The organism is Pleionea sp. CnH1-48, from assembly GCF_024124665.1.
Taxonomy (GTDB): Bacteria; Pseudomonadota; Gammaproteobacteria; order Enterobacterales; family Kangiellaceae; genus JAMXSB01.
In genome coordinates this window covers 403,700-519,042 of record NZ_JAMXSB010000001.1, presented here as the reverse complement: position 1 = coordinate 519,042, position 115,343 = coordinate 403,700, and the positions used below count along the sequence as shown (strand labels likewise).

Genomic DNA, 115,343 nt, shown 5'->3' with positions numbered 1-115,343 from the left:
AGTAAGTCGAGATTTTAGTGATACTCAGGATGCTTGTTGTTTTTTGCTCTTCTTGTGGTGGTACATGTTTTCGTCTGCGTAATGAAGCACTTGAGAAAAGTTCAGTTCTTCTTGGTCGAGGCACATGGAGCCAAAGCTAAAGTCAATGTTTGGCAGCTCTTTGGCACTTAACTGTTGATGCAAATGCTTTTTTAAACGCTGGGTAATGACACTGACATCGGAAGCTTCATCAATAGCAATAAGAGCGCAAAACTCATCTCCGCCTAAGCGTCCAACAATATCACTGCCACGAAACGTTTCTAACATCGAATCTGCGAATTGACAGAGTACTTTATCGCCGATGGAGTGGCTGTATTGATCATTCAATTGTTTAAAGTTATCAATATCAAGATACAGAAGATTGAGTTCCTGCTTCATGCGCTTAGCGAGCAAGATACGCTGTTCTGCAAGCATCGAAAAACCTCTTCGGTTATAGAGGGTGGTGAGGTCATCGGTCAGTGCAAGTTGCTTTAATTTTTCATAAGCGCCCAGAATTTCCAGGTCAGATTCCAAAATATCTTTGAGTTGGCGAATAAGTTTTAAGTAAGACTCTTGATAGTCGGTCTCTTTATAGTCCATCACACAAAAGGTGCCAAAGGGCTTACCATCTGGCCAATAGACTGGTACACCCAGATAAGAAACAAAGCCATCATTATGAACTTCTGGATTGGTATCCCAGCAAGGATCGATAGGGGCATTTTTAACATAGAGTTCTTGGCGAGTTTCGACGATTTTGCGACAGAAAATGTTAACATCTGGCTCTATGATGATGCCAGCGGGATAAGGATTGCTTTCTTGATCGCTAGAAATGGTAACTTGATAGCCCATCGGAGTATGCTGAACAAGAAAACCTGCGGGGGCGTGAAAGAGCTCGGCCAGAAGGTCAACGGTCTGTTGCCATTTTTGAAGAGAGACAAGCGAATTATTATTTTCCAGAAGCCATTGCTCCGAATCTAACATAAAAACTCCTTCTTTTTGCCCCAGTGTATTAAAAAAGGCTTTGATATACTACTTATTTCATGTTTCTCGGTTTATGAGCCTTTTGGCGATTATGCTATTAATTTACCCTACTATTGTAGATGGTAATCTTTGTTCTGGTTATATATCAGTACAAAAAAGAATAGTTTTTAAAGGATATAAGAGGAGATTATTAAAGTAGGTTATAAAGACGAAGGCTTTAATAAAATCCTCTTATGAGGCATGGGTGCGGCAGGCGTTAGTTATCTTCCAGCAAGATGCGATCTGGCATAATGGATATTTTGCGTTCTTTGTATAACTGCCCGAGAGCGGCTTTGTACTTCTTTTTGCTGACACCAAAAATTTTGCTAATCAGTTCTGGAGCGCTCTTATCTGTAATGGTTATCACGCCGTCCTGTTCTTGCAACATAGCCAAAATTTTATCGGTTAGCTCAGCCTTACCTTCTGCTCCTGTCTTTTGCAAGCTCAGGTCCAGTTTGCCATCCGGACGTTGACGCTTAATGTAACCAGTGACTCGAGTTCCATATTTGGGGCGTGTCGGCAAGTCTTGCTTGTGGATGACTCCCCAACAGCAGTTATCAACAATCGCTTTGATTCCCAGATCGGTCTGGTTAGCGATGATCAGGTCGACACTGTCACCTGTCTTGTAGCGGGGAGGTTCCTCTTTAAGATGCTTCTCAATTTTTGCTGTCGCAACAACACGTTTATCACGTGCATTTTCGTGAATGTAAACCAGGCACTTCTGGCCCTCTTTAACGGGAGCTATTTGCTCTTTGAAAGGCAGCAAGATGTCTTTGGGTACTCCCCAGTTAAGAAAGGCGCCTACCGAAGTTACTGACTCAACGGTTAGAGCGGCAAACTCTCCAACATAAGCTAATGGCTTTTTGGTTGTGGCAACCACTTCGTTGTCGACATTTTGATAGACAAACACTTCGATTTCCTGGCCGGGCTCACAGTCTTTAGGAGCAAGGTGGGCAGGTAAAACGATTTCACCATAGTCTTTTCCGTCAAGGTAAAGACCAAAAGGCATAGGCTTAATCACTTTTAATCGATTGAGTCGACCCAGTTTTAACATGTAGAAATTCTCGCAGTGGTGTTATTGCAAAGGATCATAACACTAAATCACCAGCGGCTGTTGATCTTTGATGGGTGGTCGCTGCCAACTTTCTTATTTGTTCAATCAAAGAGCAACAGCCCTTAGTAAGCTGGACTGTTTTCAGACAATCTTTGTTGCAAGGTTAAAGCAAAAGATTCTCCTGCCTGACGATACTCTCTGGCGATGCCGTGTTTTTCGATGTGTTTGGCCAACTGTTCTAAACGTTGGCGAGAAGGGCCTTCTTGACGTGTGTTTAACGACTCAACCCCCTGTTCTAAAAAGTAGGTATAGCGGGCATCCGCCGTTGAATCAATTTTTATCGAGTCTTCAAGTAGCTGAAAAGCCTTATCGCGGGAGGTTTCGCCTTGCTCCATATAAATTTGTGCCAGTAGAAATAACACGCCTGCATCTTCTGGCAGCTGCTCAAGAATGGCAATGGCTTTGTCTTGCTGGTAGTAAGGAGCGCCCGAATAGAGCTTGGCAAGCAAGTAGTTGGCTTTAGAGTGAGTGGGTTGCAAAGCCAGTGCTCGTTCAAGGCAGCGTCTGGCTTCTAGTACCCAGTTTGCTTTGCGGAAAGAGCGCTGATGCTTAATGTAAAAAGACGCCAGATTGACATAAGGATCAATATAGTTGGGTGGCATATGAATGCTAATAGACCACGCAAGGTAGCGTTCTGAATCGACAAGATTGCCACGTAAATAATAAGTTCGGCCTAACGCATTTTGGGCTATACAGTGTGCTTGTCCCAATGCTTCAAGGCATTCTGATTTTGCTTCACGAAACGCGTTCCACAGAAACTTCTCGTTGGACTCAATGATTTTGAGAGATTCTTCAAGCTGGTTAACATGCTGTTTTGAAAATCGATGAATTTCTTGATTCACACAATGAGCTAAAGCTTGTACTGCCTTTGCCAAATATAAGGTACTGTTGGCTTGAGGTGAGGTTTCTGCAATGGGAGTTAAGTGAGCTATAAAGCGTTGAGTGTTACGCAATGATCCTGATAAGCGATTCACCGATTTGGACTCAAGTGCACGCAATGTCATTGACATTAGCCAGTTGTAGATGACTACCCAGAACAGTGGTAACTCATCGTCATCTATCTGGTTGGCAATAGCTGTAAACGTGTTGTCTTCATCATTGGGATACACTACTTCTCGGCGATAAAGTCGATAAATAAATTCGAATTGGTCGGCGGCTTCGCCAAAGCGGCGTAATGACGCATAAATACTGGCCAGGCGAAAACGCGCCAGGTGATTGGCTGGGTCCAGCCTGATCGCCGATTGCAAAGTCTGCACTGCTTGATTTAATAACACCAAGCGGTTCTGGGATTCCTGCGCTTGTTCAAGCAGTACTTTTGATTCAAGGTAGGCATGCAAACTGCGCCAGTTGTCCGTATAACTTTTGGTGGCTACCGACAGTGCCATCTGGGCGCTGATTTGTCGAATAACACTGGCTCTGGCACCATCACCAGATGCTTTGGCCTGAAAACGTTTAACCTCTGTGCTGGTGCGTTGTTCTACCCACATAAAAGTATGTTCGCTGTCCTGACTTAAGGCGCCAACAAACTCTGTTTTATCTTTACGTTCAAAAAAGGTCGACAGTAATAAAAATAATTGCTTGGGACTAAAACTAAAAGGGCCCAGCTTGACGGGCGTGTTGTCGAGAATATCAATGGTTTGTGTGAGTACTGTTGAGTCCGAGCGATCGGTAATCATTCCAGAATCATCCAGCTCAATGGCGCGATTGATGGTATCTGACGTATAGGTATCCGAAAGTAACGAGTGAAATTCCTGAATAAATTGGTCAGCCAACTTTTGTTCAGCGTCGTTGTGATTATCAGAAAGATCTTTAAGGTTTAATAAAACGGTTTTTTTGACAGGATTAAATCGTCTTACCAGAAAGGTGAGTATGAAAAAAAATGCCAGCCAGAGTATCCAGTTAAGGTAAGGTTTGAAGCTGGTGACTATCATGTTCCAAAGATAGGTGCCTGGACTGGACTTTAGATGATCCGACTCGGCTTTTTGCAGGGCTTCCTTTTTGGCTGTGAAATAATAGTAAGTCAGTGGGCTTTGCAGATGGTCATTTTGTTTGAGTGCAATATCAATGAGCGCAATGGCTTGTTGATAGTTGTGCTTTCGCTCATGCAGTTTAATGGACTCATTCAGCTCATAAGCTTTAATCAAAGGGGCCAGATAAAGCGCTTTGCTTTTTTCGTCTACATCTATTTTTTGCAGCTGTTCTATCGCGACAATAAAATTGCCCTGTTCTAGTGCCTGAGTGACCTGAGGGCTGTACACCTGACGAATAAAAGAAAAGTTCCGATCAGTGGAGACCTTTTCGGGCAAAGGGGCTGGAGGAGGAGACTCTGCTAGAGAACCTGTACTTACCAGACTTACTGTTAACAGGAGTACATAGTTCCATCGAATGATTAGTGCAAACATTGCTACATCCATGAGTGTGTCGGTATCACGAACCGACTCGGTTAAAACGGCTATTTGAGTTGAGCTTTGTCAATGTTATTGTGAATCAATTTTCTTGCTGGCTCAATCATTTAGCGTGACGAGGCTGTGTTCTTTTAGCTTTTGCTGTTAGGTATTTGTTGGTGAGATATTTGTGTGATTAATAAAGGTGATAAATGAAAAGTATGCGAAGGATAACAAAAGGTAGCTCGGTGAAAAGGCGTTTGAAAAGCGCGTTCATTGGTATGTGTGGGCTCTGTGTATCGGCTATGGCTATGGCCGATAGCCCAAAAGAGGTTGAGCAAGTATTAGACACCTTACATTCCTCTGCAGCTAAAGCAGATGGTCATTTGTACTTCTCGTTGTTTTCTAAAGACGCGGTTTTTATTGGGACGGATGCCTCCGAGCGGTGGAGTTTGGCGGCTTTTCGTTCTTTTGCCAAACCTTGGTTTGATCAAGGCAAAGGTTGGACCTACCACGTGACTCAACGGCACGTCTATTTGTCTTCTGACGGCAATGTTGCCTGGTTTGATGAAATGCTGAGTAATCAGAGCTATGGACAAACTCGAGGTACGGGGGTTCTGTTACAGGAACAAGGGCAATGGAAAATTATCCAATATCATTTAACCATCCCAGTTCCTAATGAAATTGCAAAAGATGTGGTCAAATCCATTCGTGCTCATCAACAAAAAAAGTCTCAGGTGAACAATAAGTAACCATATTGCTGGCTGTGCTGCTATTTTATACGGACTCTCGGTTTCACATTTAGCCGGATGAGGTATAATTCGCCAGCATTTGCCAGCGGAGCAAAGCGTTTTACCCAAGGTGTTTCGAAATGCAGCCAATCCCCTGCATTTTGAAAGGCGACTGGGGTTACCTGTTTAATACATATCATTGTTTGGACTCAATACATCATGTTAAAGAATTTATTCCGACCAAAATGGCAGCATTCTAATCCTACCGTGCGTATACAAGCGCTCGAAACATTAGATGAAGCACAGGATAAAGATCGTGCCATTTTACTGTCTGTAGCTCTTGAAGATAAGGACCCTCAGGTTCAGCTGGCTGCCTACAAACGGATAAATTCACTGGATGCGCTTAAGGAAATCTGGAAGAAATCGCAAAATGAATCGATAAAGATGCAAGTATTGGAGCAATTGTTCCAACGTTTACCGGATTCAGAGCGCTCGGTTCTGGTTAGTCAGCTGGTTAAGTCGGTTGAGCAGGATGCCGATCAGCACAAGCTGGTTGATTTTTTGATTGAACACCCTGTAATGGAAGTGGCCGAAGTATTACTTCCAAAGATTACCGAAATGGATGCGCTGACGACTGTTGTCCAAAAAGTGCGTAAGTCTGAAATCCAATTGCAAGCGTTAGCTGCCATTGATGATGAAGCTGCATTAAAACTTCTTACTAAAACAGTGAACCAAAAAAGTGTTTTGCAAGTTATCCGCAATCGCCTGAAATCGGCACGAGAAGAGCAGCAAAAAAATGATGAAGCTCAACAGAAGGCGTTACACGTTTGTGAAGCGATGGAAAAGTTAGCTGCTGCCGAGTTTGATAGTCAGTACCAAAGTCGTCAGAAAGGCCTGGAAGTTCAGTGGCAAGCGTTGGATGAAACTACTCAGGCACCTTTTCTTGAACGTTATCAAAATGCATTAAAAACGAGCAATGATTCCATTGAAGCTCATCAAACAGAACAGGAAAAATTGCAGGGGCTGCTAAAAACACAGGGTGAGGCTCGTCGACTTATTCAGACGATTACCGACTGGGTAGAAGAGCTAAAACACAACCCGGTTAAAGACGAAACAGATTTTGGGCGTTGTTATCATTTATTCTCTAGTCAATGGGATGAATTAAATACTCAGAATGATCTACCTTCGTTAATCGCTGAGCAATTTGTCGTGTTGATGGAGCGCCTGAGCCGCATGGAAAAGTCTTTGCTGGCGATTGAGCAAGGTGCTGTTTCTTCTGAGCATCTTAGCAACTGGAAAAAACAGATTGAAAGGACTCCTCACTCTGAGTTAAACGATATTAAAGCTCAAGTGAAAGATGCTGTAAAAACGGTTAACTGGCCTCAAGAGTTTGCAAAGCCTCTTTGGGTTCTTCATGCCGCAGAACTTATTAGTGAGATAGATCAACGTTTCAAAAAGGAGCAGCAGAAAGCTCGCAAGAAGCGTGAGTATTTAGAGAAGAAAACGCGCCATTTAAAAGGCCATATTAACCAGCGTAATTTGGTTGCCGCTAATAAGATGATGAATTATCTGCGCAATGAGTTAGATGAATTAGAAGGAAAAGATAAAAACTACATCGAGTCATTGCTCAATAAAGCGGAAGAGTCTTTAGCGGAATTAAGGGATTGGCATAACTTCGCGACACAGCCAAAGAAAGATGAACTGTGCCTCGCAATGGAAGCTCTGATTGAATCCAAGATGGAGCCGCTTGCGTTAGCAGAGCGTATTCAACAGTTGCGAGATGAGTGGCGTGGATTGCAATCATCCAATGCAGATACTGACAACGAACAATGGGAGCGATTTAAAGCGGCTTCCGATAAAGCATTTGAGCCTTGTTTAGCATTTTATCGACAGCGAGATGAGGTTCGTGCGACTAACTTGTCCTTAAGACATAAAATGTGCGATGACCTTGAGGCCTTGGTTCGTAACATGGACTGGGATAATGCCGATTGGAAGAACATTGCACAAATCGAGAAAACAGCCAAAAAAGAGTGGGGAGATTTAAAACCTGTTCCTCAAAACGAGCACAAGTCTTCCCAACAACGTTTTAACAGCGTCATTAAAACGTTGCGCCAAAAGTTGGATCAAGAACGTGATGCTAATTTGACATTGCGCAAAGAACTGGTCGAGAAAGCCAGCAAGTTGCCAGCGTTAGAAGACAACCGCAAAGCAATAGAACAAGCTCAAGCGCTTCAGTCAGAATGGTCTAGTTTAGGCATGACTTACTTTAAAGCTCATAAAGAGCAATGGGAGTTATTTAAAGCTTCTATTGACCAAGTCTACGACAAGCGTAATTCTGAGCGAAAAGCATTTAAGCAAGGTTTAACTGATAATGCAGATGCTCTTAAGCAGGTGGTTGCGAGCATTGATAAACTGGCTGGGCTTGAAGACAGCGAGTTGGCAAAATCATATAAGGATTTTGAATCTTTACAGTCTGAGGTTGATTTATCTAAAGCGTTACCACGCAATGAAGAAAAAAAGCTGCGTCAAACTTATGAACGTTCATGTCAGAAATATCTTGAACGCTTCCAGGGTATCGAAGGGCGTAAACAAAATGCTCAAAGAACGGTAGTTTTTGCGGCAGAGCAGTTGTGTATTGATGCTGAGACAGCTTTTGAAAAAGGCGAGTTAAAGCTGGATGATGTGAAACAACAGCTAACTGAGCTAGATGCTTTACCTGATCATTTGCAGAAGGTTTTTGGGCGTCGACTGGAGGCGTTGGAGCAATTGACTGAGGCGTTGCTGACACAAACACATCAACAGAATTTTGAGCGTCTGTCGACTCTTGCTATCGAAGCTGAAGTGGCAACTCATGTTGAAACGCCAGAAGCCTGGAAGCCCCAGCGTATGGCTTATCAATTGGAACATTTACAACAAGGTGGTTTGCAGGCTTCGGCTAAACCTCAAGACATATTGTCAAAAGTTGAGCAACAATGGTTTGAAGTGGGTTTTGTTAAGACGGCCGACAGGCTGCAAATGCAAGAACGTATTGCTCAATGTCGTAATGCCTTATACTCGTAACGAGCTTTCTTTTTGTTGGTTGCCGCAACCACAGAAGTTGCGTGCAACCCATTTTTACCGTGACCGAGGTGCTTACTTTAAAGTAGGTCGTTTTGAGCCTTGTGGGATTGTTTGTGATCCTGCCTCTCAGATTATTGCGGCGGCTTGCCTTAAGCCTTTTGAGTCGAGCCATTTGCTTACACGAGTTTTGGTGGATGATGCCTGGCGTAATCAGGGCGTTGGTCAACTTTTGATAAGATCTATGGCAGATCAGTTTGATCATCAATGTTACAGTTTTGCTTATCCAGATTTGATATCTTGGTATGAGGCGTTTGGTTTTTCGGTGGTTGATGAAGCATTATTACCTGGGTTGCTTCAAACACGATATACCGCTTATTGTCGCTCTAAACCCGATTTGGTTCCGATGCAATTTAATGGTCCTAGCGATTAAGAATATCATCACGAAAACTGTCTGCTAACTCAACAAACTCTTCAATCAACACATCCGGGATCGAAAGTTCTTCTAGCGTTTCTCGCATCAGTCTTAAAAACTCATCAATGTGTTCATCAGATAGCCCTTTTTTTAGTAGAGGGGCATGAGCTGCTCTAATATCAAAGGATGTGTAAACGTTGGGGCCACCCATCGCCTGGATGAAAAAGAATCGAACTTTCTGGATTTGCTCTTCGCTCGATATTCCATTAAAAAAGCGTCGTAGAATTCGACTTTCCATAATTTTGGGATAAAAGGAATTCACCGCAGCTTCTACAGCCGAGTGTCCACCGATCCTGGTAAATATCGAGGGCTGTGTAAACATGACAGATGAGTTTTGCCTAAGTTATTTGTTAGTAAAGTCTTTGGATGAATAATTGGCAAGGTTTTAAGGTTGATATCTCAATTATTGTGCTGCAGCAGTACTTTTATCTGTGGCGATTTGAAGTTGGATATCTCTGATTCGGTACTATTTACAGAGGGAGTACTCATTTAGTGTTGTTGATTCAATAGGCTCTTTGGCGTTATAAGCCTATAGCTTATTTTTTTGTTGTAAATGAGGTGTTATTGCAGGGTATGAATAGATCTTTGTGGAATTTTTTATCACTGGTGAGTTGGTTTGCGAAGGAAGAGTCTGTATCCATTCCACAAACGCTGTTTTCGGAAATAGATAAACACCGGAAGTTAAGTGTTAGCCATCAGTATTTTTCACAAAAAGTAATCCATCAAGTGCTTAGCTTTACTGGCAAAACCTGTTTAGGGTTAAAGATGGCACATTGTATTTATCCTGGAGCTTTTTATAATTTGGGTTATTTATTTATGACAGCGCCGAATCTTCTCGTTGCCATACGTAAAGTGAGTTTGTTGCCCAGACTGTACGATAATTTATGTCAATTTGAACTGATTGAAGATGAAAGTGGCTTAACCGTTAGAGTATCTAACGATTGTGAACATGACATTGATCGTTATGTTGTAAATGAAGCGGCTTTATCCATTATGGTTCATTATTCTCAATGGGTGCAGAAGAAACCAGTCTCTATTACTGACGTCCAGTTTGCTCACTCACAGATCAATGAATTATCTTTGTACAAAAAGTATTTAAATGTGACGCCGTCGTTCAATCAGCCCTATAGCCAGATTCGTTTTCCAAGGGAGGCCGTGGAGTTTCCTTTGCTAACATCAGAGCCAGAGTATCACGAAATGTTGGAGCAGCGTCTATTGCGTTTGCATGAAACCATGTCGCTGAGTTTTGTTGATCATGTCAAGGTAGTTATGCGCAAGCTGCTTAAGTCGGGCGAAATATCGCGGCAAATTTTAGCGGATGAGTTATGTATCAGCGAAAAAACTCTGGAGCGTCGTTTATCCAAAAATAATGAAAGTTATCGCAGTTTGCTGCTGTCGATACGTAAAGAATTAGCACAACGATATCTCAACTCTTCTCATTATTCGATTGAATATATTGCCAAAATGTTGGGGTACAGTGATCGCAATGCCTTTTCAAAAGCGTATAAAAAGTGGATGGGGCACTCTCCTCGAGCAGAACCTAATGTGTGAGATGGATGCTCCTGACCTTCTCGGCTTTGCCGCACACCTTAGGGTAAGTTAAAATAAGGGCCGATACTGCATTAACTAGATATTGGCCATGATAGCGTTACCTTATATTGAACCTGTTTTTCGTCCCCCCAGTGAGTGGAAGTCGCTGATCTTGCAGGTGACGAATGGTTGTTCGTGGAATCGTTGCACCTTCTGCGATATGTATACTCAGCCACAAAAGAAGTTTAAACCCAAGCTGCAGGCAGATATTGAGCGTGAGCTTGAGTCGGTGCAACAAACAGGCGCTCACGTTGGCCGAGTGTTTTTGGCAGATGGGGATGCCATGACGTTATCGTATCGACGGCTTAAAGACATTTTAGAGGCGATTAATCGATACTTGCCTGATGTATCGCGAGTGTCTTCTTATTGCTTACCTAGAAACATCTTGCGTAAATCAGTCGAAGAATTAAAAGAGCTAAAGGAGCTAGGACTCAAGTTGGTTTATGTCGGCTGTGAGTCTGGTGATGATAAAGTGCTTGAATGCATCGATAAGGGCGAAACTTACGCCTCTTCTCTGGAGGCATTACAAAAGCTTAAAGCAGCGGGTATCAAATCCTCTGTCATGATCTTAAACGGAATGGGTGGCGTGCGCTATTCAGAACAGCATGCTATTCATTCTGCTCAGCTAATGAACGAGGCACAGCCTGAGTTTTTATCGACCCTGGTGGTTTCTTATCCGTTAGGAGAGCAACGGGTGGTTGATGGTTTTGGTGGTGATTACCAGCTGCCAGATACCTATGGTTTGATTAAAGAGATGGAAATTTTGCTAAGCCATCTGGAGTTGGAAAGCACCATTTTTCGCTCGGACCATGCTTCTAACTATCTGGTGCTTAAAGGCACGTTAAATAAAGACAAAGAAGCATTGCTTAAAATGGTGACTACAGCGCTCAATCGTCCCGGTGTGATTCCTTTACGCCAGGAGTGGCAGCGCGGCTTGTAATGGTTTATGAAGTTTTATTTTAAAAATGTGATTACTTAGCTTCAAGCGAATCATAATGTCTATTTTCAGGAGCAGGGAAGTTTCTGATATCGATTTTTCTGGGATGGCTATATCTTTTGCCTACTTATATAAGTATGTTTTTCGCGCTCTCTAGTTGCGTATTCAATCAATAAATCGATATTTAACCTGCGTTTGCTTAAAAATTGCGGTTTTGGGAATTTTTATCTGCCAGGATTGTCTTTGGCCGGTTTTTCGTATTTTTGATAGATATTTATTATTAATAAAGACTCTTTTATGAATCTTTATCGTCATATTATAAAAGTAAAGTATTAAATATTGTATTTTGTGATAAGTGACTTGCCTAATAGCTTATATTTGAGCTATAAATAGAGTTACAGTTTATAAAGATTCAAAATTGAGCTTTTATGATTGATTTGCATGCTTCCAGTAATCATTCCATCCTAAGTAGTATCAGTGCTCGATTAAAGGCCTTGAGGATTCAGTCAAACCTGACTCAGGAAGAGTTGGCAACACGCACAGGCCTATCTCTGAGTTCTCTCAAACGCATCGAAAACGGTGCCAATACGACTTTAAATCAACTCATCCGCATTTTGCGCAGCTTGAATCGAATGGATGATTTAGCTTCGCTGGTGCAAATGGAATCTCCATCCCCTGTGGAACTCGCTCAGCAAAAGCATCGTAATTTGCCAAAACGTCAGAGAGTTCGAAAATCATCTAAAGTAGTGGCGGTGACACCTCAAGGAGAGCGTCGTCGACCTTTTCAGTTAGCTTCTATTGAGCGTTCCTAGCCCTGGAGCATAAATAATGAACGAAGAACTTCTGGTCGAGGTTCGTATATGGGACCAAACCGTCGGTTATGTCGTTTGGCAACCGCACAAAGGTGTCGCCAGTTTTGAGTATGTTACGGAGTTTTTGAATAAGCAGTTGCCCGTAGCTCCTATCCAAATGCCGCTGCAAGAAGGCGTATTCGAATTTCCATCTCATGCTCGCTCCGATACCTTTAAAGGTATGCCTGGCTTATTGGCCGATGCGTTACCTGACCGTTTTGGAAACGAACTACTGGACGCCTATTTATTACGCACAGGACGTAAGTTAGAAAGCATTTTGCCTACCGAGCGGCTCTTGTATATGGGAGCAAGAGGTATGGGGGCACTTGAGTTTGAGCCTGCCAAAGCACAGAGCCTGTCGGCTGCCGAACGACTTGATATGGACGAGTTGGTCCATCTGGCGGGAGTGGTTTTGCAACAACGACAGCATCTACATAGCTCTCTGGCAGAGACATCTGGATTAGAGCAGATTATTCAGGTAGGAACTTCCGCTGGTGGAGCCAGGGCAAAGGCCGTTATTGCCTGGAACCCAGATACTCAAGATGTTGTCAGTGGACAAGCTTTGGCTCCAGAAGGGTATTCGCATTGGTTGCTTAAATTCGATGGTGTGAATGATCAGTACCTGTCGACCAGCGAAGGATTTGGTCGTATTGAATACGCCTATCATCGCATGGCCTTGGCAGCGGGGATAGAAATGATGGAGTGTCGACTGCTAGAAGAGCAAGGACGTGCTCATTTTATGACGCGTCGTTTTGATCGAGTTGAGGCACAGCAAAAACTTCATGTGCAGACCTTGTGTGCTCTGGAGCATTTTGATTATAACTTTCCTGGTGCTCATTCTTACGAGCAGGCGTTTGCAACCGCTCGCAAGTTGTCCTTAACAGTACATGAAATGGAGCAACTCTTTCGACGTGCAGCCTTTAATATGGTGGCAAGAAATCAGGACGATCATACCAAAAACATTGCCTTTGTGATGGATTCGCAGGGGCAATGGTTTCTGGCTCCTGCCTATGATATGACCTTCGCTTATCGTGCCGATTCTCGTTGGGTGAGTCAGCATCAAATGTCAGTGAATGGCAAGCGCGATCAGTTTGAGCGTGCAGATCTGCTGGCTCTGGCGGATGCTGGAGACATCCGCAAGCCCAATGAAATTATTGAACAAATTCAAGAGGTTGTTGCTGAATGGCCAAGGTTTGCCAAAGATGCAGGTGTTGATGACATCCGTATTAAAGCCATTCAAGCTTGTTTTCGACAACTATAACGGGCGACTACCTTGTAAATCTAATGCCATAAACGTAGCATTTGCCCACAATCATTCTAATACTACCGAGAGTAACCATGCCAAAAGCCAGTGAAATTAAAAAAGGTGCTGCTGTTGAGTACAACGGCAAGCAACTATTGGTCAAAGATATTGATGTACAAAGTCCCAGTGCGCGTGGTGCGGCAACCCTTTATCGTATGCGCTTTACCGATATAAAAACCGGTCAAAAAGTTGAGGAGCGTTTTAAAGGTGACGACCAATTGAATACGCTTGATCTGGCCAGAAGAGCAGTCAGTTTTTCGTACATTGATGGTGATGATTACATCTTCATGGATAACGAGGATTACACACAGTTCAACTTTAAGCAGGCAGATATTGAAGAAGAGCTACTGTTTATTACTGAAGACATTCAAGGTGTACAGGTGTTATTGGTTGATGACAGTCCGGTTGCTATTGAATTACCACAGTCGGTTGATCTGGTAATTGAAGAAACCTCGCCTTCGATTAAGGGGGCATCTGCCAGTGCGCGTACTAAGCCTGCTTCATTTGCAACCGGTTTAACGGTACAGGTTCCTGAATATCTTTCGCCCGGTGAGAAAGTCAGAGTGAATACGGCCGAAAAGAAATTCATGAGCCGTGCTGATTAAGTTTTCATTATGTTGGGTTTTTCTAAAAAAACATTACCGAAAGATGAGCCAGTGAGCCGTTGGCAAATGATTCGCCAACTGCTTATTTTTCAGCTGAAACTGGCGATTGATGCGCTCAGGGATATATTACTTAGCCCTTTGTCGATGATACTGACTATCATGGATTTAATGGCTGGCAATAAAAACGAGAAGCGCTGGTTTACTCGACTTATGCACTTTGGCAGAGATACTGATAAAGCGATCAATCTGTTTAATCAGCACGATGCAGATAAAGAAAGTAAGCCGAATGTCGATCGTGCATTTGAGCAGTTCGAAGAGTTATTAAAAAAGCATTATCAAACGGGTGACTTATCCAACAAAACCAAAGCTGCTATCGACAAGTCTTTGCTTTTATTGAAGAAAAACAACCTTAACGAAGAGCCTCAAGATAAGGAAAAGCCTTAGCTGGCTCTTCCTTTGGGCGCTTATAAATCGTTTCTTTCTCTTATAAATCGAGCAAATCTGGGGATTCCATTGGGTGTTTTGCCTTGATACTCATAAGTGATCAGGGTGCCAATTGGCGGTGGGGTTTTACGTTGCTGACGATCAAATCCGGTGCCTATTTTGAATCTAAGGCCGTTACTATCTTCTACGATTAATGCGCCCATCAGTCCTGCAAATTGACCTTTTCCTGGTAGATAATCGATAACGGTGGCTTCTGCGTCGCTGTGAGTTTTCAGTTTTAATAAGTCATTGCTGCGTTTCGCCTCGTAGTTAGAACGATTTTTTCGCAGCATAATGCCTTCGCCTCCTTGGCCTAATATCCACTGGAAGTAACTTTCTAGAGCACTTTTTGAGACGACTTTTTGTTGCACAACCAATCGAATGTGTGGGCTATTTATCTGTGCGACTATATGTTTTAGGCTCGCCAGCCGTGAGTCATAAAACCCTGTTTCTGCGGGGGCATCAAACACCATGAATTTCACCTGGCGCCAATCAATATCTGAGGCTGTTTGTTTACGACTGATAGCGGATACTTCATCAAAATGTCCTCGACCTATCCACAGTTCTCCATCCAGTGGCACAGCCATTAAAGGTTCTGTAAACCAGATTGGTGCTTTGATGACTTTTCCTGATCGGGACAGCAGCTGATGTCCATCCCAGTAAGCTCTAACACCATCGAGTTTTTCGCTCATCCAATACTCTGTGACATCGATATTGGCCTGATATCGGTTCGCCAGTTGCAAAGGTGGAGGCTCTGCATTGGCTAATATGGGAGCGGGGGCGGCTAATAATAGTGGAATCGCTAATGATAGAATTTGTGTTTTCATCCTTTGGTCCTGTAGTTTCCTGGGCAATAAACCCTATTAAAAAAGTCCTTAAAAACGAGCACTCAATCCGGAGTACTTAAAAGCGTCGCAAATCTTGCCTTAAACCTTGTCACTAAGCGATTGAGATATGATAAACGGTCATCTTTTGGGGTTTGGCGAATAATATTGGAAAGATAGGGCTTAATAAGCCCGTTAACCCCAAAATTATTTAACAGTGCTGTCGTAAATTCGTTTATAATAAGAGCTGTAAAATGAATTGCTGGTTTTTTCTTTGTTGGGGCTACCACAAAATGCCCTTTTGATTGCCCGCCTTAGTTATTTGGAAATCGTCAGAATATGTCTGAAACTGAATCAATGATATCTTTTCGTGACTTGTCATTAGGTGATAAGTTGTTGCAAGCACTCGATCGTGTGGGTTACGAAACCCCATCTCCTATTCAAGCTCAAAGTATCCCATTAGTCATGGCTGGTCACGATATGATTGGTCAGGCGCAAACAGGTACTGGAAAAACGGCCTCATTTGCTTTGCCGATCTTGTCTCGAATTGATGTGACTCAGAATTCTCCTCAGGCTTTAGTGATTGCGCCTACCCGCGAATTGGCATTGCAGGTTGCTGAGGCATTCAATGAGTACGCTCGATTTATGCCGGGTTTCCGAGTGTTACCAGTTTACGGCGGCCAGCCTTTCACAACTCAGATTCGCCAAATTAAACGCGGCCCTCATGTGATTGTCGGTACACCTGGTCGTATTATGGATCACATGCGCCGTGGTAATCTGATTTGGGACGATCTCAAACAATTGGTACTCGACGAAGCGGACGAAATGTTGCGTATGGGATTCATTGACGATGTTGAGTGGATTTTAGAGCGCACACCATCAACCCGTCAGGTGATTTTGTTTTCTGCCACCATGCCTAAGCCAGTTAAGCGTGTTGCCGAAACCTTTTTGAAAGAGCCTAAGTACGTAAAAATCGAGTCAAAAAATACAACGGCTCAAACTATCCAACAGCGCTTCTGTATGGTCAATGGCAACAACAAGCTCGATGCGTTGACGCGCATTTTGGAAGCTGAAGAATTCGATGCCATGATCATTTTTGTTCGTACTAAAGGTAGTACGCAAGAGTTATCAGACAAACTGGTAGCGAGAGGCTTTGCCTGTGATGCGATTCATGGTGATATTGCGCAAAATCAACGAGAAAAAGTCGTTCAAAAACTAAAAGACGGCAAGTTAGACATTTTGATTGCGACGGACGTTGCGGCTCGAGGTCTGGATGTTGAGCGAATCAGTCACGTTGTAAACTATGATATTCCTTATGATCCTGAGTCTTATGTACACCGTATTGGTCGTACTGGTCGAGCAGGGCGTAGTGGTGATGCGATTTTGTTTGTGACGCCAAGAGAGCGTCGTTTATTACGCACGATTGAGCAAACAACTCGCAAAACCATTGAGCGCATGAACTTGCCATCAGTCGAAGTGATCAATGATAAGCGTGTTAATCGCTTGTTTACGAAAGTATCTGAAACACTATCCAGTGATTCATTAAAGACTTACCTTGAGATTCTTGAGCGTTACCAGAGCGAACATGAAGTTACTGGTATCGAAATCGCTGCTGCATTGGCCAGCATTATGTATGCAGAAGAGCCTCTGTTGATGAACGAAATTAAAGAGCCTTATGTTGATGAGCGTCGTGGCGATCGTGATCGTAAGCGTCGTCCAGCGGAAAAAGTCAGCATTAGCAAACGAGCTCGTCCACTTAAAGATCAGCCAGATGTTGAAATGGAACGTTATGTTTTGGCTGTTGGACGTGACAACGGTGCAACACCAACGCATATTGTTGGAGCCATTGCTAACGAAGCTGAGATTGAGAGCAAATACATCGGATTTATTCGTCTGTATGATGATTTAACCACTGTTGATCTTCCTAAAGGCATGCCAGAAGAAACACTTAAAGTTCTACGTAAAGCGCGTGTATGCGGCAGACCTTTAAACATTCAGTCGGCAGCCGATAAAGACTTCGAAGCGATGGATTCTGGCGGTGGCCCATCGGGTGGCGGTCGTGGCAAAAAGCCTCGTGGTGGTGGTCGTGGTAATGACAACAATCGTTCTCGCCCTCGTCGCAAATCCGGTGGTTACAAAAACTCTGGACGTTAATGCGTCGCGGTTTTAAATACTAAACAAAAAACTCCTCACCGAATTGAATCCGTTGAGGAGTTTTTTTATGTGTGGATTTTGTTATGAATACTCTATGCCCATGTGGTTCAGAAGCGCAATTTAAAGATTGTTGTGAACCTTTTATTTTAAAGACTGCGATACCCCAAACTACTGAACAGTTGATGCGTTCTCGTTATAGCGCTTTTGTTACTGTAGAGCCTGAATATTTGTTAGAGACTCATCATCCAGAACATCACAACGGTCTTACGGTTCAATCTCTTGAAGAGAGTGCTCGAAATACTCAGTGGATAAAATTAAAAGTTGTAGACAGTGAAGGCGGGGAACAAGAGCAACAAGGTTATGTTGAATTTAAGGCCTGGTTACTGGAAGCGGGTAAAAAGTTTGTTCATCATGAGAAATCTTATTTTGAAAAAATAGATGGTCGTTGGCATTACACTCGAGGCGACTTTTTGGGTGGTTCGACGAACAGTGCGATAAAAGTGAAAGCTGGACGCAATGATCCCTGCCCCTGTGGCAGCGGTAAGAAATACAAAAAATGTTGTGGCTAGGTGTCGAGTGAATTTGGTTATAAAATACTTAGCGCATATAAAAAAGCCGTTCTTATTAGAACGGCTTTTTTGTTAGTGAGTATCTAAGTTCTCACTAGGCTGATTCGTTTAAGAACAGCAGACTGCGTGGGTTCTTAAGTACATTAACATTGATTTGATCACCAGCCTGGTTTATGAGTGCCTGGCAATCCTGACTTAAGTTTTGCAGGTGTAATGTTTTGCCTGCTTTTTCATAACGCTCTGTAAGTGATTCAATCACGCGTAGTCCAGAATGGTCACATACCCGAGACTGCGCAAAATCTATAAAGACTTCTTCAGCATCTTCTTTCGGTGTAAAAGCTTGTTCAAACTCAGTGGTTGAACTAAAGAAAATCGGACCATTGACCAGATAGTGCGTTTCGCCAACGATGGTGTCATTACGCTGTATTTTAACTGTCTTAGCGTGTTTCCAGGCAAACACCAGTGCTGAGACGATAACACCAACCGTTACAGCAAAGGCCAGATCCGTGAAGACCGTGACACTGGATACAAGGACCAGAACAAAAGCATCACTGGCTGGGATCTTACGAATAATACGGAAGCTACTCCATTCGAAGGTGCCCAACACGACAATAAACATAACACCGACAAGCGCTGCCAGAGGAATTTGCTCAATAAGAGAAGAGGCAAACAAGATAAACATTAATAGACAAAGTGCAGCTGTGATACCTGATAAGCGACCACGTCCACCAGAGTTTACGTTAATCATGCTTTGTCCAATCATGGCACAGCCACCCATACCACCAAAGAAACCTGTTACTGTGTTGGCCAGACCCTGAGCAAAGTTTTCGCGATTGCCGCGGCCCAGAGTTTCTGTCACCTCGTCCACCAGACGCAATGTCAGCATGGACTCAATCAAACCGATAGCGGCCAATACAACAGAGTAAGGCAGAATGATCATGAAGGTTTCCCAGGTGAAAGGCACCGAAGGGATATGGAAAGAAGGCAATCCACCCGAAATAGAAGCAACATCACCCACCACTCGAGTATCAATTTCAAACCCAATCACCAGCAACGACACTATAATGATGGCTGCCAGTGAAGAGGGGATGGCAGTGGTAAAGCGAGGCAGAAAGTGAATGATGACCATTGTCAAAGCCACCAGCCCTAACATAATGTACAAGGCTTCGCCTTGCATCCAGGCTACATCAATGACGCTACCTTCGAAAGAAGTTCCCGACAGCCAGCCTGGTTGACCTGAAATGCCGAACTGACTGAGCTGAGCAAGAAAGATAACGATAGCCAGACCATTAACGAACCCAAGCATAACGGGCCGTGGCACCATTCGAATAAACTTACCCAGACCGAGCAGTCCAGCGCAAATTTGTATCAAACCCATTAAGACGACGGCGGCAAATAAGTACTCTACACCATGTTGAGCGACCAGGGTGACCATTACGACGGCCAGTGCACCTGTCGCACCTGAGATCATGCCAGGGCGTCCGCCAAAGACTGCGGTAATTAAACCCACCATAAAGGCGGCGTAAAGACCCACCAGTGGCTCCACACCGGCAACAAAAGCAAAGGCAACCGCTTCTGGAACCAAAGCCAGAGCAACGGTTAATCCTGACAGCAGGTCATTTTTGACACTGGCTACTTTGGTGATACGAAATTCAAACATTTAGGTTCTCGATGATGTCGCTATTTTAGACAATAGATGCGTTCCCAAGAGAGCTGGGCGCATAAGGGGCGCGAATTCTAACCAAATTGAGATTTAAACTCAATGAGATTCCCCGTTTTCGTGCTTTTCTGCACGTTAGGTATCGTTTTGCGCTGGATTTTTATAAGTTTAGTCAATAAGGTAGCTGCTTGAATTGAATTTGGAAAGAAATGGCTATGTCAGAATCACGAGTCTCAATAACAATAAACAATGGATTCGCCGAAGTTCAGTTAAATCGTCCTGATAAGCGCAATGCGCTGGATATGGCGATGTTCTATGACCTCGACAAGGTCATTCGCAAAATCAGCAAAGACAAAAGCATTCGCGCTGTTATTGTGTCGGGAGCGGGCGACGACTTTTGCTCTGGCCTCGATATTAAGTCTGTGATGACCAAGCCTGTTAACGGTATCAAGCTTTTATGGAAGTGGTTGCCTGGTAATGCCAATTTAGCTCAGCGCGTGGTTGTTGGATGGCGTCGTTTACCAGTGCCTGTCATTATGGCGATCCATGGACGCTGTTGGGGCGGCGGGACGCAGATTGCGTTAGGGGGTGACTTTCGCATTGCGTCGCCTGAAGCGAACCTATCCATAATGGAAGGCCGTTGGGGACTGATTCCCGATATGGGCGGCACACTCACCCTGAAAGAAATTTTGTCAGTCGATCAAGCGATGGAGTGGGCAATGTCGGCCGAAGAAATTTCTGCTGAATCGGCCCTTGAACATGGCTTACTTAACCAGGTGGCTGATGACCCTCTTGCTGCAGCAAGAGCTTTGGCCGAAAAACTAACCATAGGATCACCGGATGCCGTCGCGGGTGTTAAAAAGCTTTATCATCGAGCCTGGCATCGAGATCAGCGCGCTGTTCTAGCTCGAGAAACTTTCTATCAATGGCGAATACTGCTTGGTAAAAATCGCTCTATTGCCGTAAAAAAGCAGTTGTCGGATCCCACTATTTCTTTTGCTAAACGGAAATCCTGGTAAACATCTGCTGTTCTTGCTGTGACTTTATAGGATACAAAAGCTCTAAAAAACTCGATTTTTAGAACCTTTCTGTATCCTTATGCCTCTTTATGTCATTAGGCTATGTCTTATGACTTTTTATTTTGTCGTCATCTAAAATTTCAAATTCAAGTAAACCCCCACTCAATTAATTGATTTATAACATTAAAAAAAAGAAGGATACTTTTAACCAAAAAAGTGTGAAATTTCACACACACAGAAGTGTGAAGTATCTCTCATTATGATAATGAAATGCACTATGGCTGGACTAAACTTATATCGAAGTCTCGATATTTTGGAGTTATTGTGAAGTCGAAGTCAGTAAAAATTACGCATTTATATCCACACCAATATCTGCCCGGCAATGGCAACCAAACCGATTCTGATGTCTCCTGGTCGGTCGCGTTAAATCTTGCCGTGTGGTTAAAAGTTAAAGTAAAGCAACCAACCGAAGTGACTCTTTCGTTGAGCTATCGGGATGTGCGAGGCAAGCAAGCTATCCCGATCGATCATATTGAAGTAGAGGTTGAGCAAGAACTTTTATTTTCAAATCTGGTGAAAATTCCGGTCAAAGGACCCTTAGAGAATATGGATATATTGTTAGCGGGAGTAGGTTTGACTGACGCGGAATTACAAGAACTTTTTGTCAAAGTGGTCGAGATTCCCGATAGCAGCAAGAGATTATCTGGCATGGCTTAAGTGACAGCCTATAAAAAAGTGAAAAAATATCTTGATCTCAGATTCAGATTGAATGATTATTAACCACCTTTTTTGTACATGAATTAAATTTGTTGTTTAAAAAAAGATAATGGTTTGTCCATTTTCTTAGCAATATTCGAGTGATACCTCTTTGTCCTGTATCAGTATTTTGAAGTGTGGGGCTGTCTAACCCCAGGATGACATTTCAGACGTTCATACTGAATGAATAGCTAATTGGCAAGTCATTAAAAATAGAAACTGACTAACCTGATAATAACGATTATGAAACCTAATTATATTTACCTTGAAGCGGAACATTATCTGCCTAAAGCAGGTAATGCGACTAAAAATGATCTGAGCTGGTCGATTGCACTTAATATTTTGCTCGACATCCAATTTAACCAAAAACAGAATGGCAAGCTGGCGCTGTTTCTTGAATATCAAGATACCCGAGGGACCCATAAAGTCGCTGTGGATTATGCTGATGCTGAAGATAGCGACTCTATTATTTTATCCAACCTGATCGAATTACCTGTTCGTGGGATGATAAGTGATGTGCGTTTGGTGTTGTCGGGGTGTTCTGATGACAGCGGCATAGAAATGAAGCATTGCTGGGTAAAAGTTGAAGAAAGTCGGTGCTTTCTTGGTAACCGACCCATGCAAATGGTCAGTTAATAGCAAATTAGTATAATTTTTTTATTGACACCTTGGGCTTATATTAGTTAAGTTGTCTCCAACGAACGAATTTACGGCAGTTAAGCAAATGCAAACAACAATTTTAACAAACACTTTAAAAGCAAACTGGTGGTGGCATTCATCCTAGTGGGCTTCATTGCGTTTGGTTACCGTAATAGAAAATTAATAGCCCGCTTCAAATAAAGCGGGCTTTTTTTTGCCTGATAGAAATAAGACAAACAAAGCATTAAGAGACAACTGAGAGAAGAATGATGAACAACAGACACATTAGCGCAAACATCTGGTGGTGGCACACGTTGAAAAGGTTCAGCGGGTGAGCCTGTGTCTGTCGATTTCAAAAACCCGCCATTGGCGGGTTTTTTTTTGCAAAATTTTTAACAAATACTTTTTAACTTTGAGGATGAAGATCATGATTATTGTATTACGCTCAGAAGCGACCAAGAACGATGCCGACGAAATTTTAAGTCAGATTGAAAGTGCAGGACTTAAACCACTCTACATGCCAGGGGTAGAAAGAATTGTTCTTGGAGCCCTGGGTGATGAACGTGTTTTGCAAGGGCTTAATATTGCGGCTCACCCAATGGTTGACGATGTAAAACCAATTCTTTCTAGCTATAAGTTAGTGAGTCGAGAGCTCAACCCAGCCGATTCTGTGGTGTCAATTGGAGATGCTGCATTTGGTGGAGAGCATTTTTCTGTGATTGCTGGGCCATGTGCTGTAGAGAGTTATGAGTCTTTTGAAAAAACAGCAAAGTTAGTTAAGGAAGCGGGAGCCGTTGCTTTGCGTGGTGGTGCTTTTAAACCCAGAACCAGTCCTTATAGTTTCCAGGGGGGCGGAGCGGAAGCGCTAAAAACCATGCAGACAGTCAGTAACAACATTCAATTACCTGCGGTAACAGAAGTGATGGATTCGTCTGACGTAGAACTGATTTGTGAGCATGTTGACGCGTTACAAATTGGCGCTCGTAACATGCAAAACTTTCATCTTTTAAAAGCAGTCGGCAAAGCCAATAAGCCTGTCATTCTTAAGCGCGGTATTGCTGCAACTATAGAGGAGATGTTACTGGCTGCTGAGTACATCGTTGATGCTGGTAATCCCAACGTTATTTTATGTGAAAGAGGGATTCGTACTTTTGAAACCGCAACTCGAAATACATTAGATTTGAATGCCGTGGCTTATATTAAACAGAAGTCTCATTTGCCCGTCATTGTTGATCCTTCACATGGAACCGGTGTTCGAGAGTTGGTTGGACCATTAGCGAAAGCCGCTGTTGCAGTAGGTGCCGATGGTGTCATCATTGAGGTTCATCATGAACCCAAGCAAGCCCTTTCTGATGGTAAACAATCTTTGTATCCAGAGCAGTTCGCTCAATTAATGAAAGAACTGGATGCCTTTATTCAGGCCGCTGGTCGTCAACCTGCGAAACGGAAAGTGGCCTAATGTCTAACAGCAATAAAGTACAAACGCTTTCGCGTCGAGTCTCAATGCCCTTCGAGGTATCGCGGGCATTTGAGACCTTAACGAAAGAGCAAGACACTCCTTGCGCTCTTTTAGAGACGGCTAGTATCAGTACTAAAGAGCACACCAAGAGTGTGATGATGCTATCTGCTGCACTTCAGGTTCGTTGCACTTTCGAGCAGGTATTAGTAACCGCTCTTAATGCAAATGGTGAGCAGTTACTTGGTAATTTACAGAGTCTCTTTGATGAAAGTGAGTTGAGTCAGCATCAGTTACACATCCGAATCTCACATCAGTCTCTACATCAGGAAGTGGATGAGTTTAAAAAGTTGCACTCTGCCAGTGTTTTTGATGTGCTTCGAAACATCATGAGTTTGGTACAAAGCCAGTCTATTGATGATTACAGTACTTTATTGATAGGCACTTTCAGTTTTGACTGTTATGAACTTTTTGAGTCACTTCCTTCTTTACCTGCCGATTCTAACGACTTTCCTCATTATGATTTTTTCTTAGCCGACCAGCTCTTGATGGTTGATCATAGAAACCATAATAACCGATTAGTAAGCAAAGTGTTTTCTGGTGCTAGTCAACTGGCGGTACTAAATGATTACCAGCAGAAAATTGCTCATCATGCGACTCTTTTAGAATCGATGGAAGCTTTGCCTTCAACGATGAAAAAGAATGCTTCTTTGCCGACTCCTGAGCAACCGAAACTTAGCCTCGATGATGCAAGTTATTGCGAGCTGGTAAAAAAGGTTAAGCAGCATGTTTATCAGGGAGATGTTTTTCAGACGGTCGTTGCTCGAGATTTTAAGTTACCTTGTTCCAAACCTTATAACGCCTATCAAGAACTCAAACAAAGCAATCCTAGCCCTTATATGTTTTATGTGCAAACACCTGATTATGTTCTCTTTGGTGCATCTCCCGAAAGTGCGGTAAAAGTTGATGCGGATACCTCCACACTCAGTATTTATCCTATTGCCGGAACTCGTAGACGAGGACAAAAGGATAACGGTGAGATCGATGCAGATCTTGATGCCCGTATTGAGTTGGAACTGAAAAGTGACGAAAAAGAAAAAGCTGAACATTCTATGCTAGTGGATCTCGCTCGTAACGATGTCGCACGAGTTTGTGTGCCAGGCTCTCGAAAACTGGATCGCTTGATGGAAGTGGATCGTTATTCTCATGTTATGCATCTGGTCTCTAAAGTGAGTGGACAACTTGATAAGCAATACGATGCTTTGTCTGCTTATCAGGCTTGTATGAACATGGGAACGTTAACGGGTGCACCCAAAGTGAAAGCATCTCAATTACTACGACAGTACGAAGGAAAGCGTCGGGGTGTTTATGGAGGTGCTATGGGGTATCTGAATGCGGCTGGTGATATGGATACCGCCATCGTGATTAGAAGTGCATTAGTGCAAAACCAACAGGCAACTGTATCAGCTGGCGCAGGCATTGTTTTCGACTCTGATCCCATGGCTGAGGCACAAGAAACATCGAGCAAAGCCGCTGCTGTGATAGCCGCCATTCAATCGGCTGCCGTTAAGGAGGCAAGCTAATGGCTAAGGTTTTATTTATCGATAACTTTGATTCGTTTACCTACAACCTGGTGGACGAGTTTCGTTGCATGGGACATGAAGTCTCCGTAATCAGAAATAACATTCCATTGAAGCAAGCTGTAGAAATGGCATTGAACCATGATTTGGTGGTGCTTTCTCCTGGTCCTGGCAAGCCTGCTGATGCAGGTATTTGCGGGGAGTTATTATTGCAACTTAAGGGAAAACTTCCATTCTTGGGGATCTGCTTAGGACATCAACTTATGGTAGAGCAGCTTGGCGGTGTTGTGGTTCAGGCTGAGTTACCGGTGCATGGTAAAACCTCTGCTCTCGTTCACACTAAGCGTTTTTGTTTCGAAAACTTTGCTAGTCCCTTACCTGTGGGACGTTATCACTCATTAGTAGCTTCACAGGTACCTGAGGGCTTCGAAGTGATTGCTCAGGCAGATGATTTAATTATGAGTATTTATCATTCTCAACTTAATTTATTGGGCTTTCAGTTTCATCCTGAATCCATACTAACAACTCAAGGTTCGGCTTTGCTAAAAGCTGCGGTGAACCAATTACTTTTTCAACAAGAGGCATCATCATGAATTCAGTTATGGAAAAACTTTATCAGGGTGAGAGCCTTGACCAAGATCTAGCTCAAACAACCATCGAGCGAATTGTTCGAGGAGAGTTGTCGGAGATAGAGATTTCGGCACTCCTTGTTGCTTTAAAGATAAAAGGTGAGCAGCCTGAGGAAATTGCTGGCGCTGCATCGGCGCTAAGAGCTTCAGCGACACCTTTTAATCGACCACAAGGTATGGTCGTTGATACTTGTGGTACGGGTGGAGATGGCTTGGGCACTATAAACATTTCTACAATGGTCGCTTTAGTGGCCGCTGAGTGTGGTGTAAAAGTCGCAAAACATGGTAACCGTTCGGTATCATCAAAAAGCGGGTCTTCGGATCTATTAGCAAGCTTTGGCGTAAAGTTGGATACCACGCCGGAAGTCGCAGCGAGATGTTTGGAAGAGCTAAATTTCTGTTTTCTTTTTGCTCCTATGTATCACCCCGGTGTGAAACATGTCATGCCTGTTCGACAAACGTTAAAGACTCGAACTTTATTCAATCTGATTGGGCCATTAGCCAATCCTGCTCAACCCGATGTTCAACTGATGGGGGTCTACGATCCTCGGCTCTTAAAACCTATGGCGGAAGCTTTACATAACTTAGGCTGCAAGAAGGCGCTGATTGTTAATGGTGGAGGGCTGGATGAAATTGCTTTACATACTACAACACAAGCAGCTCACCTAAACGATGGAGCAATCGAAATGATTGAGATTACTCCTGAGCAAGCGGGTATTCCTCGTGCCGACTTATCCACGCTGCAACTCAGTGATCCTGTTGATATCTCTGCTGCATTGCTGTGTGTATTAAAAGGGTGTGGAAAGCGAGAGCATCGTGATGCCATCGCCCTTAACACTGCTGCTATCTTATATTTAGCTGGTGTTGCCGATGATCTAAAGTCAGGAGCTGAACTGGCTATTGATGCGCTGGATTCTGGTCGAGTCGCACAGCGTCTGGAAAAAATAGCGGAGCTTACTCATGGCCAGTAAGCCGAGCAGAAATGTATTGCAGGAGATTGTTGAGCATAAAAGAAATGAAATCGCTCAACGCAAAGCTCAAAATCCAGTTGAACACTTGAATAAAGATTTAACTGCATCAGATCGTTCTCTACATGAGGCACTAGCACGTCCTGGTAGCCGCTTTATTATGGAGTATAAAAAAGCGTCGCCTTCTCGTGGACTGATTCGACCTGACCTGTCCGTTGATGAACTTGTCGAGGCTTATAAGCCCTGCGCTGATGCAATATCGGTTTTAACGGATACAAAATACTTTTCTGGAGTACATGAAGATCTTCGTCTTGTTCGAGAGAAAGTCTCTCAGCCTGTTTTGTGTAAAGACTTCTTTATTGATGACTACCAAATTTTTGAGGCGCGCTATTACGGTGCCGACGCTATTTTGTTAATGCTTTCGGTGTTAACAGATGAGGAATATAAGAATCTCAGTGAAGTCGCCAAAAGTTTGAAGTTAGATGTTTTAACAGAAGTTCATACCGAGCAAGAGTGCAAAAGAGCCGTTGAGCTAGGTGCAGAAATAATCGGCGTTAATAACAGAGATTTAAGAAGTTTAACGACTGACTTAAACGTCACAGAAGCTTTAGCTTCATTGATTCCTGATGACCGTTTGCTGGTGTCTGAGTCCGGAATATCTAACCGACAAGATATCGCTCGCCTGGCTCCTTATGCGGATGCTTTTTTAGTCGGCTCTTCGCTAATGAGTGCGGATGATATCGGGCAAGCTGCCAAAGCATTGACGTATGGGAAAGTAAAGTTATGTGGTGTGGCTAATGTGGACGAAGCGAAAGCAGCCTTCTCTAATGGTGCCTCTATGGTTGGATTTATGTTTTATACAAAGTCGGCTCGAGTGATTGATGTTACTAGAGCTGCTGATATTGTAAAGCAGCAGCCAGGGAAATATGTTGGTGTTTTTGTTGATGAAACCGAAGAGAAAATTGTGGAAACGACTCATCGCTGTCAGTTAGCGAGTGTTCAGCTTCACGGTAATGAGCCTGTCGAGTTTTGCCAAACATTAAGACATTCGTTGCCAGAAAATGTAGAGCTAATTAAAGCCGTTAGAGTGAAAGATGAAGCTTCGGTTAGAGATGCCGCTGCTTATATTGAAGTGTGTGATAAATTGTTATTTGACTATAAACATCCTACAGAACTCGGTGGTAGTGGTGATGCGTTTGACTGGGATTTAGTTGATAACATAAGGACGCTCATCAGTGATGACAGAAAAATAATGATTGCTGGTGGAATTAATCAAAACAATGTTCATCAGTTATTCAAGTTTAGTGATATTACCTTAGATCTAAGTAGTGGTGTTGAGCGTCAAAAAGGGCGTAAAGATATCCACATGATTAAAGAATTTTTTGAGTCGTTAAGAATGATTGGACGGCTTGAAACGAAAGTACTCTGTGAGGTTTAAAGCATGACACAAGAATTTAGTTCTTCATTGACCGATGCCTATTTCGGTGAGTATGGCGGCATGTTTGTTCCGGAAATTTTGGTGCCTGCTTTAGAACAACTAGAAACCGCGTTTATTGAAGCTATTGAAGACCCTGACTTTATTGAGGAGCTTAACGATCTTCTAAATAACTACGCTGGTCGTCCAACACCACTTTATGAGTGTCGTAATTTGACCACTTCTGAGCAGGGGCGGATCTTCTTAAAACGTGAAGACTTGTTACACGGTGGCGCTCATAAAACCAACCAAGTGTTAGGTCAGGTATTGTTAGCAAAGCGAATGGGAAAAAAACGCATTATTGCCGAAACCGGTGCCGGACAGCATGGTGTTGCAACGGCTCTGGCCTGTGCTTTGGTTGATCTTCCTTGCGTGGTTTATATGGGAGCCAAAGATTGCCAACGACAACAGCCCAATGTGTATCGAATGGAGTTGATGGGTGCCAAAGTTATTCCTGTTGATAATGGCAGCGGTACTTTAAAAGATGCTATTAATGAAGCGCTCCGTGATTGGGCGGCAACGTATGAAGATACCCATTACTTACTGGGGACTGCCGCAGGTCCGCATCCTTTTCCTACCATTGTTAGAGAGTTTCAACGAGTGATTGGTCAAGAAGCTCGACAGCAAATGCTGGAACAAACCGGAAAGCTACCTGACTATGCCATTGCCTGTGTGGGTGGCGGCTCCAATGCGATTGGATTATTTACAGACTTTTTGAATGACCAAGAAGTTCGACTCATTGGTGTTGAGCCTGCTGGAAAAGGATTGGATACCGACCAGCACGGAGCTACCTTGAATCGTGGTAAGTTAGGTATTATTCATGGCTCCCACACAAAAATTATGCAAGATGATGATGGTCAGATCGAAGAGTCTTACTCCGTCTCTGCGGGACTAGATTATCCTGCGATTGGTCCACAACATGTACACTTGCAACAAATAGGACGGGCCGAATATGAAACAGCGACGGATAAAGAAGCGCTTGCAGCATTTCAAAGTTTATCGCGTAATGAAGGCATTATTCCTGCTTTGGAATCTTCACATGCTTTAGCCTATGCGTTAAAGCTTGCAAAAAACAACGGGCCAGAAACTCATATTTTAGTGAACCTTTCTGGAAGAGGTGATAAAGATCTCGAATATGTACGCCAACTTGATGCTTCTACTGACAGCTCAGACAAAGGAGAAAATTAGATGAGTCGTTATCAATCTATGTTTGAGCGATGTGAGCAACAACAACGCATTGCATTTATTCCATTTGTCATGATTGGTGATCCCGATCTGGAGGCATCATTTCGGATTATCAGTGCTTTGATTGATGCGGGAGCTGATGCACTTGAGTTAGGTATTCCATTCTCTGATCCCGTCGCAGATGGTCCGGTGATACAGAATTCAGCGATTCGAGCGCTGGAATCAGGGACAACACCAACAAGAGCCATGGCGCTATTAGAAAAAGTTCGTGCAGCCTATCCAGACGTGGCGATTGGATTATTACTGTATGCCAATCTGGTGTATGTCAAAGGCCTCGATAGTTTTTATCAACAATGTCAAAGTATTGGTATTGATTCAGTATTGATTGCTGATGTGCCACTGAGAGAAACGACTCGGTTTGACCAAGCGGCAGCGAAACATCAAGTAGAAAGCGTGCATATATTGCCTCCTCACGCGTCGGAAGATACTTTGATGAAGGTTGCCAAGCAAAGTAAAGGCTACACCTATGTTCTGGGCAGAGCCGGGGTAACTGGAACTGATAAAGCCGCTCAGATGCCACCGAAAGAAGTCATTGAGCAGTTGCACAGCTATCAGGCCGCTCCTCCGGTTTTAGGTTTTGGCGTTTCACGTCCAGAGCATGTTGCTGCGGCAAAAGAAGTTGGTTTTAGAGGGGCGATCAGCGGTTCTGCGACAGTCGCTGTGATAGAGAGTAATTTGCAAGACACCGCAAAAATGCTGGATGAGCTAGGAGATTTTGTCGCCGCGATGAAACAGGCTACTTAAAAGCTCTCATTCCTGAATATAGGCTGTGCAAGTTGGTTAGATTGCTTTATCATGGCGACCCTAACCGATTGTCCAGTTTAATCTTCAGGTGAATAGTAATGAGCAACTTTTGGCTGGCAGCAGAAAAAATGCTGCGCGAAATGGAAGCAGACGAGGAGTATGATCTGTTTGCAATAGGGTATGTTATCCCTCAAGTGGCCCTGGCTGAAGGTTCTTATGACGAAAGCTGTTCACCTTTTGAACACGTGACTGCCTATATTCAGCAGTCCATGGTTAACGATCAGGTGTCTGATGCGGATCAGCTGCTGATCAAAGAAGTCATGGATACCATCGCCGAGTGCTAGGCCCATTTATACCCGTCGCTTTTCAAGAAGCAGCGGTGTTGGCTGTGTGCGCACTCACCCCAATCACTTAGTAAAGCTAAGCTCAGGGGTGCTGGCCGCCTAGCTGCACCTCGAAATGCTTTGAGGATATATTCGTAGCATAGTTTTTCCTCGAAGCTCACCAATCGGTGAGCTTTACTATATTCTTATCTTTAAACTTTCGTAGTGAAATTTCAGTCCTTCTGCATCGGCAAGAGGCATGGCTATTTGTGATAATGCAACGCGACCATAGTCACTGATCTTTTGTATTGTTTGTATCTTCAAAAAAGTATGAACGCTTAACCCGCCCGTTTGTTTGGCCAGCCCCATCGTTGGTAAGGTATGGTTGGGGCCAGAACAGTAGTCTCCCAATGCTACTGCACTATTAGCTCCAATAAACAACGAGCCATAGTTTGTCAGTTGCTCGGGTGCTATGGTGCCATGACACAGCATTAAATGTTCTGGCGCGTAGTTTTGAGAGAATTCGATCATCGCGCCCAAAGAGTCTGCTTTAACCAACTGAATTTGTTGCTGCTCAATCAAACTTGAATAGTCTGCATTATCATTTAGTTGGGTTGCCATCTGTTCAAGCCATCTGTCGTCATCACTCACAATAATGGACTGTGCCATAGGATCATGTTCCGACTGTGCTAATGCATCGTGAGCAAGCCAGTCAATAGGTTGCGAGCCATCACACAAAGCCATGAGCTCGCTAGGACCAGCAACACCATCAATTTTAACTTGCGACTGTAGTTGAGACTTTGCTTCGTTAACCCACGCATTACCTGGGCCAACAATTAAATCAACGGGCTGTAAAGATTCGAAACCATAGGCCATTGCTGCAATGGCTTGCACACCACCAAGATGATAAAAGTCTGTTGCTCCCGCGAGTGATGCTGCCGCAAGTATGGCTGGATGCCTGGATGGTGAACAAGCGACTCTTCTGGAGCAGCCTGCCACTTTTGCCGGAATAAGCGTCATCAAGGCGCTGGAAATAAGTGGAAAGCGGCCGCCGGGGATATAAGCTCCAACAGACTTAATGGGATTGATTACTTGTTGATATTCGCCAAAGTCATCTTTGAAAGATTGTACCGTCAGGCTCTCTCTCTGAACTTGGGCAAAGCGTTCAATTCGTTGTGCTGCTTGTTGTATTGATTGCTTTAACTGATCACCTAGTTCGTATTCAGAAAATGGCTTTAGCTCGATTTTCTCTGGCACAAATTGATCAAAGTTTTGCGAGAGTTGACGGATACTTTTGTCACCACTCTTTTTTATTTGTGATAATAATTGGGTGACTTTGGCGGTTATCGTAGTGGAACTAATGGTCTTTGGGCGTCGCCACTCCGTTGTATTAACGATCATTGAAGCGACTCCTTAATTCGTTTTCTATATCACCAAGGCTTACTCCTTTGGCCTTGGCATTAACCAGTGCAAAGAACAAAAGATCAGCAGCTTCCCATCGAGTATCTTCAAAAGACTGAGCTTCGATCAATTCATTCGTCTCCTCAATTAACTTTTCTGCCTGCAGCTCTTTGGACTTAAAAAGTTTGGTCGTATAGGAGTTTTCTGGCAGCTTGTTAAGTCTCTCTGATAATAACTTATCAAGACGCTGCAAGGAAAAACGGCGTTGCTGGCTCGGAAAGCAACTGTAACGTTCGAAGTGACAAGCGTTATTTTTTTGCTTCACCAGAAATAATAGAGTATCGCCATCGCAGTCGATATCCACTTTAATTAGTTGCTGTTCGTTTCCGCTGGTTGCGCCTTTTTCCCATAAGTTTTGTCGACTGCGGCTATAGTAAACTCCACGTCGTCGAATGAGAGCCTGAGTCAAAGAGTCTCGATTAGAGTAGGCCATCATCAATACTTTACCCGTTTCAATATCTTGTACAACGGTGGGAATAAGAGACATTTTGTTAAAGTCTACCTGAGCCATAAAGCAGTCTTTTAGCTCAAGTTTACCTGAATAAATAGACATGCCAATTTGACCATTGGCACCTTGTTGATTTAACCACTCGATATCATCCAGTGTCGTAATGCCTCCAGCTAGAGTAACGGGGATGCTGGAACTCTTAATGATCTCTGCAGAGCGTTCTCTATCTAAGCCTTGGAGCATACCTTCTTTTTCCACCTGGGTATAAAGAAACTCCGAAGCATTTGGCGCTAACTCGGGTAGCAGCTCGATAACTTTCTTTGATTCTGTTTTTTGCCAACCTTGCGTTGACCAATAATCTCCACGAGCATCAATAGCGAAAATCAGGGCTTCCTTAGGAAGCTTTTTCACCCATGGTTCCTGGCATTTAGTTCCTATAATAATTTTTGTAGCGCCGGCTTTTATATAGGTTTGGGCTGTTTCCAGGTCGCGAATGCCGCCTCCGACACGACAGGGACGGCGTTTAAGCAGTTCAATAATCAGATCCTGATTAGAGCCTTTACCGAGAGCAGCATCGAGATCAATAATGGCAACTTCGCCAAATAAAGAGAAGGATTCTAGTAACCCGAAAACATCCTCTCTTTCGATCAGCTTCTTTTCACCTTGCTGTAACTGTACTGCTTTGCCATCCATAAGATCGATTGATGGAATTAACATGAAAATATCCTCAAAAATGTTTATATAGTCAGATGCGAACGTTAACGCCCTGGCTTTTTAAGTAACTCTTAATCTCTTGAATTTTGTAGTCGCCACTATGAAACATACCTGCCGCCAAGCAAGCGTCATAGCCAGCATTAAATGCGGTTAAAAAATCTTGTTCTGACTTTGCACCACCAGAAGCGATAACTTGAATATTCAAAGCGCTTATTTCATCTATCAAATCACAGTCAAAGCCACTGCCAGTGCCATCTTTATGCATGGCCGTGAGCAGAATTTCTCCCGCGCCGCGTTCGGCAACTTCGTGAGACCATTGAGTAAACTCTTTATCCGTTTTGGTTCGACCACCATGGCTATAAATTGCTCTTTGCTGTTGCTCCTGTTTTATATCTATCGCAACAACAATGCATTGGCTTCCGTAAGCATGTGCAACTTGGTCAATGATTTCTGGGCTATAAATAGCGGTGGTATTTAATGCAACTTTATCGGCTCCGGCATCTAGGAATGACTTAACATCCTCCAGCTTTTTTAGTCCTCCACCCACAGTAAAGGGAATAGATAGATGCTCAGCAATGCGCGTTACTGTTTTTAGTGCCGTAGGACGTTTTTCGTGGCTGGCAGAAATGTCTAAGAAAACCAATTCGTCAGCGCCTTGCTGTTCATATTCAATGGCCAGCTCAACGGGATCTCCCATGTCTCTAAGTTCAACAAATTGAGTGCCTTTGACAACTCGGCCATTATCGACGTCCAGGCAAGGAATAATGCGCGACATAAGTTCACTGCTCATGAGTTTTCCTTGAAATTGGTTATAAGGAGGGTTTTGAGAAGCTGCCTTCCGTACTGTCCTGATTTTTCGGGATGAAACTGAAGTCCAGTAATCGTTTTGTCGTTGACGGCGGCACAAAAGCTTTCGCCGTAGTGTGTTCGAGCGATACATTGCGATGCGTCTCTTATGGCGTAGCTATTCACAAAATAAGCAGCGCCTTCCGGTAATCTTGAGCTGGAAATATTGGCCCATCCTACCATTGGCTGTTTTGGAAAATTGAGTTTCTCAGCACGACCTTTAAACCAGCCTAACCCTTTAGTATTGTTATCTTCGGCACTGTCTTCGAAGAGTATTTGCATTCCCACACAGATGCCGACAACTTGTTTTTGCTCCTTACGCCATTGATCTAAAAAGGGCAGCCAGTTATTACTTTCTAGCGTTTGCATCACAGTCCCAAAACGACCTTGCCCAGGAATGACAAGTTGGCTGCCTTTAACTTCACTGGGGGTATTGGCTATCACGACATCAAAGCCAATTGCTTTTAAAGCCGCAGAGAGGCTGAACAAGTTTCCTGCCTCTGTGTTAAGGATGGTAATAAACTTTGTCATGGTTACTTTCTTACTCTTTTAAAGCTGTCCTTTGGTCGTTGAACTACCCGAGTCTTCGGTGAGTGCTTCGCGTAGCGCATAAGCCAGTGCTTTGAAACATCCCTCAATCAAATGATGATTGTTACGGAAGTACATGGGCTTGATATGCAAAGTAATACCTGCGTGTGTCGCAAGTGTCTGAAAAAAGTGTTCAAACATTTCGCTACTCACACCACCAATGTTTTCGCGGGTGAAGTCTAGCTCGCCCACATACCAAGGACGACCAGAGACATCGACGGCGCATAAAATGAGAGCTTCGTCCATTGGTAGCAAACGCTGGCCATAACGTTTAAATGAAGTCAGGTTTCGCCAACTTTGCTGGAGCGCCTGACCTAAACAGATGGCAATGTCTTCTACTGTGTGGTGATCATCAACGTGTAGATCGCCCTCTACCTGAATATCCATATCCCAGCGGGCATGTGTAGCAAGTTGATCCAGCATGTGATCTAAAAAACCAATACCGGATTGACTGTTAACTTTTTGACTACCTGCAATATTCAGTGTTAATCGAATGTTGGTTTCTTTGGTTGCGCGTTCAATGGTTACTGACATAGCCAATCCTCCAGTTCATTGATAGAGTCCAGTACAATGTCTGCTCCCGCTGAATACAAGGCTTTAGTGTTGTTGCGATTGATGCCAATGGCTAAGCTATTGGAGTTCAAGGCTGCCTGAATATCATCCGGTGTATCACCAATCATCCAGCTTTGCGTCGTGCCATATTGTTGTTGGAGTTTTTTTATTCCCTCGGGGGATGGTTTGCATTGCTCAACGTCATCAGTGCTAATGAGAGGTACACAAGGCATATTAATCAAGGTAAGTCCTTGCTCCGCCTCATCTCTAGGTCGACCCGTAACAACAGAGAAAGTGAATGAATTTTCTTTACAGAACCTTTGTGTCAATGATGTTGAAATAAGAGGTTTCTCTGATAGGCAAAAGCCGTCTGAGTCTTTTCCTTTATAAAAAGACTGGAATATTTCGGTTACTTTTTCCAAAGATGCGTTGCTACCATTTTGCTTAACTAACGCTTGTGCCAGTACCCAGTCATTGTTGAAACCACCTTGGCTGCGTAATGAGCGTATCGCTTCATCGTCAACCGTTTTTTTAGTGATTTCGGTTACGGTGGCTTTTATCGATGCGTCGTAACTTTCTTGAGTATCGATCAAAACTCCATCCATGTCACAACAAATTAGAGAAGGGTTTAGAGCTTGAGTTAAAACCGTTATCAGTCTGTCTAAGCTGGCTGGAATGGTGATTCTTAAACACCCGGACAGATAGGTTTCTCGAAATGAACGCAGGCTGATATTTTGTCGCTTAGCAAAGGATGTTACAGCGAGGGCCTGTTTGGGAGGCAGTCTCAGAGTAATAAAGTTTGCAGAGGAATCAAGGTATGGAACCTGATTGTCATCTAACCAGTCGCAAAGTTGCTTTCTATTTTCTATGATGCGTTTAACATAGTTGCGAACATCTTGTTGTGCTTCTGACTCAAAGGCTTGCTGAGCGATGGCAATCGAAGGTGTTGGAATATTAAAAGGAATACTCCGTTGCTTAAATGCACTGATCCATTTAGCTTGCCCCATTAGATAGCCTAGTCGAATACCTGCCAGGCCATAGGCTTTGGATAATGTTCGCAAGATAACAAGGTTATCGTACTTGTTAACCAGTTCTATAGTCGATTTATCGTTATCGCCACTAAACTCTATGTAAGCTTCGTCGAGAAAGATCAAAGAGTTATTTTCTTGCGCTAGCTCTAGATAGGTTTGTAGTTGACTCGCACTGATAAATTCTCCCGTTGGATTATTTGGACGCGTTAATATAAGAACGGCATTTGGAGTTTGTTCCAAAGCACTTTTAATCGCAATATCATCAATACTTAAGTCAGAGCGGGGAGCTATTAGTTGAGTGTCGATATTCCAGCTACTGATACCCCAGGTGTATTGAGAAAACGCAGGAAGCGGCAAGATAAGTCGCGAGGTTTCGCGAATAATGCGCATCAACAAGTTGATAGCCTCATCGCCACCATTACTACAGAATACTTGCTCGCTAGTAAGACCATAGAAACTGGCAATGCTTTGCTCCAGTGGAGCGCGATCGGGATAACGTGAGAAATCTTTGCTCTGTTCTAATGAGCTCAGCCAGCTAACAGGCGCATCGGTACGTTCGTTAAAGTCCAACTTTAACGGTATCGCCGTATTTGTTTGAGTTGACTGGCTCATAGTGCTTTCCTGATGGGGGTTTCTAAGATATCACTGGCACCTGCCGCTAATAGTTTGGGAATTAGTGACTGAGTCAGACTTTTTTCTACAGCGGCTTTCACCGCAAATCCTTCTTCGTTATAGAGGCGGCTAACGGTTGGAGAACGCATGGCTGGTAGCAGAGCGACGATGGTTTCTATTTGATCATTACCGCAATTCATTTCGAGCAAAACCCGGTTGCGACCATTCAGTACCGCCTGCATCAGAGTATTGAGATCTTCGATGGTTTGGCGTTTACCTGGATCGTCTAATACCGATTTGTTGGCAATAAACTGGGTGGAGCTTTCCATGACGGTATCGACAATTTTTAATCGATTGGCTCGAATGGTTGTGCCAGTGCTCGTATTGTCGATGATCATATCGGCGTCTTCTGGCGGGAATACTTCTGTTGCTCCATAAGAACGTAACAGCTGATAATTGAATCTTTCTCTGTCTAGATACTCGGCAGCGATCCGTTTGTACTCAGATGCGACTATCACTTTGCGTTGTCGCACTTCCTCCCAATCCCAATCTTCAGGGATACAGGCGACGATTTTGACAGGATCGAATCCCAGGTTGCGCAAAATTTCAACTTCACTACGGCGTTCTTGAATCCAGTCGAGGCCTGCGAAGCCAATATCATGTTGGCCTAATTCAACCAGAGATGGAATATTTTGGCTTTTCAGTAGCTTGACTTCCAAGTCAAAGCCTTTTACGACAGGGCGGTAGTTACGCTCGTCGCCGATCAGTTGTATACCCACATCATTGAGCAAAGCGAGCACCTTTTTGCTAATGCGGCCTTTAGGGAGAACCAGTTTTAAAGTCATATTCCAAATCCTATATAAAGAAAAAGCCCCGGTTACTTTTGTAAACGGGGCTTTGCTGTTACCTTATGGGTTTCTTAATAGCAAAAAGCACCGTCACCTGAAGTGGTGATGATGATGCCATTTGTGTGTGAAGAAAATATAAGTATTCATAGGTTGTATAATTGCTTTTGTTGGGCGGCTTGTCAACGATTTAGTGTAAAAAGCTTTAAAATAGCGCAATATTTAATATTTTCTTCATGTTTGAGTTCGTTTTTGTGTAAGTTGTATAGACAAAAAGGTTGGTTATGAAGCGCAAGATTATCCCTGCTGGCCAGTTAAATGCTGATGTTTCTTTAGCGGGTAGCAAATACACTGCAAATCGATTAGTGATTATGGCGGCTTTAACAAAAGAGCCCGTTGAGCTAAATAATGTGGTGTCGAATGATGATATCAATACAGCTATCGAAGGACTCAACGCTTTGGGGTATTCACTAAAGCGAGAGGGTGATCGGGTTGTTTCTAAAGAAGTACTCAGTAATTCAAGTGATCCGGTTAATGTTTATACCGCGCACAGTGGAACCTTCTCTCGATTTGTTACTGCCGTTGCAGCATTACAGTCAAAGGATATTACTATTACTGGCAGCAATAAGATGAACTCGCGTCCGATGATCGAGTTGTTTTCGGCACTTAGGCAGCTTGGCGTGTCTGTTTCTAGCGAGTCTGATACTTTGCCTGCTGTGATCAAAGGGCCAATTCAGCAAGCCCAATGTGATATAGACGCCAGTCGTAGTAGTCAATATGTTAGTGCACTTTTGTTGGCGGCTCCTGCATCTGAACATTCTCTCGATATTCGTCTTGTCGGTAAGCAGGTCTCCCAACAATATATTGAGATGACGACAGCATTGATGAAAGAGTGGGGGGTTGAGGTTGAGCATCTATCCGATAATCATTATCGAGTACCCGCTGGGCAAATGTATAAAGGTGGCAGTTATACCATTGCGCCAGATCCTGTGAGCAGTTCTTATTTCATGGGAGCGGCAGCTATTAATGGTGGTAGTGTTACTTTACAACATTTTGATTTTGATTCATTACAAGGCGAAGCAGGTTTTTATAAAGTATTAGAGCAAATGGGATGCGACATTATACGGCGTGGTAATAGTTTAGAGGTTCGTCGCGAAAAATCACTTAAAGGCTTAGAGATTGATATGGGTGAAATGCCTGACGTCGTACAAACGTTAGCAGCTGTTGCTTGCTTTAGTGAAGGCACTACGGTAATGAAAAACATCGCCCACCTTGCTTATAAAGAATCTAATCGAATTGCTGATACTGCCACTGAGCTTAAGAAAACAGGAATTCATGTCGACTTTGGTGCTGACTATCTTGCCGTTACTGGCGGGCAAGCTCGCGGAGCTTTGCTTGAGACTTATGATGACCACCGTATGGCGATGAGCTTAGGATTACTTGGTGGGAGGGTCGAAGGCATTATGATTAATGAGGCAGAAGTTGTCGCCAAGTCTTTTCCTGACTATTGGGATAAGCTGAACTTTATTGGGATTAAAAGTGAGGTTTGTTAGCGACAAAAATTGACTGGCCTTGCGAAAATTAAAGCTGAGGTCAGTCGTTGTTCTTCTTTAATTGGGCTCGACTTTCTGCTGATGGTGATAGGCTTAAAACACGTATGATTTTGACTAGCCACTCATCACCTAAGTTAAACTGAGTGTCGAGCATAAACATAAGATCAAATTCTTCTGCAGTTAGATTAAGATCATACTCTTTAGCCAATCTTTTAATATTCCCTAACCGTTTTTCAACATGATAAACACCATCTTGTTCTTGTGTGCTGTAGGGAGTGTTTTGGTATAGATGATTTTTGGCATGACCGCGATTTAGAAACATCCAGTCTAAAGAATAATTGTGATTATGGGCCCACCCAATTAGCTGTTTATAGGGTACCGAGTTTCGAGCCTTCCATGTATTAGGCGTGTATTGACTCATACCTAATGCTTCGGCGAGTTCTTTGTCGTTGCTATAACCTGCCTGTTTTTTGATCCGCTCGAGCATTTTTTTGGTATCAGTTTGATCACCAAAATCACTTGACATGGGCTTCCTCAAGGTTAAAACTTTATAGTCAAATTGACATATTCAATTGGGCTAATTGAATTATTTTTACCGCAACATTGCCGCACAATATGCCGCAACGTTTGGAGGAGTATAACATACGTTATGAACTATGAAAAAATTAAATCCTTGCTAAGAAAAAACGGATTTAGCATTTCGATCATTGCCGATGCAGCGAATGTTTCTAACTCGCATTGCATTCGAGTTCTGAAAGGAGAGCGCACTAGCCCAAGGGTTGCCGCTTATTTATCCGAAGCCCTGCAACTTCCTGTGCATGAGATTTTCCCTGATCACTCGGCCTATCAACAGCCTTCTGCAGAGGCTTCGATGAAGCAAGAGAAGATTAAATTACTAAGGCAAGCAGTGAGTAAGAACTTGTCTGATAGCGATAACTAGGTAAGTCAAAATGACTTTGTTGATGTGCTCTTATGAGTGAGTTTTCTATGTCTCATGCAGCCGATGTTTTAAATCGAATCTTAGTAATCAAAAAGTTGGATCCTCGCCAATTGAGTGATGAACTCAACTGCTCCCGGCAATTGATCACCAAAATGTTTGAAACTGGCGATATTGACTACAACGTTGTATGTCACTGGGCCTTTAATAATCGTGTGAGTATGGATTCTTTGCTTTCTGGTGAAGAATCGGAACTGGAATATCTAAGACGTCTTTCAGAGTTAGTTGGGGTTCTTTACCCTACATTGACCTTCATCAAAAAGAGAGAATCGTTGCCTGTTAATTCGTTGATAGAGCAAATTGATTGCGCTCTGAATAAGCTTGGCTACACTCGAGCTCATCCTGTACTGGGGCATCGAGTTCGGCCTGAGGTTTTAGAGCAGTGCCGGTACACCCAATTGGATTTCAAAAAGCTGTAGGGTAAGCAACTGATAGCACCAACAATTATTTTCCAAGAGGAGGGCAGCCTGCTATGCTGCAACCATCGAAGAATCAGTATTATGAGTAAAGTATGGCAGGGGATAGTTTTGGTCAACGCTTTCGAGTGACTAACTGGGGAGAGTCGCACGGCAAAGCAATTGGATGTGTGGTCGAAGGGTGTCCGGCTGGGCTTGAGCTAAGTGTTGATGATATTCAACCTGCACTTGATCGTCGTCGCCCAGGACAAAGTAAAATTGTGACTCAGAGGAAGGAGGCCGATAGCGTTAATATTCTTTCTGGCATTGTTGATGGAAAAACAACAGGTACGCCGATCAGCTTGCTGATCGAAAATCAGGATCAGCGCTCAAAAGATTACTCCGAAATGGCGCAGTTATACCGCCCCAGCCATGCCGACTATACCTATCAGCAGAAATATGGCATTAGGGATGTGGCCGGTGGTGGACGTAGCTCCGCGCGTGTGACAGCACCAACGGTTGCGGCTGGTGCCATTGCGCAAAAACTACTGAGTGAAAGCTTGGGCGTATCCATTGTTGCCTATGTAAAGTCTGTGGGTGAATTAACCGCTGATATTACACCAGAAACGGTATCTTCTGAGCAGGTTGAGGCAAATATGATTCGTTGCCCCGATTCTGCGATGGCCGAAAAAATGATCACTAAAGTGGAGCAGGTCCGTAAGCAAGGTGATTCCATTGGTGGTGTGGTTGAGTGTGTGGTTCATAATGTGCCTGTCGGATTAGGAGAACCTATTTTTGATAAGCTTGAAGCCGATTTAGCCAAAGCCATGTTGAGCATTAATGCGAGTAAAGGGGTTGAAGTAGGCTCTGGTTTTGATGGAACTAAAATGACAGGTTCAGCACACAACGATATTTTTTACAACAATGATGGAAGTGTGGCTACTCGAACCAACTACTCTGGTGGTATTCAAGGTGGGATCAGTAACGGTATGCCGATTATCTTTCGTACTGCTTTCAAGCCCACGGCAACGATTATTAAAGATCAAGAGACCGTCAATCTGGAAGGTGAGGAAGTGACTTTTAAAGCGCGTGGTCGCCATGATCCCTGTGTATTACCAAGAGCGGTTCCGATTGTTGAAGCTATGGCAGCTCTTGTTCTTTGTGATCATTGGTTACGTCATCAGCTGACATCTCTATAGGGGGTAGAGTAATCTCTACGCCTTTTCTCTTACCCTATCTTGAACTTTACCTACTTTTCTTAGTCTGAGCCTTGCATTCACAACCATAATTGATGTCAATGGCTCTCGAATTTCAGCTGCACCATTCTAAAAAGTCGACTTATTTTCTGGCGTTGGGCCTATTGGTTTCAATCGTTGCTCATGGATTGTTGATTGTACTTTGGCCATCAATAAAAAATGCTCGAGCACTTACAGTTAAAACCGTGCCAGAAAGTTCAAAAATCAATGTGGTTGTTCAGCCTGAAATACCTAATCGTGAGACATTGGAGCCTCAAAAAAGCGTTGAGCCAGAGCCCCAGAAAAAAGAAATAGATCTCCCCAAACCTAAATCACAAACTGAGCTGAAGCCTAAAGAGGCGATTGCTGCCAAATCGAAAGTTAAGTCAGAGACACTATCCACAAAAATTAAATCTTCCGTAACGAAGACAGAATCTCCTAAAGATGAGAGCAAAAAGACTTTAAATTTAACCTATTCAGACTCATGGCCACCAATTGAGCAACAAACGACAAAAGATGCTAAAGAACTAATGACCTTTGATTCTTCCATCAGTGAAAAACTTGTTCAGGCAATTAAAGAACAAGAACGAATCGATCTGCTGGATCAAAAAGCTCTTGCGCGTGAAAAAGACAAATACTTCGAGTCGCGAGCGCTAGGTGGTATGAAACAAGTTCAAATAAAAGGAAAGTGTTTTGCGATGGAAGAAGAGGGGCATATTAATAAAGTCGACTTCGCACCTTCATTGATGCTGGCCAAAAGCGGCTGCGACCGAAAAAAGAAAATTGAGTTTAAAACTCGAACGATGGCCAGCGAATATTACGATGAAGAAAAAAACAAAAAGCGCTAGCAGACACCCCGCTCATCACTTAAGTATATTGATAGACACTCTGTTCTCAAAGTAATAAAACGAAGATATTCATAGTTTCTTGGTGAAAGCGAGATTATTGACTCTTTGAGTTGATACTTCAAAAGAGGTTTTTATGGTGGACCGGATATTGAGAAGTTGGTTTCAATATTTTCTCTGGATGATAAAGCGCCTTTCGCATAGGCGAAATAAGAACTTCTTTGTACTAACTCAGGAATAAAGCTGCTTAGCCGAACTGATGCCGTGTAAACAACGTCGATAAAGCTTCTTGGCTCGTTGTCGAATCAGTTCAACAGGGCCTATGACTCGACAGTAACGGCTTTCTAAGGATTGAAGTTGTGTTAACCAATGGTTGCTCTGTAGATTGAGACGTTCAAGCACAGATTGGGCTTCTTTAGGTATGGAGGCTTTGTTGGGATGAACAATCGCTTTGCCTGCCCATTCAACCAGATTGATGTAGTCTCTGTTTGATATATTCTGAGTAATTTGTTTTACAGAGCCTGAAACAGGGAGCAGTGTTTTTACGAGCGATTTGTCATCGGTAATGTTCTGGAGTCGCTGCTTGATGGATGTATGGTGGGACTCTTCTAGCTTTTGAGTGATTTTCGCTCTGACGGGATTCAGGTCCACATAGGCCATACAGGAGAGTACGGCTCCTTCATCCAATAGGGCTTGAGAGATATAGCGAGACTGCCAGAACTTGCCATTGCAGTCATCTTCTTGATTACTGAGCTTAGCTAAGGGTTCATTCAATCGGCTCATAAACCAGGAGAGGGAGCCGAGTCGTTGTCGATAGAGGGCGAGTGTTTCAGGTGAGTTCAAGATAGCCTCCTTTCGAAGGGCTCTTTTTATATCAGTTTTGCTAGGATAAATAGCAAGCCAACGCTCTGCGACCTCATCATTACTCCATTGTAGTGGTGCCAATGGGTCTAGATGCAACACAATATGATAATGATTACTCATGACGGTATAAGCATAGATATCAATGGAGAAGAGGGTGCTTAGCTCCTGTATTCTTCTCTCAATCCAGTCTTTACGATGAGAATAGTCTTTGCCAGTTTCTTCATTTACCCCACAAAGAAAGGCTCTTCGAACACAACGAGTGGTGCAGTGATAAAATCCGGGCGAGTGGGAATCCACCAGTTCTTTTCTGGCAATGGTCATCCATGACCTCCTTTGTTCTTATAAAAGTCAGCAACATAGTGTCGAACCGAGTATCTTGAAACCAGAGGAGAATAACTACTGATGATGTGAGAGGTTTCCTAATCTGTATTAGGTAAAGTGCTATAGTCGGAGTGTCTGTAGAGAGGTTTATTTTTGAAAGATATATTTAATTAGCCACGTCACCATTATTGTGGTTACGGCAAAAAGTGTGTGCAGTATAGGCCATAAATAGATATGCATGTGCCCTGCTGTGCTGGGATTTGAAGCTCCTTTAATTACATAAAGACTATATGCAATTAATCCTACCAATGATACGAGTGAATAGGGAATAACTGACCATAAAATGGAGTCTTTTTCTTTCCTTTTTCCTGTCCATATCAAGGATATCAAAAAGGGTATTGCTGTTAGTAGTGCTATGGCTGTAGCCGACGAAAAACTGATTGATCGTGTGGATGTTTGATATTCTTGATTGGCATTTACGATAGCGAGAGTCATGCAAATGAAACAAGATATGATTAACATTGTGACTAGGTTGTTTTTCATCATTAGACCAAAGCACTAAAACTCTTTTATAAAACAAACGATCCGTTCGACTTCATCAAAGCCTAGCTTTTTGTGCATTCGAATGCTATTTTGATTAATCAGTTCGGTATCGCTTGCGAGTTGGTTGAATCCCTGCGACTTAGCCCACTGTTCAGCATGTTTCATCAGGGCTGTTCCGATTCCTTGGCTTCGGTAATTTTCTTCTACGTACCAAGCTTCTACATAAGGTACTTTAGGTTGTCGGCTACCTTCAACATAGTTTCTAATGTTTAATTCCATAAATCCGATGATTTCGCCTTGTTCGGATTCAACCAAAACAATTTCTACAATGTCGATAGAATTGCCGGAGAAATATTCTTTTAGCTCTTTTAAGTGCGTATTAATACTATCTGGCCAAAGTTTGTTTCTCAGTTCTGCCCAGATTTTTATATCATTTTCTTTGGCTTTTCTAAGCTTCATAACGGGTATTTATTCCATGCTGATGAACAATCACTCTGTTGTAATTTTTGAGTAACTTGCACGGTCGATATCTATCACTTCGACACTGATTGAGCATGGATTAAGTGTAGCTAACTTTACATGCTCAAGCACTGTTTGAGACAAGTGAAGTTTTTGTTCTTCGGTTCGCCCAGATAATATTTTCAGAGTTATATGAATAAAGTCAGAGACTTGATTACCCACTTGATAGTGGTCATAAGGAATGACTCGGACTTTGATGTCTTTACCACTCATATCAAATAACTCGGATTTTAATGTGCTTTCATAAACCAAAGGCATAAGCTCTTCGCCTTTGATAGTGTTGGAATGCTCAATAATACAGTGAGGCATAAGACGTTCCTTGATAGGTTACACAAATAGAAATAACTAAGTTTTGTTCTCAACCGTCTGATGAGACCAATCGTCAGGACTATCAGAGTTAGGTGATAAGCCTAAAATATCACCTTCTAACGATACGCCTAACCCTAAAACCGTTCTATTTGCATAGTTAAAATAAGCAGTGACCTGATTTATTTCTAAAATTTCTCCGTCACTAAACCCAAGCTCTCGACAAGTTTCTATGTCTAACGAGCTGATTTCGCTTGGCATAATTGTCAGCTTACGTGCATACATCAATCCTTGTTGCTGCTTGGGAGTTAAAGGTTCTATCAGTTGATCGGATTCTAAGTTTTTTCTGATGAGATGAGCCTCTGCATTGTTGTTCATTTGACGTAGTAAACCTGCAAAGTGATGCTCAACACAATATTCGCATTGATTGAGCAAGCTAACATAAACACCGATGATCTCTAGGTAGGCTTTATCGAGTTTGTTACCACTGTGGTGTAAGACATTTTTGTACAGTGACATGTGTCCTTCAAGGGAATGGGGACGCAAAGATTGGGCAACTAGAATGTTGTCGACATTATTATTGGGACCTTTAACACGCTCATAGATTTTTTTGAGCTTACCTGTTGCATCTTGATATTGAATGGTATTGATAAACGCCATGGTTATCTCCGTCTGTTTTTTATTGTTTTGACGAGACAACCACACAATGTCGCGTCGATATTAGGAACGTTTTTCTAGCCTGATGGTGATGATTGAAGTGGTAAAGAAAGTCATCACCAGTATGAGCTCTAAAGTTGCCAACCAAAACTCATCGGGCTCACTCATCATGTACATAATGGCATGAGAAAAATAAATCATATTAAGAAACTGCGCCCAGGCGTAAGTATAGAGTTTCTTTTGAATCATGCCGGGCATGGGAAACAGCAAAGGTATTATCCACACCGCGGCAACAAAATAAGGATTAATGTTTTCTGCTGGATGCAAAAATACTAGCCATAAAATTAACAATGCCAACAGAGCAAAGTAGCTGGCCTGAGTGATGCGATGAAACAGATTTATTTTTTGTTGTTTATTCATTCTATGGTTACTGCTTTAAACGAGTTGCCAGCTCGGCCAGTCGTTGACCTTGTGCTTTACAAAGTCGTTTTTCTTCTTCACTTAACGGCTGAGCGCTATCTGCTCCAGCAACGTGCGTTGCACCGTAAGGCGTGCCGCCAGTTTGAGTATGGATCAGATCCGTTTCGGAGTAGGGTAAACCGCACAACACCATGCCATGATGTAACAGCGGGATCATCATGCTCATCAGAGTTGTTTCTTGGCCGCCATGCATTGAGCTACTGGAGCTAAATACGCAGGCTGGTTTTCCAGCGAGTTTTCCGGTCATCCAGATTTCGGAAGTTTGATCGATAAAATACTTTAATGGTGCTGCCATGTTGCCAAACCGAGTGGGGCTGCCTAAAGCCAGACCATCACACTGTTTGAGTTCATCCAAGGTGACATAAATATCACCATCGTCTGGAATGTCTGACGAGGTTTGTTGATTGGTTGGTGAAACTCGAGGAACAGTACGTAGCAAAACTTCTGCTCCGGCAGCTTCGGCACCACGAGCAATCAAGCGCGCCATGTGTTTGGTCGCGCCAGATTGCGAGTAATAGAGCACCAGAATTTGAGCCACTTAGATTAACTCCAATACGTTTTCTGGTGGACGACCTACCGCTGCTTTGTCAGCAGAAAATACAACCGGGCGCTCAATCACTTTTGGGTAAGCAACCATAAGTTTGATCTGCTCGTCAGTCGATAAAGCATCGTTATCTAATCCGGCTTCTTTATATTCTGCTTCTTTTTTGCGCATCAATTGTTGAGGTTCAAAACCCAATAACTTCAGAACTTTTTTCAACTCGCTGGCGCTAGGGGGATTTTTAAGATATTCAACAATCTTAGGTTCAACGCCATTTTCTTTTAACAACTCAAGAGTTTGACGCGACTTAGAGCAGCGCGGGTTGTGATAAATAGTGTATTCTGACATAGTGCTACCTTCGTTTTCAGATTTATCTCGACATCGTCGATGGCCAGGGATGTCTCCTATACTTAGATACTATAGTGAGCGTTTTTTAATCCTGACTTTTAGTAAGGCCGAGTGATATTTAAGCATGAGACACTCTGTATAAGTCACACAGTGTCTGTATTATTTGAGGCGTATTGTAGGCTGATTATCAGATGGAAGAAAAGCTTCGTTGGTTAAAACAATTTATCTTTTATGTATTTTCTCGTTTTGGGCAGGATCGGTGCTCGTCTATTGCAGCAGAATTAACCGTTACTAGCTTATTATCGCTAGTACCGTTACTGACCGTTATCTTTGCCTTGCTGGCGCTGTTTCCTCAGGTTCAACATTTATCGGCGGATGTTCAAAGTTGGATTTTCGAGAATTTTATTCCTGAGTCTAGCCAGGCCATTAGCAACTATCTGAACGAATACATTAATAACACCAAAGGGCTGACCTCGGTAGGGGCTGTGATGTTGGTGGTTACTTCCTTAATGTTAATGCGCACCATTGATAAATCTTTTAATCATATTTGGCAGGTAAGGCGCAAAAATTCACCCGTGCGAGTATTTTTGGTGTATTGGGCTGTGTTGACCATGGGGCCTTTATTGTTGGCGTTAAGCCTTGGGGTGAGCTCTTACTTCGCTTCTTTGCCTTTGATTTCTGATGTTGTGGCATCGGGTAACGGGCTTTTAAAGCGTGGTGTCCCCATGCTGATGTCATTTATTGCGTTCACTGTCATGTTTATCGCGGTTCCTAACCGAAGTGTGGCCTTCAGAAATGCTGCGATTGCGGCATTGTGCACTGCCATTTTATTTGAGACGGCTAAGTGGGGCTTTGGAGTTTTCGTTCGTCAATTCTCAACCTATCAGCTGATCTTCGGAGCCATTGCTTCGATTCCTCTGTTCTTGATATGGGTTTTGCTGTCCTGGATGCTGTTGTTGTTTGGCGCTGAAATTTGCCATGCTCTGGATGTTTTTCAACCAGAAGAGAAGAAGCGTGGCAGCCATCCATTTATTGTCGCCGCCCGTGTCATCAAGTTGCTCGCTGGCTATCAAAAGCAGCGCGAGGTAGTCGCACTTGCCGAGATTCAATCGCAGCTTTCAGAAGTAAAAAGAGATGTGCTGTTTGACGTATTAGAGCTGCTGCACGAGCGTCAGTTGTTAACTCGTTTAGAAATGGGGGGCTATTGTTTAACGGGGGATTCAGAAGACTACACGCTCGCCGATCTGTTAAAAGCTGGCTTGCAAGATATTCCCAGTGAAAAGGTGATTGAAGAATTAGCCAACATCGACGAAGCGTTGGCTAATCAGATTAAGGCAGGGCGCAGTGCCTTGTTAGAGAAGCTTAATGATCCCCTGGTAAACGCACATCACTCAGATTAGATGGGTTAGGTTCTTTTGATAATTCTTCATCGAATTTAGGTTGTGAAGTCCATGGAATCGCGCCCATGATTTCTTCTTCGCCTTCTTGTTCGGTTGGTTCTTTTACCTCAACAATATCGTAGGTCTGGTAATAGAACTGCTCGATGCAGGGCGTCACCATAATACGATTACGTGGGCGAATGTTCTCTTCTTTATTGTCATACTTCATGACAAACGCACGATCATCCTGATAACTGCCTCGCGAAGCGATCAAGCTGGGGGCTGCGTTATCTCCGTCTTCCTGTCGATGTTTTAAGATAAGAGCGGCCTGGCCTTTGGATTTAACGGACTTAGAAGCCTGATTAAACAAGCGCACAGGGTTCAGATAACCGGTAATAAACTCGAGGCCAGCTCGAGTACCTGAGTTTTCATCACCAAATAGCCAACGGCAGATGGCGACTCGCCAGTGGTAAGATGGTTTTTTATCAATGTACTCTCGAATGATCACAAGGTCACCAACCTTTAACAGGTGCGCAATATTCTTGTGCGTCGTCAGGCCAATACCGCCATCACTGACATTCGATGCTTCCCACGCCAGAGGAACATTATGTTCGCCTTGCAACAACTCTTCTATTTGAGAACCATCCCAGTGGGTTGACTCAATATCTTGCTGATGTTTGACGAGCAGAGAATAAATGGGCTGTAGTCCCCAAATAGCGTCGAGTTTGGTCAGGATAGGATAACGGCGACCCTTACGCTCTGCTTTCTGGCTCCAATGCTCGAGCATGTGTTCTAGCAGGCTGCGAGCAGAGGGGACGCTGGTACCTTTGTGAAAACCCATGGGAGGGTGTTGATTGGCATTCAAAGAATCGAGATGGTAGTTGATCTGCAAAACCAGATCATGGGTGAGCATAAAACGAATAAACTCGTCATTAATATCACCTTCGAATTCGGAGCTGTAGTCTGGCTTAAGTTGACTGTTGAGTTGCACAATAAAACAGCGGTTGGGCTGATGGTCATCACCGTCGTCAGAAAACTCAGCCATTTTGACCCAGTCACGAAGATAACGGAACATTTGCCAATGTTCGCCTTGCGACAAATGATAAGGATTACTCACCGACATCAAGCAAATACGGGCATAAGTTTGCTCGATAGTGGGCAAACAATGGTATTTCATTACATCATCAAAAATGGTGAAGTCTTCGATGCGCTTTTCTTGCGAGTAATAATAAAGACTGTTGCATTCGCGCCACAGATAAACCGGAATCGGTGTATAGGACTCATAATGCTCGATCAGCAAAATGCCTAAATAGTGCAGTGCAAGATTTATAGAACGTATAAGCGCTTTATTTTTGCCCCACAAACGCCGCCGTTTTAACTCACCATTCACCAGAATTTTGTGAGCAAATGCCATCTCGCGAGTGAGCTGATGAAGGTTGTCGTGTTCTTTCCGACGTGCCTCATCATTCACAATGTGAGACGCGTTGGGGCGGTACGAATCGTGGATTTGCTTATAGGTTTGATCAAATAGCTCTACCAGCTCCTGGCGTAAGCCCAGGCCGATAGACGAGCGATTAAGGCTAGCTATCGCTCTTTTAATTTCCTGGACGGCTCTGCCCATGTCTCCAAAGGGCAGGGAGGCTAACCAGTTTTTCAATTCCCCGTGATCCGTCTCAACCAGCAGGTGTTGGCCCTGTTGCTGAGTGGGAAATGTTAACCTCAATGACTCCATTCAATCGCTCTCCTTTTATACGCTTGGTAATAATGTGACATTATTTTACCGGAAAACTCCATAAGTAACTATCTGACACAGCTAAGAAAATGTTAAATTGTGTCAGTTGTTAAAAGTATGCCAGTTTTTTGGCATCTAAATCAAATTGAGATATATGAACTTGCGTCAGTATAAAATAAACCCAAAAGTGTCTGTTATTTATACACCTTTATATCAGTTTAGCTCATGGCTTCGCATTTGTTGTACTTCTGCAGTGATTTTTATTTTGGCTGGTTGCACTAGCGAGCCACAGTTTGAGCTATTAGATGGCAGCAAAAAGCATCTGGATGATTACAAAGGGCGATGGTTATTGGTTAACTTTTGGGCCGAGTGGTGTGCTCCCTGCCTGGAAGAAGTGCCAGAGCTAAATTCATTATATGAAAATAAAGACAGCTTAGGTGTTGATTTAATTGCTTTTAGTTATGACAAAGTCTCTTCTGATCAACTCAAAGCGGCGCAAAAGAAGTGGGACATCCAATATCCCATGGCTTCCACTGAGCCAATGCCGATGGTTCCTTTTAAGCGGCCTGACAAATTACCTGCTATGTTATTTGTTGCACCTAACGGTGAAATTCACGGTCCTGTGTACGGTAAACAAACAGAGCAGACAGTTGAGGCGGCCATCAGCAAGTTTAGTCAGTTGGATCAATAGCTTAATTAGCAAAATATGACCAAATAACTAAAAAATTTGTGGTTTTGTGCGCAATTACAAGTTTTATGGTTGAGATTTTCATCATAATGAGGTGTTAACTTCTAATTAACTGGTTAGCTTTTCACCTATTTGTCTGATTTACCATCAATATTGCGAAAGATGGTTCTGATTTAAAGCAGTTCGTTCGGATAAACAAACCTGAGCAATGTTATAAGCTGTTTTAATATCAATTGACTAGGTTGATGAGTTATCTATTTCGATTCACTAAAATGAGAAAAGTAGGTAGGTAGCATGAAGGCGCTTCAAATTAATATGAAGTGGGTACTGAATTTCTGTTATGCCGCAACGGCATTCATGTCGGCAAATGCATTAGCACTCCAGCCCGCCGATGGCGAAAACACTGACCAGGAAGAAGCGGTCGAACAGGTAGAAGAGGTTATTGATGACACCTCTGTTGCCGAATCATTAGAAGACCTAAAAAAGAAAGTATTGTCGGTGAATCGAGAGCTGTTCATCCTGGAAGAGGATTTATTGTTTCCTGCTTCTACTCAAACGGCCTTTTTTGTATCTCTTGATGTTGGCTATTTCTTCAAGTTGGATAGTGTAAAGCTCAAGGTAGATGGTGAAGTGGTTACTCAGTACTTATACACTGACCGAGAGTTAGATGCGTTACGCCGTGGTGCGGTTCAGCGTTTGCATCTAGAAAATGTAACCACCGGAGAGCATGATGTTGTTGTCTTAATGATTGGTTATGGTCCAGAAAATCGTGAGTATAAAATTGCTGTAGAAGGTAAGTTCGAAAAAGATACCGAGGCAAAATTACTCGAGATTCAAATTCGTGATGACAGCAATAAGCAACAGCCGAAACTGGTCATTAAAGAGTGGAATTAAGACGAACTGGGGTCGGTGTGAAGCAGTTATCAAGTATTCGTAAAATTGCCTGTGCTGCGGGCTTATCTTTGCTGACATGGGGAACCAGTGTTTCTTATGCCGAAGAAGCAGCACAACAGCAAAAAATTATTGATCTTAATGCCGTGCCTGCTCGTGCTATTAAAGAGCTGGCGTATGGCGAAGTGCTCTATGATTATTATCAAGAAAACTATTTTGCTGCATTAACGCGCCTCAACGTCGCCGAAAAACGTGGCGAAATCATTGAGCATCAACAAGAAGTGCAGTTGCTGCGTGGCGTAATGTATTTAAGTTATGGCATGTTGCACGAAGCAGACCGCATCTTCAGCGAGTTATTGTCTTCCGAAACCCGGGATCAGCAATTAGCCAAAGTTCGTTTTTATTTGGCCAAAACCCATTATCTTAATGGCAACGTTGATTTATCGAAGCAACACCTCGAAAAAGCCCTCGATTTTTTGCCCGCTAATTTCCTTGACGAAAGCTACTTAATTCAGGCTCAACTGGCTTATGAACAAGGTGATGTAACTGCGGCGACAGCCTACCTTAAACAAATTTCTCCGAATGCAGAACAAGGACTTTTCGCGAAGTTTAATTTGGCTATTTTCTTATTGCAAAGTGGTCAGTTAGATACAGCTCTGGATTTGTTTGATGAGTTATACCCCAGCCCAGAATCATCGGATGTCCAACGCAGTTTGTTTGATAGAGCTAACTTAGCGATTGGTTATCACTATCTGGCCAATAATGATGACGAAACAGCTCGTGAGTATTTACTCAAAGTACGTTTAGACGGACCCTCCAGCCATCGCGCTATGTTGGCTTTAGGTTGGGCTTATTCTAAAGCTGGCTTGCACACTAAAGCCATTGCTTACTGGCGTGAACTCTTGACTCGTGATGCGAGAAATCCTGCTGTTCAAGAAGCGTTACTGGCTTTAGCTTTTTCGTACTTTAATAACGGTGCCAAACGAGAAGCTCTTGAAACCTTTGTTCAGTCAGCGGCAGTTTATGGTGAGCAAATTAATCTGATCGATAGCGCACAAAAAGATCTGGACAATAATTTGTTCCGAGAGTGGATCGACAGTCGTGGCGTGTTTGGCGAAAAAGTTTTTTCTCGTTGGGTTGTGGGTGATGTGCCTGTTACGACAAACGCTATTGAGTACTACCTGCAAGAAGTCACAGCAACCAACGAATTTAATCAGTATTTTCATCGTTATCAAGAGATGTATCACTTACAACAAGTGTTAGCGCGTTGGTTACGACAAATTCCGATTTACCGAGAAATGCTGTCTAATCACGAAAAACGTTATAACCGCTTAAAACCTCAAGTAGATGAGCGCTTAAAAAATTTCGTGAATGCGGGCTTAAAAGAACAGTTAAGCAAGTTACAGCGTCGCGTAGAGCAAGGGTTGGCCGAAGATGATTTGTGGCTATTAGCGACGACTGATGAATTAGAAGTGTATCAAGATCTCATGCGCGTCAAAGACACCCTCGATTCTATTCCTGCTTCAGAGTTTGATATGGAAGAGCAATACGATCAGTGGCGTCGAATATTTGGTGCCAGTTTGTGGAAAATTGCCGAAGAATATGGGCCTCGTCGTTATCTGCTTGAGTCAAATTTAAAGCAGGCCCAACAAGCTGCAGAAGAGTTTGATCTTCAGGCTGCCAGTGTGGGTCAGGCTGACAAAGTAGCCGGAACACGGTTCTTACATTATGACGATCGCATCAATGAACTAGAGCAAGAAGTTAATACGCTCAATGCAGAGATCGAGATCGTACTTGAGCGCAGTCGACAAGCCATGAAACAGGTACTCGTTGATAAGTTAACCAAGCGTCGTAAAGAGCTAGACTTTTTACTCGCTCAAGCAGAATTATCCATCGCCAAAATTCAGGATGAAGCAATCAATCGAATTTTGGAGTCGACAGATGAGTGATAAAAAGGGTCTGAAGTTAATGAACCCCCTACGCAGTATTTTTGTGGCAGGCAGCATCTTGGGGCTCTCGGCCTGCGCCTGGTTACCCTTTAGTGAAAATACCGGAATTGGACGTATACCTCTTGAAGATATAGAGCCAACGGTTCGCTTCATTGAGAAGAAAGAAGAGCCTATTCCACAGTCAGACATTGACGAAGTCAGCACCGAACAGGTGGTGGAATCTTATGAGCGTTTAATGCAATCGCCGCATCCTGAAGTGCAGCGACAAGCCATGCGCCGTCTTGCTGATTTGAATATGCGTTTGGCCGGATACAAAGCCTATGCACTGGATTCTGGACAAGAGTTAGAAAGCCTTTCGCCTGCCATTCGAAACGCCAGTTATGCAAAAGCGGCAGAACTGTATCAACAAACGATCGACCAGTTTCCACGTCAAGAAGATGATTCCGCCATTCGTTATCAGCTGTCTCGTGCGCTGTCTCTGGATGGTAAACAAGAGCAATCGCTGGAGCAGCTAGACAGTTTAGTTGCCGTTCACACAGCCTCACCTGAGGTAGTGGAAGTCGAATTCCGTCGTGGTGAAGCTTATTTCTTGCGCAAAGATTATCGACGTGCTGCTGATGCGTATAAAGCAGTATTAGATCAAGGCACAGGCTCTCAGTATTATGACAAAGCCTTGTATAAACACGGTTGGTCTTTGTTTAAGTTACGAGACTACGACTTAGCCATTCTTGATTTCTTTCCATTGTTAGAGCGTTTGTTAAGCGAGCAGCAACTTAACTCAGAAGTAAAAGCCGTATTAACAGACTTGATTGATGATACCTACCGAGCAATTTCTCTTTCTTTTTATCATCAAGCGGGTGCAGAAACCGTAGAAGAATATTTCAAAACGGTGGGGCCGAAACCTTACGAATATATGGTGTATGAACGGCTGGCTCAGCTGTATCTGGAACAAGAGCGTTTTCAAGATGCTGCAGATACCTACCTTGCCTTTGTTAGTGGCAACGAGTTCCATGAACAGGCTCCTTATTTTCAGTTGAAGGTCGTACAAACTTATATCGATGGTGGTTTCCCATCACTGGTATTGCCTGCGAAGGAAGAGTTCCTGAAAAAATACGGTGTTAAAAGTCGTTTCTGGCGTCAGGCAACAGAGATTGCACGTAAAGATTTGCGACCACATGTGCGTTTAAATTTGGACGAAATTGCTAGTCATTATCATGCCAATGCGCAAGAAAGCAAAAAGCCAGCGGACTATTTGACGGCAGCAGAGTGGTATAGTCACTTTTTATTGCTGCTTAATGATGAAAAAGATGTTGCGCCTTTCCACTTCTTAATGGCAGAAGCTTTATTTGATGCCAAAGACTATCAAAGGGCCATTGTTGAATTTGAGCAAATTGCTTACACCTACAAGCAGTACGAAAAACGAGAGCAAGCAGCCTACAATATTCTCGTCGCCTATCAGACGTTGATTGATAACGAGAAGCAAGATGAAGCCAAAAAAGCCTTAAAATCTAAGTCCATCGAATACACGCTTAAATATGCCGATGTATTTCCTAACTCCAAGCGTGCTCCTGAGTTAGTGTTAAGAGCGGCAGAAGAGTTGATTGTATTTGAGCGTATTCCAGAAGCCATTGCAGCCGCCGAAAAGTTGCTCGCATTACCCGGACAAAAAACTCAGAAACAAGCGGATCGTGCCAAGATTATCATTGCTAATGGCCTGTTGGATCTTAAGCAATACGCAAAAGCAGAAAGCGCCATCACACGAGTGCTTAACGAAACTCAGCTGACGCAAAAGCAGCGCGATGAATTCCGCGAGCAACGTGCTCAAAGTATTTACAAGCAAGCAGAGGCGCTAAAAGAAGAAGGTAAGTTAGAATTTGCGATGACCGAATTCCAACGTCTGTCTGCGTTAGAGCCTAATTCTTCTGTACGAGTCAATGCTGACTACGACGCGGCAACCATTATGCTTCAGTTAGAAAAGTGGGATGACGCACGTACAGCATTAGAATCTTTCCGCAAGCAATTTGGCAAACATGAGTTAGCCAAAGGATTAAGCGAAAAACTGGCATTAGTTTACGAAAAGCAGGAGCTTTGGGGGCTGGCCGCTGGGGAATACAAATCCATTGGCGCTACGACCAAAGATCCTGAAAAAGCCCGAGAAATCAGTTGGTATGTCGCGGAGCTTTACAAAAAAGCCGATCAAACCACCGAAGCCATTGCTGCTTATAAGAAGTATGTGTGGACTTATCCTGAGCCTTATGTGCAAGCAACAGAAGGGCGCGCAAAACTGGTTGAGCTGTATAAGCAAGCCGGTGACAGCGAGAAGCGTGACTTCTGGCATGCCAAAATCATAAGCGAGTATAAGAAAGCGAAAGATAAAAACAATGCCCGTACCAGCTATCTGGCCGCAAACTCATCTTTTGAGTTAGCTGAGCCCTTATTTGAAAGCTTCCAAAACATCAAGCTTAAATTGCCACTGGCTAAATCTTTACGCAAGAAAAAGTCAGCGATGGATAAAGCGATCAAAGCTTATGGAGATATCGGCAAGTTCAAAGTGGCCGAGTTTACGACAGCCAGTACCCATCGTGTAGCTCAACTGTATCACGTGTTGGCTAAAGATATTCTTAACTCTGAGCGCCCCAAGGGGATGAACGAAGAGGAAGAAGAAGAGTATGGTTATTTGATTGAAGATCAGGCATTCCCGTTAGAAGAAAAGGCGATAGAAATCTATCAGTCTAACTCTAATCGGGTCTTGCAAAATGTTTATGACGAATGGGTTAAACTGTCTTTTGCTGCCCTGGCTGACTTGCAACCAGCTCGTTATAACAAGCAAGAAGTGATTAAGCCTTGGTATGGAGTGTCTTTATAATGACGAGTCCTTTACGTTTAGCTGCTCTATTTACTCTGTCGATTATTTTGGCGGGTTGTGCCACCAAATCGACAGAGCCAGAGGCAGAAACTATTCCTCCAGAGGCGGAAACAACCACGCCCACCGATGGCACTGTTGCACCGCCGCCCGTGGATGTAGCAAAGCTGTATCCTTTGACACCTGAGCCGGTATTGCCAGAGCCTTTAGTTAATGAATTAAAGAAAGCACAAGCACTGGCAGAGCAAAAAGAGTATGCACAAGCAAACACTTTGCTGGAGTCTTTACGCACTCAATATGCGCAGTACCCGCACATTGATTTAAATCTGGCTTTAATGGAAGTTCAGCAAAAGAACTACGAACAAGCTCGAACCCATGTCGAAAAAGCAGTGACTGTAGATAGTCAATATGCTCCGAGTTTGAATCTGGCAGGATTTATCTATCGTCACCTTGGCTTATTTGCCGAAGCCAAACAGGTTTATGAGCAAGCCATTGCGGCTAATCCGGGATTTAAAAGCAGTTATCTGAATCTAGGTGTGCTGGCTGATCTTTACCTGCAAGATGGCCCTTTGGCTCTTAATTCCTTCGAAACCTTCCAGTTGATCAATGGCGCTGAAGATGCGCAGGTAAAAAACTGGATTGTTGAGTTAAAACGTCGATTACCACAAGCGGAGGCTGCACAATGAAAAAACAGTTCGCCATAACCATTGCAACTATTTTCCTCATTCCTGTGAGCTTGCATGCAGCTGAGTCAGAGTCAAAAAAACAGGAGCCTGCTGCGACAACGCAAGTGGTCGAATCACAGTTGGGTTTGACGATTCGAGGTGTGAACGAGTTACCTAATGTTCTTTATATCGTGCCGTGGAAACCGGGCCCCGAAAACAACGTATCACCGATTCAAGGACGCGTTGTAGAAGAGATTTATGGGCCGGTAGAAGCTAATGTATTTAAGCGTAAAGTTAAACTGTATCGCTCGTTAAATAAGCGATTGAATAATAGTGAAAATTCCAAGTAGAGAATATCAGTGATTGCGTTCTCACTTTGAGAGTTTTAACATGAACACAGCGTAGAGTTTCCTTTATATTTCGGTGATTACTCGGCTTATTACCATTTCACAGGATAGCCAAAGGTAAAGTGTTTATTTTGGGTATAACGCATTGCAGCGGAATATCCAACAAGTAATTTTTTGCACTAAACTGATGACAGTATGAGTCGTCATTGTGTTGTATACAGGTTAATTCATTCATTTCAATTTAAGTAATAAATCGGAGAGTTAGTATGTTGGGGTCGGCACTCTTTGCTATGACAGCAAGCGCTAGTAACGTAGCACCGGTGGAAGAACCTGGTGTTGTTATGACGATTGTGAAATTTTTCCAGTTAGGTGGGCCGTTCATGTACCCCATCCTGTTTGTTTTAGCTCTAGGTATTGCAATCGCTATTGAGCGTTTCATTTACCTGCAAATGGTTAAAACTAAAAACCAGATGGTTTGGAAAAAATTACTTCCTATCTTAAACAAAGGCGAGTTTCGCCAAGCGTTAGATATTTCTTCTAAATCAAGTGCTGCTCTCGGTCGAGTACTGGCTTATGGTTTATCCAAAGTGGGTCAGGGGCGTCGCCATGACGATTTAGAAATGGCAATGGAAGAGGGCTTGATGGAAATCATGCCGCGTTTGGAAAAACGTACGCAATACTTGGCTACTTTCGCTAACATTGCGACGCTGCTAGGTCTGCTTGGTACTATTCTGGGTTTGATCGACGCCTTTACCGCGGTTGCTGATGTTGACCCTGCAGAAAAAGCGAACCTGCTTTCAAAAAGTATCTCGGTTGCGATGAATACAACGGCATTTGGTTTGATCGCGGCAATCCCATTATTGCTGGCCTTTACCTTCCTGCAAACTAAAACGACAGAAATCGTTGATAGTCTAGAAATGGCATCGGTTAAGTTTGTTAATGTGATTCGTTCTGCGACTGCAAGCAATGAGGCGTCTGCTCCTAAACAACGCCCCTCAGCAGGCCAAGCACAACCAACTGGCAGAACGGCTGCTCGTCCTAACCCTAAAGCATAACAAGGTCTCTCTATGTGGCAGCGTCGATCAAAGAGACATCGCGAGGTTAATACCGAACTCAACATTACAGCCTTCATGAATTTGATGGTTGTGTTGGTACCTTTTCTGTTGATTTCGGCGGTTTTCTCTCAGGTGTCCATATTGAACTTAAACTTGCCGGGAACCAGTGCGCCAGCGCAAACACCAGAAGAACCTCCAAAAGCTCTGGAGGTGATCGTTCGAGCGAACCAATTAGAGGTTGCTGAACGTTCAAGTGGTGGCTTTACGACTATTGTTAATGACGAGGCAACAGGTGACTATGATTTTGTCGCGCTAAATCAAGCGTTGCAAAAACTCAAAGCACATCCTGATTTTGCTCAGATGACCAACATCACTATCTTGCTAGAAGAAGATATTCCTTATGATGTGTTGGTACAGACAATGGACGCAACCCGTTTAGTTGAGAAAGAAGAAACACTCGACAACGGAAAAACCGAAGTGGTTTTTGGCGAGTTATTTCCAGACATTTCTATTGGTAGCGCACCTCCGGATTACAGTAAACAACAGGGAGCGAAGAATAAACCATGAAGCTCTCTGTAAAAGCAAAACGAATGGAGCGCCATCATAAGCGCTACGGTAAAGGTGGTTTGAACCTGGTTTCCTTAATGGACATTTTTACTATTCTGGTATTTTTCCTGCTAGTAAATTCGTCAAATGTTGAGCAGTTACCCAGTTCTAAAGCGATTACCTTACCGGAATCCAAAGCAGAACGATTACCAGAAGAAACTCTGTTGATTTTGATCAACAACGATGACTTGATTGTACAGGGGCGAAAAATTGCTTCGGCAGAACAAATCATCAATAGCGAAGACAATGTTATCCCTGCGTTAAAAGCGGAGCTTGAATTACAGCTACAAAATCGTTTGGGGTTAACTCAAGACTTAGAGGATACTGGTGAAGTCACTATTATGGGAGACAAAGAGATCCCGTATAAACTTCTTAAGCGTATTCTTTATACCTTGAGTGCGTCTAACTATAAGAATATCTCTCTGGCAGTATCGAAAGCAGCAAAAGACAAACCAGAGGGGGCCAGCACACCATGAGCCGATTCCCTCGCGTTTTGATTGAACCCATGTTGCCATGGGAAAAAATCAGTGAAGAGAGCAATCGCTTTCGTAACATTCTGATTGTTGTTTTAGTACTGACGATTGTTTTCGGTATTCTTGTTCCTCTGATCGAAGTTCCAGAACCTCCGCGTAAAAAACCGGAGATTCCTGAGCGTTTGGTGCAGTTGGTATTGGAGCAGAAAGAAGAGCCTCCACCCCCACCACCGCCAGAGCCGGAACAACCTGAAGAAGAACCCGAGCCTGAAGAAGAAAAACCGGAAGAAAAGCCTGAAGAAAAACCAGAGCCAGAACCGGAGCCCGAGCCTGATCCAGTCGAAACACCTGAACCTTCTGCAAAAGAAGTGGCAGCCGAGAAAGCCGCCGTGTTTGATGTTTTTGCTGAGTTACGTGACAACGACACTGTTACGGAGCTGCAAGACTCAACTAATCTGACACAAACAGGTTCTGACGAAGTTGAAACTCAGCGCGATCTATTGGGTGACTCTGCGCTGGCCAGCAGTGGTGGTGTTAAGATCGGCAAAACCAGTAGTAGTCGTGGTGGTGGTGGCGCTCTTAAAGGATCGGGAACCACATCGGTAACCAGTAAGATCAAAGGGGTTAAACGCACCGCTTCAACATCGAAAACGGGTAAAGCAGGCAAACGGACCAGTGAGAATATTCAGCAGGCCTTTGATGCTTCTTATGGTCGTATCGATACACACTATCGTCGAGCGCTACGTAAGAATCCATCGCTTCAAGGTCGTGTTGTGTTTAAACTGCGCATCGAGCCATCGGGTAAGGTGAGTCAGGCGAGCATTGTATCCAGTGAGCTTAATGACCCTAAACTCGAAAAACGTTTATTGTCAGTTATTCGTAAGATTAACTTTGGCAAACTAAACGTTGCTGTCTGGGAAGGTACTTATCCGGTCGTGTTCACACCTTAAGATAATGAAGGGGCGTTGATCTTTCGTTGAGTGTCTTTGCGCGTTAGAATGTCGTTTATGTAGAAGTATTACACATCGCTCATTCTGCCTTGTTGAACGCAAATTGCGTTTTGGCAAAGAATACTGACGAGAGATTAACAGGCCCTGATATTGATGAAATATTCAACTCGAATAGCAAGTATCATTCTGATGCTTGCTTCTTTTTCTGCCGCTGCTCAGTGGCACTCCAAACGTTTTGAAGTCATGGGCACAGAAGCCAATGTTGAACTTTGGCACAAAGATGCTCGTAAAGCACAAACGTTAATCACGGCTGTGATGGATGAAATGGAGCGCATTAATCAATTGATGAGTCCCTACATCGAAACCAGCGAGCTTTCTAGAATCAATCAACTTGCTGCAGAAAAACCTCAAAAGATTTCTGAAGAGATGTTTTTGTTGCTGACTCAGTCAGCGGATTTTTCGAAAGAAAGTAATGGGGCATTTGATATCACTTATGCCAGTGTTGGCCACCTGTTTAATTATCGCGAGCAATCAGCACCAGAAGATAGCACGATCAAAGAGCATCAGCCGTTAATTGATTATAAGTCGGTGGTCTTAGAGGCCGAAAAATCGACAGTGTCTTTTACTAAACCTGGTGTAAAAATTGATTTAGGCGGTATTGCCAAAGGTCATGCGGTGGATCGTTGTATTGAGTTACTTGCTAAATCCGGTGTGGAACATGCTTTTGTCAATGCGGGTGGCGATAGTCGAGTTCTTGGAGATCGCAAAGGGCGTTTATGGACCGTTGGTATTCAACACCCTCGCAAAAAAGGTGAAGTGTTAACGCGTATTCCTGTTGAGAACGTTGCTATATCAACCTCGGGTGATTATGAGCGTTTCTTTATCCGTAATGGCGAACGCATTCATCATATCATTGATCCTAATACGGGTAAGTCGGCTAAAAAGAGCATCAGTGTTTCAATTATTGCTGACAATGCATTAACCTCCGACGCGTTGTCGACGACGGTGTTTGTATTAGGCCCCAAAAAAGGGTTGGAGCTTATCAACAAGCTCGATAAAGTCTCTGCCATCATTATTGATGAGAAAGGTCAGTATCACTACAGCAAGGATCTTCAGTCGCAATAAATCATCCAGACTACAAGGAAAATGAAGTGAAGATTATCTACCTGATGTTGTTAGCTCTTTCTGCAAATACCTGGGCTGAGAGCTTTCACTTTATCTATGACGGAAAAGTGTTTTGTAGCGAGAAAATTTATCCAAGCGCTGATATGCACAAGTGTGTTGATGATAATAAGGAAAATGTTTTTATTTTTAATAAGAAGATAAAAAGTAAAGATGGCCTTGCTCACAATCAGGGCTATTACGTTGGAGAGCACCTTTATTTATTCCTGGATTTTTCACAGAGCAGCCAAAGGCTATTTGATGCTGCCAGTACTAGCAAAATGCTAAAACCACTCATGGAAGAGGGCAAGACATTAGCCGAAGCGCTTGATAGCTTATTTCTAGGATCTAAGAAAGATATCGAACGAAATAAGTAGCCAAAAACTTACTCTAATCCCACTTATAAGTAGTGCAGTATCTAGATTTTCTAATAGAGTTACTTATCCAGTCTACTCCCATCAAGACAGGCTAACAGAACTTATCTCTTTTTTTATCCATACTTTCTCCATAATTCCCCCTTATTGTGCCACGACATTAGTAAATGAGAGCTTGCTTTTAGGTAGGGTGAGAAATCCTGATGAAGTTCTTACTTACTTAACTTATTGATATAAAGAGGTTTTTATGTTTCAAAGTTTTTTAGTTTTTCTTATGAGCCCAGGAGGTCTTGGGTTTGATTTAGCACAGAGTCTTGTTAATGACTTTATTGGCGAAGAAGTGACTAATATTTCTGAAGTCAATTTTAACGATACGCAGTTTATCCAATCTCTCGAAGAAGATGGGGCTACTGTTGTTTATGCAAACAAGGGGGCTTTCGCTTATACCTATCAGGTGCGAAGTGATTGGGGGGGCATGGTGGACTATGTTGCGGTTGTTGCCGATATGGATGGAGATGGACAGCCTGATGCTTGCCGGCGAGAAGATAGGTCAAGGGTATGGGATTGTGCTGAAAAAGGCTGGTTCGATTATAGTTGTAGCTCCATACAGAACTTGGCCGAAAGGTTTAATGTTGAAATTGAATGTAACGAACCTTTTGAGGTTAGTGTTTGGGATGACGCCAGACCGAAGATTGAAGATATGACTGGAATATCTGTTGGAGACTACGATAATGATGGGTTAAATGAAATTGCCTACACCCACTCTGGTGAGTTTCATGTTATTGATGATCTTATAGCATTGCGTCAACAGTCGAATGATGATGTTGATACTCTTCGGCTACAAGGAGTGTACAACTGGCATATCAATGATGACTCAAAGCTTCAACTATCTGTCGATTTTGGTGGCTGGAACTACGACTTAGGTTACAAAGATGGAGCATGCCTTTATTACAAAGGCAGCGGCCTATTCGATATCAAAAGTTGTGATGACGTCAAGTTTGTTTTTATTTCTCATGCTAATCAAAAGCTTCAAATGAGAGCTTTGGAATGGGGAGGTAACTGGAATCCTTGGGGGAAATCTGGTGGAGTTTGCTTTGCTTACAAAGGCGCTGGTACTTATGGGCTGATTGCATGTGATGATGACCCTGGTAGCTGGGTGTTTTTAGATAGCGGCAAGCTCAAGTACTATTCTAATCCTTGGGGAAAAAATGGTGGGGCATGCCTGAGTTTTTCTGAAGGAGCCTTTAGTTTCTTTGACTGTGGGATCGATAACCCTCATGCCGATAATCCAACTGTTGGAACGCCTCCTGTTCAACCGTTAAACTATGATAGTTTGAACGAATCAGAGAGGCTCGATGCTTACTTTGCTATGCTGATCATTGATACTCATATTAATGCCGGTACTGAGGTAACTTTGGCTCATTTTAATACAAATACAACATCTGGGCAGTTTGTACATAAATATGGATTATATTCTGTAATGCAGCTCTATCGTTCAGGGAAAATTGATATTTCAGGTGGACTTAACTGGAATATTTAATCATTTGAGACCGCACGTACTTTTGCAAGCTGACTCAATGTGCTTTCATGTTCTAAAAGGGGGAGCATGTTGAGTCAACTTGAGCGACAAAAGTATTAGAAAAAGATAACTTCAACATCATTTACCTCATTTTTCCTGCCTTTCATCGTAACTGTGATAAATTGACCCTGAAGCGTTTTTACACTGCTTCTGTCTATCGTTCTTCTTACTTAATAATAACAATAGAGAGGGTCTGTCGATGCGAATGTTTCTTGCCGTTTTATTTTCTATTTCTTTTATACCCGTTGACGCTGTCGATAGAGTGACAGGCAAAGCCTTTGCGACTCGCTCAGAAGTCATTGCGCAAAATGGCATGGTGGCGACCAGTCAACCGTTAGCGACTCAAATTGGTGTTGAGATTCTTAAGCAAGGGGGCAGCGCCATCGACGCAGCGATTGCGGCGAATGCTGCACTAGGACTTATGGAGCCGACGGGTTGTGGTATTGGTGGCGATTTATTTGCTTTAGTGTGGAGTGCAAAAGAACAAAAGCTTTATGGACTGAACGCGTCAGGTCGGTCGCCTGCGGGCTTGAGCTACAAGCAATTGCAAAAGGAACTGGATCAGTTAGGGCGAGAAGACTTGCCTCCTTATGGTATGTTGCCTATCAGTGTTCCTGGAACGGTTGATGGTTGGTTTGAGTTGCATAACAAGTTTGGCAAGTTGCCAATGAGCAACATTTTGAAACCTGCAATCGATTATGCTGAGCAAGGCTTCCCCGTTTCTGAGCTGATCGCTTACTACTGGAACCGTAGTGTCCCGCGATTATCACCACAGCCTGGCACCTTCAAAGAAACCTTTACGATCAACGGCAAGGCACCAGCAAAAGGGCAAATATTTCGTAATCCTGATCTCGCCAATACTTATCGTTTATTGGCAAAGCAAGGGCGAGATGCTTTCTATAAAGGAGAGATTGCGCAAAATATTGATCGTTTTATGAAGCAAGAAGGCGGTTATTTGCGTTATGCCGACTTGGCGAATCATACCTCAGAGTGGGTTGAGCCTTTATCTGTGGAATACAAAGGTTATCGACTCTGGGAGTTGCCTCCAAATGGCCAAGGAATTGCTGCGCTGCAAATGTTGCAGATCTTAAAACAATTTGATCTTAGTGCTATGCCATTTAATTCTACGCAGTCTATTCATACTATGGTTGAAGCCAAAAAGTTGGTGTTTGAAGACCGTGCCAAGTTTTATGCCGATCCAGATTTCAATAACATTTCAACTCAGCATTTACTCTCTGACTCTTATGCCAAACAGCGCGCGAAGTTAATCGGAAAACGTTCAGCATCACGGGTGGATGCGGGCAATCCTGCTTTGCTATCCGGCGATACCATTTATCTAACTACTGCAGATAAAGAAGGGAATATGGTATCGCTCATCCAGAGCAATTATCGAGGCATGGGCTCGGGGGTTGTGGTTCCCGGAACCGGATTTGGTCTGCAAGATCGTGGGCAATTATTTTCGATGGATAAGCAGCATGCCAATGTATACGAGCCTAAAAAAAGGCCATTTCATACAATTATTCCCGCTTTTGTGACACATAAAGGCAAACCTTTTATGAGTTATGGCGTAATGGGCGGTGCCATGCAGCCACAAGGACATGTGCAAGTGCTAATTAATATGATCGACTATGGTATGAATTTACAAGAAGCCGGAGATGCTACGCGATGGCAGCATTTAGGCTCAACAGAACCGACAGAAAGTCACAGTAAATATCTTACTGATGGCGGTTATATTGAGTTGGAATCCAGTGTGCCTTATCAAACGGTTCAGGAGTTGATGCTCAAGGGACATAAAGTTCGTTACGGTCATGGTGGCTACGGTGGTTATCAAGCCATTATGTGGGATGCAGAAAACAAAGTTTATTATGGTGCTTCTGAGTCTCGCAAGGATGGCAATGCTGCAGGTTTCTAATTATTTTTTTGCAAAAATCAAATAAGTGGTCTATGGGTAAATTGATTTATTTGATTCTATTTTTTATCTTTAAAGTTATGCTATTTGAGATAAAAATATGAAAAAACATCGACAGTGACTCAATCGATACGCTAAAGGTTTTTGCAAAAAATAAATTGTCACATTTAATTGGATTCTTTATCTCACAAAGAGAAGTTGGCGGTGCGGATAATTATTTTCAATAATCTTTGAATCAGGTATGGTTAGCTCAGTTGGTTTTATCGCGGTTAATGCAGGAGCGCGTTGTTGTTACCGTTAAAGCCATCGTAAATAAAAACAACTAAAAAAAGGGAGCTAATCCACATGAAAACATACCTGCCTTATTTCAAAGTAGGGTTGATTCCACTCGTTCTTTCTTCAGCACTCAGTATCTCTTACTCAAATTCTGCTATCGCAGAAGAAGCAAAAGAAGAAAGACTCGTTGTTACGGGGTCTAAAATTCGTCGGTCAGAAGTTGTAGGTAACTCACCCATTCAAATTCTATCTCGCGAAGATATCGAAAAAACGGGGCTAACCTCTGTTGCTGATATTTTGCAAAGAATGTCTTCTTCTGGCGCCGCTTTAAATACTCGCTTCAACAGTAGCGGTAACTTCGGTATGCCATCTGACGGTGGTGGTGTTGGTGCCGGTGCAGCCGAAGTTGATATGCGTCATCTAGGTTCAAAACGTGTTTTGATTTTGGTTGACGGCAAACGTTGGGTGAACGGTTCTTCAGCCAGTGGTGTATCGAGTGCGGTTGATGTTAATACGATTCCTCTGGCTATCGTTGATCGCATCGAAGTGCTAGAAGATGGTGCTTCAACCATTTATGGTTCGGATGCGATTGCAGGTGTTATAAATATTATCACCAGAACAGATATTGATAGCTGGCAGTTGAATGCTTCATACGGTGGCTTTGGTAACACTCCCGTTTCACTTGATGATGGATTTACTTCATCTTTTGACTTTTTTGCCGGTGCTCAAGGCGAACGTCACAATGTTGTGATGAGTATCAGCCATGTGAACCAAAATGTGGTTTATTCTCAAAATCGCTCGACGGCTGATTTACCATTGTTTGGTACAGGCAATACTCGTGGAAGTTCGGCAACACCTTTTGGTCGTTTCTTATTTACGGATGCTAACGGCAATACGGTGAACACGACACCTAACGGTCTTGGCGGTTCACTTAACTTCCCTGACGACTTCCATGATTTTACCAATGATGATCGTTTTAACTACGCAGCATTTAATTTATATGTAACGCCAAGTGAGAGAACCAATATTTTTTCTCGCATTCGATACGACATGAGTACCGATGTTACCTTTTATGCGATGACGCTGTATAACAATCGTAAGTCAAGAAACCAGGCTGCTCCAGAGCCTATCTTCATTGGTCCTGAGGCGGGCACCGGTGGTATCGCTGATACGGTCTCGATTGATATTACTAACCCTTATAACCCTTTTGGTTTGACACTTGACGAAAACAACTTTGTTTTTGCCGGACGTCGTCCGATCGAAGCTGGCCCACGTTCTTATCGACAGAATGTTGATACATCCTACATCGCGACTGGATTTGAAGGCAGCTTTGATAGCGGAGATAACGCTTATTATTGGGATGTTAATTTCGCCTGGGGTAAAAATCGCGGCTCGCAGATTAAGACAGGTGCATTAAATGCGGCGCGTATTAAATTAGCGCTTGGTCCGGTTGCCGACTGTAACGCCGATCCTTTGTGTGTTCCTTTGAACATCTTTGGTTATGGTTCTATTACACAAGACATGCTGGATTACATTTCGTTTACGCAAAAAGATTTCAGCGAAAACAACACGCAGATTTTCTCGGCTAATATTAATGGTGATTTGTTTGAATTGCCTGCGGGTTATGTTGGATTTGCGGCAGGTATGGAGCATCGCAAACGCAGTGGCTTTTTCCAGCCAGATGCTGTTGCGGCCAGTGGCGAGACCATGGGGATTCCTGCCAGCCCAACGGATGGTGGCTTTACTGTAGATGAGTACTTCCTCGAAACCAACATTCCGTTGTTGAGTGATGTGGCTGGAGCCGAAAAACTGGAACTTTCGTTAGCCGTTCGTAAGTCAGAATATGCATCAACGGCGGGTTCAAGATTTGAGAAGACTACATCCAAGTATGGCATCTTATGGAGACCTAATGAGCAGTTAACATTCCGTGCCAATGTTTCTGAAGGTTTCCGGGCGCCTTCTATTGGTGAACTGTTTGCAACGGGTGCTCGTAACGATACCAGTATCACCGATCCTTGTAATACAACCGATGCTAACGTTCGTACTCGTTGTGAGCAGATCTGGGGAACTATGGACTTCAGTGCTCTGGCTGCATTAGGTCAAACTCAGATTTCTGTATTGACCAGCGGTAACCACAACCTGCAACCTGAAGAGTCGGATTCTGTTAACTGGGGAGTTGTATACAGCCCAGACTGGTTTGATAACTCACAAACTATCTCTGCATTAACCTTTGAGTTTACTGCTTACGATATTGAGATGGAGGAAGCCATTCAACCTATTGATGCAGCGGATCAGCTTAATCGTTGTGTTGGTGGCAATAATGATGATTTCTGTGTCGGCATTGATCGTGCTAATGGCATCAGTATTACCAACTTTGATAACTCTCTACGCAACATCGGGGGTATTGAAACCGCTGGCACTGACTTCAAAGTGATGTTGTCGACTCAAGAATTAGAGTGGGGACGCTTAAACGTTACCTGGAAAAACACCTTTGTTGAGCACTACCGCACTGAAGTACTGGGTGTGAACAGCGGTGACATCGATGGTACTGAGTTTGGTAGCAACCCTGACCGTGCAGTCCCTGAGTGGAAATTTGATTTAGCATTAGATTGGACTCACGGTGACTGGAGCGCTAATACCACGGTTCGTTACTTGTCAAAAATCTATGAGAGATGTTCTGACTTCCTTGATGGAACACCGAATAGCTTGGCAAACCTTGGATTATGTTCGGACCCTGATTTGAACAACAATGCAAACTCAGTCAATGTAATGGACGAAACCTATTACGTTGATGTTCAGGTTGGCTATAGTTCAGAGTTGTTTGGCGCCAAAATTGATTATGCGATTGGTGCGCGCAATTTGTTTGAGCAAGATCCACCACTATGTACTCAGTGTGATTTGAACAGCTATCTACCAGGTCTTTATGATCCCCAGGGTCGTTACTGGTACTTGAAGTTCACCATGCGCCCATAAGGAAAGCGAATCAAAAGAGCGAGTCTTTTTTGATTTAAACTTGTCCTAATAAAAAGCCACTCAGTTTTCTGAGTGGCTTTTTTAATATTCGGTGACCAAGATTTGTTATTTAACTCGGCGCACCTTTATGCGACCGTTAATTCCTTCGATACCCATATAGAAAGCGCCAAAAGCCCCTTTTTCGATGGTGACATTAGGGTTGGTAACTTTGTGATACATGGATTTAGAACCAACGATTTTCCATTGTTGTCCGTTCTCCAACTTAATGAGCATTTTCTTTTTCCAGTTGGTAAAAGAACCTACTGCTACTGAGCTTATTGCGGTGGGAGCTGCACGGGCAATTTTATGCTCCATCCCAAAAATATCTTCATCATTAGCCGCTTGAACTTGTGGGCTGGGTTTCGATACCGGAGCAGGCGGATTAGCGGTTGCAGCGGGAGGCATTCGTCTAATAGGCGATTCTGCTGGAGTTACTGGCTTGGGAGGCGTTGCTTTTATCTGTGCCTTGGACTTAAAAATAGCGTCGTAACAAGCAAGTCGTTGCTTATCATCGTTAAGTTGGGTGCAAGCCATAGGATCAGAAGCCAATAGCGAGGATGTTGATAGCAAACCTATCATAGAAATTAGATACGAGCGTTTCATAATCGTTATTAGGGCCTTTAAATAGAAGAATGACAGTGTAAAAGCTTGGTTGTGAGCCTGTCTAGAGTCTCATCTGGCTTTTAATCGGTATTTGAGTTTTATTAGCCTCTTATAAGTTAGGCGGGGTGTCTCATAAACAAGTGAGATCCTTCGTTAGAGCCAGGATTAAACAAAAAGTTCGTGTTGGGTAACCTATAATGTGCAAATGGTAAGGAAGTGACTTATTAACAGCTTTAACGTGATGAAAAGTGGCTGATCAAATCATAGAATTTCTATATAGTGGAAGCTATCCGTTAAAAAATAGTGTGGACCAGTTAACAAATTGTCACTAAGCAGAAGTTAATTAAGGCATCCATAATCCAAGGTTATTTTGTGAGCATCCCGATAGGGTCTCCTTATTGAGTTATACGAACAAACAGAATATGAAGAAATCACTGCTAACAATATTGAGTGTGATCAGCATGGCTGCCGTTGGAGCGGATAGTGCCACTGATGCTCGTACTCAAGAATTGTGGCCGTGGATGACGCCTCTGGTTAAAACTTATCGAAGCCGAGTGGCTGCTGTCACGCTGGACAAGCAACGACTGACTGCTGCGCCACTAAATGGCAGCAAGGGTGGTGATGTTAAAGGCCTACTCGCTCATTGTGGATTTGCTGAGCAGATTTGTTCTGACAGCCTTGGCAAAATATGTTTGATTGAGCGGGGCAGTCAAGAGCCTCATCGCGCACTTACTTTTGCTCAAAAAATAAACCACTGTGAGCAAGGCGGTGGTATAGGCGCCATTATTTATAACGATAAACCCAAGTCGTTTTCTGGCACTTTGAATGGAGCGCAAACAGGCATACCTTCTGCTGTTGTTGGCGGACGTGAAGGTCAGCGTTTACTACAGCGTTTAGATAAAGAAGTAAGTTTGTCGGTTAGCCATCGAACCCAATGGGTTCAAGAGGCTTTCTGTGGCGGCTCTTTTATCGGAGATCGTTGGGTATTAACAGCCGCACATTGTGTTGAAGATCGTGAGCCAGAAGAGTTCAGTGTGAATCTCGGCGTGCAAGATTTAACCGATAACGCAGAGCAGGCACAAAAAGTTAAACAGATTTACCTTCATCCTGACTGGAATACCGAAACCCTCACTAACGACATTGCTTTGTTGGAGCTAGAGCGGCCTCTCGACAAAACCTCGCTAGAATTAGCGCCGCCCGAGTTGTTGCTTCAAGCGATTGATGAAAGACGAGAAGCAATGGCACTAGGTTGGGGAGCCAGCGAAAATGCCACTGAGTCGCAGGTTAATTCGAATCTACTGCAAGAAAAATCGATTCAACTCATGCCCAATGATCGTTGCAAAGATGATATGCGACAGGCATTGATGAGCCATGGTTATTCTAATGAGGCGGCACAACGTCACTTTGCATTGGATAACACAATGATGTGTGCGGGTGCCTTAAATGGTGGACAGAGCACTTGTCAGGGAGACAGCGGTGGCCCTCTGGTAATTCGAGAACAGGAACACTGGTATCAGGTTGGCATGGTGAGTTGGGGCTTTTCTTGCGAATTAGACAACGTCTATAGCGTGTTTAATCGGGTGCCTGACTACAGCCAGTGGATTGATGGGATACGTCATGGTGTGGCAATTAAACAACATCATAATTTTGGTTTATTACCTCAAGGGTTTCAGGCGACTTACGAATTCCGCGTGACTAACTATAGCGAAACCTCTCATCTGATAAATCGCCAGTGGCTTGGCAACGAGCGAGGTGAGTTTCAAATATTATCCGATTCTTGTAGCTCGAAGGAGCTGTTGGCTGGTGCAGAATGTCGGATTGTTGTTGGCTTGACGCCAGAACAGGGAGGAAAAGCCTCCACATATCTGCAAATTCTGGATGCTAACTTTGAGTTGCTCAATCAGGTAAACCTGGAAGCCACCGTTTTGGCCGCTAAACCAGATTTTGATACTACTTCAATATTGGAAGAATCTGGTATCCAATGGTATTCCGGCGGTGAACATGATTGGAGCGAATCCGCTGAGGGTATCCAAAGCCATCAGGTGGAGCCGGGAGATTCCAGCTACGCTCTGGCCGTAGTTGATGGTCCTGGTGTATTTCAGTTTGATTGGTCAGTTTCTGCGGCTGCTTGTAACTCTGTGCTCTGTGACGCTATGTCGGTGTCAGTGAACAATCAGTTACACAGCGTAATTGAAGGTGGCCTGGATGCAGAGTCAAAAACCATTACCCTCGGACAAGGTCAACATTACTTACTGTTCTCTTATCAAAAAAATACTCCTCTGAGCCTCGGTGAAGATCGCGCGACGATCCGCAAAGCGTCTTTTCCTGCTCAAGATACTGCCGCAAAACAATCGTCAGGTGGTGGTAGTATGGGGCTTGTTTCTTCAGTAGCATTACTAGTATTAGCTCTGATCAGACGACGCAAAGTCGTTTGAGGAAACCTTATTTTTAACCTGCTCTAGTTAATCCTTACTTTTACTGAATATCGCTTTTTATTTTTCAGTTTCTTCAAGCTATTAGTCATAACTAATCCTCTTCTTCTCTCTAGTGACATGTTATTTCAGTTGTATTGTGTGATTGAGTAGCTGCTAAAAAAAGAAGAATAACAGAGGTTGCATCGACAGTATTTGAAGCGCAAAAAACTTACTCTTAATCTAACAATAACTAAAAAAATACGATAATATTAACTCATGTAAATAATAGTGTTCACTTAGAGATGCCGTAAGGAAAAATTCAAATAAGTAAAGGGAGTAGTTGGCATTTTATTTTTCTATCAGAAGATTTCAGAGTTTCTTCAAAGTTAAATCAGAACATTTCAGAAAAAATACGAAAGAAATCATATTAACGTATGCGGGTAATTGGTTCTTCTGCTATTGGCACGGTTAAAAATTTGGCAGGAGAAAAATTGTTACTACAGGAGTTAATATGAATAAAAGTATTATCGCGTTAGCCGTTTCATTGCAGTTATTAACCAATCAAGTCCAAGCAGTAGGCGGTGACGGACAACCTAATGTCAATGGAGCCGGAGCTGACTCTGGTGAACCCGCAAATAAATTGCCGAGAGTTGACTTTTCTGCTCAAGCAGAAGCTGTTAAAAATCGAATGACTGATGTTTCTAACGCTACCTTAGCGGAGATGATTAGAGACTCACAAAGTTTAATTGCTAAAGTTAAAGCTAGTTATTCTCTTTATAAAAAAGCTCGAGACAGAAGCTCATCTGATAAAAATAAATTGTATAGAGAATATCAACGCCTAAAAAAAGAACTCGAATCAAAAGCTCAGTCGAAATTCTATAGAGCTTACTCTAATGATGTCCCTCAAATTCCCAATTTCTTAAGTGACTCTGAGGCAAAACAATTTGTTGATCTAATTGAAAGAGAGTCGCTGAATGCCTCTGCCAACAATAGCCCCTTTCGGATAAAAGTCCAAGCGTCAGACAAGATGGACCGAACAACATTAGAACAGGCCGTCGCTTACCGCTTTAAACCCTATCCAGAAAGAGGTGGTTCTCCTGCTATTCATTCTCGTTTGACTTTAGATGTCAAAAAGGAATATCTACCTCATTTGGTAGAGGCGATGAAAAGTATTATGAGTTTGCCCGAAGTTCAACAGAGCAAAATATTTGGGCCATCGAAATATGGAAAGTTGACGGACAATGCAGTCATTTACTTGCAAAAACCGGGTGTTGAGTCTGCTCTGACCATCATTGCCAAACTAAAAGAATTCTTACCTGAAGAAGCATTCATTTCTCATGTTCCTGTTGGCATGCTTTCAATGCAATCAGGTATTAGTTACGCTGAGGCTCCCTTTGGAGAAAAGGATAGCAGAGGTGTTGACCCTAATAGTAGTCATGGCAGCTCACGAGCATTTGTTGCGGCAAAGGCGATTGCCCAGAGTGCATTAACAGATCAAAGCTCGGTGAGAAATACTTTGCCACAGCAACTGGAATTTCTGGGCTATGATAAGGATAACCCTGCGCTCATGATGGGGAGTGCCAGCCGTGACTTGCAGTTGCGGAATGGTCTTGGCGGTAGTGATGTTCATATACAAACTCTTTATAGTGATCCTGTAGGATTTCTAAGTACTCACACATTGGATGTTAGAGATTTAATTCCGGATACTTTAGCCCCTACTCGCAGAGTTTTTGCGCGCTTAGAAAAAGGAGAGCATGACTATAGTGTTCGACTTACTGATGGACCAGAACAAGGTACGGTCTCAGCCTACTTTCTTGGTTTTAATGGTGCAAGCAATCCTGTTCCTGCTTTTGTTGATATTCCAAAACACGCTCAAGAAGGCGACTTTCTATTTACCGGATCATTAACGGGCTGTTCGGTCATTGTAACTGAGTTGAATGACTCTACGTATCGCGTTTTCCATGATGCAAGAGGGGAAAGTTCAGCTTTTTATGACAATGTTGTTATGGCGCTAGACTATGACCAATATAAAGGCAAAAGCAGACAAACGGCTGCCAGCTCCTACATGGTCTTTAAAGATGGTGAATGGAAACTCATCCATCAAGGACTGCAAATGATCATATCCGACAAAAAAGGATACTGGGGACGTCGTGATGGCTCAGAAGGCAATGCTTTTGTTCAAGGAGAAGACCGCGACTATTTTAGTGCCAAAGCTCGAGAAACTCGTTTCCATCAGTTGCGAAAAAGTGTTCAAAATGAATTGATAAAAGAAGCTCGAACTTTAGGGATTTCTGTTGATCCATTACCAGCTGATCGCGTTATTGATCCTAATGAGCCTATTAACAGAGACAATCCTGCATTTGTTGAATGGCACCAGTTACGAGAAAAAGTTGAAGAAGCGGCTGGACGAAACAGTCGAATTATTGGTGATAAAATTCATGACACAAGAACTAAGCTCAAAGTTGCTTCAGGAAAAACTCGAGCGCTTTTAGAGCAACAACTGCACGCGTTAAGAGTGACCAACGATTCGTATACCGGTGGAATCAATGGGTTGTTACGTGACTCTTCTGGCCTGGATATAGCAGCATTGTGGTTGGATAAGAAACAACGTGAAGGTACCAGTAGCGTTGTTCAGATTGATCCCAGCATTCTTGAGAATATTAATCGTCAACCAAGATTGATGGATCAGTTCAGTGATTATCAAGGCATTCTGGCGGATACACTCAATGCTGCGGATCTCGACGACTATGTGCATGGCATCGAACATGAAAAGGACACCATTGTTCCTGGTTGGCATGTGGATATGACAACCACCGAAATGATTAACCACTTGCTTGAGCAACGTTCTAGCCTTGGATGGAGAGAACAAGGAGCTTTAGTTCGTCGAATTAACGAGAACTATCGTCGCACAGTTTATGATAATGCTTTAGGGAAAACGCGAGAGACAGTTACCTACATGGAGAACTATGCAGAAAAAGTTCAGCTAGTGCCACAAGATGTCATTCTTCTGGCAGAGCCTGGTCGTTGTTTGCCATTAGCTCGAATGATGGCGACATCGATTGCACAACTTGGAGCAGAGGGAGTTAAGCAGTTTTCTGAAACATTATGGACGGCAGCAGCATCGCCCGATACAGCTTCTTCGAAGAGCTTGTATTCTGACATTGCCAGCTTACATGTTCATCCGGATGTTAAAAATGCAGAGATTAAAAAAGGCAGTCGTTTAACTTTGGATAACATATCAAGTTTGTTGTCTCGCGAAAACCTGGAAACAGGAAAGTCCTTCTTCTTGTTAATGAATACGCAAGAACACTCCATGATGGTTGGTAAATATCAGATGGCCAGAGAGGAAGTCTTCTATTTCTACGATCCTAACTTTGCTGTGTTTACATTCAATGACCAAGCTTCATTAATGCAAGGTCTAAATGAACATCTAAACACTCAGGGGTACGCTGAGAAATACAAAGCTCAGGTGGATGAAGGGAAGGTACGCTATGAAGTTCGAGTGTTAGATACCCAAAATATGTCGGATATACGCTTAAGCTCTGGCTTTACCGTCAATAATTTGCTTGAACCAGAAGCCACGATTCCCGATGCGAGTACATTGAGAGATGCTCATGCTATTGCTGATATTGAAGCTTCTACATCCAGTGATTTGAAAATAAAGTCAGCTTTGACATTGATAGAAAGTAATCGCATGGCCGAAAGCTTTATGGATGCGACTCGTTCTTTACTTTCTAGTGAAGGCCTGGGAGAGAACTGGCTGCCGGTATTAAAGAATGTTAAACAGGAAAATGGTCGTTATGTGGTTCCCGTGATGAACAGCGAAAATCCAGAGCTGGTTCGTGAGTTAGTGACCGACGACGACAGAATTTTCAAGTTCAAGCGTTACTACGATGAAGCTTTAGAGAAAGTTCGTGCTCGATATCGATATGCCGATGGAGAGCTAGTTGCACGAGAGGGAGTCGCTGATGTAGAGCATGTCGATGGACTTAATGCGGCATTTACTATTCAAAGTGTTATCGACTTTTTTAATCGTAAAAAAAATGCCGATGCGGCAGCGGCCAGTACTTCATCAGTATCTGAGAGTCTTGACAAAGCGATCAAAGCCCATACTTATATTAATCTCGCTCAAGTGGCTCATGGAACAATCTTAGATGCTGCTAAGATTTATCAGCTTTATAGAGTGGCCGTCAGTGATGTAGAAAATGTTACTGGCACTACTTTGTCTGCAGTCAGTCACACGGTCAACGAAGGTGTCGGTGTTTTGTTCGGAATTGCTAATGTTGTGCTGGATAGTTATGAATTAGCGAATGCCCAGAATGAAACTCAAAGAGAGGTGTTTGGCACTCAGTTAGCGTTTGACTCCGTCAGTCTGGTAACCAGTGCTGCTGGCATAACGGCCGGGCTTGTTGGCGCTTCAACGGCTGGTGCTGTATTAAGCGGAGCTGGAGTTATTGTTGGTGGACTGGCTGTAGGATTCACCGCGCTAGCCCAGGCTTTTGGAGAAGTCGCTGATAACGCAAAGAATGTAGGCCGATATTTTGACGAGCTAGATCAGTCTTATAGTCATGGTGGCTATATTTATAGCGATGAATATCACGCAATGGTCCCTTATGATGTTGCAAAGAAATATAGTGGCAATGGTGCCGTTATTCGAGAGATAAATCTGCAAGCTAAAGAAGTGTTGTTTGACAGTCAATATATCTATCGAACACATCATGGCCATACTGGTTCAGGAAAAATTAATTATTTCTTCTGGGCTGGTGATATGCCCCAACAGGTGAGTGATAAGTCACAAGCCATTAATATTCGTCAAGGCATTGGATATGGTGAACGTGCCGACTTTAATATTGATGATCAAGCTTTAGTGCTTCCATCAACAGCTAGATCCTATATAGGTTATAACTATAATTTATTACCTGGTTCGACAACGCGAAATGATACTGGCTTTAATATCATTAGAAAGTTAGAAGAAGATAAGCGCTTTGATTATGACTTCTATATTTTTCCGAGTGAATATACGATTGATAAATTGAGGTACGAATATGTAAGTACTGATGTTAATGTCATACTGGATAAACAAGATAGACAAATCGTAATGCCAACCTTCTCTCAGGAAGAAAGAGGACATCTTCATTACAAATTAGAAGGTAGCGGTGCCAATTATCATCTTGTATTAAATACGGGCGCATCGCTTTCATTATCCGCTCCTTCAAGAAGAAGCAGAACTCAATGGGTTCTAGATGCTCGTCAGCTGGACAACAATAATATTTCGGTTAGTCATGACCATTTGGTTGTAGGTGGCGTGAGAGTTAACTTTAATACGATTTATCCTGGAGCGATCTCTGTTATTAACAAGCATAACGAGATTTTTTCAATTGATATTGATAACCAGTCATTTTCTTTAACATCTGAAGATGGTTCGACATGGGATTCTAATCAACAATTTCATGACCATCTGCTTGCACTTGTTAAGAACAAAAAAGTAAAAGAAAATTTTGTTCTTGTTCAAAATTATCGCACTGATGCTCACGATGAGCATACTGAAGTGGGTAGAGGGTACTATGATGTTAAGAATGACCGTTTTATATATACCAACCGTCCGGGTCATAAGGAGCTGTTATCGGAAGCTAATCTGGTGAGTGTAAAGGAAGGAAAAGCGTGGTTCTTAAGCAGTGACCATGTAACTCTGTGGAATGTGGACATTGCAACAGGAGAAGTTCTTTATCAATACACTCCCAGCTTAGTTGGTGGCGCATTAGGAACTGTGCACAGCAGTCGAGTATGGGAAGAACACGGAAACTTATATTACTCAATAGAAGAGACAATGCCCTGGGGGCAAAGCCGGCAGATGACTTACTGGGTATCGGATACTAAGTTGTCGTTAGTGAGCGTGTTAGGAGATGCTCGGTTGCTTGATAAACTCGAATCCGGCTTTGCTTCTAATTCTGTCGCCGAAGATCCGATTTTTGATCTTGTTCCAGCATTGCCCACTAATATGGGGCCACAAAATTGGGCTGACTCTACTTTTTCTGAAGCGGTCGTTGTTTCTGGTAAGAATGAGCGAGGTGAAAATACTCGTTACTGGGTATTGCATGAGGCAAATGGTCTATATAAAAGTGTCACGGCTCGTCTTCAAGGAGAAATGCCGAGTGATTTGATACTGGCGCTGTCGACAATCACGGAAGAGCAGGTCGACGTTTACTACTTCTATAGCCATGAAACTCAAACACTGTACTATCAACAATATAGTGGAATAGACAAAGCAGCTCAAACTCGTCAGGTAAATTTGGACAATATTAAGTCCGTCTTTAGCCAAAACGAGCACTTATACGTCATGCTTGAAGATGGCTCGTTGCTATTAATGAGTGATGATGGAAGAGCTTCTTTAGTTGGGGTTACCCAGACATGGTTGAGTCAGCATCATGAAAATGTTGATGCTGGTTTTAAACGCTTGAATGAGCAGTATAACAACAAGCAGGGCAGTTTGGTTGTGCTTGGCTTAAAGGACTCTTCTGGTGCCCATGTCAGTGCTTGGTACGATATATCTGCTCAGCAGTTTGTAATGGCTGGAAGTAACTTGAACAACAAAACTTTGAGCTATTGGGGACTTGATAAGCAGCAAAAGTATGCCTGGATACTCGATGCAGATAATAACCAACTTTATCGTCAACCTGTTTTGGAGTCACCATCGACACTAACCATTAGTGAAGATCTTGTGGTTTCTCATTTTGCTGAACAAGCTGTGTTGATGCCTGAGTTTAACGGTAACATTGAGAGCATCGATCGTGTCAATGGTAAGTTATCAGTGCTCACTCATGACGGTGTTCGCCTCAGTGTTGGAGAGGTTGTGCAGGTAGTTGGCGTTACATCTGAATGGCGGCAAAGCAACGAGGGGAATATGAATGCCGCTTTTAGCGAGTTATCACGCCAGTTTTCTCTAGCCGATGCGGTGATGATTGAGACCGAACATGGTAGTTCATGGTACTTACCAAAAACTCACCAACGATTAAATGCTTATGATTTATCATCCGATCATGTTTATGACTTTCTTGGATTAAAAGTAGATGATAGTGGGGCCTTCTATGTGTTCGATGAAACCATGCAGGAAGTTTATGAAGTCTCTAGCCGTGGATTCAAGCAGGGGCTGGGGAAGTACTCTGTCGCTGATGTAGGAGCGCAGGATATACTTGCATTAGAGTTTCATCGTCGTAGTGCTGCTAAGCATCTTAATTTGCCGTTAATAAAAGGAGTTAATAAACTCGTTATCTCGTCGACTGGGAGTGGCCATAACTACTTCTTGAAGATGCCAACGCTTGCGCATTATCAGCAGGTTGTTGTTGATGATAGAGGTCGTAAAAATGCACTCGATTTGATGGTAGACGATCCTGGCTCACTATTATTCAGTCGCTCAGGTGACAATCTGGTTTTGCTTGACGCTAAATCTGATTCCAGTGTTTTATTAACTCGAGCGGATAAAAATGCTTTTAAGAAGATGAATATTGTTATTAACAAACAGCGTTATAACTTATATTTCTTGCTAAAAGCCTATGATAAAAGTGCTAAATTTAATGAGGAGGTTGTTAGCTTCAGCTCAATGCTAAGGTTGTTAAAATAAAGCCAGTAAGCCAGAAGAGATATTCTCTTCTGGCTTATCCTATTGTGTTAAAGCCAGTAGGTATTTGGCTTGGTTAGCGAGAAAATACCAAGAGCATGCTTTAGTGAAGGAATTCTATATTGTCTCCCTCTATCAAGAGCATGCATCGATTCAACTACCATCAACCTGAGCCGTCAGTAGTAAACCAAGAATCAGTCCTACTGCTCCTTGTTTTCCGAACTCTCTTCTTAGTGTTAAGAGCTCTGAAGGGGCGATACCAAGCAAGTGCCCTAATTCATAAGGGGATTCTTCTCTTATAAATTGCTGCAAGTCGCTTCGGGTCAGTGTGAAGCGTTCGGCTACTTCTTGTGTAATGTCGCCGTCCAGTAAGCTTTTGATGTCGTATTGACTCACTTTCGCATTCTCAGCGATGTCATAGTAACTCATCATAACCTCCTGAGTCGTAGGGTTTTGGGCTTAAACCTATATGGATTTAAGTGCTCAAAACTTGACCATGTTATTTACAGTTTAGCATTGAATGATATAGAGTAGTTACTGGGCCAGGTGAGCCTCTCTGTAACATTTTGAAATGACTGGAGTATGTAAGCGAATATGAATAAGTTAATGCCTGTGTTATTGCTGCTGGGTGCAGCTTCTGTTTTCGCTCAGGAAAAAGAGCAAGATAAGGAAGATAAAGAGAAAAAAGAAAATGCTGTTGTCGAAACCACCAAGTCCGTTGTATCTGGAATCGTGAGTTTTGGCAAAGACTTGGTCAGTGGAGCGACAGATGGTGTAAGTGACGGTAGAAAGCAGGGCAGTAGTTCTGATGATGCTCTGGTTGTTGATAATGTAAAAGGGCTAGATAAACATCTTAAGCTTAAAGTACTGTCTGTAAAAACTGAAGAAAGCACTGACTCCGAAAAAACGAAAAGTTCACAAACTTATTCCTTTGTAGAGTTAGGTTTTAAAAATGATGGCAATGAACCTGTACGAGTAATTAACTTACGCGATGCTGGTAATATCATTGCGATTGATAAGGATGGGTATGCGACTAATTTGGCGGGTGGAAAAGGTAACCCCGATGATGTAACCATTCCCCCTAAAGCAGGCAAAAAACAAAAGTTTTACTTCCCGATTGAAGCAGACAATATTGAAGAAATTCGTTTGATGGGAAAAACACTTAGTATGTAATGAATTTAGTTGTGCACAAGAAATAAAAAACGCAGCAGTGTACTTACTTGCTGCGTTTTTTATCATTCCACTAATAAGCTTTTGAGTTTGTTGTAGTATATATAATATTTAAAGAATTAGTATATATTCCATGGAAAGATTCGTGAGCCGAATTAAGCTAGGAGAGCAAGGCTGTAGCCTTGCAAAAGAATTAGAAATTCAAGTTAGTACATATCATGCAAAGTCATGGCAGAACGAAGCTCTTTTTTATGAGTCTTTTCGAATTAAGAGCATGGCTAGTCAGCTATTGAGTGGTTGTGAACTGACTTATTGCGTTAATATCGAGGAGCTAACTAGGGACTTAAAAGCAATCAATAATGATATTGTCGATAGCTTAGTTGATCAGATCCAAACTTTTATTCTGGAGTACAAAAAAGAAAGAGAATTCCATCAGTCCACTTAATGTCATTGCGGGCAACCTGTCACTAGAGTGAAGTTAAGCCAGTTCATTTATATCTTCTTAGTGATTCTGCCATCAAAAAGATTAGAGAACTGCCGTCTTGATCTGACACTAATCTAATTCATTAATAAGATTGAATAGCATGCCCTCAAAATGAGGGCATAATCTTATCGGCCATCGCGGCTATAAAGGCGATATTGACAATCAGGGCAACTGCTTTATGATACGGTGTATCAAGAGGAAAACAGGTATTTAGCACCTTGATTTTACCTGGGCCGAGAACACTCATCTCGGCTTGTGGTTCTGTGTGCTAATGAAGATGTTTATACTTTGTTTTCAACAACTTAAAGGTGAGCCTGATGTCTTCAAATTCCACTCAAAATGTTCTGGATAAAGCGCAACAGAAGTGTGTCTCTACTGGCGCCAAGCTAACCAGCAAGCGTTCGCGATTGCTCGAGCTATTGATTGATTCTGATAAGCCATTATCGGCTTACGAGGTGATTGATCGCTACAACCAGTTTTCTGGGCAATCGATGCCGCCTATGTCTGCCTACCGTATTTTGGATTTTTTGATTTCCAAGCAGCTTGTTCATAAGCTTAGCTCAGAAAACAAATACGTAGCCTGTTCTCATATTACTTGTGAGCATGAGCATTCGGTTGCTCAATTCCTTATCTGTCGATCCTGTCAGAAGGTAAAAGAAATTATGATCGATGCTGGAATTATGCAGGGGTTGGCTCATAGTGTCGAAGAGGCTGGCTACCAGTTACAAAGCTCACAGCTTGAATTGGATTGTTTGTGTCAACAATGCGCCACTCATTAAGTTATTTTTAGTCAGAGGCGTACTCATGGCCATTTCTTCGGTAGCGACTAACATCATTACTGGCTTTTTAGGCGTCGGAAAAACGACGGCTATTTTACACTTGCTTCGTAGTAAGCCTGAGCATGAACGTTGGGCGATTCTGGTTAACGAGTTTGGAGATATCGGAATCGATGGCGGGATCTTTCAAGGCAATCATAGTCAACAAGACGGTGTTTTTATTCGAGAAGTACCTGGTGGATGTATGTGTTGTACCGCTGGGCTTCCCATGCAGGTTGCACTCAATTTACTCTTGGCTAAGGCAAAACCTCATCGGCTATTGATTGAACCGACAGGATTAGGTCATCCAAAAGAGGTGCTTGCTGTGTTGTCTTCTGAGCATTATCAAAAAGTACTTCATTTACAAAACACCATTACGCTTGTTGATGCCCGAAATATTACTAAAGAAGCCTATACTCAACATGACATATTTAATCAGCAACTCGATATTGCTGATGTAATCGTTGCCAACAAGTTTGATCAGTATGGCGAAGATGATATGAACAATCTTAAGGAATACTTGAAAAACAAAGATGATGTTATCGATAGGCCCGTTTATTCCAGCACATTTGGCGAGTTGTCACTCAGTTGGTTAGAAGAAAGCAGTCAGCATAAACCTTCTGTGACATCAGCAGATGAGGCCCACCATCACGACCATCAACATACACATCATTCGACTAAAGAGCAGCCTGATTTCCCCGAGTGTGGTTACTTAACGACGAAAAATCAGGGTGAAGGATTTATAACGGTGGGGTGGCGCTTTTCTCCTGAGTGGGAGTTTGATCGTGCCAAACTGTTTCATTTGCTCAGTGGGTTAAAGTCAGAAAGAACCAAAGGTATTTTTATTACTGAGCAAGGAGTATTTGGCTACAATCAGGCGAATCAGTCGCTTTCGGAATTTGAGCTGGATGAAACACCTGATAGTCGCATAGAGATTATTACGCAGTCTATGGATAAAGACTTCGAAAATAAGTTGATAGAGTGCGGTATTTATCACGCGTAGGGTCGTTGTGAGGGATTGATACTATAGTTTGATTGTGAAGCCGTTCTCTTATTGCTTAATTTCAACTTAACTAAATTGAACTATTAGATCATAGATAAGATAATGTCTTGAAACTCGGGAGTATTATAAGGCCGCCGTTGTACCAATAGCGCTGCATACTCAACTTGGTGCTCGAAGGGAAACTATTCAATGAATGATGAAATACTCAGAATAATCGATAGAGATTTCGAAGAAAAAGATAGGCAACTAGTAATTAAATACCTTAAGAAAATACACCTCAACAATGTATGGGGGGGTAACGGAACACTTCATCAGGTGCAGCACAGTATTTTGCTTTTGGCTGAGGGGAGTGTGTATAGAGTTAAAGATCTGGTTAAGTGTGCAAGAGATGACTTTCGTGATGTAATAGCTGCGGCTACCCAAATCCGAAAAAAGCCTAAGCTTCCTTAAAGTAGAAGTACTTTTATTTTCTCTGAGTTATCCTTCTAGGAAGAAAAACAGTTAGCCAGATGAGGTTGTCATAAGAATATGGAACATAGGATTTGTGTGGGTGCCTTGATTGTTCACAACGATAAACTTTTGATGGTAAATCACAAAAGAGAAGATCGGTATGACTTTTGGGTTGCGCCCGGTGGAGGCGTAAAAGATACTGAATCTCTAGAAGATTCAGTAATACGTGAAGTAAAAGAAGAAACGGGATTAAATGTAGCAGTCGATCAATTGATGTATATAGAGCAAATGTACTTTCCAAAAGAACGCTCTGTCAAATTTTGGTATCGGTGTGAACTCATCGACGGTCATCTAGATTGTACTGCAAAAGAAGCTACCATTGAGTATATCGTTGATGTGAAGTTTATGGACAAACACGAACTGGAATTGAGAGAAACATACCCTCCCATGCTTAAAGAAAGTTTTTGGGAAAAAGTTAAGCAAGAGAGTGTTCAGCCAGAAGTTATTGGGCTTAGAGAACTTAAAAACTATTAGTTCAAACTAACCTAACGCCGATTAAAAATTTGAGCATCACATATTCTTATTACTATCGGGTTATATTCAATTTCACAGTTGGGCAAATGGCCGCTGATTGCTTATTACAGCTATTCGAAGCTTTTTATCAGCTTTGGCTAGGCAAAACCTCCAAAAAAAGCCTAGACTTCCTTGAAAGTAGAGTTTGGGCCGCTTATGAGTATTACTATCATATCAAGAACTAAAGAACACTTTGAAACCTCTCGCTTGATGGTTGAGAGTTGTCAATCCCAGCTTGAGAGTGAAGCTGATGAGTTATCTTTTGCCAAAGCCGCTATGAACCTGCTAACTCCTAAGGTCACTGAAACACTACCTGAAGATTGGCAATGGGTAAGAGATTCTCGGGAGGCCTTACGCTGGTTGCAGCGTCGATGTAAAGAAAGTCGCGTGTTTTCCATACGTCTCAGAGAGCAAGCTGACTTAATTGGCATGCTGTTTTTGCATCATCAACAGAATGAATCTAGCCAACGAGATTGGCACATAGGATATTTTATTGGTGAAAGCTATTGGTCGAAAGGATATGCCAGTGAGGTAATTGAAGCCCTCGTAATATGGGCAAAAAAAGAACACAAGGTTCGCTCGCTATTAGGCGCTGTCAGTAACACTAATATCGGTTCTATTAAAGTGTTAGAGAAAAATGGATTTGCTCGCACCAAGCATCAAGGAGCCAGTGAACAGATGATATTTTTTGAGCGCGTGCTTTAACCACAAAACCTTGATGATGTTAATAAAGAAGGATAGAAACCATAACGTAAACTATTGCCTGACTTCTGGTACTTTGCTTTTTATGGGGATTCAAACGCAAAACCACTGGCTTCATGCTATTCCTGAAAGTGAAACTACTGGTGAGAGGATAAGTTTGACTTTTCGTAAGATACAACGTGATGTTTAGCGTTAATGAGGATATAAAGATCGAAGACAATGTGCTTTTAATACTTTCACTATCAACTAGGTTGTTACGTGCTGAAAGTGCCTGTTATTGCTAAATAAAGCTTTAATCAGAAGAAATCATGCTTTTTTGGGGCATTTAGGTATTCGCGGCTTGCGATTTTGGGATGGGTGAATTATATATAAGACCGTGAGTGATTTTTGTTCAATTAGAAGTTTCTATGTTAGATTCCATAATCTAGCTTTTGGCTTCGGCTTTGAAAGCTCTTACTCAATGTGTGCAGAACTCAGTTCAATCGAATAATTAATAATATGGACTCTGAGCTTCATCAGCATAAGCAGTACTGAAAGAAGCGGACACTTTAATATCGATCTACAGGCCGTCATACTTTCTGAGCAAGTGTTTGTTGCGCTAACAAACCAGAATCTTATAGTGCTTCAATCAAACATAAAATTAGACTGATTTTTGAAAGAGGGGCTAATGGCGGCATCGGCTGAGTTTAAAAAATTGATCCAAAGTCAGAGTGATGACACTGCGCTCTTGTTAACGGGCAATAAGAAAACTTTGTATCTTATTCTGTCAGTTACTTTCTTAATATTTTTTCTTTTTTCTATACGACACATTTATTTAGGCGATTATATCCTAAGCCTTTCTTTAGCTTTGTTTGCTTCGGTCGCAACATACAACACGACGGTATTCTATAAAAAAGGCTTTAGCATCATTAACATTAACTTTATCGTTGCCTTGCTTACCTTATCGCTATGCTTGTCGGTTTATTACATTGGTAAAAGCGCTATTTATTGGACCTATCCTGTTGCTATTGCTTTGTATTATATTTTGTCCAGAAAAGCGGCTTTTACTTTCAATATGATTACTTTGTCGTATGTCGCCTGGTTTAGCTTCTTTAATATGGAGGCAGATGCTGCCGCTCGAATGGCTGTTTCATTATTTTTGACGGTGTACTTTACTTATCTGATTGCTGGTCATGTTCATGAGCTACATAGAAGTCTTCGTTTTGATTCAATGCAAGATCCCTTAACGGGAGTATTCAATAGAAGGCAGATAAAAACGTTTTTGAATATATGCATTCGTCAGATGCATCGTAGTAATGTTAAGTCCAGTATTCTTATGTTTGATATTGACCACTTTAAACGTATTAACGATAAGTTTGGCCATGATATCGGAGACAATGTAATTGTAAAGGTGGTTGATGTAATCAAAGACAACTCTCGAGAAGTTGATATGCTTTTTAGGGTTGGAGGTGAAGAATTTGTTTTACTGTTACATAATTCCACTCTATCGCAGGCCAAAGATATTGCAGAAAAACTACGTGTAAAAATAAAAAATGAAAATATCATTGATGACTTTCCTGTAACGGTGAGCGTCGGTGCTTGTGCTCTAACACCAGAGTGCACTATTGATGCTTGGCTAAAACGAGCGGATATTGCTTTGTACCAAGCTAAAGCTCAAGGACGGGATAGGGTAGAAGTCTTTGATTTAGAAGAAGTCTTTGATTTAGAAGAAGAGCCTGTAGAAGAGGTTAGAGTTTCTGCATAGAGAGAAAACAAGGTTAGTAAGTTTCCTTATTTTCTCTATTCGACACCTTCTTAATTACCATGCCAGATGGTATAAGCCATTCTCTCAACATGTCCTGGTAGGTTTTTCTCATAACCCTGCCAATGCTTAAAGTCTGGTAGTTTAACGGACTGTTTGAGTTCTTTTGTTGATTTGCCCGACTTTAAGCCTTTAAGAACGGCATTATAGAGCGCTTCTACAAAGCGAAAGTCTTCTTCAAATAAATCGGGAGAAGATTCTAAAGTATGACCTGAAATCACCGTCTCGAAACTAAGCTCTTTACGTATGCGTTTCATTGTTTGGTAAATTCCTCCATAGTTATGCGCAGTTAAGCGATAAGGCTCATTCACATAGCGTGGTAGGTGAAAGTCTACTGCAAATAAAATTTTCTCTTTAGGCAGGTAGATAACACTCATTGCGTCACCATCGTTAGGTCCCATATAAATCAGAACAACGACTTTATTGCCCGATGTAATGCGCAACTTATCGGTATAAGTTTTATTGGGCAGTACGACTTGCTGATAAGGATCGCGCTTTAGTAACTCGACGGCTTTTTTATGAGCGATAAACTCGGCGCCTTCCTTTTGGAATATTTGACCTCCACGAGTGTGATCATAATGATCGTGAGAATAGATAACTTTGATAACTGGTTTGTTAGTGAGTTTACGTATTTCCTCACGCATTACCGATGCCCGTTCTGCTCCAGAAGGATCGGTAACAATTACGCCTTCTGAACCAATAATAATCAGGCTGTTATAAAACTGATGAAAATACTGATAAATGCCCTCATCAATTCTTTTCACTATTGGTTTACTGGGATCAAAAGACTCGGCCATCAGTGACTGAGTGACAATAAAGCTTGTCAGCACTATTATCAATTTATAAAAGTATTTAACCATCATTGTTTTTCCTATTCATCATGAGTAAGTTTAGGGCCCAAAATTTTAGCTCCGTATTGCTCAGCTAATTGACTTAGCTCAGCCATATCGGCTCCATTGCGTTCTGCTTCGGGAATATGCTTGATAAATCCGTCATGGATGCCTGGGCTCAAGATGCTGATGAGGTGGCCAGCTTCCTTTCCTATGTTTAAGAAACAGTGAGGAGTATTGGCGGGGATTAATACCGTAAAGCCCGGTTCGCCATACACAATATCGTCGCCCACCTGAAACTTGAATTTGCCACTAATCACATGGAAAGTTTCTGATTGCTCTGTATGAATATGGAGGGGAGTCCCTTCTCGGGGCTCTGGGTGTTGAATACGCAAAGAAAAACGTTCTTCGGTTTCTTGCCCTAATAAGGCAACTTGAAACCTTTCTTGAGTTTCTTGCTGAGTTGAAGTGCGAACGGTTGTCATAATCAGCGCCTCTGTGAGTGTCTATTTTCCTCATAATAGTGCATACTAAAAAATCAATAATGGTATAAAATTAACTTCAAAATATACTTTTTGTATCGAATATGGATAAGCTAAGAAATATGCAGCTCTTCTGCCGCGTGGTGGAGCTTGGCAATTTTGCAAAAGCGGCAAAGGCGATGAACCTCACTCCCGCGATTGTGGGGCGTCATATTGCGAATCTGGAGCAAAGCCTTGAAGTACGCTTGATCAATCGAACAACGCGCAGTATGGAAGTGACCCCTGCAGGGCAAGAATATTACGGTGGCTGTAAGGCTGTTTTAGAAAACATTGAGGTATTAGAGCAGTCGCTCTTGCGTTCTTATGTGGAAGAACCCAAAGGCTTCATAAGAGTGGCTGCGCCTGATGGATTTGCGTCACCTTATTTGTTGGATCATGTTATTGGGTTTCAAGAACGCTATCCGCAGATACATATTGATATTGTTGCTGACAACGAAAGAACTGATCTGATCAAAGACAATATTGATTTAGCTATCCGCTTTGCTATTTCGTTAGAAGACTCCAGCTATGTTGCTTATCCTCTAACTCATACAAAACTGGCGTTATTTGGAGCTGTTAAATATCTGGAGGAACATGGAGTTCCTCAATCGATAAGTGACTTAAATGCCCATGATTGCCTGCACTTTGGCGCTTCTCGTTATGGCGGCTTTTGGCCAGTGATTAAAAACGGAGAAACCAAAAAAATAAAACTGCCCTGGAAGCTTTCTTTTTCGAACACACATATCTACATGGATGCGCTTACTCGTGGGCTTGGTATCGGCTTGCTGCCGGAGATCTTTGTTTCTGGAAATAATGCTGGGAACTTAAACAAGATAGAAGGGGTGTTCGATTTCCATGAGATTACAATCTATGCCATGTATCCCTCTCGGCATTACATTCCTCACCGGGTAAAGTTGTTCCTGGAATATTTGAAAGCGGCGTACGAGGGAGCTTCTTAAAAGGGATACGTTCGGCCTAAAGAACATGTCTTAAGTCTTACAGGTTGTCTTCGATAATATTTTACCATTTTGGCTGCTCAAAAAAATATCACCAAGTACCTTGCAACACAAGGTAGCATGCGTTAGAGTTATTCTCATGGAAGCGAAAAATACTATCACCCAAATGCGACGCGGCATTTTAGAGTTCTGCATTGTCAGTCTGTTGGCTGATCATGAGATCTACACCGCCGAGCTTATCAACCGCCTTAAGGCGGCGAACCTTATTGTGACAGACGGTACTCTGTATCCCTTGCTCAATCGGCTGCAAAAAGCTGAGTTGCTGCAATATCGCTGGGAGGAGTCGGAGTCTGGGCCGCCCCGTAAGTACTATTCTTTAACGGAGGCAGGCCTGACTTATCGGCAAAGCCTGGACGAAGCCTGGCAGGGCATTACCGATTCTGTGGAATCCATTCGTAAAGGGAGCAAACAGTGAACAAAGTAGTTAGCATCGAAATCGCTCATCAGGTTTTCTGGATGGACGAAGAAGCTTACAAGGTCTTGCAGACCTACCTGGAAAAAATTCAACAACAATTGGCCACAGAAGAATATGCCGACGACATCTACAAAGACATCGAATTACGTATTGCTGAGTTGCTGTTTGCATTGAGCAGTAACGAGCAGCGAGCCATCAGCATTGAACAACTCAATGACATCATTGAGCAAGTCGGTTTTATCGATAGCGAAGAAACCAGCGAACCCACACAACGCAAGAGCTACCGCGATCCTCAAAATAAAATCATGGGCGGCGTGTGTGCCGGACTAGCAACTCGTTTTGGCGTACCTGCGTTTATCTTACGGTTGGTGTTTCTCTCTTTGATCATGTTCTTTGGTCTGGGGGTTGCGCTCTATATTATTTTCTGGATTGCGCTCGATACCAACAGTGATCGAAACACTGCCCTTGCTGCTCAAGGCAAGGCGCAGACAGCACGACACATTGCGACCTCAAAAGCTCCAAAGGAGGGGCCTTTTATGCAATTGCAACGTATTATCTTTTTGCCTTTTAGCATCATTGGTGCGTTGGTCAGAGTGATTGGCAGTCACTTTGTTAAGCGCAAAAATGTTTACTTCTTCCTGATAAAGAGTGTGGTGGCGTTAGGCTTGCTGTTTGCCTTAATCATCGCTGGCACCATCATCTATTCGTTCAATCATAGTCAGCTTTTCTCGTTACCAGTGTCTTGGGCGCTGAGTATTTCTGCCATGTATTTGATTGTATTGGCTTTGGCCTTTTTCTTAAAGAAGTTCTATCTTGAACGTCCTAACTTTAAGATTAAATCATCGCTAAAGCAGGGGGCCTTAGTGCCTGTGGGGATGATAGCCGCTGCGATTGCTTTTCAAATCTATGTGCATCAGGAGCACGAGACGGAAAGTGTTGAAAAAAGCTTCTCGATCGATGGTAATCACCTGGCATTGACGTTTAACGAAAAGTATCCAACCGACCACTATGCCAGACGTGTTAGTTATCAAGTAAAGACTCACGACTTACCGAATAAAAAAGTAAACTTACGCATCCAGTATTCTAGTAGCGGTGTTGATGCTGAAAACGTATCAGAAAACATTCAGTCCATGGATTACTACTTCACCTATGAAAATGATGCATTAACGTTGAATAAATTTTGGGTGTTAAAAGAAGGTGCGCTTAATCGCGAACAACATCTTGATGTAATTATCGAAGTACCTCAAGACATAGTGATGACCAGCTCATGGCCATTACTGGTTGACCGAGACAGCGATAGCTATAGCTATCTGGCGAGAGATACTCATGAAGCGGGCGGTGACTATTTTGTTCGTGGTGATTATATACATGAGTTCAGCAAAGACTTTAAAAACAAGCTGAGTGAGAACGAACGTGATGTGTTAAATGGTAAATTTTGCGAAGAGTTCTTTATCAGTGATTACTGGAGTTGTTACTCAAACATTCGCCATTCAGTCTCTGATAACTATCGATTCGACCGTGCTTTCCAGCAAGATATGGAAGCCATCGAACAAATGCGCGAGTTTTTGCTACCTGATCGCAGCCTGTTTGTGAGCAACTTAAGCAAGATGCATGAACTGGTAAATGGATTAAGTGTTGAATATGCAGTTAAAAGCGATTTTCAGATATTTATTGAACAATTACTAAAAGTGAAAGCACTGACACCATCAAAGGATTCAACAAACAGTGTTAATGATTTACAAGAGAATCATGGCGCTTTGGTGGAGTATTAACGCCTAAATAACGACATTTATTATTGAGACATTCAAAAAGCCTTCTTATCAGAAGGCTTTTTTGTTGTTTAACATCAGCTTAATGTTTATCTCATTTTGTATTAAATGGTTGGTGGAATTTTTAACGGACTTTTAAAGGGCTTTTCTTGATAGATATCAATAACATACAGTAAGGGCGTTCCCGCCGGTGCAGGGATTGGCCGCCAGCAGGTTAGTGTTTATTGGCTTTTTTATTTGTTCTCCACAAAGGTGTGGGATTTCTTTTTATTTCTTGGTGAGATTCAGCCTCGGTGAATCCGGCAAACTTCGTCTAAACTATCAGTAGCTTAATAAAATATTAAGTTGCCCAATGGTTTAAGGAGGAGAGCCGTGGCAAAACGCAATAACGATAAAAACAAAAAAGACAAAGGGGTGTTGGATTATTCACTCCGCGACTTTGCCGACTCTGTGCAGGCTATTTATGCTATCTCAGCTATTTTTGTTGGGTTGATTTTTGCCAGTGCTTATTTTTACTTCGAATATAAACAAACCATAAGAAAACTGAATGAAGTCACTTGTAAACTCAACAAGCAAAAAGCGGTTTATGAGTACAAAAACACTCAGCTGGCGTTATCAATCGAACAAACCTCTAATCTAAAGATTCACAGCGCGTTATCCAAAATTATTTATGCCTTAGAGAAGCTGGAAAATAACCCCAGCGATGTCAATATCGTAGCCAAGCATTCCATTGAAGTATTAGAAAAACAACAAAACTTCTTAAGTGAAGAAAACAAAGAAAAAAACAGCTCCATAGAAAAATACGGCGACGATGCCTTAAGAGCTGAACTGGCAATGGATGAGTGTGAGGGGGATAAAAAATGATAAGGATTCTATTAACTGCTTTGATGATTAGCCTCTCCATGAGTTTGAGTGCCAGTGATAAAGTTGAGTTCTTAATAACACCACCTGACTATGGCGCTTTTAAACAGTGTGTTCAGTTGGTTGATTGCTCTAGCGCTCGAAGTTGCAAGATTAAAGCTAAGTACGATAAACGAAGCTGTCGTAAGTGTCTGGCAAAAAATCCTTTTGGCGGATGCCTTCTTAGAGGTAATGATCCTGTATGCGAAGCTGCCAAAGCGGCAAAGAATGCTGCTTATCAAGCAGGACTTTCGAAAAAGAAACTGGAGTGCGAGCGTCTAAAAGCAACAAAGCTCAAACAGTGCAAAAGCAAAGTAAAGTCGTTGCAAAAGAAATGTGAGCAGGGTAAGGCAGAACAGCTAAAAGAAGTTGATAAGTTGATAGCTGAACACAAGAGTATGCAAAATGTTTTCGACGATATTTGGCCTAACTATCGAATATCTAAGTCGATTCAAGCAAGGATAGGAGAATTTCTTGAACTGCCCAAAAAGATTAAACTGTCATTGCTCGATCCCATTTATGTTTATGAATATATTCCCAGTCATAATAGTGATGAGCTTACATTGATGGGCCGCCTATCATTGGCTTTTAATGAATCGATTCGAGGCTTTTCTTATACCGACGGCGCTCAAATAAAAAGTAAGATTCCTCAACAGAAAGCCGACATTCTGCTGCTAAAGAAAGTCAGCACCATTGGCAAGAGTATTCTTAAGCGAGAGGATTATCAGCTTACAATTAATGATATTGCGACTTTTCTGGTGCAGGAAGCGTTGCGTAATGGCTATTCAGACAAAGAATATTTCAGCCTGATTAAAGCGAGTGAATTCGACGTCGACCTCTTTATTGACGATATCGTGATTGCCGCCTGCGAAAAGATGGAAGCAGAAGCCGCCGCTATTCGGTGCCAGCATAAAATTGAGCTGATTCGGGAGGAATCGAAGCAATAATAAACCGCCAAAACGCTGAGTTAGATACGCAGGTGCATTGTGTTTCCCACAGACGTGGGGATTGACCATGGGGATGGGGCCTTTTTCACTAACCCCTCAACTCCTTTAATTTCGCTTTAATTCCTTCGAGCTTTATTCGTCCATACTTCCTCGCACAAAAGCTTAAAGTCGTAGGAACCGCTATACCAATCAAAATAAATATCCACCAGCTTTGTAGTGTAGCGCTTGCATATATTGAGAAACTAATCAAAGCAATGTTAACAATACCCTCTATCCAATGAAGTGTTGATTGATAGCTAAACTGAGCGCGGCACCGATCATTTTGGCATTGTAGTCGGTCCATTTGGTTCAAGTGCATAATATCTACGCTATTTTGTTTACATTCTGAACATTTTCGTTTTAGAAGTTTCACAGTGCTATCTATCCTTAGCCTTTGTTCTATTAAATCTGCTTAATTTACTTAGTCCCATAACCTTCAATCGCCTTACAAAAAAACTCAAAGGGCCCATCAAAGGCTTCAATGTTTAGCAAAGACTGCTTATCACAACTCATTGCCAGCGCAAAACCATGAATGTAATCCACCAGCAAATCCAGCGCATGTTTCCGATTGTCTGAACTAAGAGGAAGGTCGCTGATTATGGACTCGTAGCGTTCAATAAAGATCATCGCTGGGCTGTTCGATTCCATGGACAGGAGTATTTGCAGCAACCCTGGATACTGATTTAACAGATTCAAATAACCCACACAAAGCTGATGGAGTTCGGTTTTCCAGTCTTCTGACGGTTTAGGTTGATAAATATCACTGATTAATGAGGTGGTGATTGACTCCAATAGCTGGTTTTTATTGGCAAAGTAGTGATAAATCGCCATGGCATCAACATTCAATTCTGTCGCCAGCTTGCGAATGCTTGGGATTGCTCCTTCCTTTTTCATCAATAACTTAGCACTGCTGACAATGGCTTCTTTTGAAAGCTGTGTCTGATGTTTTGCGGGTCTGCCGCGCTTTGGGCTCTTGACGGTCATGCTGGAATATCATTAAAATGCTTTAATTCTACAGTGTAGAATAATTGTGTTCTTGTTTCAATCATGGCGTTCTTGTTTCGACCATTGAGTACTTGGGGGAGTTTAATATGACCAATAGTGTGTTTATCGCAACGAGCCTGGATGGATATATTGCCGATAGAAACAATGGTATCGATTGGTTGCATTCTTACCCAAATCCCGACGACTGTGATGGTGGCTTCGCCGATTTTATGGAGCGAATCGATGGCTTGGTGATGGGGCGGAACACCTTCGAGCTGGTTAAAAGTTTTGAGGGGGAGTGGCCTTATTCAAAACCCGTTTTTGTGCTCAGCCATTCGATGACCAAGATCCCTGACGGTTATGAAGGTAAAGTGGAGTTCATAAAAGGTGAGCTTAGAGAGATTGTACAACAACTCGATCAGCGAGGGTTTAAGCGCTTATATATTGATGGCGGTGTCACCATTCAAAACTTTTTAAAGGAAGACTTGATCGACGAGATGGTGATTACGACAGTGCCTATTATCCTTGGTGGTGGGATTCCTTTGTTTGGTGCGTTGGATACACCGCGTCGATTCAAACATATTCAATCACAATCTATTATGGGGGCGCTGGTTCAAAGTCACTATCGTCGAGAGAGTTTGCCTGATTAAAAATCAATCTAAGGATAGCTTTTTAATTATTAAAATGGCTGCTTTTTATACAAAAAAGGCAGTTTTTCCCTCTCCTTTAAATAAATTTAATTTTTTCTGAACTCTTCTCTGACTCATTACACTGTATATCCCGAATGTGATAACTCATTCAAAAAGTCGCAATTTGGGAGATTAGTAAATTATGAAAAAGATGTTAATTGGAGCATTGATCGCAGCGCAGATTTTTTCTGCTTCATGTGTTGCTGGTCAATTGCCAGATGGATGGACGGCTACCGGTAGTCATCCAGAAGGATATCAAATGGAATTAGTGGAGACAGAAGGTGTTCCTGCTCCTGCTGTTATGGTCAAGTCTAAGCCAAGCGCCCCCATCGGCCATTTTGGAACGGTGATGCAACAGTTTGTGCCAACGGATTATCTTGGCAAACGAGTAAAGCTAACAGCCTGGGTTAAGGCTGATGAGATAAAGAATTGGGCTGGTGTTTGGATGCGGGTTGATGGTGAGAATAGTAAAGTTTTGGCTTTTGATAATATGCATGATCGACCTATTGCTCAATCATCTGAATGGAAGCAGTATTCTATTGTTCTTGACGTTGATGATGATGCAACGAATCTTGCGTACGGCGTTTTGCTCTCTGGAAAAGGTACTTTATATGTGGATGATTTTCAGTTTGCTGTGGTCAATGATACGGTAAAAACCACGAATGTAACGAGAGAAAGGCTAGAAGCACCTAAAAACACCGATTTTTAACGTTAGAGTCGGTCACTAAACAATGTTGTTGGTTTTATTGACTTGATATACATTAAAACCAACTCCGAATATGAGCTAGCAAGAGCCCACAAAGAAAATAATAAAAAATATGAACTCTTTGTTAGCTCATTACACTGTATATAACAAATACCTTGGGAGACAGTAATAATGAAGAAACGATGGTTGGCTGCGTTACTCGCTGTTCAGACTTTCGCTATGCCTTGTTTTGCAGGTGAGCTGCCAGAAGGCTGGTTTCGTGCTGGCAGTAGTCCTTCGTCTTATAAAATGGAATTAGTCCAAAACGAAGGTGTGCCTGCACCTTCTGTAGTCATTGCTTCAAAAGAAGACTTAGAGATAGAAGGTTTTGGCACTGTTATGCAAAACTTTTACCCTAAGTCCTATCTTGGTAAGCGGGTTAAATTGACGGCTTGGGTAAAAGCCGAAGATGTTGCCGATTGGGCTGGAGTCTGGATGCGTGTTGATGGTGAAAACCGCAAGGTACTTGCCTTCGATAACATGTTTGGGCGTCATATCAAAGGCACATCAGACTGGACCGAATATACGATTGTTCTTGATGTTGATAAAGCGGCTTCTAACCTGGCTTATGGCGTTTTATTGAGTGGCGAAGGAACTGTCTATATCGATAAGTTTAATTTTACGCTTGTTGATGATTCTGTTCCGGTTACCGGAAAGAAAAGAGTGTTAGAAGATGGACCCAAAAACACCAGCTTTTAATGCGGTTTGTGAGCAGGCTTAATGACTTCTTTGTTGTTTATTAGTGAGATGATTGTTTGATGAAACCTATTTTGTACTCTCTTCTTCTGGTGGCGTTAGTCTTTGTAGAAGATGTAAGGGCCAGTTCTTTGCCTGAGGGGTGGCGTTTCACTGGCAGTGATCAGCAACTCTATAAAGTTGGCATTGATCAACAACAGGGCAAGCCTGCGCCCAGTGCTTACTTGTTTGCACAAGAGGGTACCAACAGTGAGCAGTTTGGCACCATCAGCCAGCGTTTCAATCCCCAAAAGTATTTGGGAAAGCGAGTGCGTTTGAGTGCCTGGGTAAAAACAACAAACGTTGAAGGTTGGGCAGGGCTGTGGATGCGCATTGATACGCAAACGTTCAAAGGTCTTACGTTTGACAACATGAAGAACCGTCCTATTGTTGGTAGTAATGATTGGAAAAAGTATTCCATTGTGTTGGATGTGGATTCTAGAGCAACCGCGCTACTATTTGGTGTTTTCATGTCGGGAAAGGGCAAGCTATGGGTTGATGACTTCAAATTTGAAGTCGTTGACTCCAAGGTCCCTTTGACCAAAGCCAATCTAACTAAGCCACAAAACACTAACTTCTAGTCGCGCATTATGGATATTCAAGTTATTACCGATAATGTAGAGAGCTTTGACCCTGAATGGAGCTTGATTCAGGATATTAAAGCTGGCGAACATAAAGCATTTGAAGAGCTGGTGAATCGTTATCAGAAGATGCTTCGTGCCTACGTATTTATCCATGCCAAGCAATTGCGTGACAGTGATGAGGATGTGCTTCAAGACATCTTCTTAGAGATCTTAAACGGTGCGCAACGGTTTAACCGACAATCATCGGTAAAAACCTGGGTGTACAAAGTTGCAAAAAATACCATTAATAATAAAAAAAGAAAGCGTTGGCTTTGGTTTCTTGGCACTGAGGAAGATGAGCAGCAAGAGATTGCGACTGATCCTCGAATGGAACCTCATGGCATCTTTCAGGCGGGGCACGATATTACCGTTGTCAGAGAGTGCATTGATTTGCTCGACGCTAACAGCCGAGAAGTGTTGCACTTTTACGAAATTGCAGGGCTTAACTACGCTGACATTGCAGGCATACTGAATATTAAAGTTGGAACCGTGCGTTCTCGACTATTTAATGCCAGAGACAAATTAGCTCAACTTTTGCGAGAAAAACTATGAACCAATATGATGTTCGTCATCTTGTGAGTGCTTATCTGGATAATGAGTTATCAAACTCCGATAAAGCTTATATCGAACGACTGATTTTATCCGATGATAAAGTCAAGAAGCTCTATGATGAAATGAAGTCAGTCAAGGCTGCTTATACTGAGGCAGAAAGCGAAGTGTATGTTACCTTTGATCCAACATTGGCTAACAAAGTAATAAAAAAGTCTAAAGTGGAAAAGCATCCTTTTCCACTAGTGGCGGTAGCCGCTACTTTTGCATTCATTGGCTTGAGCACTTTCATTGGATTTTCCATTCAGCACAAAGAAGTCGATGCAGAAGCGAAAGAGATGGTCGATTATCAGTCTCAGTATATTATTAATGAACGTTTGATGATTGAGCCAGAAGTGCGTACAACCGGAATTTCGGCAGGTACGGACCCTGTGACTGAGCATTTGATGAGTATTTAATGCGTAAAATTTTGACGTTTCTTATTTAGATGGAATATTTATGTATTTCTTTTAACCGGAATGTTTGGTTATTCTATAGGCTGAGAGCTGTCATCGTTATTTTCCTCTTCTGCGTTGAGCGCTTCTGTCCAAGTGTTGTACAGACTAACAATGTTGCCCCAATGATTAAATCTTCTGTATTTTCTAATCAAGCAAAGAGCATCATAAGAAACGCTAACCTCGTGACAAAATGAGCGGCCAATAGAGTGAAATGCTGTATCTGAATCTGCCACGCCAAGTATTACCTGAGCAGAAATTGACTCTAGCATGTTCATTGACGCAATAAAGCCATCTGTATTAAATTTATCGGTGGCCATCTGTATTTCATTCTGTTTAAGGTTTCCATGAAAAAAATCTTTGTTAACTGTTCCTTCATAATTAGAAAGCCCTTGCTTTTCCCACTCCATGCAAACTTTATTTGCATTCGGTAGGAAGTCATTCATATAAGAGCTAACAACTTCAGATGCGCTCACTTTAGCTGAGCGGTCAAGTTCTTCCTTTCGTAAAGCTAAGTCTTTTTCTTGCAGTTTAATATTACTTTCGTTCACTTCTAGTTGTTTTTTTAATACTGCTAGTTTTTGTTTGCTGACAGACAGCTGGCCTGCACTATGAAGTACTTGCCGCGCGGCATATATTCCTAGTAAAAGTAGGCCGACGCCAGATATATGGTAGAATAGTTGAGCTGTATCCTTGATCGCATCCCACATCTGTTAATCTCCTTACTTATTTATCTCATCTTAAACTATCAACAAAAATAGGATTGTGCATTGTTCAGATCATCTTTTTTCATAATGATAGCAACATGGGATTTCTAAATATCTCGGTTTGTCGGTGTGTCGTCGTGTGACCATCTCGAATGCAAAAGATAAGGGGGGATGCATTTCTTAAAGAGGAGTGGAACTATTTTTCTAGTGAGTTTCTGGCGATTTGTTAGGTTATTGACAATAGAAACCCCCAAAAAAGTAATCTTAGGTACCCCATTTCGATCTTATAACCACTTATCTCCATCTATAAAAATTCACCATAAAATATCTCAAAACCACCTTTCCATTTTTCGCTATAGTACTACTTAAGCAATTACCTATCTAAGTTGCTTTTAGGTGCGGGCCAGAGTGCAGCAACACTCTAACCCGCTGTTCGAACAACCTGACATAGAGGTTACTCAAACATGAGGCATGATAATAAAGGTGCATCCTTTAATGCAAACATTACGACGAAATCTGACGATAAAGATTCTGATCCCAATACCATTAAAGAGACACGCAAGCTAGCGGTTGGCAAGTTCACATCGCAGTATCAATCAAAACAAGATCATCACCTTTTCGAACCACGACAGTTGCCTTTTATTCGGCTTAAGGGAGAGTGGTTAGAGAGCTTGGGTTTTCAAGTCGGTGATATCCTCACGTTGGAGGGGAGCCACCAGCGCATCGTATTAACAGTAGATGAGCAACAGTCTGGCCCAGCCAAGCGCAAGAAGCCGTCGGGAGGTGAGTCGCTATGATGCATCTCAGTATTATAGATGCCATCAAAAGAGAAACCGCTTATCGCTGCGAGCCTCCTCAAGAGCCAGAGCTTCAGTATTTAATACTTACTACGCGTATGCATCAGATATTCGGTATGCAACAGTTTATTGAGTGCTTACCCGCGCTAAAGTATCAACACTTAAAAAAGGCGGTGGATGAGCACTTTGAGGCTTTGGCTAGTCAGCGAGCTGAATTGTCATTTTAATAATAGAAGAAGGCGGTTTAGAACCGCCTTGCTTAAAGCCTTAAAAGGAGGTAGGGCGAAAGGTCATAAACATCGAGAAGAAATGTTAAAGGAGTAACGAAAGATGCAGCAAAAGCTGAGCGGGAAGCAAGAAAAGCTAAGAAAGAAAAGGACAAGCCTTAATACTTTGTTCTAAGTTGAGCCTCAATGCTCGAGTATGAAACATAGACATTAATAGTTGTAACTTTAATTCTGAGCAGCTCTTAAGCAAGAGCTGAGAGGCTCAAAAGGAAAGAAAACGAGCTTCTTTTTAGGTATAATCTCCCCATAAAGATTAAGCCACCTCAGTACATAAAAGGCGTTGATATGAATAAGTGGGTAGTTTTGGGCTTTTTGTCTGCATTCTCGTTAAGCACAGTAGCGAAAGAAACCTTAGAGTTGGTAAAAGTGACCAAAATAAGAGAGGTTGCCTTGCTAGGGATGAATGGTTCTCTGGAAAACGGTGTTCGCAATGGCTCGGTGACTCAAAAACATTACGACTGCTCAAAGAAAACAAAGCCATCCTACTTCAACCAGTTTTATATCGATATGTTCGAAAGTAACCTTTCTAAAGAGCAAATCAAGCAAGCTTTGGCCTTTTACTCCAGCGATACTGGGAAAAAGTATACCCAGTGGGGAATTCTAAAATTTAGAACATCGGCTTTTAATGAGCAGTGGCAGCTCCCTAGATTCTCAAAAGAAGAGTTGAAAACCATCGGTAGTTTCACCAACTCTGCTGCCGGAGAAATATTAATAAAAAGAAGGCTAACCGAGTCTGTTGTCGTTAAAAGTGGTCTGCAACAACTCCTCAAGAAAGTTTACGATAAATGTAAAGAGCAAACTTCTGCATCAAAAGCAAAATAGCTATATGCGAGAAGGCAAGGAAAGTAGATTGTTGAGTCTAATCATCATCGTCGAATGACGATGATGATTAAAAAACATAGACGCGAACAACATAAGTTGAATGTAAAGAAAGAAATGTTAGAAAAGGAAAAGTGTCGATATTTTGCTCACATTCGAGTGGTTGATTTTCAAACCATGATAGGTATAATTCTCGAGCTAAGGAATGGATGTCCAAATTATCTAAAATAGTAAGTTTATTTTTTGAATGAATATAAGCCAGCCTTATTAATTGAAATAGCGCTAAGGCTTTTTACCACTTAATCTCTATTCTATGTTGGTTTACTCTGCAAGCCGGAAGAGATTCTACAGTACAACCAAGAGTTTATTATGGATAATATTCTTGCCTGGAAGCTTGATAAATGGCGGGTGTTTGTAGAGCGTTGTGGGAATATCTAGCACTAAATATTTTGAGTGAATTAACTATGAAGCACGTATATTACAAAGAGCACAAGTTCTCCTGTAAGACAAAAGAAGAGAAGATTAATATTAACTTACGCGCAGTAAAGTATGTTACAAAAGTCTATTCTGGCTCTCCTGCAGAGGCGTTTGGTTTGCAACCAGGAGATTTTCTTGGAACCGTCAACGGCGTCGCTGCTATCGATGTCGACTTAAGTTCTATTTATGACGCCAAAACCAATAATCATTATTTTGTGCATCGAGCTTCAGAATCTCGCTCCTTTTATATTGAAGGATGTCATCTACCTCTGGGTATTGAAGCTGAAAACACAACTAAGAACATCGTTAAATCCTTTGAAGAAGGCGAGTTTGATGACTCCGAGTTATATCAACTTTGGGAACGAAAAGACTGGAAGTCTTTGTTAAAAGCAAGTGTTCATGCGTCTAATCAGGAAAACTGGTTTTCTCGAATTTTCGCGAAATTGTTAAAACTCGAAGTTCCCGGTATCGCAATCTTAACTCATGGCATCGCATTGTATGAGTTGGGAGAAAAAAGCAAAGGATTGGAATTGATAGAAAACTATAGAGACGAGCACATTGATGGCTGGACAACCAACTGGCATGCATTAACTTTTTATTACTTAGGGTTAGCAGAGCGAGAAAATGGAAACATGGAAGAAGCTCATAAGCTGTTGTATACCAGTGAATATTATTGCCGCTGTGATGTCCTCCATGCAATGTTGTTAACCTTTGGTATTGAAGAGTCGGATAAAGAGCCCTGGACTGGAGAGTTCTTTCCTATCGACTTTCACCTTGATAATTTTGAAGGGACAAAAGAATATCAGCTATCAAAAATTATTGATGGTCTTGAGCCAAATAAATTACTGTATTTATGTGTAATGCCCAGTTATCGCGGTAACGGCCCTTATAATGACAGAGTCGCTACCTATGAAAAACTCATTGATAACTTTTCTGATTTGACGTCACCTCTTTATGTAATCTCTGATAAAAAAGAGGCATCTGAGACAATGCCTGGTTGGTATATAGAGAACGAGAAAAAGTTGCTGGCAGAGGGCAAGCCCTTGATTCAGTTGTACGATGAAGACAGGCAAGTTGCCGATGTATTAGATCAATCGACATCACCTAATATCTATATTCTTAACAAGCAAGGCAAGATTATCGACTCTGGTTTAGGGTTCTACTATCAAAACATCTGGACCTTGCTAGAAAAAGAAATCGGCTCAGTGTTAACCATAGAAGAGAGTTCTGAATGAACTACTGGGAAGTCCTTAGTATAGAGCCTACCTCCGATAGAAAGGCTGTTAAAAGAGCTTATGCGAAAAAGTTAAAGGCAACTCATCCAGAAGATGAGCCCGAAGCGTTCCAGGAACTTCAAGAAGCGTATCAACGGGCTCTGTCTGATATTCGACATCAAACAGAGGTTGATGGAAGTGAACTACCAAAAGTTCAAAGTCAAAGTAATGATAAGCTTCAGGAAGGTGTGATAAGCGATCATATTGCAAGTAATAGTGAACATGGAGACATATCACGCACTTTGATGTCAGAAAGTGATTTTCTCAATGTGTTTAAATCAACACTCAAGTCGAACACTGACGACGCGTGGAAAGCTTTTTTCGACTCGCCGGAAGTTGCAGATTTTGAATATCGAAATGATATGTTGATTCGTTTGTTTTCAGTACTCCTTGAACACCAAGACGAAAATAGAAAATTAGAGATACCCAAAGCTCATTGTTCAACTCTTTGCCAGAACTTTCAATGGCAGCAACATCAGATGGAACTATGCAAGATCTTTGGACATCATGATGTAGATAGGGTATTAACTCAGCTTAAATTGCGTATTCAAAAAGGTGCCGCTAAGTTTGTTCCACAGACAGTAGAGCAAGAAGAAGAGGTTCGTGATGTGTCGGTAGACTCTAAAGCTTTTACGTATCTATCGACCATTATTTTGTTATTTGTGCTTGTTATTGTATATGTTATGAATAGTTAGCTGTTAAATCAGAAGCTATTCTAGCCGTATGTTGTTTTGAAAGTTTTTAATGGATTTTTTTATGTTTGAGTATTATCTGTATTTATCAATATGTGTAGGCCTAATCCAAGTGAGTGAAGGCGTACTTTTATGGAAAGCTAACGGTGTTCATAGTCAAAACCCCATGGTTAGCCATTGTACTACGATTGAGTTCGTCTGGTTTTTTGTCTCATTGGGCGCTGTGTTTGGGCTTGATTTAACACCCAAGCAAACAGCAATACCATTGCTTTACATGGCCTACAATGTATTAGGCTGGATCATTGCTATTCCTTTGGTTGTTAAAGAAATGAAGGCCGGAAGTGACCTCAACCAGTTTGCTATTCCAAAGTGGGCTGTATCGGGAGGAATATTTTTTGGGGCTGTTTTTGCTCTTATTTCTCTTATGGTTTCATTGAAGGTATTGGTTCTTTAAAGCTAAAGAACGATAGATATAAGACCGTGTTATCAAAAGTGCGTTTGAAAGTGACGGTCATCTAACCAAGCAGTAATATTCTTAGGCTGTCAGCAGAGTTGGTGCTGCAGCCCCTAAATCAATTTATCGTACAGTTTGAATATTTTTAACGGAAAATAAGTATGCAACTCTATCTAGCGCTCAGTTGCTTGCAAGGAAGGCCAATGGAATCGGCATTTCAAGAGCTGAGTCTATGTGATATTACGGGCATTCAACTTACGCCAGGCAATGTGCCGACAGTAGGTTTTAAAGAAGTTGTCTCATCTTCGAGCTTACCTACTTTAACTCATCATGGATTTGACTGGTTATCCATGAGAGGGACTGTTTGGAATGAAGATGCACAATGCGTTACAAAATCTCACTCCATTCATCCGCCTAAAAAACAGTTTGTTCGCAGCAACAGTGGCTGGAGATATTGCGCATGGACGATTTGCCTGTACTGGAAGTGATGTATCCAGGATATTGGTTAGGATGTTTTGAAGAAATACAGATGGCGATGTCTTTAAACAAGCCATTAGCCATTGATGTCTCACATCTTTACATACAGCTAAACGCAGGTGTGATTACACAAGAACAAATAAACAGAATCTATGATTACCATAAGGTGTCAGAGATTCATGTCTCATCAAACAATGGAAAAAGAGACAACCACATGCCCATCGATCAATCAACCTATGGCCTGGATTGGAGCAGGGAACGGGCAAAAGATGGGATTCCTGTAGTTCTTGAATGCTATATGCACAAATTAAGTCATGAGCAGAGGACACAACAAATTAACTTATTAAAGAAGGAGAGATAATATTGGAAAACGTTATTAGAATGTTAGATGAAGAGCAGGCACAAGCCCTGAGAAATGAGATAATTGAGAAAGGCGTTATGCCTTATATTAAAGCGGTATTCGAGCGTTTTCCTAAGTTTAACTCGGCGACCTTATTGGTTGCACAATACTGGGATGATGAAGCAGATGATGCCGTACATCAAGAAGTTATTTTTTCTGCGCTGAATACACCGAATTTAAAGAGCGCGTTCGAGACTTACACAGACGAGAACATGGAAGCTAAAGATAGTATCAACTCGCCAGAAGACTTGCCTTCTACTGTTGTTGACTGGGGCTTTGACGATGGGCTTGAGCGTTCGTTATGGGATAATTGGTGTGACAATGGAGATGCGATAACAGCGTTCGCAGCATTTTGTAAAGAAGGAGCCAACCAATGGCAGGATATTGGTGAGGCTTACTCGCCTTATGCTGTCTTTCGTAGACAAGGAAAGGATGTCGAGATGGTGGTAATAGGAGAAATGATACGGCCCTGGTTAGATGGTGTTCAGCCTTCATGGCAGAGTAGATACGGTTAAACCGCAGACACCCCGCTTATGAGAGAAGGAATAAAGTCTCTTATATGTAACTTATTTAGAATAAGATATATGACTATTGAGCTCTTGTTCTCAAACTTAACTTTATGGTGTATGGGAAATCGTGAAGTTGGGACAAATATTTTCTTTGGATGATAAAAAGCCTTCCGAAATAGGTGGAATAAGGACCTCTTCGAACTTGCTTAGTTATAAAGCAACTTAGCGGAGCTGATTCCGTGGAAACAACGTCGATAAAACTTCTTGGCTCGTTGTCGAATGAGTTCGACAGGGCCAATCACTCGACAGTAACGGCTTTCTAAGGAATGAAGTTGTGTTAACCAATGATTGCTCTGTAGATTGAGTCGTTCTAGTACGGATTGAGCTTCTTTAGGTATGGAGGCTTTGTTGGGATGAACAATCGCTTTGCCCGCCCATTCAACCAGATTGATGTAGTCTCGATTCGATATTTTCTGAGTAATTTGTTTTACAGAGCCTGAAACCGGGAGTAATGTTTCATTGAGTGAGCTGTTATCGGTTATTTCATTAAGTCTCTGCTTGATGGAAGTGTGATGAGACTCTTCTAACTTTTGAGTGATTTTCGCTCTGACGGGATTCAGGTCCACATAAGCCATGCAGGAGAGTACCGCTCCTTCATCCAATAGGGCTTGAGAGGTATAGCGAGACTGCCAGAACTTTCCAGTACAATCATCTTCCTGGTTGCTGAGTTTTGCTAGCGGTTCATTCAATCGACTCATAAACCAGGAAAGGGAGCCGAGTCGTTGTCGATAGAGGGCGAGTGTTTTAGGTGAGTTCAAGATGACCTGTTTTCGAAGAGTTCTCCTGACGTCAGTTTTACTGGGATAAATAGCAAGCCAACGCTCTGCGACCTCATCATCACTCCATTGTAGTGGTGCCAATGGGTCTAGATACAACACAATATGATAATGGTTACTCATCACCGCATAGGCATAGATATCAATGGAGAAGAGGGTACTTAGCTCCTGTATTCTTCTCTCAATCCAATCTTTACGATGAGAATAGTCTTTGCCGTCTTCATTCACCCCACAAAGAAAGGCTCTTCGAACACAACGAGTGGTGCAGTGATAAAATCCGGGCGAGTGGGAATCCACCAGTTCTTTTCTGGCAATGGTCATCCATGACCTCTTTTGTTCTTATAAAAGTCAGCTACATAGTGTCGAACCGAGTACCTTGAAACCAGAGGAGAATAACTACTGATGATGTGAGAGGTTTCTTAATATGACTAGAGCAAAGTTCTATAATCGGAGTGTCTGCTGAAAAGCTGGTGAAGCTGGGGATGAGATTAAAACTGAAAGCAGAGCATCAGCAGCCCCCTTTTCTCTAAAAATCGGAAGTGAGTTGTATAGTCTGCAACTAAAAAGCATTTCAAACATTAGAGTTATACAAGTTTCCTGATTAACCCAAAAATAGATAATAACACTCAGCTTTCTTCATTCTACTCTCGTTTTTGAGAGCTTTCATCAAGTTTGGCACGGAGCGAATACATACCGAAGTCCAAATGCACTATATCGGTTCATACTTTTATTACCTTTATATATCCCTTAAGACCGAGCAACAAGAGTTTGAGACTTATCGTCAAAGTTCAGTCGTCGTTCCTTGTTAGTCTCTTCTGCGGCATCTCATTGAATTGGCGGAAATATGTCGATTGAGTGCCTGTCTCACTTTTCTAAAAGACGTACCTTGTCTAATAGGAGGAGTCAGATAAATCAGACTGATAGGACCTACTCTTCATAACAACTAAAATTAATGGAGAAAGAAATTGGACATTACAAAAAATAAATCAATATTCAAAAAGACCATCATTGCTTCCATTGTTATCGGTGCATGTAGTGTGAATGCAGCTGATAACCGATACATCATAAAGCTTAAGCCTGGTGTGAATGACCTTCCTTATTCTTCAATGAATGTTTCGCAAAGAGAAGTGCAAGCAAATAATAATATTCAACAGATCCAGCAGTTCGGTGGCATAGTCAAAAAATCTCTTGTTCGCTCTAACTCGGTTGCAGCAGTGTTAACCGACAAGCAGTTAGCTAACCTAAAGAAGAGCGGTGTTGCTGATTTGATCGAAGAAGATCCACGTCGCTATTTAATTGAGCCTGCCGCATCGAATTCCCCGCAGCCTTATGCAGAAAGCACGCCTTACGGTATCACCATGGTTCAAGCGTTAGATGTCAGTGATGCTAACGTTGCCAATCGCAAAGTGTGTATTACTGATACTGGCTACGCGGGTAATCACGAAGACTTACGAGCTTACACGGGCAGCAACATTAGTGGTGATGATAACAACGGTAGCGGTAGCGATACCGGAAACTGGTACGAAGATGGCCATGGTCACGGTACGCACGTAGCAGGAACAATCTCAGCTCATGGTAACAACGGTGTCGGTGTTGTTGGTGTTAACCGCAGCAACCAACTTGGCCTTCATATTGTAAAAGTATTTAATGATTCAGGTCGTTGGGCTTATGGTTCTGATCTCGTCGCTGCCATTAATCAGTGTGTGGATGCCGGTGCAGATGTTATCAGTATGAGCTTGGGTGGCAGTGCATCAAGTAATGCAGAGCGAAATGCTTTTGAAGATGCTTATGCTCAAGGTGTATTAAGCATTGCTGCATCGGGTAATGATGGTTCTTCTAGCGGTAACGACCGATTTTCTTATCCAGCTTCTTATGATGTGGTTATGTCAGTTGGCGCAATTGATAGCAGAAAAAGAGTCGCATCTTGGTCACAGAAAAATAGTCAGGTAGAAATCTCTGCTCCAGGTGTCGATGTTAACTCAACCTTGCCAAACAATCGTTATGGAAACTTCTCTGGTACGTCGATGGCTACGCCTCATGTATCGGGCGTTGCGGCTTTGGTTTGGAGTCACTTCACTCAGTGTAGCGCGGTAGAAATTCGTAATGCACTTAATGCAACTGCAGAAGATTTAGGCTCGGCGGGACGAGATCAAGCTTATGGTCACGGTCTGGTTCAGGCAAAAGATGCTTATGACTACTTAACATCAGCAGGTTGTGGCGGCACTGGCAACATTCCTCCTAGAGCAGCTTTTGCTGAAGCTTGTACTGATTTAAGCTGTGAGTTTGACGCTTCGGCCAGTAGCGATCCTGATGGATCTATCGCATCCTATGAGTGGGATTTCGGCGACGGCAATCGCGGTTCTGGTATGTCTCCGAAGCATGACTATGCGGCTGACGGAACTTACACAGTAACACTGACGGTTACCGACGATGAAGGATCTGAAGATTCTGAATCTAGAACCATTAATGTTGCAACTGGTGGTGGAAGCGGTGATAGCTTCGAAGATACAGGCGTTTCTGCTTTCTTCTTCGGATGGAGTCGTAAGACTATCGAAATCCCAGCGGGTATGTCTGAGCTTACGGTTTCGATCAGCGGTGGATTCGGCGAAGCGGATCTTTACTTAAACGCTGGTTCTGCACCAAGCACATCAAACTACGAATGCCGACCTTATCTAACAGGCAACGCAGAGACTTGTGTTATCAATAACCCTCAGCCTGGCACCTGGCACATCGGTGTTAAAGCGCGCGGATGGTTCTTTGGTGGCGTAACGTTAGCGGGAGAGTGGAAGTAATATTTCACCATCCTGTTTCCCTTGAGCCTCTCTTTATGAGAGGCTTTTTTTATGCTTAAAATAAACTTATAACTAGCTTTTTTATTATCTCCTATTGCACTAATCAATTGGTAGGTTTTCTATCTTACATTTTCTTTATTGAAATCAATGGTATACAGAAAAGGTGTTCTCCGCAGGTACGAGATTAAACGACCATTGTTAATTCCTATTACATGACCTATAAGTGTTTTACTACAAACGTGAGGACTTTGTGTGAAGGTCCTCCTGGCAGTTGTTTTAGAGTGTATAAACATTTCTAAACGAGAGTTATGTTAAACTTTTTGTAGCTAAACTGCTTCGATAAGGGAGTCGGCTATGAAGAAATATCGACCCACCATTCCATTTTTAAGCTGGATGTTGGCGGTGGATTTAGAGGAAACTCGGAATATACAGAACCAAGAAGGTTCGCCAGCTTATGGCTGTGATTGTGATTTATGTGTGGAGTGGAAACTTTTATATAAGAAAATAATTCCAGAAAAGTTGTTAGAAGCATTTTGCCGAGTTGGTATTGAGCTGCAATCGCCAACAGATCTTTATGGTTCTGGATTGGGAAGTGATATGCGCACCGTCAGAGTGACTTTTCATTTTATTGGAAAGATCTTAAGTGGCCTGAACGGTGCTACGCATGATGATAAATTTGATTATGACGGTTTTCCATACGAGATTATTAGAAAAGAACCTTATTTTAGTCTTCGAGTTATACCTCAAAAAGAAACATTTGTATCGGCACCTGACTATGAAGCGGAAGGCAGCTCTCAGGTTTTATGTGTAGATATGAGACTCTGTTACCCAGGCAAGTACCTTCATGATTATAGAAATAGTTAACGTGAGACGAGCAATGGGAACTTAGTGTTATATCCGAGTGCAAGAACAAAGTACTGTCAATACAAGAAAGTCATAGTGACGGAGATTTAACGATAGACTTTAATAGCCGCTTTGTTAGCATTAATAAAGAGGACAACCTGATAATTGTTAAAACAAAGAACAGTTATCCTGATGCTGAGCTAACTTATTGGTTTAGTAAGGCTCATGGATGGTTCCTGAAAGAAGAAACCATCATCGGCTTGAAGCGATATATCTTCAAGTGACGTAACCGCTTGTGGCTCTAGGCCATCATAAAGGTTGTTAGCGTTTCTTTAACTTATCGATATCTTCCGCATCCAGCGGTTTATTAAAGAAGTCAATGACACATTGATGCGCCATCGCTTGCTCTCTGTCGCTTTCTTGGACCGAAGAAGTCAACATGATCACGACAGAGGACTTTTCATTTTCCGGCTTTTTAGCATAGGCTTCTAAGAACTCGTGCCCGTTCATCCGTGGCATATTGATATCTAATATTATTAAGTCTGGTTTTAGTTCTGATGACTCTAATACTTCCAATGCCTCTACACCATCAAATGCTTGAAGAATAACGGTGTCTGGACATTCCTTTTGAATAGTATGTTGACAAATATACTGGTCGCCTTCGTTATCATCGACGATTAGAATACAAGAGAGATTCATACTTTTTCCTTGTTTGTGATTGGAAGTGTGAGTCGGAATAAAGCACCTTCTTCTTTGTCTTCAAAGTCGATGGTGCCGCTCAGTGCATCCGCACTTTTTTTCATGAGATAGAGTCCAAGGCCACTACCCGAGGATACTCTGGGATGAAAGCGTTTGAACATCATAAAAAGGTTTTGTTGCTGGTTTTTTGGGATTCCCAGGCCGTTGTCTTCTACGGTGAGCATAAAGTGAGTTTCAGTTTGCTGAGATGTCACTTTAATAAAAGATGCTTCTTTATGAGTGTCTTGATACTTCACCGCATTTGATAAAAGGTTCTCAAGGATAGTAGAAAAACGTTCTTTCTTAGTTCTTATATGAACGGGAGGTGATAACTCTATTACCCATTGAATACGCTCATAGTTTTCTATATGGGAAAGTTTTTCTTGTGAGTCTTCGATTAGCTGCTTGAGGTTTATCACAGTTTCCTCTTCTTCTAACCTTTTGCTTTTTGCAATGGTTAGAATATCTTCTGCCAGGGTTTCTAGCTTCTTTAACCCAGACTCAGAAAGCTTGAGGCAAGTCAGACTTTTTTCTTTATCCCCAGACTCAATGGATTCTTGAGCAATACCGATTAGTTTTACTGCAGAAATGATTGGTGATTTAAGGTCATGAGATGTGCGGTAGGCAAATTCTTCTAATTCTGCATTCAACTCCGTTAAATCGGAAGTTTGCCTTTTCACTTCTTGTTCCAGGTTGTCTTTATGGTTTTGCAGTTCGATCTTCATCTGCTGCTGTTCGATTGCATTTTTTCTAAATACTTCTAGCGCGTTAACAATCTCTCCAACCTCTGTGTCGCTATGTTCAGGTAGAGGAGTATCTAACTTATCTTCAGATAGTTTAACTGTTGCTTTTACTATACCGTCGATTGAATGTTTTACTGATAGTATGAGAATGCTGGTTAGTGCAAAGGTAATAATAAAGGTAAGACCAATAAAGGTTAGTTTGTTTTTCTTGCGCTGCTTGGAGTCGGCGATAAGAGTATCCGCTTTCTCGATAAGCTCACTAGAGATATAATCTTCTATTTTATGCAGCGTGTTAATTTTTTGAGTCATGATATTAAACCAGTAGAGTCCACTCACCTCGCTTAATTCTTCTTTAAGTCCTTTTTGATAAGCTATTTGTCTTAATCGAAGTACTTCTTTAAACTCTGGAAGTTGAGTCATCTTGTTGTAGTAACTGATCTGGTTTTGCTCTGCATGGGATAAAAATATATTGTTGTAATTATCTTGAGTGGTGGCAACTCTGATAAAGTGTTCCATGGAAGCTTCCGTAAACTTCCTAGAGGAAAAAGCTCCAGATCCTATTGCTCTTTCTATGCCGGCATTTTCTTTGGCAATCACAAAGCTAGTGTAAGCAATTAAGCCTCGAGTGATTCCCGGATCTGGACTAACGCGAGTTAATAAGTCGATAACCTGAATTTTTTCTGAATTGAGCCGGGTATAGAAGTTGACTGACTCGGTAATTGTGACCGTTCGCTTATCAACTTGCTCTCTAAAAGACTTGAGATGATCGAGATTAAGTATTGCGGATTCCAGACGGGTCTTTAAGGTCTCATTATGCCTTTTTAGATCTTCTGAGTTTAAATGGTCGATTAATTCGTCTCGTTTTAAATCGGTCCGCTTTCTTTGAGCGTTTAACTCTGATTTAAAGTCTTGTTGGCTACCACCTAAAAAGCCTGCTGTGGCACCTCGTTCCTTTTGCTGTTCATGAATCAAGTTGCTAAGCTTTATTGATAACTCTACAAGAGATGTTAGTTTGTGAGCTTGCTCAACAAACTGTTCTTCTTGATTTGCGGATTGAGTTGCAAAATAAAGGGCTGCTGCAAAAGGGAGTGCGACTATCAGAAGAATAGCGTGAGATATTTTAATGTGGTTAAGCTTTCTCGCTATCGAGTCGTCTAACATTCGAAGTCCCTGACTTATCTTGAATGACCAATACTATTATAGGTGATTGGCAAAGGCTATAGTATTTTTGTCTCAACTTAAGTTATTAAAAATAATACGTTATTATGGTTTAATTGTATTTGAGATTTTTAACTGGTAGTTTGCAAAGAAGGTCGGAAAATATCGCTGTAATCTTTAGTTGAGCAACCAACTATAGGCTGAAGGTTGCTGTTAACCAATAAGTGATACTTTAAACGATTGTCTTTTGAGTTTTAGAAAAAGACGTATTAAATATGAAAAAAAGAAATTCCGTGTTTTATCACAAACCTTATCGATGGATTGCTTTGTTCTCTATTATCATTATTCTAGGGTTTTTGCCGAGTTATGCCGTATCTTTCTATCAATTGTCTAATACACATCACTGGCATGGAGGGCTTAGTTTACTTTGGCTGATTCTGTTAACGCTCCAGCCTTTGCTTATCGAAAAAGGTAGTCGAAAGTTGCACCGGATATTGGGATGGTTCGGAGCTGGATTAGCTTTACTTCTGGTTGTCTCCACCTCCATCTTGTTTATCGATACAGTGCAGAAGAATGCCGCCAAAGGTGGCGTTTTTCAAATGGTTTACTGGGTAGATATTTTTTTATTACCTCTTTTTATTGTACTGGTTACGATAGGGCTCGTTAAAAGAAAACAACCTGATCAGCATAAGCGCTTTATGTTTTTGTCTGTTTTGGTACTCCTGCCGCCAGGATTAGGTCGTTTGATTTATACATCCTTCCTATTTCCTTTTGATTTACCAATGCGTTATTTCTACGAGCCGATGATGTTTATTTTGTTGATTGTTTTATGGTTTGTAGGGCGGGAGGAGCAGTGGCGTTATTGGCAAACTCAATTAGTTTTTTCTGTTGTGTTACTGGCAACGGTTTCAGCTTATTTTATTGTTGACTCTGATTGGTTTATGAATATAGCCAGTGCATTGGCGAGCTGGTCTAAGAGCTGAGCTTTTTAAAAGCCAATACATGAGTCCGTGTTACAGACTCATGTATCTTGTTATCTATCGGCTCTGTTTTTATAAGCAGAAGCAATAGAAAGGTTACTCATCGCTCACTTCTCTCCAAACACATCGACCTCGTACTCGAACGCATATCTTTTTAGGAGGTACACTAGGTGCTTGACCAAATACACCTGGTGTATTGGACCAAAGGGTTAAGCTTCCTGAAGTTTTATTAGAGCCCATAGTGGTTGCATTAGACCAATTGGCGCCATCAGTAGAAGTCGCTCGGTAAATTCGATTACTACTAATGCCTTTAAAAGTTAAATGCAGGGCGTTATTGTGGAAAGCAATCGCCGGGCCTCTGTTGGAACGATAAGCACTGCTTAGTTTTTTAGCTTTTTCCCAATTGAATCCACCATTAATAGATCGCTGAATGTAGATGTTATTGGTAGACGCTCCTTTGTACGCGATATACACATATTTGCCATTAGCTGCGATATAGGGCGCATTTGAAGATTGATCGCTTAACTTAATTGCACTGCTCCAGTTATCGCCATCATAGGTGCCTGTGATATAAAGTTTCTTTGAGCTCGAACCTCTAAACGCTGCAACCAATCTGTCATTGCCTCCAACGTTAGCTACGGCCAGAGTTGGACTTTTAGAGCTTTGGTAAGAGCGAATTTGTTTTGCTGGCACCCAGCTTGTTCCATTTGATGTACTGGAGATATAAATCTTGTTAGAACTGGAGCCTTTAAAAGCAATATAAAGACGGCCATTAAATACTGCAAGAGAAGGCTTATCGGAGGTTTTGTGAGAATTGATTTGACCTAGCAATCTCCATGATCCATTGCCTCGAGTATAGCGAGCTAGCTTAAGTTTTTTACTCTCTGCTTCGCTAAAAGCCGCATAGTAACTGCCATTAAAATAAACCGTGCTGATCGCTGTTGAAGAAACCATAGGCTCTCGTTGGTACATGTCAATCAAAGGAGCATCACCCGCGTTTGATTGCAAGTTTCCTAAATAAAGTGAATAAGTTTTAGGATTAAGCTGTTCCATGATCAATTCAAGAATGTCTATCTTGGTGCTAGTATCACAGTTACCTTGCCCATCAGAGCTGCATGACATCTCTACAGATATCGAATAATTGGCTTCTTTAGCTACGCCGCTTCCTGCGTATCCTACGATCAATTGATTATCGCTAGGATGAAAGTTGGCTGAAGCCATTCCTGACATTAATAAACCAGAAAGAGACAAAAGTAATTTGGACTTAAAAGAATATTTTTTCATAAATTTTCCTGTTCACTACTTCTTAACAAATGTAAAAGCAAATTGCTTTGGTGAATTGCGGGCGCCATCTTAGTGAGATTTTTTTGTAGTGAATACGGAGGATTTTTTTAGAAGAAGCTAGGCCGAGAGAGAAAAAGAATTCGTTTGTTATTCTCCGATGGAAAGAATCGATTAGTCCTTGAATCCATCAGCTTATTGTAAACAAAGATAAAATGGCAAACTTACAAGAACAGAATGATTGTGTTCTATGAGCTCTGAGTATTTAGAATAAAGTAAAAGATAAATGGATGATTAAAGGTTAGTCATTAATTAATGTTTGTGTAGATTTGCATTTATAATAATCTATATATTGAAAGTACCCGTATGATACCTCTAAAGGATTAATAGGCCTTAATAAACTTGGTTGTCTCTGAGTCAATTAGCAGCTGTCTGGCAATGATTGCACCGTCAATATTTAAGAATTGCAAGAAGGTCTTGGCGACATCAGAAAGTTGCTTTTCTCTAAGGTGCACGATGTACCATTTATGCTGCATCGGAAAGTCTTTTACATCCAAAATAGTAATCTTGTCATTTCGCTCTTGAAACAGTGTATGAACCGACAGTATGGATATACCAAGCTCTGACATAACGGAGTGTTTGATGGCTTCATTGCTTTCGATTGTCATCTTCTCGTTAATCTGATTCTCGGTATCTCTTAGGTATTTCTCTACCGAGTGCCGAGTGCCTGAGCCGGGCTCTCGCATAATAAAGGGCTCGTCTTTGAGGCTCGAAAAGGGAATGTTTCTTTTGCCTGCTAAGGGATGGTCAACAGGGGCGACCACGACCAATGGATTCTCTATAAACTCGTTTTTAATAATATCAATGTCTTCTGGAGGAAAGCTGAATACGTAAAAGTCATCTAGGTTGTTTTGCAGTCTTTGAATAATAGTGCCGCGATTACCGATGTTAAAGGAAACATCAATTTTTGGGTAT

General features: G+C 42.3%; 109 protein-coding genes (1 of these 109 cut by a window edge). 76 read left to right on the top strand and 33 right to left on the bottom strand.

The window, feature by feature from the left end:
• Nucleotides 1-24 precede the first annotated feature (24 nt).
• The 3 genes from NH399_RS02305 to NH399_RS02295 form a co-directional block, all read right to left on the bottom strand.
• Nucleotides 25-999, bottom strand: a complete 975-nt coding sequence (locus NH399_RS02305; protein WP_253036800.1) for a sensor domain-containing diguanylate cyclase — start codon at nt 997-999, stop codon at nt 25-27.
• A gap of 256 nt (nt 1,000-1,255) precedes the next feature.
• Nucleotides 1,256-2,092, bottom strand: a complete 837-nt coding sequence (locus tag NH399_RS02300; protein ID WP_253036799.1) for a S1 RNA-binding domain-containing protein — start codon at nt 2,090-2,092, stop codon at nt 1,256-1,258.
• Nucleotides 2,093-2,214: 122 nt separating this feature from the next.
• Nucleotides 2,215-4,554, bottom strand: coding sequence for a lipopolysaccharide assembly protein LapB (locus NH399_RS02295; protein ID WP_253036798.1), 2,340 nt, complete (start codon nt 4,552-4,554; stop codon nt 2,215-2,217).
• Nucleotides 4,555-4,796: 242 nt separating this feature from the next.
• On the opposite strand from NH399_RS02295, the gene NH399_RS02290 reads away from it, so the two are divergent.
• From NH399_RS02290 to NH399_RS02280, 3 genes are all read left to right on the top strand, one after another.
• The gene (locus NH399_RS02290; RefSeq protein ID WP_253036797.1) at nt 4,797-5,288 is read left to right on the top strand and encodes a nuclear transport factor 2 family protein; all 492 of its coding nucleotides are present in this window, start codon (nt 4,797-4,799) and stop codon (nt 5,286-5,288) included.
• A gap of 198 nt (nt 5,289-5,486) precedes the next feature.
• Nucleotides 5,487-8,327 carry a DUF349 domain-containing protein gene (locus NH399_RS02285; protein ID WP_253036796.1) on the top strand — a complete coding sequence of 947 codons (2,841 nt, stop codon included), beginning with the start codon at nt 5,487-5,489 and terminating at the stop codon, nt 8,325-8,327.
• Nucleotides 8,296-8,757 carry a GNAT family N-acetyltransferase gene (locus NH399_RS02280; RefSeq protein ID WP_253036795.1) on the top strand — a complete coding sequence of 154 codons (462 nt, stop codon included), beginning with the start codon at nt 8,296-8,298 and terminating at the stop codon, nt 8,755-8,757. Before NH399_RS02285 ends, NH399_RS02280 begins: the two co-directional genes overlap by 32 nt.
• On the opposite strand, the gene NH399_RS02275 is transcribed toward NH399_RS02280, so the two are convergent.
• Nucleotides 8,747-9,121, bottom strand: coding sequence for a group 1 truncated hemoglobin (locus tag NH399_RS02275; RefSeq protein WP_253036794.1), 375 nt, complete (start codon nt 9,119-9,121; stop codon nt 8,747-8,749). The two genes, NH399_RS02280 and NH399_RS02275, sit on opposite strands and share 11 nt — an antisense overlap.
• Before the next feature lie 251 nt (nt 9,122-9,372).
• Here NH399_RS02275 and NH399_RS02270 point away from each other — a divergent pair, with 251 nt between their 5' ends.
• The 6 genes from NH399_RS02270 (at nt 9,373) to NH399_RS02245 (ending at nt 14,529) form a co-directional block, all read left to right on the top strand.
• Nucleotides 9,373-10,350, top strand: a complete 978-nt coding sequence (locus tag NH399_RS02270) for an AraC family transcriptional regulator (protein ID WP_253036793.1) — start codon at nt 9,373-9,375, stop codon at nt 10,348-10,350.
• An 88-nt stretch (nt 10,351-10,438) separates the two neighbouring features.
• Nucleotides 10,439-11,329 (top strand): radical SAM protein, encoded by an 891-nt coding sequence (locus tag NH399_RS02265; RefSeq protein WP_253036792.1) that lies wholly within the window; start codon nt 10,439-10,441, stop codon nt 11,327-11,329.
• 425 nt (nt 11,330-11,754) lie between these two features.
• On the top strand, nt 11,755-12,138 hold the full coding sequence (locus NH399_RS02260) for a helix-turn-helix domain-containing protein (protein ID WP_253036791.1): 384 nt from the start codon (nt 11,755-11,757) through the stop codon (nt 12,136-12,138).
• Between the two features lie 16 nt (nt 12,139-12,154).
• Entirely contained in the window at nt 12,155-13,438 is a 1,284-nt protein-coding gene (locus tag NH399_RS02255; RefSeq protein WP_253036790.1) for a type II toxin-antitoxin system HipA family toxin, read from the top strand.
• A gap of 77 nt (nt 13,439-13,515) precedes the next feature.
• Nucleotides 13,516-14,085, top strand: a complete 570-nt coding sequence (gene yeiP, locus NH399_RS02250) for an elongation factor P-like protein YeiP (RefSeq protein WP_253036789.1) — start codon at nt 13,516-13,518, stop codon at nt 14,083-14,085.
• Nucleotides 14,086-14,094: 9 nt separating this feature from the next.
• On the top strand, nt 14,095-14,529 hold the full coding sequence (locus NH399_RS02245) for a hypothetical protein (RefSeq protein WP_253036788.1): 435 nt from the start codon (nt 14,095-14,097) through the stop codon (nt 14,527-14,529).
• A gap of 20 nt (nt 14,530-14,549) precedes the next feature.
• Here NH399_RS02245 and NH399_RS02240 read toward each other — a convergent pair whose 3' ends face one another.
• Nucleotides 14,550-15,395, bottom strand: a complete 846-nt coding sequence (locus tag NH399_RS02240) for a DNA ligase (RefSeq protein ID WP_253036787.1) — start codon at nt 15,393-15,395, stop codon at nt 14,550-14,552.
• Between the two features lie 336 nt (nt 15,396-15,731).
• Between NH399_RS02240 and NH399_RS02235 the strand changes: the two genes are divergently transcribed.
• Nucleotides 15,732-17,546 (top strand): DEAD/DEAH box helicase, encoded by a 1,815-nt coding sequence (locus NH399_RS02235; RefSeq protein WP_253036786.1) that lies wholly within the window; start codon nt 15,732-15,734, stop codon nt 17,544-17,546.
• An 83-nt stretch (nt 17,547-17,629) separates the two neighbouring features.
• Nucleotides 17,630-18,115: a YchJ family protein gene (locus NH399_RS02230; RefSeq protein WP_253036785.1), complete on the top strand. Its 486-nt coding sequence runs from the start codon at nt 17,630-17,632 to the stop codon at nt 18,113-18,115.
• 94 nt (nt 18,116-18,209) lie between these two features.
• Here NH399_RS02230 and NH399_RS02225 read toward each other — a convergent pair whose 3' ends face one another.
• Nucleotides 18,210-19,775 (bottom strand): SulP family inorganic anion transporter, encoded by a 1,566-nt coding sequence (locus tag NH399_RS02225; protein ID WP_253036784.1) that lies wholly within the window; start codon nt 19,773-19,775, stop codon nt 18,210-18,212.
• A gap of 215 nt (nt 19,776-19,990) precedes the next feature.
• On the opposite strand from NH399_RS02225, the gene NH399_RS02220 reads away from it, so the two are divergent.
• The 11 genes from NH399_RS02220 to NH399_RS02170 all read left to right on the top strand — a co-directional run bounded on the left by NH399_RS02220 (nt 19,991) and on the right by NH399_RS02170 (nt 30,629).
• On the top strand, nt 19,991-20,794 hold the full coding sequence (locus tag NH399_RS02220; RefSeq protein WP_253036783.1) for a crotonase/enoyl-CoA hydratase family protein: 804 nt from the start codon (nt 19,991-19,993) through the stop codon (nt 20,792-20,794).
• Between the two features lie 324 nt (nt 20,795-21,118).
• Nucleotides 21,119-21,511: a hypothetical protein gene (locus tag NH399_RS02215; RefSeq protein WP_253036782.1), complete on the top strand. Its 393-nt coding sequence runs from the start codon at nt 21,119-21,121 to the stop codon at nt 21,509-21,511.
• A 282-nt stretch (nt 21,512-21,793) separates the two neighbouring features.
• A complete protein-coding gene (locus NH399_RS02210; protein ID WP_253036781.1) occupies nt 21,794-22,186 on the top strand; it encodes a hypothetical protein in 393 nt (130 codons plus the stop codon).
• 430 nt (nt 22,187-22,616) lie between these two features.
• Nucleotides 22,617-23,648 carry a 3-deoxy-7-phosphoheptulonate synthase gene (gene aroF, locus NH399_RS02205; RefSeq protein WP_253036780.1) on the top strand — a complete coding sequence of 344 codons (1,032 nt, stop codon included), beginning with the start codon at nt 22,617-22,619 and terminating at the stop codon, nt 23,646-23,648.
• A complete protein-coding gene (locus tag NH399_RS02200; RefSeq protein WP_253036779.1) occupies nt 23,648-25,228 on the top strand; it encodes an anthranilate synthase component 1 in 1,581 nt (526 codons plus the stop codon). Before aroF ends, NH399_RS02200 begins: the two co-directional genes overlap by 1 nt.
• Nucleotides 25,228-25,818, top strand: coding sequence for an aminodeoxychorismate/anthranilate synthase component II (locus NH399_RS02195; RefSeq protein ID WP_253036778.1), 591 nt, complete (start codon nt 25,228-25,230; stop codon nt 25,816-25,818). Before NH399_RS02200 ends, NH399_RS02195 begins: the two co-directional genes overlap by 1 nt.
• Nucleotides 25,815-26,825, top strand: a complete 1,011-nt coding sequence (gene trpD, locus NH399_RS02190) for an anthranilate phosphoribosyltransferase (protein WP_253036777.1) — start codon at nt 25,815-25,817, stop codon at nt 26,823-26,825. Before NH399_RS02195 ends, trpD begins: the two co-directional genes overlap by 4 nt.
• A complete protein-coding gene (trpCF, locus tag NH399_RS02185) occupies nt 26,815-28,260 on the top strand; it encodes a bifunctional indole-3-glycerol-phosphate synthase TrpC/phosphoribosylanthranilate isomerase TrpF (RefSeq protein ID WP_253036776.1) in 1,446 nt (481 codons plus the stop codon). Before trpD ends, trpCF begins: the two co-directional genes overlap by 11 nt.
• 3 nt (nt 28,261-28,263) lie before the next feature.
• On the top strand, nt 28,264-29,484 hold the full coding sequence (gene trpB, locus NH399_RS02180) for a tryptophan synthase subunit beta (RefSeq protein WP_253036775.1): 1,221 nt from the start codon (nt 28,264-28,266) through the stop codon (nt 29,482-29,484).
• Nucleotides 29,485-30,285: a tryptophan synthase subunit alpha gene (gene trpA, locus NH399_RS02175; protein WP_253036774.1), complete on the top strand. Its 801-nt coding sequence runs from the start codon at nt 29,485-29,487 to the stop codon at nt 30,283-30,285.
• A 98-nt stretch (nt 30,286-30,383) separates the two neighbouring features.
• The gene (locus NH399_RS02170; protein ID WP_253036773.1) at nt 30,384-30,629 is read left to right on the top strand and encodes a hypothetical protein; all 246 of its coding nucleotides are present in this window, start codon (nt 30,384-30,386) and stop codon (nt 30,627-30,629) included.
• Between the two features lie 177 nt (nt 30,630-30,806).
• On the opposite strand, the gene hisD is transcribed toward NH399_RS02170, so the two are convergent.
• From hisD to hisG, 7 genes are read right to left on the bottom strand one after another with little or no spacing between them, the layout of a single operon-like run.
• The gene (gene hisD / locus NH399_RS02165; RefSeq protein WP_253036772.1) at nt 30,807-32,009 is read right to left on the bottom strand and encodes a histidinol dehydrogenase; all 1,203 of its coding nucleotides are present in this window, start codon (nt 32,007-32,009) and stop codon (nt 30,807-30,809) included.
• Entirely contained in the window at nt 31,999-33,234 is a 1,236-nt protein-coding gene (gene hisI / locus NH399_RS02160) for a phosphoribosyl-AMP cyclohydrolase (protein WP_253036771.1), read from the bottom strand. The genes hisD and hisI overlap by 11 nt, the downstream gene beginning before the upstream one ends.
• 28 nt (nt 33,235-33,262) lie before the next feature.
• Nucleotides 33,263-34,021, bottom strand: coding sequence for an imidazole glycerol phosphate synthase subunit HisF (gene hisF / locus NH399_RS02155; RefSeq protein WP_253036770.1), 759 nt, complete (start codon nt 34,019-34,021; stop codon nt 33,263-33,265).
• Nucleotides 34,018-34,608, bottom strand: coding sequence for an imidazole glycerol phosphate synthase subunit HisH (gene hisH, locus NH399_RS02150; protein WP_253036769.1), 591 nt, complete (start codon nt 34,606-34,608; stop codon nt 34,018-34,020). Before hisH ends, hisF begins: the two co-directional genes overlap by 4 nt.
• Before the next feature lie 18 nt (nt 34,609-34,626).
• The gene (gene hisB, locus NH399_RS02145) at nt 34,627-35,199 is read right to left on the bottom strand and encodes an imidazoleglycerol-phosphate dehydratase HisB (protein WP_253036768.1); all 573 of its coding nucleotides are present in this window, start codon (nt 35,197-35,199) and stop codon (nt 34,627-34,629) included.
• Nucleotides 35,190-36,860 (bottom strand): aminotransferase class I/II-fold pyridoxal phosphate-dependent enzyme, encoded by a 1,671-nt coding sequence (locus tag NH399_RS02140; protein ID WP_253036767.1) that lies wholly within the window; start codon nt 36,858-36,860, stop codon nt 35,190-35,192. Before NH399_RS02140 ends, hisB begins: the two co-directional genes overlap by 10 nt.
• Complete coding sequence (gene hisG / locus NH399_RS02135; protein ID WP_253036766.1) at nt 36,857-37,705, bottom strand: ATP phosphoribosyltransferase; 849 nt, start codon at nt 37,703-37,705, stop codon at nt 36,857-36,859. The genes NH399_RS02140 and hisG overlap by 4 nt, the downstream gene beginning before the upstream one ends.
• Nucleotides 37,706-37,989: 284 nt before the next feature.
• Here hisG and aroA point away from each other — a divergent pair, with 284 nt between their 5' ends.
• Nucleotides 37,990-39,258: a 3-phosphoshikimate 1-carboxyvinyltransferase gene (gene aroA / locus NH399_RS02130; RefSeq protein ID WP_253036765.1), complete on the top strand. Its 1,269-nt coding sequence runs from the start codon at nt 37,990-37,992 to the stop codon at nt 39,256-39,258.
• Nucleotides 39,259-39,298: 40 nt separating this feature from the next.
• Here aroA and NH399_RS02125 read toward each other — a convergent pair whose 3' ends face one another.
• Entirely contained in the window at nt 39,299-39,784 is a 486-nt protein-coding gene (locus tag NH399_RS02125) for a helix-turn-helix domain-containing protein (protein ID WP_253036764.1), read from the bottom strand.
• A 123-nt stretch (nt 39,785-39,907) separates the two neighbouring features.
• On the opposite strand from NH399_RS02125, the gene NH399_RS02120 reads away from it, so the two are divergent.
• The 4 genes from NH399_RS02120 (at nt 39,908) to NH399_RS02105 (ending at nt 42,733) form a co-directional block, all read left to right on the top strand.
• Nucleotides 39,908-40,198: a helix-turn-helix domain-containing protein gene (locus tag NH399_RS02120; RefSeq protein ID WP_253036763.1), complete on the top strand. Its 291-nt coding sequence runs from the start codon at nt 39,908-39,910 to the stop codon at nt 40,196-40,198.
• 32 nt (nt 40,199-40,230) lie between these two features.
• Nucleotides 40,231-40,674, top strand: coding sequence for a hypothetical protein (locus NH399_RS02115; protein ID WP_253036762.1), 444 nt, complete (start codon nt 40,231-40,233; stop codon nt 40,672-40,674).
• Between the two features lie 92 nt (nt 40,675-40,766).
• Entirely contained in the window at nt 40,767-41,849 is a 1,083-nt protein-coding gene (aroC, locus tag NH399_RS02110) for a chorismate synthase (protein ID WP_253036761.1), read from the top strand.
• Nucleotides 41,850-41,947: 98 nt separating this feature from the next.
• Nucleotides 41,948-42,733 carry a hypothetical protein gene (locus tag NH399_RS02105; RefSeq protein WP_253036760.1) on the top strand — a complete coding sequence of 262 codons (786 nt, stop codon included), beginning with the start codon at nt 41,948-41,950 and terminating at the stop codon, nt 42,731-42,733.
• A 228-nt stretch (nt 42,734-42,961) separates the two neighbouring features.
• Here NH399_RS02105 and NH399_RS02100 read toward each other — a convergent pair whose 3' ends face one another.
• The 7 genes from NH399_RS02100 to arsC all read right to left on the bottom strand — a co-directional run bounded on the left by NH399_RS02100 (nt 42,962) and on the right by arsC (nt 47,309).
• Entirely contained in the window at nt 42,962-43,915 is a 954-nt protein-coding gene (locus tag NH399_RS02100) for a transposase (RefSeq protein WP_253036759.1), read from the bottom strand.
• A 558-nt stretch (nt 43,916-44,473) separates the two neighbouring features.
• A complete protein-coding gene (gene aac(6') / locus NH399_RS02095) occupies nt 44,474-44,917 on the bottom strand; it encodes an aminoglycoside 6'-N-acetyltransferase (RefSeq protein WP_253036758.1) in 444 nt (147 codons plus the stop codon).
• Nucleotides 44,918-44,947: 30 nt separating this feature from the next.
• On the bottom strand, nt 44,948-45,286 hold the full coding sequence (locus tag NH399_RS02090) for a 5-carboxymethyl-2-hydroxymuconate Delta-isomerase (RefSeq protein WP_253036757.1): 339 nt from the start codon (nt 45,284-45,286) through the stop codon (nt 44,948-44,950).
• Between the two features lie 36 nt (nt 45,287-45,322).
• Nucleotides 45,323-45,943 (bottom strand): carboxymuconolactone decarboxylase family protein, encoded by a 621-nt coding sequence (locus NH399_RS02085; protein ID WP_253036756.1) that lies wholly within the window; start codon nt 45,941-45,943, stop codon nt 45,323-45,325.
• A 60-nt stretch (nt 45,944-46,003) separates the two neighbouring features.
• Nucleotides 46,004-46,360 (bottom strand): DUF2069 domain-containing protein, encoded by a 357-nt coding sequence (locus NH399_RS02080; protein ID WP_253036755.1) that lies wholly within the window; start codon nt 46,358-46,360, stop codon nt 46,004-46,006.
• Between the two features lie 7 nt (nt 46,361-46,367).
• Entirely contained in the window at nt 46,368-46,958 is a 591-nt protein-coding gene (gene wrbA / locus NH399_RS02075; RefSeq protein ID WP_253036754.1) for an NAD(P)H:quinone oxidoreductase, read from the bottom strand.
• Entirely contained in the window at nt 46,959-47,309 is a 351-nt protein-coding gene (gene arsC, locus NH399_RS02070) for an arsenate reductase (glutaredoxin) (protein ID WP_253036753.1), read from the bottom strand.
• Nucleotides 47,310-47,500: 191 nt separating this feature from the next.
• Here arsC and NH399_RS02065 point away from each other — a divergent pair, with 191 nt between their 5' ends.
• Nucleotides 47,501-48,709 (top strand): YihY family inner membrane protein, encoded by a 1,209-nt coding sequence (locus tag NH399_RS02065; RefSeq protein ID WP_253036752.1) that lies wholly within the window; start codon nt 47,501-47,503, stop codon nt 48,707-48,709.
• Here NH399_RS02065 and NH399_RS02060 read toward each other — a convergent pair.
• Nucleotides 48,672-50,420 carry a hypothetical protein gene (locus NH399_RS02060; RefSeq protein WP_253036751.1) on the bottom strand — a complete coding sequence of 583 codons (1,749 nt, stop codon included), beginning with the start codon at nt 50,418-50,420 and terminating at the stop codon, nt 48,672-48,674. The genes NH399_RS02065 and NH399_RS02060 overlap by 38 nt on opposite strands.
• A gap of 160 nt (nt 50,421-50,580) precedes the next feature.
• Between NH399_RS02060 and NH399_RS02055 the strand changes: the two genes are divergently transcribed.
• From NH399_RS02055 to NH399_RS01985, 15 genes are all read left to right on the top strand, one after another.
• The gene (locus NH399_RS02055; protein WP_253036750.1) at nt 50,581-51,111 is read left to right on the top strand and encodes a TlpA disulfide reductase family protein; all 531 of its coding nucleotides are present in this window, start codon (nt 50,581-50,583) and stop codon (nt 51,109-51,111) included.
• Nucleotides 51,112-51,402: 291 nt separating this feature from the next.
• Nucleotides 51,403-52,002: an AraC family transcriptional regulator gene (locus NH399_RS02050; RefSeq protein WP_253036749.1), complete on the top strand. Its 600-nt coding sequence runs from the start codon at nt 51,403-51,405 to the stop codon at nt 52,000-52,002.
• Between the two features lie 17 nt (nt 52,003-52,019).
• The gene (locus NH399_RS02045) at nt 52,020-53,948 is read left to right on the top strand and encodes a tetratricopeptide repeat protein (protein ID WP_253036748.1); all 1,929 of its coding nucleotides are present in this window, start codon (nt 52,020-52,022) and stop codon (nt 53,946-53,948) included.
• Nucleotides 53,941-56,814, top strand: a complete 2,874-nt coding sequence (locus NH399_RS02040) for a tetratricopeptide repeat protein (protein WP_253036747.1) — start codon at nt 53,941-53,943, stop codon at nt 56,812-56,814. Before NH399_RS02045 ends, NH399_RS02040 begins: the two co-directional genes overlap by 8 nt.
• Nucleotides 56,814-57,497: a tetratricopeptide repeat protein gene (locus NH399_RS02035; RefSeq protein WP_253036746.1), complete on the top strand. Its 684-nt coding sequence runs from the start codon at nt 56,814-56,816 to the stop codon at nt 57,495-57,497. The genes NH399_RS02040 and NH399_RS02035 overlap by 1 nt, the downstream gene beginning before the upstream one ends.
• The gene (locus NH399_RS02030; protein WP_253036745.1) at nt 57,494-57,826 is read left to right on the top strand and encodes a hypothetical protein; all 333 of its coding nucleotides are present in this window, start codon (nt 57,494-57,496) and stop codon (nt 57,824-57,826) included. The genes NH399_RS02035 and NH399_RS02030 overlap by 4 nt, the downstream gene beginning before the upstream one ends.
• 263 nt (nt 57,827-58,089) lie before the next feature.
• A complete protein-coding gene (locus tag NH399_RS02025) occupies nt 58,090-58,878 on the top strand; it encodes a MotA/TolQ/ExbB proton channel family protein (RefSeq protein ID WP_371876053.1) in 789 nt (262 codons plus the stop codon).
• Nucleotides 58,879-58,890: 12 nt separating this feature from the next.
• Nucleotides 58,891-59,445, top strand: a complete 555-nt coding sequence (locus NH399_RS02020; protein WP_253036744.1) for a biopolymer transporter ExbD — start codon at nt 58,891-58,893, stop codon at nt 59,443-59,445.
• Nucleotides 59,442-59,960, top strand: coding sequence for a biopolymer transporter ExbD (locus tag NH399_RS02015; protein WP_253036743.1), 519 nt, complete (start codon nt 59,442-59,444; stop codon nt 59,958-59,960). The genes NH399_RS02020 and NH399_RS02015 overlap by 4 nt, the downstream gene beginning before the upstream one ends.
• Entirely contained in the window at nt 59,957-60,907 is a 951-nt protein-coding gene (locus tag NH399_RS02010; protein ID WP_253036742.1) for a TonB family protein, read from the top strand. The genes NH399_RS02015 and NH399_RS02010 overlap by 4 nt, the downstream gene beginning before the upstream one ends.
• 153 nt (nt 60,908-61,060) lie before the next feature.
• Entirely contained in the window at nt 61,061-62,032 is a 972-nt protein-coding gene (locus NH399_RS02005) for an FAD:protein FMN transferase (protein ID WP_253036741.1), read from the top strand.
• Between the two features lie 26 nt (nt 62,033-62,058).
• A complete protein-coding gene (locus NH399_RS02000; protein WP_253036740.1) occupies nt 62,059-62,445 on the top strand; it encodes a hypothetical protein in 387 nt (128 codons plus the stop codon).
• 244 nt (nt 62,446-62,689) lie between these two features.
• Nucleotides 62,690-63,982 carry a hypothetical protein gene (locus tag NH399_RS01995; protein WP_253036739.1) on the top strand — a complete coding sequence of 431 codons (1,293 nt, stop codon included), beginning with the start codon at nt 62,690-62,692 and terminating at the stop codon, nt 63,980-63,982.
• 238 nt (nt 63,983-64,220) lie between these two features.
• Nucleotides 64,221-65,933 (top strand): gamma-glutamyltransferase, encoded by a 1,713-nt coding sequence (ggt, locus tag NH399_RS01990; RefSeq protein ID WP_253036738.1) that lies wholly within the window; start codon nt 64,221-64,223, stop codon nt 65,931-65,933.
• Nucleotides 65,934-66,275: 342 nt separating this feature from the next.
• Nucleotides 66,276-69,179 carry a TonB-dependent receptor domain-containing protein gene (locus NH399_RS01985; RefSeq protein ID WP_253036737.1) on the top strand — a complete coding sequence of 968 codons (2,904 nt, stop codon included), beginning with the start codon at nt 66,276-66,278 and terminating at the stop codon, nt 69,177-69,179.
• A 105-nt stretch (nt 69,180-69,284) separates the two neighbouring features.
• On the opposite strand, the gene NH399_RS01980 is transcribed toward NH399_RS01985, so the two are convergent.
• Entirely contained in the window at nt 69,285-69,821 is a 537-nt protein-coding gene (locus NH399_RS01980; RefSeq protein WP_253036736.1) for a hypothetical protein, read from the bottom strand.
• Nucleotides 69,822-70,243: 422 nt separating this feature from the next.
• On the opposite strand from NH399_RS01980, the gene NH399_RS01975 reads away from it, so the two are divergent.
• On the top strand, nt 70,244-72,256 hold the full coding sequence (locus tag NH399_RS01975; RefSeq protein WP_253036735.1) for a trypsin-like serine protease: 2,013 nt from the start codon (nt 70,244-70,246) through the stop codon (nt 72,254-72,256).
• A 490-nt stretch (nt 72,257-72,746) separates the two neighbouring features.
• Nucleotides 72,747-79,853 (top strand): TcdA/TcdB pore-forming domain-containing protein, encoded by a 7,107-nt coding sequence (locus NH399_RS01970; protein ID WP_253036734.1) that lies wholly within the window; start codon nt 72,747-72,749, stop codon nt 79,851-79,853.
• Nucleotides 79,854-80,003: 150 nt separating this feature from the next.
• Here the strand turns inward: NH399_RS01970 and NH399_RS01965 are convergent, their stop codons facing one another.
• Nucleotides 80,004-80,282 (bottom strand): hypothetical protein, encoded by a 279-nt coding sequence (locus NH399_RS01965; protein ID WP_253036733.1) that lies wholly within the window; start codon nt 80,280-80,282, stop codon nt 80,004-80,006.
• A gap of 162 nt (nt 80,283-80,444) precedes the next feature.
• On the opposite strand from NH399_RS01965, the gene NH399_RS01960 reads away from it, so the two are divergent.
• The 8 genes from NH399_RS01960 (at nt 80,445) to NH399_RS01925 (ending at nt 86,791) form a co-directional block, all read left to right on the top strand.
• A complete protein-coding gene (locus NH399_RS01960) occupies nt 80,445-81,023 on the top strand; it encodes a hypothetical protein (protein WP_253036732.1) in 579 nt (192 codons plus the stop codon).
• A gap of 142 nt (nt 81,024-81,165) precedes the next feature.
• The gene (locus tag NH399_RS01955) at nt 81,166-81,465 is read left to right on the top strand and encodes a hypothetical protein (protein ID WP_253036731.1); all 300 of its coding nucleotides are present in this window, start codon (nt 81,166-81,168) and stop codon (nt 81,463-81,465) included.
• A 356-nt stretch (nt 81,466-81,821) separates the two neighbouring features.
• Entirely contained in the window at nt 81,822-82,283 is a 462-nt protein-coding gene (locus NH399_RS01950) for a Fur family transcriptional regulator (RefSeq protein WP_253036730.1), read from the top strand.
• Nucleotides 82,284-82,308: 25 nt separating this feature from the next.
• Nucleotides 82,309-83,322: a GTP-binding protein gene (locus NH399_RS01945; RefSeq protein ID WP_253036729.1), complete on the top strand. Its 1,014-nt coding sequence runs from the start codon at nt 82,309-82,311 to the stop codon at nt 83,320-83,322.
• Between the two features lie 189 nt (nt 83,323-83,511).
• A complete protein-coding gene (locus NH399_RS01940; RefSeq protein ID WP_253036728.1) occupies nt 83,512-83,772 on the top strand; it encodes a hypothetical protein in 261 nt (86 codons plus the stop codon).
• Nucleotides 83,773-83,850: 78 nt separating this feature from the next.
• A complete protein-coding gene (locus NH399_RS01935; RefSeq protein ID WP_253036727.1) occupies nt 83,851-84,306 on the top strand; it encodes an NUDIX domain-containing protein in 456 nt (151 codons plus the stop codon).
• A 195-nt stretch (nt 84,307-84,501) separates the two neighbouring features.
• Entirely contained in the window at nt 84,502-85,050 is a 549-nt protein-coding gene (locus NH399_RS01930; protein ID WP_253036726.1) for a GNAT family N-acetyltransferase, read from the top strand.
• Between the two features lie 664 nt (nt 85,051-85,714).
• Entirely contained in the window at nt 85,715-86,791 is a 1,077-nt protein-coding gene (locus NH399_RS01925; RefSeq protein WP_253036725.1) for a GGDEF domain-containing protein, read from the top strand.
• A 50-nt stretch (nt 86,792-86,841) separates the two neighbouring features.
• Here NH399_RS01925 and NH399_RS01920 read toward each other — a convergent pair whose 3' ends face one another.
• Together NH399_RS01920 and NH399_RS01915 are read right to left on the bottom strand one after the other, a co-directional pair.
• The gene (locus NH399_RS01920) at nt 86,842-87,711 is read right to left on the bottom strand and encodes an MBL fold metallo-hydrolase (RefSeq protein WP_253036724.1); all 870 of its coding nucleotides are present in this window, start codon (nt 87,709-87,711) and stop codon (nt 86,842-86,844) included.
• A gap of 8 nt (nt 87,712-87,719) precedes the next feature.
• Nucleotides 87,720-88,163, bottom strand: a complete 444-nt coding sequence (locus NH399_RS01915; RefSeq protein ID WP_253036723.1) for a cupin domain-containing protein — start codon at nt 88,161-88,163, stop codon at nt 87,720-87,722.
• Nucleotides 88,164-88,264: 101 nt separating this feature from the next.
• Here NH399_RS01915 and NH399_RS01910 point away from each other — a divergent pair, with 101 nt between their 5' ends.
• From NH399_RS01910 to NH399_RS01890, 5 genes are all read left to right on the top strand, one after another.
• Nucleotides 88,265-89,158 carry a LysR family transcriptional regulator gene (locus NH399_RS01910; RefSeq protein WP_253036722.1) on the top strand — a complete coding sequence of 298 codons (894 nt, stop codon included), beginning with the start codon at nt 88,265-88,267 and terminating at the stop codon, nt 89,156-89,158.
• Nucleotides 89,159-89,321: 163 nt separating this feature from the next.
• The gene (locus NH399_RS01905) at nt 89,322-89,630 is read left to right on the top strand and encodes a PadR family transcriptional regulator (RefSeq protein WP_253036721.1); all 309 of its coding nucleotides are present in this window, start codon (nt 89,322-89,324) and stop codon (nt 89,628-89,630) included.
• The gene (locus NH399_RS01900) at nt 89,627-91,402 is read left to right on the top strand and encodes a PspC domain-containing protein (RefSeq protein ID WP_253036720.1); all 1,776 of its coding nucleotides are present in this window, start codon (nt 89,627-89,629) and stop codon (nt 91,400-91,402) included. Before NH399_RS01905 ends, NH399_RS01900 begins: the two co-directional genes overlap by 4 nt.
• Nucleotides 91,403-91,771: 369 nt before the next feature.
• On the top strand, nt 91,772-92,263 hold the full coding sequence (locus NH399_RS01895; RefSeq protein ID WP_253036719.1) for a hypothetical protein: 492 nt from the start codon (nt 91,772-91,774) through the stop codon (nt 92,261-92,263).
• Nucleotides 92,260-93,246: a hypothetical protein gene (locus NH399_RS01890; RefSeq protein WP_253036718.1), complete on the top strand. Its 987-nt coding sequence runs from the start codon at nt 92,260-92,262 to the stop codon at nt 93,244-93,246. Before NH399_RS01895 ends, NH399_RS01890 begins: the two co-directional genes overlap by 4 nt.
• A 456-nt stretch (nt 93,247-93,702) precedes the next feature.
• On the opposite strand, the gene NH399_RS01885 is transcribed toward NH399_RS01890, so the two are convergent.
• Nucleotides 93,703-94,269 (bottom strand): TetR/AcrR family transcriptional regulator, encoded by a 567-nt coding sequence (locus tag NH399_RS01885; RefSeq protein ID WP_253036717.1) that lies wholly within the window; start codon nt 94,267-94,269, stop codon nt 93,703-93,705.
• A 107-nt stretch (nt 94,270-94,376) separates the two neighbouring features.
• Here NH399_RS01885 and NH399_RS01880 point away from each other — a divergent pair, with 107 nt between their 5' ends.
• The 6 genes from NH399_RS01880 (at nt 94,377) to NH399_RS01855 (ending at nt 98,068) form a co-directional block, all read left to right on the top strand.
• Nucleotides 94,377-94,919 carry a dihydrofolate reductase family protein gene (locus NH399_RS01880; protein ID WP_253036716.1) on the top strand — a complete coding sequence of 181 codons (543 nt, stop codon included), beginning with the start codon at nt 94,377-94,379 and terminating at the stop codon, nt 94,917-94,919.
• Between the two features lie 181 nt (nt 94,920-95,100).
• Complete coding sequence (locus tag NH399_RS01875) at nt 95,101-95,667, top strand: hypothetical protein (protein WP_253036715.1); 567 nt, start codon at nt 95,101-95,103, stop codon at nt 95,665-95,667.
• A gap of 168 nt (nt 95,668-95,835) precedes the next feature.
• Nucleotides 95,836-96,402, top strand: a complete 567-nt coding sequence (locus NH399_RS01870; RefSeq protein ID WP_253036714.1) for a hypothetical protein — start codon at nt 95,836-95,838, stop codon at nt 96,400-96,402.
• Between the two features lie 59 nt (nt 96,403-96,461).
• A complete protein-coding gene (locus tag NH399_RS01865; RefSeq protein ID WP_253036713.1) occupies nt 96,462-97,019 on the top strand; it encodes a hypothetical protein in 558 nt (185 codons plus the stop codon).
• A gap of 9 nt (nt 97,020-97,028) precedes the next feature.
• Nucleotides 97,029-97,613 (top strand): RNA polymerase sigma factor, encoded by a 585-nt coding sequence (locus NH399_RS01860; protein ID WP_253036712.1) that lies wholly within the window; start codon nt 97,029-97,031, stop codon nt 97,611-97,613.
• Nucleotides 97,610-98,068 carry an anti-sigma factor gene (locus NH399_RS01855; RefSeq protein WP_253036711.1) on the top strand — a complete coding sequence of 153 codons (459 nt, stop codon included), beginning with the start codon at nt 97,610-97,612 and terminating at the stop codon, nt 98,066-98,068. Before NH399_RS01860 ends, NH399_RS01855 begins: the two co-directional genes overlap by 4 nt.
• A gap of 68 nt (nt 98,069-98,136) precedes the next feature.
• Here the strand turns inward: NH399_RS01855 and NH399_RS01850 are convergent, their stop codons facing one another.
• Complete coding sequence (locus NH399_RS01850) at nt 98,137-98,814, bottom strand: hypothetical protein (RefSeq protein WP_253036710.1); 678 nt, start codon at nt 98,812-98,814, stop codon at nt 98,137-98,139.
• 461 nt (nt 98,815-99,275) lie between these two features.
• Between NH399_RS01850 and NH399_RS01845 the strand changes: the two genes are divergently transcribed.
• The 9 genes from NH399_RS01845 to NH399_RS01805 all read left to right on the top strand — a co-directional run bounded on the left by NH399_RS01845 (nt 99,276) and on the right by NH399_RS01805 (nt 105,003).
• Complete coding sequence (locus NH399_RS01845; protein WP_253036709.1) at nt 99,276-99,608, top strand: SymE family type I addiction module toxin; 333 nt, start codon at nt 99,276-99,278, stop codon at nt 99,606-99,608.
• Nucleotides 99,605-99,835, top strand: a complete 231-nt coding sequence (locus NH399_RS01840) for a hypothetical protein (protein WP_253036708.1) — start codon at nt 99,605-99,607, stop codon at nt 99,833-99,835. The genes NH399_RS01845 and NH399_RS01840 overlap by 4 nt, the downstream gene beginning before the upstream one ends.
• Nucleotides 99,836-100,180: 345 nt before the next feature.
• Nucleotides 100,181-100,717: a DUF2059 domain-containing protein gene (locus NH399_RS01835; RefSeq protein ID WP_253036707.1), complete on the top strand. Its 537-nt coding sequence runs from the start codon at nt 100,181-100,183 to the stop codon at nt 100,715-100,717.
• Between the two features lie 461 nt (nt 100,718-101,178).
• Nucleotides 101,179-102,426, top strand: a complete 1,248-nt coding sequence (locus NH399_RS01830) for a hypothetical protein (RefSeq protein WP_253036706.1) — start codon at nt 101,179-101,181, stop codon at nt 102,424-102,426.
• Nucleotides 102,423-103,160 (top strand): J domain-containing protein, encoded by a 738-nt coding sequence (locus NH399_RS01825; protein ID WP_253036705.1) that lies wholly within the window; start codon nt 102,423-102,425, stop codon nt 103,158-103,160. Before NH399_RS01830 ends, NH399_RS01825 begins: the two co-directional genes overlap by 4 nt.
• 61 nt (nt 103,161-103,221) lie before the next feature.
• A complete protein-coding gene (locus NH399_RS01820; RefSeq protein WP_253036704.1) occupies nt 103,222-103,611 on the top strand; it encodes a hypothetical protein in 390 nt (129 codons plus the stop codon).
• Between the two features lie 203 nt (nt 103,612-103,814).
• The gene (locus NH399_RS01815) at nt 103,815-104,099 is read left to right on the top strand and encodes a hypothetical protein (protein ID WP_253036703.1); all 285 of its coding nucleotides are present in this window, start codon (nt 103,815-103,817) and stop codon (nt 104,097-104,099) included.
• Complete coding sequence (locus NH399_RS01810) at nt 104,072-104,449, top strand: hypothetical protein (RefSeq protein ID WP_253036702.1); 378 nt, start codon at nt 104,072-104,074, stop codon at nt 104,447-104,449. Before NH399_RS01815 ends, NH399_RS01810 begins: the two co-directional genes overlap by 28 nt.
• 2 nt (nt 104,450-104,451) lie before the next feature.
• Nucleotides 104,452-105,003: a hypothetical protein gene (locus NH399_RS01805; RefSeq protein WP_253036701.1), complete on the top strand. Its 552-nt coding sequence runs from the start codon at nt 104,452-104,454 to the stop codon at nt 105,001-105,003.
• A 200-nt stretch (nt 105,004-105,203) separates the two neighbouring features.
• Here NH399_RS01805 and NH399_RS01800 read toward each other — a convergent pair whose 3' ends face one another.
• A complete protein-coding gene (locus NH399_RS01800) occupies nt 105,204-106,154 on the bottom strand; it encodes a transposase (protein ID WP_253036700.1) in 951 nt (316 codons plus the stop codon).
• A 644-nt stretch (nt 106,155-106,798) separates the two neighbouring features.
• Here NH399_RS01800 and NH399_RS01795 point away from each other — a divergent pair.
• Nucleotides 106,799-108,625: a S8 family serine peptidase gene (locus NH399_RS01795; RefSeq protein ID WP_253036699.1), complete on the top strand. Its 1,827-nt coding sequence runs from the start codon at nt 106,799-106,801 to the stop codon at nt 108,623-108,625.
• A 354-nt stretch (nt 108,626-108,979) separates the two neighbouring features.
• Entirely contained in the window at nt 108,980-109,489 is a 510-nt protein-coding gene (locus NH399_RS01790) for a hypothetical protein (protein ID WP_253036698.1), read from the top strand.
• A 300-nt stretch (nt 109,490-109,789) separates the two neighbouring features.
• On the opposite strand, the gene NH399_RS01785 is transcribed toward NH399_RS01790, so the two are convergent.
• Both NH399_RS01785 and NH399_RS01780 read right to left on the bottom strand, forming a co-directional pair.
• A complete protein-coding gene (locus NH399_RS01785) occupies nt 109,790-110,167 on the bottom strand; it encodes a response regulator (protein WP_253036697.1) in 378 nt (125 codons plus the stop codon).
• Nucleotides 110,164-112,110 (bottom strand): nitrate- and nitrite sensing domain-containing protein, encoded by a 1,947-nt coding sequence (locus tag NH399_RS01780; protein WP_253036696.1) that lies wholly within the window; start codon nt 112,108-112,110, stop codon nt 110,164-110,166. The genes NH399_RS01785 and NH399_RS01780 overlap by 4 nt, the downstream gene beginning before the upstream one ends.
• Before the next feature lie 272 nt (nt 112,111-112,382).
• Between NH399_RS01780 and NH399_RS01775 the strand changes: the two genes are divergently transcribed.
• Nucleotides 112,383-113,090, top strand: coding sequence for a hypothetical protein (locus NH399_RS01775; RefSeq protein WP_253036695.1), 708 nt, complete (start codon nt 112,383-112,385; stop codon nt 113,088-113,090).
• Nucleotides 113,091-113,183: 93 nt separating this feature from the next.
• Here NH399_RS01775 and NH399_RS01770 read toward each other — a convergent pair whose 3' ends face one another.
• The gene (locus NH399_RS01770; protein ID WP_253036694.1) at nt 113,184-114,371 is read right to left on the bottom strand and encodes a hypothetical protein; all 1,188 of its coding nucleotides are present in this window, start codon (nt 114,369-114,371) and stop codon (nt 113,184-113,186) included.
• A 380-nt stretch (nt 114,372-114,751) separates the two neighbouring features.
• Nucleotides 114,752-115,343 carry the 3' portion of a LysR family transcriptional regulator gene (locus NH399_RS01765; protein ID WP_253036693.1) on the bottom strand. Its footprint extends 380 nt past the window's final position, so 592 of the gene's 972 nt are visible here — the last part of the coding sequence; its start codon lies off the right edge, out of view; it ends in the stop codon at nt 114,752-114,754.

Excerpts from the sequence above, each read along its gene's own strand:
- NH399_RS02305 (WP_253036800.1), bottom strand. The coding sequence starts at position 999 with ATGTTAGATTCGGAGCAATGGCTTCTGGAAAATAATAATTCGCTTGTC.
- NH399_RS02300 (WP_253036799.1), bottom strand. The coding sequence starts at position 2,092 with ATGTTAAAACTGGGTCGACTCAATCGATTAAAAGTGATTAAGCCTATG.
- NH399_RS02295 (WP_253036798.1), bottom strand. The coding sequence starts at position 4,554 with ATGTTTGCACTAATCATTCGATGGAACTATGTACTCCTGTTAACAGTA.
- NH399_RS02285 (WP_253036796.1), top strand. The coding sequence starts at position 5,487 with ATGTTAAAGAATTTATTCCGACCAAAATGGCAGCATTCTAATCCTACC.
- NH399_RS02275 (WP_253036794.1), bottom strand. The coding sequence starts at position 9,121 with ATGTTTACACAGCCCTCGATATTTACCAGGATCGGTGGACACTCGGCT.
- NH399_RS02270 (WP_253036793.1), top strand. The coding sequence starts at position 9,373 with ATGAATAGATCTTTGTGGAATTTTTTATCACTGGTGAGTTGGTTTGCG.
- NH399_RS02265 (WP_253036792.1), top strand. The coding sequence starts at position 10,439 with ATGATAGCGTTACCTTATATTGAACCTGTTTTTCGTCCCCCCAGTGAG.
- NH399_RS02260 (WP_253036791.1), top strand. The coding sequence starts at position 11,755 with ATGATTGATTTGCATGCTTCCAGTAATCATTCCATCCTAAGTAGTATC.
- NH399_RS02255 (WP_253036790.1), top strand. The coding sequence starts at position 12,155 with ATGAACGAAGAACTTCTGGTCGAGGTTCGTATATGGGACCAAACCGTC.
- yeiP (WP_253036789.1), top strand. The coding sequence starts at position 13,516 with ATGCCAAAAGCCAGTGAAATTAAAAAAGGTGCTGCTGTTGAGTACAAC.
- NH399_RS02245 (WP_253036788.1), top strand. The coding sequence starts at position 14,095 with ATGTTGGGTTTTTCTAAAAAAACATTACCGAAAGATGAGCCAGTGAGC.
- NH399_RS02240 (WP_253036787.1), bottom strand. The coding sequence starts at position 15,395 with ATGAAAACACAAATTCTATCATTAGCGATTCCACTATTATTAGCCGCC.
- NH399_RS02235 (WP_253036786.1), top strand. The coding sequence starts at position 15,732 with ATGTCTGAAACTGAATCAATGATATCTTTTCGTGACTTGTCATTAGGT.
- NH399_RS02230 (WP_253036785.1), top strand. The coding sequence starts at position 17,630 with ATGAATACTCTATGCCCATGTGGTTCAGAAGCGCAATTTAAAGATTGT.
- NH399_RS02225 (WP_253036784.1), bottom strand. The coding sequence starts at position 19,775 with ATGTTTGAATTTCGTATCACCAAAGTAGCCAGTGTCAAAAATGACCTG.
- NH399_RS02220 (WP_253036783.1), top strand. The coding sequence starts at position 19,991 with ATGTCAGAATCACGAGTCTCAATAACAATAAACAATGGATTCGCCGAA.
- NH399_RS02210 (WP_253036781.1), top strand. The coding sequence starts at position 21,794 with ATGAAACCTAATTATATTTACCTTGAAGCGGAACATTATCTGCCTAAA.
- aroF (WP_253036780.1), top strand. The coding sequence starts at position 22,617 with ATGATTATTGTATTACGCTCAGAAGCGACCAAGAACGATGCCGACGAA.
- NH399_RS02200 (WP_253036779.1), top strand. The coding sequence starts at position 23,648 with ATGTCTAACAGCAATAAAGTACAAACGCTTTCGCGTCGAGTCTCAATG.
- NH399_RS02195 (WP_253036778.1), top strand. The coding sequence starts at position 25,228 with ATGGCTAAGGTTTTATTTATCGATAACTTTGATTCGTTTACCTACAAC.
- trpD (WP_253036777.1), top strand. The coding sequence starts at position 25,815 with ATGAATTCAGTTATGGAAAAACTTTATCAGGGTGAGAGCCTTGACCAA.
- trpCF (WP_253036776.1), top strand. The coding sequence starts at position 26,815 with ATGGCCAGTAAGCCGAGCAGAAATGTATTGCAGGAGATTGTTGAGCAT.
- trpB (WP_253036775.1), top strand. The coding sequence starts at position 28,264 with ATGACACAAGAATTTAGTTCTTCATTGACCGATGCCTATTTCGGTGAG.
- trpA (WP_253036774.1), top strand. The coding sequence starts at position 29,485 with ATGAGTCGTTATCAATCTATGTTTGAGCGATGTGAGCAACAACAACGC.
- NH399_RS02170 (WP_253036773.1), top strand. The coding sequence starts at position 30,384 with ATGAGCAACTTTTGGCTGGCAGCAGAAAAAATGCTGCGCGAAATGGAA.
- hisD (WP_253036772.1), bottom strand. The coding sequence starts at position 32,009 with ATGATCGTTAATACAACGGAGTGGCGACGCCCAAAGACCATTAGTTCC.
- hisI (WP_253036771.1), bottom strand. The coding sequence starts at position 33,234 with ATGTTAATTCCATCAATCGATCTTATGGATGGCAAAGCAGTACAGTTA.
- hisF (WP_253036770.1), bottom strand. The coding sequence starts at position 34,021 with ATGAGCAGTGAACTTATGTCGCGCATTATTCCTTGCCTGGACGTCGAT.
- hisH (WP_253036769.1), bottom strand. The coding sequence starts at position 34,608 with ATGACAAAGTTTATTACCATCCTTAACACAGAGGCAGGAAACTTGTTC.
- hisB (WP_253036768.1), bottom strand. The coding sequence starts at position 35,199 with ATGTCAGTAACCATTGAACGCGCAACCAAAGAAACCAACATTCGATTA.
- NH399_RS02140 (WP_253036767.1), bottom strand. The coding sequence starts at position 36,860 with ATGAGCCAGTCAACTCAAACAAATACGGCGATACCGTTAAAGTTGGAC.
- hisG (WP_253036766.1), bottom strand. The coding sequence starts at position 37,705 with ATGACTTTAAAACTGGTTCTCCCTAAAGGCCGCATTAGCAAAAAGGTG.
- aroA (WP_253036765.1), top strand. The coding sequence starts at position 37,990 with ATGAAGCGCAAGATTATCCCTGCTGGCCAGTTAAATGCTGATGTTTCT.
- NH399_RS02125 (WP_253036764.1), bottom strand. The coding sequence starts at position 39,784 with ATGTCAAGTGATTTTGGTGATCAAACTGATACCAAAAAAATGCTCGAG.
- NH399_RS02120 (WP_253036763.1), top strand. The coding sequence starts at position 39,908 with ATGAACTATGAAAAAATTAAATCCTTGCTAAGAAAAAACGGATTTAGC.
- NH399_RS02115 (WP_253036762.1), top strand. The coding sequence starts at position 40,231 with ATGAGTGAGTTTTCTATGTCTCATGCAGCCGATGTTTTAAATCGAATC.
- aroC (WP_253036761.1), top strand. The coding sequence starts at position 40,767 with ATGGCAGGGGATAGTTTTGGTCAACGCTTTCGAGTGACTAACTGGGGA.
- NH399_RS02105 (WP_253036760.1), top strand. The coding sequence starts at position 41,948 with ATGGCTCTCGAATTTCAGCTGCACCATTCTAAAAAGTCGACTTATTTT.
- NH399_RS02100 (WP_253036759.1), bottom strand. The coding sequence starts at position 43,915 with ATGACCATTGCCAGAAAAGAACTGGTGGATTCCCACTCGCCCGGATTT.
- NH399_RS02090 (WP_253036757.1), bottom strand. The coding sequence starts at position 45,286 with ATGCCTCACTGTATTATTGAGCATTCCAACACTATCAAAGGCGAAGAG.
- NH399_RS02085 (WP_253036756.1), bottom strand. The coding sequence starts at position 45,943 with ATGGCGTTTATCAATACCATTCAATATCAAGATGCAACAGGTAAGCTC.
- NH399_RS02080 (WP_253036755.1), bottom strand. The coding sequence starts at position 46,360 with ATGAATAAACAACAAAAAATAAATCTGTTTCATCGCATCACTCAGGCC.
- arsC (WP_253036753.1), bottom strand. The coding sequence starts at position 47,309 with ATGTCAGAATACACTATTTATCACAACCCGCGCTGCTCTAAGTCGCGT.
- NH399_RS02065 (WP_253036752.1), top strand. The coding sequence starts at position 47,501 with ATGGAAGAAAAGCTTCGTTGGTTAAAACAATTTATCTTTTATGTATTT.
- NH399_RS02060 (WP_253036751.1), bottom strand. The coding sequence starts at position 50,420 with ATGGAGTCATTGAGGTTAACATTTCCCACTCAGCAACAGGGCCAACAC.
- NH399_RS02050 (WP_253036749.1), top strand. The coding sequence starts at position 51,403 with ATGAAGGCGCTTCAAATTAATATGAAGTGGGTACTGAATTTCTGTTAT.
- NH399_RS02040 (WP_253036747.1), top strand. The coding sequence starts at position 53,941 with ATGAGTGATAAAAAGGGTCTGAAGTTAATGAACCCCCTACGCAGTATT.
- NH399_RS02035 (WP_253036746.1), top strand. The coding sequence starts at position 56,814 with ATGACGAGTCCTTTACGTTTAGCTGCTCTATTTACTCTGTCGATTATT.
- NH399_RS02030 (WP_253036745.1), top strand. The coding sequence starts at position 57,494 with ATGAAAAAACAGTTCGCCATAACCATTGCAACTATTTTCCTCATTCCT.
- NH399_RS02025 (WP_371876053.1), top strand. The coding sequence starts at position 58,090 with ATGTTGGGGTCGGCACTCTTTGCTATGACAGCAAGCGCTAGTAACGTA.
- NH399_RS02020 (WP_253036744.1), top strand. The coding sequence starts at position 58,891 with ATGTGGCAGCGTCGATCAAAGAGACATCGCGAGGTTAATACCGAACTC.
- NH399_RS02015 (WP_253036743.1), top strand. The coding sequence starts at position 59,442 with ATGAAGCTCTCTGTAAAAGCAAAACGAATGGAGCGCCATCATAAGCGC.
- NH399_RS02010 (WP_253036742.1), top strand. The coding sequence starts at position 59,957 with ATGAGCCGATTCCCTCGCGTTTTGATTGAACCCATGTTGCCATGGGAA.
- NH399_RS02005 (WP_253036741.1), top strand. The coding sequence starts at position 61,061 with ATGAAATATTCAACTCGAATAGCAAGTATCATTCTGATGCTTGCTTCT.
- NH399_RS01995 (WP_253036739.1), top strand. The coding sequence starts at position 62,690 with ATGTTTCAAAGTTTTTTAGTTTTTCTTATGAGCCCAGGAGGTCTTGGG.
- ggt (WP_253036738.1), top strand. The coding sequence starts at position 64,221 with ATGCGAATGTTTCTTGCCGTTTTATTTTCTATTTCTTTTATACCCGTT.
- NH399_RS01985 (WP_253036737.1), top strand. The coding sequence starts at position 66,276 with ATGAAAACATACCTGCCTTATTTCAAAGTAGGGTTGATTCCACTCGTT.
- NH399_RS01980 (WP_253036736.1), bottom strand. The coding sequence starts at position 69,821 with ATGAAACGCTCGTATCTAATTTCTATGATAGGTTTGCTATCAACATCC.
- NH399_RS01975 (WP_253036735.1), top strand. The coding sequence starts at position 70,244 with ATGAAGAAATCACTGCTAACAATATTGAGTGTGATCAGCATGGCTGCC.
- NH399_RS01970 (WP_253036734.1), top strand. The coding sequence starts at position 72,747 with ATGAATAAAAGTATTATCGCGTTAGCCGTTTCATTGCAGTTATTAACC.
- NH399_RS01965 (WP_253036733.1), bottom strand. The coding sequence starts at position 80,282 with ATGATGAGTTACTATGACATCGCTGAGAATGCGAAAGTGAGTCAATAC.
- NH399_RS01960 (WP_253036732.1), top strand. The coding sequence starts at position 80,445 with ATGAATAAGTTAATGCCTGTGTTATTGCTGCTGGGTGCAGCTTCTGTT.
- NH399_RS01950 (WP_253036730.1), top strand. The coding sequence starts at position 81,822 with ATGTCTTCAAATTCCACTCAAAATGTTCTGGATAAAGCGCAACAGAAG.
- NH399_RS01945 (WP_253036729.1), top strand. The coding sequence starts at position 82,309 with ATGGCCATTTCTTCGGTAGCGACTAACATCATTACTGGCTTTTTAGGC.
- NH399_RS01940 (WP_253036728.1), top strand. The coding sequence starts at position 83,512 with ATGAATGATGAAATACTCAGAATAATCGATAGAGATTTCGAAGAAAAA.
- NH399_RS01935 (WP_253036727.1), top strand. The coding sequence starts at position 83,851 with ATGGAACATAGGATTTGTGTGGGTGCCTTGATTGTTCACAACGATAAA.
- NH399_RS01930 (WP_253036726.1), top strand. The coding sequence starts at position 84,502 with ATGAGTATTACTATCATATCAAGAACTAAAGAACACTTTGAAACCTCT.
- NH399_RS01925 (WP_253036725.1), top strand. The coding sequence starts at position 85,715 with ATGGCGGCATCGGCTGAGTTTAAAAAATTGATCCAAAGTCAGAGTGAT.
- NH399_RS01920 (WP_253036724.1), bottom strand. The coding sequence starts at position 87,711 with ATGATGGTTAAATACTTTTATAAATTGATAATAGTGCTGACAAGCTTT.
- NH399_RS01915 (WP_253036723.1), bottom strand. The coding sequence starts at position 88,163 with ATGACAACCGTTCGCACTTCAACTCAGCAAGAAACTCAAGAAAGGTTT.
- NH399_RS01910 (WP_253036722.1), top strand. The coding sequence starts at position 88,265 with ATGGATAAGCTAAGAAATATGCAGCTCTTCTGCCGCGTGGTGGAGCTT.
- NH399_RS01905 (WP_253036721.1), top strand. The coding sequence starts at position 89,322 with ATGCGACGCGGCATTTTAGAGTTCTGCATTGTCAGTCTGTTGGCTGAT.
- NH399_RS01890 (WP_253036718.1), top strand. The coding sequence starts at position 92,260 with ATGATAAGGATTCTATTAACTGCTTTGATGATTAGCCTCTCCATGAGT.
- NH399_RS01885 (WP_253036717.1), bottom strand. The coding sequence starts at position 94,269 with ATGACCGTCAAGAGCCCAAAGCGCGGCAGACCCGCAAAACATCAGACA.
- NH399_RS01880 (WP_253036716.1), top strand. The coding sequence starts at position 94,377 with ATGACCAATAGTGTGTTTATCGCAACGAGCCTGGATGGATATATTGCC.
- NH399_RS01875 (WP_253036715.1), top strand. The coding sequence starts at position 95,101 with ATGAAAAAGATGTTAATTGGAGCATTGATCGCAGCGCAGATTTTTTCT.
- NH399_RS01870 (WP_253036714.1), top strand. The coding sequence starts at position 95,836 with ATGAAGAAACGATGGTTGGCTGCGTTACTCGCTGTTCAGACTTTCGCT.
- NH399_RS01865 (WP_253036713.1), top strand. The coding sequence starts at position 96,462 with ATGAAACCTATTTTGTACTCTCTTCTTCTGGTGGCGTTAGTCTTTGTA.
- NH399_RS01860 (WP_253036712.1), top strand. The coding sequence starts at position 97,029 with ATGGATATTCAAGTTATTACCGATAATGTAGAGAGCTTTGACCCTGAA.
- NH399_RS01855 (WP_253036711.1), top strand. The coding sequence starts at position 97,610 with ATGAACCAATATGATGTTCGTCATCTTGTGAGTGCTTATCTGGATAAT.
- NH399_RS01850 (WP_253036710.1), bottom strand. The coding sequence starts at position 98,814 with ATGTGGGATGCGATCAAGGATACAGCTCAACTATTCTACCATATATCT.
- NH399_RS01845 (WP_253036709.1), top strand. The coding sequence starts at position 99,276 with ATGAGGCATGATAATAAAGGTGCATCCTTTAATGCAAACATTACGACG.
- NH399_RS01840 (WP_253036708.1), top strand. The coding sequence starts at position 99,605 with ATGATGCATCTCAGTATTATAGATGCCATCAAAAGAGAAACCGCTTAT.
- NH399_RS01835 (WP_253036707.1), top strand. The coding sequence starts at position 100,181 with ATGAATAAGTGGGTAGTTTTGGGCTTTTTGTCTGCATTCTCGTTAAGC.
- NH399_RS01830 (WP_253036706.1), top strand. The coding sequence starts at position 101,179 with ATGAAGCACGTATATTACAAAGAGCACAAGTTCTCCTGTAAGACAAAA.
- NH399_RS01825 (WP_253036705.1), top strand. The coding sequence starts at position 102,423 with ATGAACTACTGGGAAGTCCTTAGTATAGAGCCTACCTCCGATAGAAAG.
- NH399_RS01820 (WP_253036704.1), top strand. The coding sequence starts at position 103,222 with ATGTTTGAGTATTATCTGTATTTATCAATATGTGTAGGCCTAATCCAA.
- NH399_RS01815 (WP_253036703.1), top strand. The coding sequence starts at position 103,815 with ATGGAATCGGCATTTCAAGAGCTGAGTCTATGTGATATTACGGGCATT.
- NH399_RS01810 (WP_253036702.1), top strand. The coding sequence starts at position 104,072 with ATGGACGATTTGCCTGTACTGGAAGTGATGTATCCAGGATATTGGTTA.
- NH399_RS01800 (WP_253036700.1), bottom strand. The coding sequence starts at position 106,154 with ATGACCATTGCCAGAAAAGAACTGGTGGATTCCCACTCGCCCGGATTT.
- NH399_RS01790 (WP_253036698.1), top strand. The coding sequence starts at position 108,980 with ATGAAGAAATATCGACCCACCATTCCATTTTTAAGCTGGATGTTGGCG.
- NH399_RS01785 (WP_253036697.1), bottom strand. The coding sequence starts at position 110,167 with ATGAATCTCTCTTGTATTCTAATCGTCGATGATAACGAAGGCGACCAG.
- NH399_RS01780 (WP_253036696.1), bottom strand. The coding sequence starts at position 112,110 with ATGTTAGACGACTCGATAGCGAGAAAGCTTAACCACATTAAAATATCT.
- NH399_RS01775 (WP_253036695.1), top strand. The coding sequence starts at position 112,383 with ATGAAAAAAAGAAATTCCGTGTTTTATCACAAACCTTATCGATGGATT.
- NH399_RS01770 (WP_253036694.1), bottom strand. The coding sequence starts at position 114,371 with ATGAAAAAATATTCTTTTAAGTCCAAATTACTTTTGTCTCTTTCTGGT.